Source organism: Pseudomonas sp. HMSC067G02 (genome assembly GCF_001813485.1).
Classification (GTDB): domain Bacteria; phylum Pseudomonadota; class Gammaproteobacteria; order Pseudomonadales; family Pseudomonadaceae; genus Pseudomonas; species Pseudomonas aeruginosa.
On the sequence record NZ_KV812697.1, the window covers coordinates 1 to 109,936 of the forward strand.

Here is a 109,936-nt window from a genome sequence, read left to right on the forward strand (position 1 = left end):
CGAATCACCGCCTCGCGGTTATCCGCCGGGCCATACTCCGCAAAAGCGGCGGATAGAGCCGCTGGCGCTATCCACCCTACGTCAAGACTCTCACCGGTAGGGCGAATAACCGCCTCGCGGTTATCCGCCGGGCCATGCTCCGCAGAAACGGCGGATAGCGCCGCTGGCGCTATTCGCCCTACGTCAAGACTCCCACCGGTAGGGCGAATCACCGCCTCGCGGTTATCCGCCGGGCCATGCTCCGCAGAAGCGGCGAATAGCGCCGCTGGCGCTATTCGCCCTACGTCAGGCGAAATGGGTGCTCCGGCGTCGTCGGCCCGCGCCGGGGCGGGCAAAAAATCCGTCGTTAAGCACCTCTTAAGTCAGCCGCGCCTATCGTGCCTTCCACCGCGAGGACATCCCTCGCCGAAACGGAAGCAGGAGGCCTTCATGGCAATTCAACCGTTGCGACTCGATCCGATCACCGTGCTCGGCAAGCAACTGGTCATCGAGCTGTTCGACTGCGTCGACCAGCGCTTCGACGATATCCAGTGGATCGAGGAAAGCATGCTCGAGGCCGCCCGCCAGGCCAACGCCACCATCATCACCTCGGCGTTCCACAAGTTCAGCCCGATCGGCATCTCCGGCGTGGTGGTGATCGCCGAATCGCACCTGGCGATCCATACCTGGCCGGAGTACGGCTATGCCGCGGTCGACGTGTTCACCTGCGGCGACGTGCTCGATGGCGCCCAGGCCGTGCGCGTGCTCAGCGAACGCCTGGGCAGCCGTCGGCACCTGATCTCGAGCATGGACCGCGGCCTCGGCGGCCATCGCCTGGGGCTGCTCAGCCGCAGCCTGGCCGGCAATGGCCCGGTCGACGAAGACAGCCCGACCCTGCGCTGGGCGCTGGGCCAGGGCACGGGGGTGGCCTGATGGATACGCCGATCGAACGCGCCCCGCTGGCTCCCGACCTGAGCCAGGCCCATTACGCCGTCGACCTCACCGGCCTGGTGCCGGCGGAGGTCGCCGCCGGGCTGCCGCCGCTGCCGCCGAACCACTTCTATTTCTATCCGCCGGACCCGCTGCAGGAAGGCGACGGCGCGATCACCGCGATCGAGGACAGCGACCCCTTCGACCAGTACGTCTACCGCCTGCGCCGGGTGCTCTACCAGGGCCGCACGCGCTGGCAGAACGTGCTGATCGCCGACACCTACAACTACGACCGCGTGCTGATGCTCGACGGCGCGATCCAGAGCGCCGAGAGCGATGAGTCGCTGTACCACGAGCTGCTGGTGCAGCCGGCCATGCTCGCCCACGACGAGCCGCGCGACGTACTGATCATCGGCGGCGGCGAAGGCGCCACCCTGCGCGAGGTGCTGTCCCATGCCAGCGTGCGGCGGGCGGTGATGGTCGATCTCGACCGGGAGCTGGTGGAGCTGTGTCGCGAACACCTGTTCCAGTGGCACCAGGGCGCCTTCGACGACCCACGCTGCGAACTGCTCGCCGAGGACGGCCGGGCCTATCTCGAGCGCGACCCGTCGCTCTATGACGTGGTCATCATCGACGTCGTCGACATGCTCGACAACGGCCCGGCCCAGGCTCTCTATACCCGCCAGTTCTACGAGCTGCTGCATTCGCGCCTGCGACCGGGCGGGGTGGTCGCGGTGCAGGGGCTGGAGTTCTCCCACAGCGACGACAAGCCCCACGCGGCCCTCGCCCGCACCCTGCGCAGTGTCTTCTCCCAGGTCCACAGCTACCGCGCCACGGTGCCCTCGTTCCTCTCCTCCTGGGGCTTCCTGCTGGCTTCCGACTGGCTCGACACGAACCACTGGCAGGCCGAGGACATCGACCGACGCATCGAACGCAAGCTCGGCCCGCTGTGGCTCGACCACCTCGACGGCGACTACCTCAAGGCCTGCTTCGTGATGGACCGGGAAACCCGCTTCCTGCTCGCCCAGCCGGGACCGGTACTGGAAGACGGCGTACCCTTCGTCGCACCGCCGGATATCGAGGAGATCGAGTTCGGCCCGGCACAATTGCCGGCCCTGGCGAGGACCTGAAGATGTCCGCCGCTCCCCTGGCCAGCGTACCGCTGGCCGTCAACGGCGCGCCCTGCCTGCTGCACCGGGTACGCTTCCGCTCCGCCGCGGACGGCGGCGGCCTGCCGCTGCTGGCCACCCTGCGCGATCCGCAGCCGGCGCTGGCCGTCCTGGCGCAACGCATCGAGCTGAGCGAAGACGCGGAACTGCCGGAGACCGCCGTCGACGACGAGCTGCTGGTGATCTTCGCCAACGCCGGGCTACAGACCGGGCACGCCTGGCGCCAGCGCCTGGAAGCCTGGATGGCCGCCGGCGAGGACGAGCGCCAGCCGCCCCTGGAAGCGCCCTCGTTCGGCGAGCGGGTGCTGTGGCGCCCCGGCCGCGCGCTGGTCATCGGCAACCCCGAGCGCTGCCGGGAGCTGCTCGAAGGCCTGGCCGTCTTCGCCTGGCACGAAGGTCACCTGCGCCGCCTGGAAGGCGAGACCGCGGCGGCCTGGGAACCGGCCCAGTCCGATGTCGAACTGACCCAGCTACCGCGCCGTGCCGCCCTGCGGCGCCAGGAACATGTGAACCGGCAGGTGCGACGCACTACACTCTGGCGCATGGCCTATGCCCGCCTGGAGTCGCACCTGGAGAAGCCGCCGCTGCAACTGAACGGCGCTGTGCGCCGGCTCTACAACGAACTGGCCATGCAGGCCGAAGTGCACGATCGCCTGGCGACCCTGGACGACCGCATCGAAGTGCTGCAGGACCTCTACGAACTGGCCGCCGACCGCCTCGGCGAATACCGCTACTTCCGGGGCGAACTGCGGGTCGAATGGCTGATCGTCGCCATCCTCCTGCTGGAGGCCGGCCTGAGCCTGTGGGAATTGTGGAATCACTGAAACGAGGCTGCCATGAGAATACTGCTGGCCGAGGACGACCTGCTGCTCGGCGACGGCATCCGCGCCGGGCTACGCCTGGAAGGCGATACCGTGGAATGGGTGACCGACGGCGTGGCCGCGGAGAACGCGCTGGTCACCGACGAGTTCGACCTGCTGGTGCTCGACATCGGACTGCCGCGCCGCAGCGGCCTGGACATCCTGCGTAACCTGCGCCACCAGGGCCGGCTCACCCCGGTGCTGCTGCTCACCGCGCGGGACAAGGTGGCCGACCGGGTCGCCGGGCTCGACAGCGGTGCCGACGACTACCTGACCAAGCCCTTCGATCTCGACGAACTGCAGGCACGGGTGCGCGCCCTGACCCGCCGCACCACCGGTCGCGCCCTGCCGCAACTGGTGCACGGCGAGCTGCGCCTGGACCCGGCGACCCACCAGGTGACCCTGTCCGGGCAGGCGGTGGAACTGGCGCCGCGCGAATACGCACTGCTGCGCCTGCTGCTGGAGAACAGCGGCAAGGTGCTCTCGCGCAACCAACTGGAGCAGAGCCTCTACGGCTGGAGCGGCGACGTCGAGAGCAACGCCATCGAAGTCCACGTCCACCACCTGCGGCGCAAGCTCGGCAACCAGTTGATCCGCACCGTCCGCGGCATCGGCTACGGCATCGACCAGCCGGCGCCCTGAAAACCGCCTACCGGAGTCCCCCGATGTCCCGTGCCGCCGTCCCCTCCGTCCGCCGGCGCCTGCTGGTCAACCTGCTGGTCGGCTTCGTGCTGTGCTGGCTGAGCGTGGCGGCGCTGACCTACCACCTCTCGCTGAAGCAGGTGAACCGCCTGTTCGACGACGACATGGTGGACTTCGGCGAAGCCGCCCTGCGCCTGCTCGACCTTGCCACCGAAGACCAGGCCGGCGAGGACGGCTCCATCACCGAGATCATCGAACGCAGCCGCGAAGCGATCCAGGGTCTGCCCCTGCTGCGCCGCGAAAGCGCCCTCGGCTACGCCCTGTGGCGCGACGGCCAGCCGCTGCTGTCGAGCCTCAACCTGCCGCCGGAGATCACGGCCCAGGGCCCCGGCTTCAGCACCGTGGAAGCCCAGGGCACCCACTGGCGGGTGCTCCAGCTGAACATCGACGGCTTCCAGATCTGGATCAGCGAAAACCTGATCTACCGCCAGCACACCATGAACCTGCTGCTGTTCTACTCGCTGTTCCCGCTGCTGCTGGCGCTGCCGTTGCTCGGCGGCCTGGTCTGGTTCGGCGTTGCCCGCGGCCTGGCACCGCTACGCGAAGTGCAGGCCGAGGTCCAGCAGCGCTCCGCGCGACACCTGCAGCCGATCGCGGTGGAGGCGGTGCCGCTGGAGATCCGCGGCCTCATCGACGAACTCAACCTCCTGCTGGAGCGCCTGCGCACCGCCCTCGAGGCCGAACGCCGACTGACCAGCGACGCCGCCCATGAGATCCGCACGCCGCTGGCCAGCCTGCGCACCCATGCCCAGGTCGCGCTGCGTTCGGAAGACCCCAAGGCCCACGCCCGCGGCCTGCTGCAAGTCAGTCGCAGCGTCGAGCGGATCAGCACCTTGATGGAGCAGATCCTGCTTCTCGCCCGCCTCGACGGCGACGCCCTGCTGGAGCAATTCCACCCGGTCAACCTCGCCACCCTGGCCGAAGACGTACTCTCCGAACTGGCGCGCCAGGCCATCGACAAGGACATCGAGCTGTCGTTGCACCAGGAGACCGTGCACGTGATGGGCATCGACCTGTGGCTGAAGGCGATGGTCGGCAACCTGGTGGGCAACGCCCTGCGCTACACACCGGCTGGGGGCCAGGTCGAGATCCGCGTCGAGAATCGCGCCCAGCACGCTGTGCTGCGGGTGCGCGACAACGGCCCCGGGGTCGCCCTGGAAGAGCAGCAGGCGATCTTCACCCGCTTCTACCGCAGCCCCGCCACCAGCAGCGGCGAGGGCAGCGGCCTGGGCCTGCCGATCGTCAAGCGCATCGTCGAACTGCACTTCGGCAGTATCGGCCTGGGCAAGGGACTGGAGGGCAAAGGGCTGGAAGTACAGGTGTTCCTGCCGAAGACCCAGCCGGACGCGACGCGGCCGCCGGCCAGAGGTCCGGACAGCGGGCGGTCACATATCTGATAGCCTGCGCATTGGCCGGGAAAGGGATAGGCTAGCGGCTTCGCAACCTCCCAGGAGACCCGGATGAATATCGGTGAAGCGGCGAAGAAAAGCGGACTGACGCCGAAGATGATCCGTTACTACGAGTCCATCGAGTTGCTCCGCCCGGCCGGACGCAGCGCCAGCGGCTACCGCCACTACAACGAGAACGACCTGCATACCCTGGCGTTCATCCGCCGTTCGCGGGACCTCGGTTTCTCCCTCGACGAAGTCGGCAAGCTGCTCACCCTCTGGCAGGATCGCCAGCGCGCCAGTGCCGACGTCAAGGCCCTGGCGGCGCAGCACGTGCGCGAGCTGAACCGCAAGATCGAGGAACTCAGCACCCTGCGCGACACCCTGCAGGACCTGGTCGAGCACTGCCAGGGCGACCACCGCCCCGACTGCCCGATCCTCAAGGATCTGGCGTCTGGCTGCTGCCACTGATATCCAGCAGCGGCCAGCGCGCCGTCCAGTTCTTCTCCCGCAGGCGCCGCCGGTAGACCTCCGGCTTGCCGGCGAAATGCGCGGTGGGCCGCACCTTCAGCGCCAGCAGGTCGTCGACGCCCAGCGGCGCCAGTAGCTCCAGGCGTTCGCCGACGAGTCGCAGCGCCACCGCCGTGCACGTTTCCGCCCAGTGGCACAGCGCATCGGCGCAATCCCGGTAGGGCCGGTCGCCGTTGCGCAGGTGCATGCGCGCCTGGTTCTTCACCGACCAGGGCGCCTCGCAGCGACGGCGCAACGCGGCCTCGAAGTCGGCGTCGGCCTGCGGGTCGAGGGCCCGCGGGGCGAAATGAAGTACGTCGATGTCCGCCAGCGGCGTGGCTTCGCCGTAGCCATGCAGATGGTCCCATACCGCGTTGCGCACGAAGCCGGCGCCGATCCAGCCGCCCTCCGGGCCGACCTCGCGCAGCACGCGGAGCAGATGCAGGCGCGAGGAATCGGCGGCGATCAGCGCGAGGATGTCTTCCGCCGTTTTCATCCCAACCGCCGCACCGGCCAGGCGAAGCGTCGCAGCAGGCTGGCCGGCAACAGGGTGATGGCCAGCCCGACGAACACCAGCGCGCAGGCCAGCAGGCTGTCCAGGTCGAGGCGTTCGCCGAGCAGCAGCCAGCCGGCGAGCATGCCCGACACCGGCACCGCCAGGGCGAACGGCGTCACCAGGCTGGCCGGGTAGTGGCGCAGGAGGAAACTCCAGATGGCGAAGCCCACCGTGGTCGCGCCGAAGGCGATGTAGAGCAGCGCGCCGAAGCCGCCCCAGCTCATGTTCAGCACGGCGCGCTCGATGGCGTGCGGACCTTCGAATACATAGGAAAGCGCCAGCAGCGGCAAAGGCGGGACCAGGCTGACCCAGCAGATCAGGCGCAGCATGTCGGTGGCCCCGGAACGCTTGGTGGCGATGTTGGCGAAGGACCAGGCCAGCGCCGCGGCGACCACCAGCAGGAATGCCAGCAGGCTGTCTCCCAGCGGCCGCTCCAGGCCGATCAGGACCAGCCCCGCCGCCGCCAGCAGGAGGCCGAACAACCCGCGCGGCGACGGCCGCTCGCCCAGCCACAGGGCGGCGATGAGGATGGTGAAGAATACCTGGCTCTGCAGCACCAGCGACGACAGCCCGGCCGGCATGCCCTGGGCCATGCCGACGAACAGCAGGCCGAACTTGACCACCCCGAGGAGCACGCCGATCAGCAGGATGCGTCCGAACGGCGCCGGCATCGGCCCGCGCAGGACCAGCAGCGGCAGCGCCGCCAGGGCGAAGCGCAGGGCGCAGAACAACAGCGGCGGGAAGTCGCCGAGGCCGACCTTGATCACGACGAAGTTCAGACCCCAGATCAGGGTCACCAGCAGGGCGAGCAGGATATGTGCAACAGGCATGGCGGCCTCCGGAAAACTTCAGGCCACGCTAGCAGTTGCGTGCGCAAGGGTCGCGATACAGTTGGCGGGAAAAAACATCCGCCAGCCGCTCACTGCAACCAGGGCGGCGGCGGTTCCTCGCGCTCGCCACGCGGCGCGTCGTCGGCCTGGCGCAGCGCCTGGCGACGCGCCTCCTCGCGCTGCGCGGCCTTGATCTCGCGGAGCACCGCGCGCACGTCGGCGGCCTCTTCGGCTTCGACGAAGGTGCCGCTGAGCGGGGTTTCCGCTGTCAGCTCGCCGGCTTCGTAGAGCGCCCACATTTCCTTGGCATAGCGGGTCTGCCTGAGTTCCGGGGCGAAGCGGCCGAAGTAGGCGGCCATGTTGCCGACGTCGCGTTCGAGCATGCTGAACGCATGGTTGTTGCCGGCCGCGTCGACCGCCTGCGGCAAGTCGATGATCACCGGGCCATCCGGACCGAGCAGGACGTTGAACTCGGAGAGGTCGCCGTGCACCAGGCCGGCGCAGAGCATGGCGACGATCTGGCGGATCAGGAAAGCGTGGTGGCGCCGTGCCTCGTCGGGCTCCAGCGTCACGTCGTTGAGACGCGGCGCAGCATCGCCGTCGGCGTCCGCCACCAGTTCCATCAGCAACACGCCATCGAGGAAATCATAGGGCTTCGGCACCCGCACACCGGCCCCGGCGAGACGGAACAGGGCCGCCACTTCGGCATTCTGCCAGGCTTCCTCCTGTTCGCGGCGGCCATACTTCGAGCCCTTGGCCATGGCCCGCGCCTGGCGGCTGTTGCGGACCTTGCGGCCCTCCTGGTACTCGGCGGCCTGGCGGAAGCTGCGCTTGTTGGCCTCCTTGTAGACCTTGGCGCAACGCAGGCTGTCGCCGCAACGCACCACATAGACCGAGGCTTCCTTGCCGCTCATCAGCGGGCGCACGACCTCGTCGATCAGACCGTCTTCGATCAACGGTTCCAGGCGTCTGGGTGTCTTCATCGGTGCTACGCGGTTCCTCGGGGCCAATGTGGAAGGCAAAGGGTCTGACGTTATACGGCAAACGCCGTGCCGAGCACAGCCGGACGCGCCGGCTTTCCGCCGGACTGCGCACCGATCGGCGTACTAGGCCGGTGGCGCGGTGAGTTCGATGCTTTCCGCCACCGCCTGTTCCAGCCGCTGCATCTCCACGTCCAGCGCCTCGGCGCTGTCGGCGTAGCGCTGGGCAACCTCGGCGAAAGCGTCGGCCACGGCGACGAAGGCCTCCACCAGCCGTGGGTCGAATTCACTGTCGGCGCCGGCCTGGATCAACAGCACCGCCTCGGCGTGTGCCAGCGGCGGCCGGTAGGCGTGCCGGCTGGTCAGTTCATCGTAGCGGTCGGCCAGGGCGACGATCCGCGCCGCCAGGGGAATCCGCTCGCCCGCCAGGCCTTCCGGAAAGCCCCGGCCATCCCAGCGTTCGTGATGGCTGTAGGCGATCTGCCGGGCGAAGCGGAGGAACCCGGAAGGCTGGCCGAGCCGCCGCTCGGCGCTGGCCAGGGCGTCGCGTCCGGCGCGGGTATGGCCCTGTAGCAGGGCGGTGTCGGCGGCGTCCAGTTGCCCGGGGTTGAGCAGGACCCGGTCGGGCACCGCGACCTTGCCGATGTCATGCAACAGCGCCGACTTGCTCAGCAGGTCGACAGCTTCCGGAGTCAGCTCGTCAGCGAACGCCCGCTGCGCCGCCAGATGCTCGGCGAGCAGCCTGACATAGCGCTCGATACGCGGAAGATGGCGGCTGCGCGGGTTGTCGCGAAGATCGCCAAGGGTCGCCAGGGCTTCGATGACGGCGTCCTGCAACTGTTGCAGCTGGCGCGTGCGACGGCGCACTTCGAGTTCCAGGTATTCGCTCTTGTCGCGCAGGAAATCGGCATTGGCCTTCAGTTGCAGGTGGGTGCGCACCCGCGCCAGGACGATCGGCGGGCTCACCGGCTTGCCCAGGTAATCCACCGCGCCCAGGGCCAGGCCCTGTTGCTCGTCGTCGCGATCGGCGCGGGCAGTGAGAAACATCAACGGGATGTCGCGGGTCAGCGGATCGGCCTTGAGCCGTCGGCAGACCTCGTAGCCGTCCATGCCCGGCATGTTCACGTCGAGCAGGATCAGGTCCGGGCGCGGCTCTTCGACGGCCGCCCGCAGCCCGGCCGGGCCGCTGCCGGCGGTGCGCACGCGGTACTGCTCCTCGAGCAGCTCGCGCATCAGCAGCAGGTTGTCCGGGGTGTCGTCCACCACCAGCACGAGTTCCTGCTCGGGCCTGTCCAGCATGCTCTCCATCGCCCCTCCGGCCTTCGCTACGGGGCCGCCTGGCGGCGACCGTCACTCCGTATTGAAGACGCTGGAGACGACTTCTGCACGCCCGGTCAGGCGCCCGGGGCGACCGTTCAGGGCGTCAGGCGGAAACGCAGTGGCGAATCCTCGGCCTCAGCGCCGTTCTCGCTCTCGCCGAAGGCCCGGCGCTCGATGGGGTCCTGGCCGAAATACTCCTTGATCGGCGACTCGATGGCCTTGCCGCCGGGGCTCACGTGACTGGCGCAACCGCCAAGGAACACCAGGACCACACCGATGACCAGCGCTTTCATCTTCGTACCCCCGTCAGCCCGGCCCATCCGGGCGCTGCGCCGCAGCATGGCGCAGCCCGCCTTAGGGATCGCTTAAGGCATTCAGGCGGCGGCGCGGCTGGCGCGCCACTGGGGCAGGCCGATGAGCACCACGGCGCTGATGATCACCAGCATCGCCAGCCCCTCGATACCGCCGATCCGCTCGCCGGCGAACAGGGTACCGAGCAACACCGCCACCGCCGGATTGACGTAGGCATAGCTGGTGGCCGCCGCCGGCCGCACGTTGCGCAGCAGGTACTGGTAGGCGCTGAAGGCGATGATCGAGCCGAACAGGATCAGGTACACCAGCGCCAGCCAGCCGCTGGTGCTCGGCCAATGCTCCAGGCGCTCGCCGCTGGCCAGACTGCCGACCAGCAGCACCGCGCCGCCGACCAGCATTTCTGCGGCGCTGGCCATCGGTCCGGCCGGCAGCGACAGGCGCCGGCTCCACACCGAGCCGAAGGCCCAGGACGCGGCGGCGAACAGGATCAAGCCGGCGCCGGCAGGGCTGGCCTGGAGGTTCGAACCGAGGTTGAGCAGGACGATGCCGAACAGCCCGAGCACGATGCCGCCCCATTCCAGGGTGGTGTTGCGCTGGCCGAACAACTGGCTGAACAGCAGGGTGAACAGCGGCACCGTAGCCACCGCGAGGGCCGCCACCCCGGAAGACACGCCCCAGTGCTCGGCCACCGTCACCCCGCCGTTGCCGCAACTGAGCAGGAGGATTCCGACGATCCCCGCGCCGCGCCACTCGCGCCAGGTCGGCAACGGCGCGCCGCGCCAGCGCAACCAGGCGAACATCAGGCCGCCGGCGATGACGAAGCGCACCCCGGCCATCAGCATCGGAGGCCAGGACTCGACGCCGAAGCGGATCGCCAGGTAAGTGGAGCCCCAGATGAAGTACAGGGCGAAGAACGCACCGAAAAGCAACAGCGGAATGCGACGGGCAGGCATGGAAAGCACTCGACAGGGCAGGCGGGAGAAAGACTTCATTTTATGAGGTCGCCACCCGCCGGTTAAGGCACAGCCGCTGGTTATCGGGACGTAACACTTTTCTTTCCATGGAAATCGGCCATGCTTTCCGTCGATTCGACAACCGGGACCCATCATGGACAAATACGACCGTGCGCTCCTCGCCGCCCTGATCGACAACGGCCGCCTGACCTTCGCCGAACTGGCCCGGCGCATCAACCTGTCGCCCCCGGCGGTGGCCGACCGGGTGGCCAAGCTGGAGGCCGAAGGGGTGATTACCGGCTACCACGCCTCGGTGAACCTGGCCAAGCTCGGCCTGCCCATCGAGTGCGTGATCGAACTGCGGATCACCGAGAAGGATTGCCAGTCGGTGCTCGACGAACTGGCCCGGATCCCCCAACTGACCCTCTGCCACCGGATCACCGGCGACGCCTGCGTGCTGATGAAGGCCGCTGTGGCTTCGATGCCGGAGTTGCAGGACCTGATCGACCGGCTGATGAAGTTCGGCATCAGCAAGACCTCGATGATCCTCTCCACCCCCTTCGCCGACCGCCAGCCGGCAAGCCTGCGGGGGCAGGACGGCAATGGCGGATGTGCGGCGTGAGCCCTTCGCCGCCACGAACCCGAACCGAACCGTAGGGCGCATAACGCCAACGGCGTTATCCGCCGCAGCGGCACTCCCGGCCGATAGCGGAGCCGCCCTCACCCCAACTCTCTCCCTGAAGAGAGAGGGGATTCTCCGTACAAGCGTCGAATTCGCTGTCTCCAGCGCCGCCACGAACCCGAACCGTAGGGCACCGGCAAAAAAAAGGCGGTCCCGTTCGCACGGCACCGCCCAAGTCACGGAGTTGCTTACATCGTCGAGCGACAAGGCCGCTCGCCCTATTGGATTACCGCTCGATGATCGCGGTCACACCCTGCCCACCGGCGGCGCAGATGGAAATCAGCCCGCGTCCCTGCTCCGCCACCGAGAGCAGCTTGGCCAGGTTGGCGACGATCCGTCCTCCCGTGGCGGCGAACGGGTGGCCGGCGGCCAGCGAGCTGCCCTTGACGTTGAGCTTGCTGCGGTCGATGGAGCCCAGCGGCTGGTCGAGGCCGAGACGGGTCTTGCAGTAGTCGGGGTCTTCCCAGGCCTTCAGGGTGCAGAGCACCTGGGCGGCGAAGGCCTCGTGGATCTCGTAGTAGTCGAAGTCCTGCAGGCTCAGGCCGTTGCGTGCCAGCAGCCGCGGCACCGCGTAGACCGGCGCCATCAGCAGGCCCTCCTGGCGATCGACGAAGTTCACCGCCGCCGCCTCGCCGTCCTTGAAATAGGCCAGGATCGGCAGGCCGCGCGCCTTCGCCCACTCCTCGCTGGCCAGCAGTACCACCGAGGCGCCGTCGGTCAGCGGCGTCGAGTTGGCCGCCGTGAGGGTGCCGCGCGAGCCGCGCTCGAACACCGGCTTGAGGGTGCCGATCTTCTCCAGGTCGATATCCGGGCGCAGGTTCTGGTCGCGGGTCAGGCCGCGGAACGGCGTCATCAGGTCGTTCTGCCAGCCCTCCTCATAGGCCGCGGCCAGCTTGTGGTGGCTCTCGAAGGCCAGCCTGTCCTGCTCGTCGCGGGGAATCTGCCAGGTCTGCGCCATCAGTTCGCAGGACTCCCCCATCGATAGCCCGGTGCGCGGCTCGCCATTGCGCGGGATGGCCGGGACCACGTGGCGCGGGCGGATCTTCAGCAGGCTCTTGAGCTTGTCCAGGTTGCTCTTGCCACGGTTGGCCTCGAGGAGAATCTTGCGCAGACCCTCGTTGACCCCGATCGGCGCGTCGGAAGTGGTGTCGACGCCGCCGGCGATGCCGCTGTCGATCTGCCCGAGGGCGATCTTGTTGGCCACCAGGATCGCCGCCTCCAGGCCGGTACCGCAGGCCTGCTGGATATCGTAGGCCGGGGTTTCCGGGGCCAGGCGCGAACCGAGCACGCATTCGCGGGTCAGGTTGAAGTCGCGCGAATGCTTCAGCACGGCGCCGGCCACCACCTCGCCAAGGCGCTCGCCATGCAGGTTGTAGCGCTCCACCAGGCCTTCCAGGGCGGAAGTGAGCATCTCCTGGTTGCTCGCCGTGGCGTACACGGTGTTCGAGCGGGCGAAGGGAATACGGTTGCCGCCGACAATGGCGACCCGGCGCAGCTGGGTCATGGAAGAACTCCTTGCTGGAATCGTTTACGCCGAGCCGAGGCTCGACCCGTTAACTGAGCGGTCAGTGGCGCACAGGCTAACCTTAGCCGGTCGCGTCGCATTGGCCGCCCTGCCGTTATCCCGGTCAGCGCGGTCAATTGCGGCGAACAGGTGGCTGCGTAGAGTTGTCCACACTGTTACCCGCGTTCCCTCGGCATCGTTGGCCGGCGGAATCCACCTTCAGCCTTGGAGCCTTTCCACCGGGAGCCCGTTCCATGACCGATCGTTACATCGCCTTCGCCAACTCCCCCGTCGGCCGCCGCCTGGTTGGCGCCGTCGGCCTTCCCTCCCCGCTGCGCCTGGAGCGCTGGCAGGCCGGCCGGGTGCGGCCGGTGGACGGCCCGCTGGTGATCGGCGGGAGCGGCGCGCTGGCCGAGGCCGTGCTGCCCTTCGCCGGCAAGCTGACCGACGCGGTGTTCGCCGCCGTCGAGGGACAGTTCGAGCTGCCGCGCTGGACCGCCGAACACAGCCCGCGGGCCAAGGCGGTGCTGTTCGACGCCAGCGGCCTGACCCGCTTCGAGCAGTTGGTGGCGCTGCGCGACTTCTTCCAGCCGGTGCTCAAGGGCCTCGACACATGCCCGAAGGTGGTGGTCCTCGGACGCCCCCCCGAGTCTCTCAAGGACCCGGTCGCCGCCAGCGTGCAACGCAGCCTGGAAGGTTTCACCCGCTCCCTGGGCAAGGAAATCCGTCGCGGCGGCAACGTGCAGTTGCTGTACGTCGGCAAGGGCGCCGAGGACCAACTGGAAGGCGCACTGCGCTTCTTCCTCTCGCCGAAGAGCGCCTACGTCTCCGGCCAGGTGATCCGTCTTGCCGCCAACAGCGCCCAGGTCCACGACTGGAGCAAGCCGCTGGCCGGCCAGCGCGCGCTGGTCACCGGCGCCGCCCGCGGCATTGGCGCGGCCATCGCGGAAACCCTGGCGCGCGACGGCGCGGAAGTGGTGCTGCTCGACGTGCCGCCGGCCAGGGAGGCCCTCGAAGGCCTCGCCGCGCGCCTCGGCGGCCGTGCCGTGGCTCTCGACATCTGCGCCGCGGACGCCGGGCAGCAACTGGTGGACGCGCTGCCTGAGGGCGTCGATATCGTCGTGCACAACGCCGGGATCACTCGCGACAAGACCCTGGCGAAGATGAGCAGCGACTTCTGGAACTCGGTGATCAACGTCAACCTCAATGCCCCGCAGGTACTGACCCAGGCCCTGCTCGACGGCGGCAAGCTGCATGACAACGGCCGGGTGGTGTTGCTGGCGTCGATCAGCGGCATCGCCGGCAACCTCGGGCAGAGCAACTACGCGGTGAGCAAGGCCGGCCTGATCGGCCTGGCCCAGGCCTGGGCGCCGGCGCTGGGCAAGCGCGGCATCACCATCAACGCGGTGGCGCCGGGCTTCATCGAGACGCAGATGACCGCCGCCATTCCGCTGACCATCCGCGAGGCCGGCCGGCGGATGAACTCCATGAGCCAGGGCGGCCTGCCGCAGGACGTCGCCGAAACGGTGGCCTGGTTCGCCCAGCCGTCGTCCGGCGCGGTCAGCGGCCAGGTGCTGAGGGTGTGCGGGCAGAGCCTGCTGGGGGCCTGAGGCGGCCCCTGCCCCCCGGCGACAGGACGCCGACCCGGTAGGGCGGATAACGCCAACGGCGTTATCTGGCCCTGCACCGGGAAACCACCGGTAGCCCCTTCGGACAGGCCCTACCCGCGCCCCTGCTGCCCGCGCCGGCGGAACTCCACCGGCGTCTCGCCGACCCAGCGCTTGAACGCGCGATAGAAGGTGCTCGGCTCGGAAAACCCGGTGCGTTCGACGATCACTTCGATGCGCTCGTCGGTCTTCAGCAGCAGTTCCTTGGCCAGTCGGCAGCGGTAGTCGGTGACCAGGTCGTTGAAGCGCACCCCGGCCATCGCCAGGCGTTCGCGCAGACGTCGGGCCGGCATGCCGAGGCGCGCGGCGACCTGCTCCAGGGTGGCGCCTCCGTCCACCAGCAACTCGCCGATCAGTTCGCGGACCTGGCGCACCAGGTCCAGGCGCTCCACTTCGGCCAGTTGCCGGCGCGCCAGCGACTCGTGCATGCGCAGCAGTTCCGGGGCGGCGTGGCGCGAGGGTTTGTCCAGCACCGCGGCATCGAATACCAGCGCGTAGCGCGGCATGCCGAGGATCGTCGGGCAGCCGTAGACCGCACGGTAGCGCTCCATCGGCGCGCCGGTTTCGTTCATCAGCTGCACTTCCAGCGGCTTGAACTCGCCCTCGGTGAGCGCGCCGAACAGGCGGATCACCGCGCCGGCGAGCATTTCCGGGAAGTGACGGTTGATCGCCGGCGATTCGCCCAGCGACAGCACCGCGCGCTCGCCCTCCACCTCCAGTTGCGCCTGCAGGGTGTCGGACAGCAGGCGTACGTAGCGCAGGGAATGGCGCAGGCCGGCGCCGAAGGTATCGCTGGAGAGGAACAGGTATTCCAGAAGCAGGCCGTGGAACGCCGGCAGGTGCTCGGCCAGGTGCAGGCCGACATGCTCTTCGCCGCACTCGTCGGCGGCGGCCTTCCAGAACAGGTTCTGTGCGGAATGGGGGAAACGGCCGGCCGGCAGGCCACCCGGCGGCAGCCCGACACGGACCAGGACCCGGTCCGGATCGCAGCCGCTGGCGCGCAGGGCGTCGATCACCGGGCGCATCAGCGCTACATCGTCGGTCAGATCACGCATGGTGTTTTTTCTAGTTATCCATGGGGCGGGCCCATCTTAGGCAGCTTTGCCATCCCCTCTCAAGGAGAGGCCATAGAAATAACCCATCCCGCATGACGGAAAAACCCTCAGATCGACTAGCCGCCGGCGTGGTCGAAAATCTCGATGCAGACGCATTCCGGAGCCGATTGACCGCCCTGCCAGCGGCGTCGGCCAGGCGGCCAATGCCTGCTGCAGGTGCTCGACTAAGCTGACAGCCACCTATTTCGAGGAGATGTCCAATGCCCACCGCCTGGCTCGACCTGCCCGCCCCACCCGCCCTGCCCGGCCTGTTCCTGCGCGCCGCACTGCGCCGCGGCATCCGCGGCAAGGCCCTGCCCGAGCGCGGCCTGCGCAGCCAGGTCACGGTGGACCCGAAGCACCTCGAGCGCTACCGCCAGGTCTGCGGCTTCCGCGACGACGGCCTGCTGCCGCCGACCTACCCGCACATCCTCGCCTTCCCGCTGCAGATGGCGCTGCTCACCGACAAGCGCTTCCCCTTCCCGCTGCTCGGTCTGGTCCACCTGGAGAACCGCATCGACGTGCTGCGCGCGCTCGGCGGCCTCGGCCCGTTCACCGTGAGCGTCGCGGTGGAAAACCTGCAACCGCACGACAAGGGCGCCACCTTCAGCATCGTCACCCGCCTGGAAGACCAGCTTGGCCTGCTCTGGGTCGGCGACAGCAAGGTGCTCTGCCGCGGCGTCAAGGTGCCCGGCGAGATTCCGCCGAAAGCCGAGCAGGAGCCGCTGCCGCTGGAGCCGGTCGACAACTGGAAGGCGCCCGCCGACATCGGCCGGCGCTATGCCCGTGCCGCCGGCGACTACAACCCGATCCACCTGTCGGCGCCCAGCGCCAAGCTGTTCGGCTTTCCCCGCGCCATCGCCCACGGCCTGTGGAACAAGGCTCGCAGCCTGGCCGCCCTCGGCGAGCGGCTGCCGGCCTCGGGCTATCGGGTCGAGGTGCGCTTCCAGAAGCCGGTGCTGCTGCCGGCCAGCCTCACCCTGCTGGCCAGCGCGGCGGCGGCGGACGGCCAGTTCAGCCTGCGCGGCAAGGACGACCTGCCGCACATGGCCGGGCATTGGAGCCGGCTACAGGGCTGACGCCGGTCCGCCATGCCTTGAAGCTTCGGGCGCAAAGCCCGAAGCTATGCGGCTGCTTACCGCCACCGCGAAGAATCCCCCATGGACCTGCACGAACTCACCGCGCGCCTGCACGCCATCCGCGACCGCAACGACTGGCGCCAATTCCACAGCCCGAAGAACCTGGCCATGGCCGCCAGCGTCGAGATGGCCGAACTGGTGGAGATCTTCCAGTGGCTGACGGAAGACCAGTCGCGCACGCTGTCGGCCGAGCAGCTCGAACACGCTGGCCAGGAAGTTGGCGACATCGTCCTTTATCTGCTGCTGTTCTGCGGGGAAACCGGCCTCGACCTGGAACAGGTAGTGCGCGCCAAGCTGGCCGACTGCGAACGGCGCTTCCTGCCATGAGCGACCGCCACTTCGACGAACTGGCGACGCGCTTCGCCGAAAAGATCTACGGCGGCGCCAAGGGTGCGATCCGCCTCGCGGTACTCCAGGCCGACCTCGCCGAGGCCCTCCCGGAGCGACCTCTGCGGGTCCTCGACATCGGCGCCGGGCTCGGCCACATGTCGCTCTGGCTGGCCGCTCGCGGCCACCGCGTAACCCTCGCCGAGCCAGCGCAACCCATGCTCGACGGCGCCCGCCAGCGCTTCGCCGAAGCCGGGCAGGCCGCCGAATTCATCCAGGCGCCCTGGCAGGAACTGCTCGGCCAGCTCACCGAGCCCTACGACCTGGTGCTCTGCCACGCCGTGCTCGAGTGGCTGGCCGAACCCCATGCGATCCTGCCGGTGCTGCACCAACTCTGCGCACCCGGCGGCTGGCTGTCGCTGGCCTTCTACAACCGCGACGCGCTGATCTACCGCAACCTGCTCAAGGGCCACTTCCGCAAGCTGCGCAAGGAGCGCTTCGCCGGCGAGGGGCAGAGCCTGACCCCGCAGCGCCCGCTCGACCCGCGCGAGCTGGAACAGGCGCTGGCAGCGCGTTGGCGCATCGAGGCGCGCAGCGGCGTGCGGGTGTTCCACGACTACATGCCGAGCGAGTTCCAGGCCAAGGCCGAACGGCTCGACCTGGTGGAAATGGAACTGGCCTACCGCCGCCACCCGGCCTTTGCCGGGCTTGGCCGCTACCTGCACTGGCTGTGCCGCCCGCAATGAAAGGCGCAGAATGCAGTCTGAGCCTGCAAGGGCCGCCGACGTAGCGCGGCCACGGAGCGTCGAGCATGCAATCGCGACTGTTGATCCTGCCGTTACTCGCCAGCCTGGCCGCCCTCGGTGCCTGCCAGGGCGACAATCCCTACCGCGCCAGCTCTCTGCCCTACCCGCCGCAGCCGGCCACCGCGGCCAATCCCGGCCTCGATCCCGGCGCCTATCCGGCGGCGCCGCGCGACTACGCCCGCTACCGTAGCTGGAGCTGGGCCGCCGCCGGGGTCAGCGGCTTTCCCCAGGGCCTGGACGACAACCAGTTGCGCGACGCCGTCAGCCAGCAGCTCGACCAGCGCGGCCTGCGCCCGGCGCGGCCGGGCAGCGCGGCCGACCTGCAGGTCAGCGCGTTCCTGCGCAACGAACTGCGCACCCGCCAGGTCACCGACTACTACGGCGGCTACTACGGCAACTACGGCGGCTGGCGCGATCCCTGGTACGGCTATGGCGCCAGCTACCCGGTGACCCGCAGCTACACCGTGCAGGTCACCGTGGTCCGCGTCGAGCTGAACGACGCCCGCAGCGGCCAGCCGGTATGGGGCAACAGCGCCGAGTTCGACTCCGGCGACTCCGTCAGCGAACAGGCCAAGGCCCTGCGCGAAGCGGTGAAACGGGCGCTGTCGAGCTACCCGCCGGGCTGATCGGCGAGCACCCGGCGGCGGATCGCCTCCATCTTCCTGGGCGAGTTGCTCATCACCGCGTCGGCGCCCAGGGCGCGCGCGGTGCGGTAGTCCTCGGCGGTCTCGATGCCGAACATCACCACCTTCACCGGCTCGCGGCGCACGCAGTCCATCGCTTTGCGCGTCCACAACTGCGCCGCCGGCACCTTGTAGGAGGACTCGCCAAGGGTGAAGCGCTCGGTCACCGTCAGTTCGCGGCGCAGCTCGATGCCCATCCAGGTGCCGCCGGCCGGCGGTGCCTCGCAGCGCTCGCCGAAGGCCAGGCCGACCAGGCGGTTGCGCGTCGCATCGCGGCTTTCGAACTGTCGCGCGCGGTCCGCGTAGCGCTGCGTCAGGTAGTCGTTGGCGGCCTTCTCGGTGGAATAGAAACGCACCCGCGACCAGGCCTTCTGCCGTTCCAGCTCGCCGGCCACGGCATCGACCAGCGGCTCCACCGGCAGCGACTTCATGTCGAGGAACACCGGCACCTGCGGCGGGATCGCCCGTAGCGCCTGGCGCAGCGTCGGAATCCGCAGCGGCTTCTGGCGGTAGGGATAGCTGCCGTCCTCGGCCTTGAACATATAGCCGGCGTTCAAGCGCGCCAGCTCGGCCAGGCTCGACTGGCCGACCGCGCCGGCGCCCTGGGTCAGGACCGCCAGGTCAGCGGGGCGATAGAGTACCGGATGGCCATCGGCGCTCAACTGCACCGACAGCCATAGCGCGTCGGCGCCGTTGTCCAGCGCCTTGCGGATCGCCAGCAGGGTATTCTCCGGGTAGTCCGCGGTGCCGGCGCGGTGGGCCACCAGCAGCGGGCCCGGGCCATCCGCCGAGACCACCGAGCGTGCCTCGACGCAGCCGGTCAGCGACAGGCCCAACAGCAGGATCGCAATTCTTCGATTCATTTCATTCTCCCGTCGCGCCTATAGGGCGGGCGCTCGCCAACGTTACTTGTGAAGACGTTTCAAACCCGCGTTTCCTCTTGCCTTTCATCCGGCGCTGAGCTTGGATGTGAACTCTGACTGGAGAAAAACCATGATCCGCCGAATCCTGCTGCTCGGCCTGCTCCTCAGCCTCGCAGCCTGCGAAACCACCCAGCTCGACCGCGACTTCGACAGCTCCCGCGACTTCGTCGCCTACCGCAGCTGGAGCTGGTCGCAACCCGCCTTCGAATACCGCCCCGACGACCCACGCATCAAGAGCGACCTCACCGAGCAACGCATCCGCGAAGCCGTCGCCCAGCAGCTCGACCAGCGCGGCCTGCGTCCGGCCCAGGGCAACGCCAGGGGAGACGTCACGGTGCGCGCCTACCTGATCGTCGACGATCGCCAGGACCAGATCACCACCAACTACGGCGGCGGTTACTGGGGCGGCTACTGGGGAGGATACTGGGGCGGCCCGGCGATGGCTGAGACGCGCACCGTGAATTACAAGGTTGCCACCCTCCAGGTCGACCTGTTCGACGGCAAGGACGGCAAGCTGGTCTGGCGCGGCAGCGGCGAGCAGATCATGCGCACCAGCCCGCCGAGCCCGGCCGAGCGCGAGCAGGCGATCCGCGAGACGGTACAGAAAGTCATGTCGCAATACCCGCCGCGCTGACATGCAGCTCAGCCACCGCCCGGCGGAGACCGGCGACCTGGAGACGGTCGCCGGCTTCCCCCAGGACCGCGACGAACTCTTCTATTGCTACCCCAAGGCGATCTGGCCGTTCAGCGTCGCCCAACTGGCCGCCGCCATCGCCGAACGTCGCGGCAGCACCGTGGCCGTGCACGACGGACAGGTGGTCGGCTTCGCCAACTTCTACCAGTGGCAGCACGGCGACTTCTGCGCCCTCGGCAACATGATGGTGGCGCCCGCCGCGCGTGGCCTGGGCGTGGCCCGCTACCTGATCGGGGTCATGGAAAACCTCGCCCGCGAACAGTACAAAGCGCGCCTGATGAAAATTTCCTGCTTCAACGCCAACGCCGCCGGACTGCTGCTCTATACCCAGCTCGGCTACCAGCCGCGCGCCATCGCCGAACGCCACGATCCGGACGGCCGGCGCGTGGCGCTGATCCAGATGGACAAGCCCCTTGAACCCTGACACCCACGCCCAGCGCGTCCTCATCATCGTCTCCAGCGGCCCGAGCACCCCGGCCCGCTGCGCCGCGCCCTTCCACACCGCCACCCTGCTGGCCTGCATGGACGCCGAGGTGACCCTGTTCCTCAGCGGCGAAGGCGTGCAGTTGGCCCGCCGCGCCGTCGCCGACCAGTTGCGCGCGCTGGACGGCGGCGAGCCGCTGCGCCACTTCATCCGCCAGGCCCGCGAGGCCGGCGCGCGCCTGCTGATGTGCCGCCAACCCGGGGTGAACATCGACGAAAGCGAACTGATCGAGGAACTCGACGAAATCTCCAGCGGCGGCGAACTGGCACGGCTGATCCTCGAATCCGAGCGGGTGCTGACCCTATGAGCGCGAACCTGCACGGCCTGGAATTCCCCGACGGGCTGTTCTACGCCCCGGACTACAACCTGTGGCTGCGCGAGGAAGTCGACGGCAGCCTGACCCTGGGCCTGAGCGCCTACGGCTGCGCGTTGTATGGCGAAATCTTCGCCTTCACCCCCAAGCGCGACGGCTGGCACATCGAACGCGACCGCAGCTTCGGCGTGGTCGAGTTCGCCAAGGCTGCCTCCTCGGCCCGCAGCCCGTTGGCCGGGACCCTGCTGGCGAGCAACCCGGCGGTGGTCAAGCGCCCGGCGCTGATCAACCGGGATTGCTACGGCGAGGGCTGGATGGTGCGGCTGCAACCGGACGACTGGGCCTCGGCGCGGGGAGCGTTTCTCCAGGGAGACGCGGCGCGGGAGGCATTCGCCGAGCGCATGCGCCTGGATGGGTTCGATCCGCAGCATCCAGGGGTGCAGGCGCTGGACTTCTGAGACTCCCGGGTTTTACCCGCACCCCGCTCGCGGAAGGCGGATAACGCCGCTGGCGTTATTCGCCCTACCCCAGCTCCCCATCGCCGCCAATCTCCCGCATATCCCCGGAGTCCGCCATGTCCTCACCCCAACCGCCCCGCTTCGACGGCCAACGCTGGAGCAACGCCGACGACGACCGCATCGAGGTGCTGCCCGCCGACCCCGCCTGGCCACAACGCTTCGCCGCCGAAGCCGAGGCCATCCGCACGGCGCTGGCGCTGCCCGGGCTGGGCATCGAGCATGTCGGCAGCACCGCGGTGCCCGGGCTCGACGCCAAGCCGATCATCGACATCCTCCTGCTGCCGCCGCCCGGCCACGATCCGCAGCGGCTGGTAGCCCCGCTGGAGGGCCTCGGCTACCAGTTCTGGCGCGAGAACCCGAACACCCAGCGGATGTTCTTCGTCAAAGGCATGCCGCCCTTCGGCCATGGCCGCACCCACCATGTCCATGTCATGCCCCTGGCCCAGGCCGACCGCTACCTGCTGTTCCGCGACTGGCTGCGCAACCACCCCGACGACGCCCACCTCTACGCCGAAACCAAGCACGCCCTGGCCCGCCGCTACCCCACCGACCGCGAGGCCTATACCCGTGGCAAGGACGAGGTCGTCGCAAGGATTCTCGGCCGGGCGCTGGCGGCGACGCGGCACCCAATGATACAGAGTGGCCTGGTAAGGGGAGAACGCGAAATGCACGCCAGGGAACTGCGTGAAACGCTGGTCGCCGGCGCGGAATCGACGCCAGGCGGCCCCGCCGATACAGCCTATTTCGAGTTGCTGCGCAGCCGGGTAAGCAAGCCCCAGGACTGAGGCGGATAGCGTGCTTCGCTCACTACTGCGACTGTGCGAGCACGGCTTCCACCAACCTCTCGATCACCTCCCCCACCCTCCCCGGCTCGCCAACCTCCACCCAGCGCAAATGCGCGAACCGCGGATCCTCGCGCAGGCCGGTGTATTTGCGGCGGTTGCCTGCGAAGGTGGTCCATGACCAGAGCAGGATCGAATCCCTGGAGCAGAACGCCATCCGCAGCGATTCACGGTTGCCGTGGGACAGGCGGGTGCGCAGCAGGCCCCGGGCCAGGGTGCGGCGAAGGACCCGGGAGAACACCGTCCAGCGCCCGAAATTCAGCCATACCACATGGGTGGCGCGGCCCCAGAGCAACTCGCGGACGGCGCTGTAGTTGCCGTCGGCGACCCAGCGCGGCGCCGTCGTCGCCCGCTCCACTGCGTGCTCGAAGCGTTCGTGGGGCACGGCTTGCCAGCCGGGGCCCCAGTAGAGTCGGTCGAGTTCGACATGCGTACAACCCAGCCTGGCGGCCAGCGCGGCGGAGAAGGTCGACTTCCCGGCCCCGCTGGTGCCGACCACCACCACACGCAGCGGCGCGCCTCGCCCGGCCTCGACGCAGGTCATGCCTTGACCGCGACCAGCGTGTAGCACATCGGGATCGCCAGCGGTCCGTCCTCGTAGAGGTCGTAGAGTTCCTCGCGATTCGAGTGCGGGTACTCCTTGAAGTGACTCAGGCGCAGGCCGGCGCCGAGCAGCCCGCCGAGGATGTCGCCGAGCGGGTGGACGTACCAGTAGCTGGCGATGCCGGTATCGCTGCCGCTGCCTTCGTAGACGATGGCCTCCCGGGATACGTGGGGCGTGTCGGTGAAGTAGTCGTTGCGCAGTTCGAACGGTCGCTCCGACTCGGGTTCGAGCATCTCCAGGAACGGGTGGGTCTCATAGATCGCCAATTGCCCGCCCGGCTTCAGCAGGCCGCTCACCGAGGCGAAGAAGCGCGCGATGTCGGGCATCCAGTTGAGCACACCGATGGTGATCAGCAGCAGGTCGAACTGACCGTTCAGCTCGGCCGGCAGCTCGTAGGCATTGGCTTCGACGAAACGCGGCTGATGCGGCGAGCGCTCGGCCAGTTGCCGCGCCTGGGCGAGGAAGGCGGCGGACTGGTCGATCCCCACCGCCCGCGCGACGCCGAAGGCGTACAGCGAAAGCACTTCCCGGCCGTTGTTGCAGCCGACCTGGACCGCCGCCTTGCCGGCCAGGTCCAGATTGCGCAGCACGCCAGCCAGGGTCTCGTCCAGGCAACTGAAGCCGGTTTCCTGTACCGCCAGCGACAATTCCTGCCAGCCGCTGCCACGCAGGTGACTGTCGGCGGACGCGTCCCAGGCGCGTCGGTTGCTTTCCACCGCGTGTTCAAGATCCGTCATGCGAAAACCTCAGAAGTGTTCCCAGGAAGGCCAGCCGAGTCGCGAACCCGCAGCCCACTCAATCGCGGAATTGCAGCCCGATATGGGCTCGGCAGTCGCGTCGTTCCAGGCTGCCTTCCTGGAAAGCGCCGCAGGCGCGGTTTCTCAGAGGCAGCGTCTGTTCCACCACGGTCACCCGGCACCTCGTTCGCCGGTTGGCGCTGCTCGGCGGGTCGCGGCGCCTGACGCCGGCCGTTCAGGTTGTCGGCCCCGCCTGGCGGGATGCGCCGGCGCGTCGCGGCGATCCGCCTGCATGCTCAATAGAGACCGGTGGCGCTGCCTCGCTCGAACAGCGGCACCTGGTTGGCCAGGATCATGTTGTAGCTGAGCATGAACGGCACCCCGCCGCCGCTTTCGGCGATCTGGCTTACCCAGCCGATGGGGTTGTTGAACAGCGATTCGTCGGGGCTGAGCACGCCGACGGCGGCGCTGTCCGGGTCGCCGTCCCAGATCACGTCGCCCCAGTGCCAGCCGAGGCCACGCACGTACTGCGCGCCGATCAGCGCGCCGAGGGCGAAGACCGCCTCGTCGTCGAGGCTGCGCCCCTGCTCCCTCGCATCGCGCACGTAGTCGGTGATGGCGGCGACGATCTGCGCCGGCGTCTCGTCCGCGGCGACGCCAAGCAAGGCGAGCCCCTGTGCCTGCAGCTCCGCCAGTTGCTGTTGCAGGTCCGTTGAAAGCGGATTGATCTCGGCCATCCCTGTTCTCCCGAGGCAAGCGTGCGCACCCGTCCGTCGGGCGCGCCATGAAGCGCGTTATCTTACGGCTTCGCGGCGATGAAAGCGCCCTCCCCAGCCAAACGTAGCGCAGCCGCTAATCGCCTCTTCCCGGAAATGCTGCCTTCGGCTCTACTGGCGAATTTGTGCCATCCATACCCGAGACAGCCCCATGACGCTGATCGCCGCCGCCCAGAGCTGCGCCCACCCCGCCGACCTGCCACGCAACCTCGACGACCACCTGCGCCTGATGCGTATCGCCCAGGCACGGGGCGTGCGCCTGCTGGTGTTTCCCGAACTGTCGCTCACCGGCTACGAACCCACCGCTGCCGCCGCCCTCGCCCAGCCGGCGGACACGCCCCTGCTGCAACCGCTGCGCCAGCTCGCCGAGCAGGCACGGATGACCACGGTGGTCGGCCTGCCGCTGCGCTCGCCGAAGCATGCCAAGCCGCTGATCGCCGCCCTGATCCTCGGCGCCGACGGCAGCCTCGGCGTCTATGCCAAGCAGCACCTGCACGCGGGCGAGGAACGCCACTTCTCAGCCGGCGACGGCGGCCCCCTGCTGGAGATCGACGGCCTGCCGATGGCGTTGGCGGTCTGCGCCGACTTCAGCCAACCCAGCCACCCGGCCCACGCCGCCCGTGCCGGCGCTCGCCTCTACATCGCCAGCGCGCTGATCGGAGAAAACGGCTACCCGGCCGACTCGGCCCTGCTGGCCGGTTATGCCCGCGAGCACGGAATGGGCGTGCTGCTGGCCAACCATGGCGGGCCGACGGGTGGCTGGAAGGCGGCGGGCAGGAGTGCGTTTTGGAATGAGCGGGGAGCGCTGGTCAGGGAGACGACGGGGACGGGTGAGACGCTGCTTCTGCTGGAACGGACCGAGATAGACGCTTGATCCTGTGAGACACGATGGCCGCCGAAAGCGAGCGGAGAATTGGCGGAAGGCAGTGGGAGTCGAACCCACCCAGGAACGGCTGCCGTCCCCCACCGGATTTGAAGTCCGGCCACGCCACCGGGCGTGATTGCCTTCCTCTTTGATTTGCAAGAGGTTTTCCTCGAGACGGGAGCTTATCAGGCCGGGGTCCGAAGAAGAAATGCCGGATGTCATGGAAAGTCGTTCGCACGGCCGGGCGAGCAGAGCGTAGCCCAGCCTCGGAGCGCTTCACAGGCGTTTCAGGCAATGGCAGTAGACGAAGTGCTGGACCCGGCCGGCGGGAGTGACGTGGTGTTCGTCGCGGTGCTCGGTGAGCTGGAAGGCGGAGCCGAACTCGGCGTGCAGTTCGTCGGCGTCGTAGCGCATGACTGGCAGGCCGCTGCATTCGGTCGGGCCGTCGGCGGCGAAGGTGGCGACGATCACATGGCCGCCGTGGCGGACCGCCTTCATCACCTGGCGCACATAGGCGCGGCGGGCTTCGGCAGTGGTAAGGAAGTGGAACACGGCGCGGTCGTGCCAGACATCGTAGGTGGCTTCCGGCAGGTCGACGCCGGTGATGTCGCCGGCGATCCAGCGCACCTCTTCGCCGCGCGCGCCGAGGCGGTTGCGGGCGACGCGCAGGGCGGCGTCGGAAAGGTCGAGCACCGTCAGGTCGCCGAAGCCTTCGGCGAGCAGGCCGTCGACCAGGGTCGAGGCGCCGCCGCCGACATCGATGATCGCCGCCTCGCGGGGCGCGCCGATGCGTCGGATCAGGTCGAGGGACAGCGTCGCCTCGGCCTGGAACCAGCTCACCGCGTCGGACGGCTTGCTCTCGTATACCCGTTGCCAGTGCTCTCGTTCGGACATGACGACCTTCTCCGTGTTGCGCTGCGACCCATTACCCACCAAGGGCGTTAACGGCACATTAACGCCATAGGCGCTGTTGCGACAGGGCCGCTCCTCAACCGTAGGCACCGCGCAGCGACATCACGCCGCGCCTTCGCGCCGCCTGGCGGATCAGCAGTTCGCCCACGGCCAGGGCCAGCGCCACGCCGCCGACGATCTTGCCGGCGTAGGCCCAGTCCATCGGCGCGCCGGGGGTGACGACGAACAGGCCGATGCCGGCCAGCACATGCAGCGCGACGAACAGCGCCCAGAGACTGGCCAGGCGGTCGCCCAGCGGCATCCGGTAAGGCCGTGGGCGCGGGTCGGCGCGGCGCAGGCGGACGAAGGCCAGGCACATCAGCACGTAGGGCATCATGAAGACCATGGCGAAGATCGACAGCAGGGTCCAGAACAGTTCCTCGGCAGTGTGCGCCACCAGGCCGTAGAGCAGCAGCAGGACGATGCTCACCGCCGAGGCCAGCACCGCCGAGCCGATCGGCGTGCCGTGGCGCGAATGGACCACGCCGAACAGCGCCGGCAGCTCGCCGGCCTTGGCCGCTTCCACCGCGGCACGGTTGGTGCCCATGCTCCAGGTGACCATGTTGGTGAAGAGGGTGAACAGGACGAAGGCGCCGACCAGGTCGGCGAGCATCCCGCCGGCGCCGTCGTGGCCGTAGATGTTGTAGAGGGTGTGGGCGAATATCCGGGTGACGTCGGTTTCCTCGGCCGGTACCGCGGCCAGCACGCCGAGGGTGCCGAAGATGTTGAAGGCGCCGACCATCAGCCCGGAGATCAGCACCGCGCGCGGGATGTCGCGGCGCGCGTTGCGCATCTCCGCGGCGCTGCAACAGGCCAGCTCGGTCCCCATGATGCCGTAGACCATCACTCCCAGCGCGGCCATCTGGCCCGGCGAGGACGGGACGATGGAGTCCAGGCTGAAGTCGTTGGCGAAGCCATGGTTCCAGCCGAAGTGCAGGCCGCCGACGCCCAGGGCGAGCACCGCGAGCAGCTTGAGCAGCGCGCCGAGGTTCGGCAGCCACTTGCCCAGGCGCAGCGCGACCACGTTGAACGCCGCGGTGAGCAGCGCCAGGGCGATGCCGATGGCGATCTTGCCCCAGAGGCTCAGCTCGGGGAAATAGAAGGCGCCGAGCATGCTGCCGAACAAGGTGTAGACCGAAGGCATCCACAGTGCGTTGTTGACCCAGTACATCCATGACACCCGGGCCCCCCAGCGAAAGCCGAAGGCGCTACGCACCCAGTGGTAGACGCCGCCGTTGGCGGGGAAGGCGGTGCCCAGCTCGGAGGTCATCATGGCCATCGGCAGGAACAGCAGGAGCAGAACGTAGAGCCACCAGAACAGGCTCGACGGACCGAGGGAGGAAGCCAGGGCGATCTGGTCCATGAAGAGCATCGCCGAGACCGTGTAGAGCACCACATCGCGCAACCGCAGGACCTTGTTCTTGTTGTCGTCCATTGGGGTTCTCCTGAATGTTCGGGTGGGGCGCCGACGGCGCCCCGGCGCTTACCGGTGACCGGCGCGGACAAGGTCCTCCACGGTTTCCTCGATGCTCTCGCGCAGCACCCGGACCACGGTATCGACCTGTTCGCGGGTGAGGATCAGCGGCGGCGACATCACGTTCAGGTGGACGATCGGACGAACCAGCAGGCCGCGCTTCTGCGCCCGCAGGTGGACCCACTCGCCGATGTTCAGGCTTTCCGGAAACAGCGCCTTGCTCGCCTTGTCGGCGACGAACTCGACACAGGCCATGAAGCGCATCCCGCGCACGTCGCCGACGATGGGCAGGTCGCGGAGGCTTTGCAGGCGCTCCTCGAAGTAGCGGCCGACCTCGTCGGCGTGGGCGAGCAGGCCCTCGCGCTCGATGATCTCGATGTTCTTCAGCGCCGCCGCGCAGGCCACCGGGTGGCCGGAGTAGGTGAAACCATGGCTGAAGCAGCGGCCCTTGTCCGGCTCGGCGATCACCTCCCAGATGCGCCGGGAGAAGATGCACGCGCCCAGCGGCTGGTAGCCGGAGGTGAGGCCCTTGGCGGTGAGGATGATGTCCGGCTGTACGCCGAACACCGCCTGGCTGGCGAAGAAGTGGCCGAGGCGGCCGAAGGAGGTCACCACTTCGTCGGAGATGTACAGCACGTCGTAGCGCTGGCACAGCTCCCACATCCGCCGGTGGTAGCCTGCAGGCGGGACGATCACGCCGCCGGAGCCGAACACCGGCTCGGAGATGAACGCCCCCACCCGGTCGGCGCCCAGTTCGAGGATCTTGCGTTCGAACTCCTCCACCAGGCCGTCGAGGAACTCGGCTTCGCCCAGCCCTTCCGGAGCGCGGTAGTAGTAGGGACAGGCGAGGTGGTGGATGCGCTCGTCAAGGAAGTCGAACTCGGCCGGCCGGTCGGCGCTCTTGCCGCCCAGCGACATGCCGAGGAAGGTCGAGCCGTGGTAGGCGTTGATCCGCGTGATGACGTGCTTCTTGGCGCGCTTGCCGCGGCAGTTCTGATAGTAGTGCATGAGGCGGATCGCGGTGTCCACGGCGGTGGAACCGCCGGTGGTGAGGAACACGTGGTCGAGGTCGCCGGGGGCCAGCTCGGCGAGCTTGCGGCAGAGTTCGATGGCGCGCGGGTTGGCCATGTCGCAGAAGGGATTGGAATAGGCCAGCAGGCGGGTCTGCTCGGCCACGGTGCGAGCCATTTCCTCGCGCCCCAGGCCGATGTTGGTGCACCACATGCCGCCCACCGCGTCGAGGTAGCGGTTGCCGGCGGTGTCGTAGATATAGGCGCCGTCGCCGGCGGCGATGTTCAGCGAGCCGTTGACGCGGTGGTCATCGAACACGTGGTAGCCGTGCATGTAGTGGGCCTGGTCGGCACGGACCAGGTCGGCGTCGCCGAGGGGGGACGTGGCGTGCAGTCTTGCGTTCATCGGGCTGTCGCTCTTCTCGGATGGATGCTCCGAGGGTGCAAGAGCACCGCGCGGCGGGCCATACCCCATTTTGGGGTAAGCGCTGGGTGCGGCCGACGCGGCTTGCTATCCTGCGGCGACAACGACAAGAACGAGCCGTACCGTCCATGCAGGCCATCGCCCCGAACGCCCTCGACCGCTGGCACGAACACCTGGCGCTGGCGATCCGGCGCCTGCGCCAACCCGACTTCCTCGCCGCTCTGGTCGACGCCATCCACCAACTGGTGCCGATCGAGTCGAGCATGATCAGCCTGGAACGCAAGGGCCACGCGCCCACCCTGCTCTACGAGCGCGGCATCGCCGAGCGCTTCCGCGAGGCGATCATCCGCCGCTACTTCTCCCGCGGCTACCTGCTCGACCCTTTCTGCCTGGCGGTGGAGGAAGGCCTTCCGGAAGGCTTCTACACCCTCGGCGAGATCGCCCCCGACGACTTCTTCCAGAGCGCCTACTACCAGACCTACTACCTCGGCGCCGGAGCGGTGGAGGACGTCTACTACATCCTCGACCTCGGCCCCACCGAGAAGCTCTCGATCTGTCTCTACAACGGCCTTTCGGCGAGCCGCTACAGCGACGCCCAGGTCGCCGCCCTCGCCGGCCTGGCGCCGCCGGTGCTGGAGCTGGCCCGGCAGTTCTGCGCCGGGCGCGCCGACCTCTCGCCGAACCCGCAGGCCGACCTCGCCCCGCGCCTTCAGGAAGTGCTGCGCGGCTTCGGTCGCGGCGTGCTCACCGACCGCGAACGCGAGGCCTGCCACCTGCTGCTCAGCGGCCACTCGGCGAAATCCAGCGCGCGGCTGATGGACATCTCCCCGGAGACCGTGCGCATGCACCGGAAGAATCTCTACACCAAGCTGGAAGTCGGCTCGCAGTCGGAACTGTTCGCGCTGTTCATCGAGTGCCTGAGCCAGGGGCAGCGCGTCGGCCCCTGAGACTCAGGGCGAGACGCCGCCGAGCAACTGTTCGGCCAGCGCCGAGCCCTCGCGCAGGCGACGGTCGTTGCCGATGCGGCGGGTCAGGCCGATGCGGTCGAAGTGCTCGAGGATCTGGATGCTGCGCTTGCGGCCGATGCCCAGGCGGTCGCGGAATTCCGCCGGGCGGATCAGCCCGGCGGGGTCGCGGACCTGCACGGCGATCTCGGCCAATTGACGCAGGGTGGCTTCCGGGTAGAACAGGTCGCGCACCACCTGCTGCAACTGGCCCAGGCGCGCCAGCTTGCGCAGCAGGTTGCGCATGGCGGCTTCGTCCTGGCGCAGCTCGCGGGCCAGGTCGCGAACCCAGGGCGGGTCGTAGCGGCCGGCCTCGAGCAGCGGCCAGAGGCGCGCGCGCAGTTGCTCCTCGCTATCGCTCAGGCGCACTTCGTGGCCGGGCAGGTGCAGCCAGGGCCCGCTGCTGTGCACGTCGCCGCCGGCCAGGGCGGCCTCGAGCAAGGCGATGAACACCGGCCGCTCCAGCTGCGGCAGGGCGTAGCGACGCAGGCGGTCGCGGTCGGGACCGAGTTCGTCCGGTAGCTCTTCGTGGAAGCGCCGCAGGCCGGCGAGCAGTTGCTCGACCAGGGCGAACCAGCGCTCCCCGGCGAACAACCGGGGGCCGAGGCGGGTCTGCACCTCGACCACCTCTTCCGGCAGCCGCCAGTGCTCGCGCGGGCGGTTGAAGGATTGCACCAGGCGTTGCGGGTCTAGGCCGTTCTCGGCAGCGCCGAGCAAGGTCGGCAGCGCCTCCTCCAGGCTTTCCTGGCGCAGCGCCTGGAGCTGTGCCAGACGTGCCGGCGTTCGTCGGTTGCGCGCCGGCGCGGCGCCGTCGAGCACCCGCCCACCGCCAAGGGTGCGCTGCGCCGACTGGTCGCGCAGCACCAGGCGGTCGCCGTGCAGGGCCTGGATCGGCGCGTTCAGCACCAGTTGGGCGAAGGCGCGGTGGCCAGGCTCCAGTTGTTCGCCTTCGAGCAGGGCCAGGCGTCCGGTGACGTCCTGGGTGCCCAGGTGCAGGTGCACCGGGGTCCAGTGGGTGAAGTCGCGGAGTTCGTCGGGCAACAGGCGGAAGTCGATGTCGACCCGCGTGGTCGGCGCGTGCAGCGCTGCCTGCAGCAGCCAGTCGCCGCGCTGGATCTGTTCCAGCGCAAGGCGCTCGCCGGCGATGTTCAAGGCCACGCGCTGGCCGGCCCAGGCCTGTTGCGCGGGCCGGTTCTGCGCGTGCAGGCCGCGCACCCGCACCGGCCGTCCGGCGTTGCCGAGGAGCAGTTCGTCGCCCAGCGCGACCTGTCCGGAGAAGGCCGTGCCGGTGACCACGATGCCGCTGCCGGCGACGCTGAAGGCCCGGTCCACCGCCAGGCGGAAGTATCCCTCGCGGCTACGCTCGCGGACTTCGCCGGCGAGCCCGCCGAGTGCTTCGCGCAACGCCGCGACGCCCTCCCCGGTGCTGCTGGAGAGCGGGAAGATCGGCGAGCGCGCCAGCGGGCCGGAGGCCAGCAGGTGTTCGACCTGGGTCCGCACCTGCTGCACCCGCTGCGGCTCGACCCGGTCGATCTTGGTCAGCGCCACCAGCGCCCGGCGGATACCGAGCAGTTCGACGATCGCCAGGTGCTCGCGGGTCTGCGGCATCAGGCCGTCGTCGGCGGCCACCACCAGCAGCACGCAATCGATGCCGCTGGCGCCGGCCAGCATGTTGTGGACGAAGCGCTCGTGACCGGGCACGTCGATGAAGCCGGTGGGGCTGCCGTCGCCAAGGTCGGCGTAGAGGTAGCCCAGGTCGATGGTGATCCCGCGTTGGCGCTCGGCCGGGCGGCGGTCGCCCTCGATGCCGGTGAGGGCACGCAGCAGCGAGGTCTTGCCGTGGTCGATGTGCCCGGCGGTGCCGACGATCACGACAGCTCGCTCCGCAGTCGCGGCAACTGGGCGAGGAACGCCGGCTCGTCGTCGAGCTGGCGCAGGTCGAGCCAGAGGGCGTCGTCGTCGAGCCGACCGATCACCGGCAGCGGCAGCCCGCGCAGGGCTTCCTCGAGGTTGCGCAGGGCGCGTCCGCGCAGGCGCCTGGGCTGCCGCGGACGCAGGCACAGCGCAGCGCTGGCCAGCCGCGCCACCGGCTGCGCGCCGCTGCCGATCATGCCCAGGGCGTCGACCGCGGCGACCTCCCAGCCCTCGCCGAGCGCCTCGCCCAGCGCCGGCGCCAGACGCTCGGCCTGGGCGCGGATCTCCGCCGCCGGGCGGCTGAGCAGGCGCAGGGTGGTCAGGCGTTCGGCGAGGCGGTCCGGATCGCGGTACAGGCCGAGCACCGCCTCGAGGGCGGCGAGGGTCAGCTTGTCGACGCGCAGGGCGCGCTTGAGCGGGTTCTTCTTGATCCGCCCGATCAGTTCGCGGTTGCCGAGGATCAGCCCGGCCTGGGGCCCGCCGAGCAATTTGTCGCCGCTGAAGGTAACGATGTCGGCGCCGTCGGCCAGGGCTTCCTGCACCGTCGGTTCCTTGGGCAGGCCCCAGCGGGTCAGGTCCACCAGGGTGCCGCTGCCGAGGTCTTCCAGCAGCGGCAGGCCGTGGCCATGGGCGATGGCCGCCAGTTGCGCGGTGGGCACGCTGGCGGTGAAGCCCTGGACGCTGTAGTTGCTGGTATGCACGCGCATCAGCAGGCCGCTGCGCGGGCCGATGGCGGCTTCGTAGTCCCTGGCGTGGGTGCGGTTGGTGGTGCCCACCTCGTGCAAGCGCACGCCGGCGCGGGCCATGATGTCGGGAATGCGGAAGGCGCCGCCGATCTCGATCAGCTCGCCGCGCGAGATGATCCCTTCCTTGCGCGCCCCCAGGCTGTTCAGCGCCAGCAGCACCGCTGCCGCGTTGTTGTTGACCACGGTGACCGCCTCGGCGCCGGTGAGTTCGCGGATCAGCCCGGCGATCAGGTCGTCGCGGTCGCCGCGCTTGCCGCTGGCCAGGTCGAACTCCAGGTTCAGCGGGTAGCGCGCGGCCAGGGTGATCGCCTCGATGGCTTCGTCCGGCAGCAGGGCGCGGCCGAGGTTGGTATGCAACACCGTGCCGGTCAGGTTGAACACCCGCCGTACGCGGCTGGCATGCTGCGCGGCGAGGCGTTCGCCGGCGCGCCCGGCGAGCACCGCCTCGCTCAGTTCGATCTCGGCGAGGGCACCGCGTCGGGCCGGCTCGCGCAGTTCGTCGAGCAGGTCGCGGAGGGTCGCCAGCAACGCCTCGCGGCCGTAGCGCTGGTGCAGGGGAGCGGCCGCCGCGCTGCGCAGCAGGCGGTCGACCGAAGGCAAGCGAACGGAACTCATGGAGAAACCTTATCCACAGGGTAGGGTCACCGACACGCCCATCATAGACGCGTCGGCGCATGCCCGCAGCGTCTTCGGCTATTCGCCGCCGGGGGCCAGCAACAGGTTCGGCGAACGCCGCAGGTAGCCGTCCTCGGCCAGGCGCATGTCCAGCGCCAGGCTGGCCAGGTCATCGGCAAGGGCATCGGCGTGGCGGTCGAACTCCAGGTAGAACTGCTTCAGGTAGCCCTGGCAACTGGGGCAGGTCTCGGCGCGCAGCACGGCCTTTTCCGCCGGCTGCCCGTCATGCTCCAGGGACAGGTAGGTCAGGTGCTTGCTTTCCTCGCAGTGGCTGCACTTGATTCGCACGTAGTGCCATTCGCAGGCGCACAGCGAGCAGCTCAGGTAGCGCAGACCGGTTTCCTTGCCGCCCTGGCGGATCATCCCGGCCATCGGCGGCGAGCCGCAGGCGGGGCACAAGGTCCGGCTCTCGGTCTCGACCACCGCGCCCTCCTCCAGTCCCAGCAGCCAATGGCTCCAGGCTACTTGCAGGGCGGCGCCGAGGAACGGCACCAGGGCCGCCGGCAGGAGGTCGAACTGACCGCTGAGCAAGGCGATGGCCCAGGCCTTGCGCTGGCCTTCGTCGGCTTCGCGCAATTGTTCGAGTGCCGCGCCGACGGCGGCGTTGGCCGGTGCCGGGTAGCCCGCGAGCAGGGCATCCAGCCAGGGCAGCCAGGCGCCTTCGCGCACCAGCAGGTCGTAGGCCAGCGGCGGCATGCCGTGCTCGCGGCTCTTGCGCAGGCGCTCGGGGTCGAGCGGGGCCAGCGCCGGCGGGTTGTCCAGCAGCGCCTGCTGGAGCCGGCAGAGACCGGCGACCAGGCGCAGGTAGTCGCCCATCGGGTGCCCCTCGGCCAGTTGCAGCAGGCGCTCGCCGCGGAGGGCGAACAGGTCGCGCGACGGCTGGTGCAGGTGCGGGGGAATGTTGGCGGCGGCTTCGATCTGCCCCGGCTGAAGAATGGTGCGTGACACGGGAACTCCTCGGGTCTGCGCCGGCGGGCCGGTGGGCCGCGCCGCAACGATCGGGCGCCCGGAGGGGCGCGGAATGAATGCAAAGGCCCCATCGCTGGGGCCTCCGGTCGGGCGATGGCGACACTATACGAGTCAGTGCTCCTCGCCCTTGCCGACTTCCTTCAGCCAGCCATTATGGTGCTTGCGCGCCCAGGCGCGGCTGACCTTGCCGTAGAGCATCGCGCCCATCGAGCCCTTGACCCAGATGCCGGCGTAGATGTGCACGATGATGCTGGCGATCAGGACGAAGGCGGCGAAGGCGTGCAGGAGCGCCGACAGGCGGATCGCCTCGATGCCGAACCAGGCGCTGAAGTACTGGCGCCAGATCACGATGCCAGTGACCAGCAGGGTCAACATGCTCAGCAGCAGCACCCAGAACAGCAGCTTCTGCCCGGCGTTGTAGCGGCCGACTTCCGGGAGGTTCTCCTCGCGGTTGCTGACCACGTCGCGCCACTGCTTGAGCCACTGGATATCGCTCTTCTGCACCCGGTTGTGGTGAGCGAAGCGCACCACCAGACCGAGGAAGAAGACGAACATCGCCAGCCCCAGGAAGGGGTGCAGGATACGCGTCCAGGGACCGCCGCCGAACAGGTTGGTCAGCCAGAACAGCGCCGGGTGGAACAGCGCCAGCCCGGACAGCCCGGCCATGAAGAACAGGATCGCCACGGCCCAGTGGTTGCTGCGCTCGTTGGCGTTGTAGCGCTGGATTTCATTTTTCATTTCCGACTCCTCGAGAGCGCCGCCGCTGCCGCCGGGTCGCGGAGGACCGGCGGCAACGCCCGCGCGCAGGCTCAACGACGCTCGTGCGGGTCAAAGGTGTGTACCGACGGATCGACCTGGTGCACCGGTGCCTCGGCTTGCCCGTGGTCTTCCTCGTCGTCCGCGCGGTTGGGACCGACGCGCACATAGTGGAAGAACCCGGCGAGCACCGTGGCGCCCATGGCCAACAGCGCCAGCGGCTTGGTCACGCCCTTCCACAGGCTGACCAGCGGGCTGACGCTCGGCTGGTCGGCCAGGCCGGCATAGAGCGACGGCTTGTCGGCGTGGTGCAGCACGTACATCACGTGGGTGCCGCCCACCCCTTCGGGGTCGTACAGGCCGGCGTTCTCGTAACCGCGGCTCTTCAGGTCGACGATGCGTTCGGCGGCGTGTTCCTTCATGTCCTCCTTGCTGCCGAAGACGATGGCGCCGGTCGGGCAGGTCTTCACGCAGGCCGGCTCCATGCCCACCGAGACGCGGTCGGAACACAGGCTGCACTTGTAGGCCTTGTGGTCCTTCTGCGAGATCCGTGGGATGTCGAACGGGCAACCGGTGATGCAGTAGCCACAACCGATGCACTTGTCCTGGTTGAAGTCGACGATGCCGTTGGCGTACTTCACGATCGCTCCCGGGCTCGGGCAGGCCTTCAGGCAGCCCGGCTCGGCACAGTGCATGCAACCATCCTTGCGGATCAGCCACTCGAGGTTGCCGGCCTCGTTCTCGTGCTCGGTGAAACGCATCACCGTCCACGAGTCGGCCGTCAGGTCCATGGGGTTGTCGTAGGTGCCGTGGTTGTGGCCGACCTCGTCGCGCAGCTCGTTCCATTCCGAGCAGGCGACCTGGCAGGCCTTGCAACCGATGCACTTGGACACATCGATCAGTTTCGCCACTTCCTCCTGGTTCCGCACCGAGGGCATCGGCGTGGTGGTCGCGGAGCGGGCGTGGATGTCCTGACTACTCATGTTTCACCTCACGCCTTTTCCACGTTGACCAGGAACGACTTGAACTCCGGCGTCTGGGTATTCCCGTCGCCCACGAAGGGGGTCAGGGTGTTGGCCAGGAAGCCGTTGCGCGCCATGCCGGCGAAGCCCCAGTGGATCGGGATGCCGACATGGTGCACGGTCTTGCCGTCCACCTGCAGCGGGCGGATGCGCTTGGTCACCACCGCCACCGCCTTGATGTAGCCGCGGTTGGAGGAGACCTTGACCTTGTCGCCGGCATTGATGCCCAGCTCCTTGGCCAGCGCCTCGCCGATCTCGACGAACTGCTCGGGCTGGGTGATCGCATTCAGCCGGCAGTGCTTGGTCCAGTAGTGGAAGTGCTCGGTGAGCCGGTAGGTGGTCGCCGCGTAGGGGAACTCGTCGGCCGTGCCGAACAGTTCCATGTCGTTCTTGAACACCCGTGCCGCCGGGTTGCTGATCGCCTTGCGGTTGTCGCGGTGCAAGGGGTTCACCCCGATCGGCGTCTCGAACGGCTCGTAGTGCTCGGGGAACGGGCCTTCGGCCATCTTGTCGACGGCGAACAGGCGGGCCACCCCTTCGGGGTTCATGATGAACGGGTTCATCCCGGCTTCCGGCGGTACGTCGGCCTTGTAGTCGGGCACGTCGGTGCCGCCCCAGGACTTGCCGTTCCACCACACCAGGCGCTTCTTCTCCGGGTCCCACGGCTTGCCGCTGACGTCGGCCGAGGCGCGGTTGTAGAGAATCCGCCGGTTCGCCGGCCAGGCCCAGGCCCAGCCGAGGGTCTGGCCCATGCCGTAGGGGTCGCTGTTGTCGCGGCGGCCCATCTGGTTGCCCTGCTGGGTCCAGGAGCCGGCGAAGATCCAGCAGCCGCTCGCCGTGCTGCCGTCGTCGCGCAGCAGGGCGAAGCCCGGCAACTGCTCGCCGGCCTTGGCCAGGATCATGCCGTTGGCCGGGTCGACCAGGTCGCTCAGGGCCTTGCCGTTGAACTCCCGGGCCAGTTCGTCCGGGCCCGGTTCGTCGGGCTTGAGGTAGGACCAGTCGAGGCCAAGGATCGGGTCGGGGAAGGCCCCGCCGTCCTTGCGGTACATCTCGCGCAGGCGGTGGAACAGCCCGGCCATGATGGCGATGTCCGGACGCGCCTGGCCCGGCGGCTCGGCGCCCTTCCAGTGCCACTGCAACCAGCGGCCGCTGTTGACGATCGAGCCGTCTTCCTCGGCGAAGCAGGAGGTGGGCAGGCGGAACACCGTGGTCTTGATGCTGGCGGTGTCGACGTCGTTGTACTCGCCGACGTTGCGCCAGAACTCCGAGGTCTCGGTCACCAGCGGGTCCATCACCACCATCCACTTCAGGCGCGCCAGCGCGGCGCCGACCTTGGCCTTGTTGGGGAACGAGGCGATGGGGTTGAAGCCCTGGCAGAAGTAACCGTTGACCTTGCCCTGGTACATCATGTCGAAGTAGCGCAGCACGTCGTAGCCGGCGCCCGGCATGTCGAGCTTGGGCAGCCAGTCGTAGCACCAGTTGTTTTCCTTGGTCGCCGACTTGCCGAACCAGGCCTTCATCAGGCTGACGTGGAACTTGCCGTAGTTCTGCCAGTAGGACAGTTGTCCCGGGCGCAGCGGCTTGGCCGTGCGCTTGGCGATGTAGGCGTCGTAGTCCTGCTCGGCGTCCATCGCCAGGGTCAGGTAGCCCGGCAGCGAGTTGGACAGCAGGCCGAGGTCGGTCAGGCCCTGGATGTTGGAGTGGCCGCGCAGGGCGTTCATGCCGCCGCCGGGCATGCCGATGTTGCCCAGCAGCAGCTGGACCATCGCGCCGGTGCGGATCATCTGCGCGCCTACCGAGTGCTGGGTCCAGCCCAGGGCGTACATGATGGTCATGACCTTGCCCGGCTTGGAGGTCTCGGCGATTTCCGCCCAGACCTTGAGCATCATGTCCTTCGGCGTACCGCAGATGTTGCTCACCACGTCCGGGGTGTAGCGGCTGTAGTGCTGCTTGAGCAGGTTGAACACGCAGCGCGGGTGGGTCAGGGTCGGGTCGACCTTGGCATAGCCGTCCTCACCGATCTCGTAGCCCCAGGAGGACTTGTCCGGGTAGGTCCGCTTCTCGGCGTCGTAGCCGTTGAACAGGCCGTCCTCGAAGCTGAAGCCTTCCTTCACGATGAACGAGACATCGGTGTAGTTGCGCACGTATTCGTGCTGGATCTTGTCGTTTTCCAGCAGATAGTTGATCAGGCCGCCGAGGAAGGCGATGTCGGTGCCGGTCCGGATCGGCGCGTAGTAGTCGGCGACCGAGGCGGAACGGGTGAAACGCGGATCGACCACCAGCAGCCGCGCCTTGTTGTGCGCCTTGGCTTCGGTGACCCATTTGAATCCGCATGGGTGGGCTTCGGCGGCGTTGCCGCCCATGATCAGCACCAGATCGGCATTCTTGATGTCGGTCCAGTGGTTGGTCATGGCTCCACGGCCAAACGTCGGGGCAAGACTTGCCACCGTCGGGCCGTGTCAGACACGCGCTTGGTTGTCGAATCCCAAAATGCCGAGGGAACGCACCACCTTGTGGGTGATGTAGCCGGCTTCGTTGGACGAGGCGGACGCGGCGAGGAAGCCGGTGGTCAACCAGCGGTTGACGGTCTGGCCCTGCTCGTTCTTCTCGACGAAGTTGGCGTCGCGGTCTTCCTTCATCAGCTTGGCGATGCGCTCGAGGGCTTCGTCCCACTCGATGCGCTTCCACTCGCTGGAGCCGGCCTCGCGCACTTCCGGATACTTCAGGCGGTTCGGGCTGTGGATGTAGTCCAGCAGGCCGGCACCTTTCGGGCAGAGGGTGCCGCGGTTGACCGGATGGTCGGCGTCGCCCTCGATGTGGATGATGTTCTGCGCGACGTTCTTGGCGCCGTCGCCCTGGCTGTACATGATCAGGCCGCAACCGACCGAACAGTAGGTACAGGTGTTGCGGGTCTCGACCGTGTGCGCCAGCTTGAAGTGGCGGACCTGGTCGGCGAAGGCCTCCGTGGGGGCCATCCCGAGCGCCGCAAGGCTCGATCCTCCAAGGCCTATACCGCAGACCTTGAAGAATTGCCGACGGTTCATATCCATCGTGCATCTCCTGCATCAGGCAAAGGACACCCGGGACATGGCCGGATGTCTCTGGTTAAAAGATAGCCAGCCTGGCGAGGTACGCCAGCCGGGCATGGCTACGGGGCAGCGAACCCTACACGAACGCTGGGTTTTTCTGCCTTGACCGGAGTCATTACACGGCGGCGCAAACCTTGTCCAGCAAGGTGCGCGGAATCGGGACGGGTCCGAACGCCGCGAGGCGCGCGAACAGGAGGTGATATCCAGGTGCCATTAGACCAAAGGCTAATGCCGGGTCGCCTACGGCTGCGGCGACCCGGCGAGCGGATCAGAGTCCGACGTTCCTGAGGCGATTGGCATGCTGCCGATAGACCTGGGTCGGGTCGCTCTCGAACAGGCTGACCAGGCCGAGCAACTGGTTGACTTCGTCCAGATGGTCCATCCGGTAGTTGTCCTTCACCACGCTGCCCAGGTGGCTGGAGCATTGGCCGACCAGACCGTCGTTGGCCTCGCCGAACAGCAGCCCGGTCACCGCCAGGCCGGCGGAGCTCGGGTCGAGCGCATTGGTCAGGGAGCCGGTGCCGCTCATCGAGTAGTAGCGCACCCCGGCTACCGTCTCCGCGCCCTGGCCACAGGCGCTGGCCGGGATCGCCTGCGGGAAGCGCTGGTTGAACCGCGCGGTGCCGGGAGTGTTGAGACTGTTCAGGGCAGCCAGCGCGTCGCCCTTGACCCACTCGCCGCCGTCGACGATGTCGACCACCGAGAACAGCGCCTCCACCGCCGAGGCGATCACCTCGGTGCCGATCGGCCCGAGGAACTCGCTGAAGCCGGTCACCGCGTCGGCTACCGGCGTGCCCTTGTGCGGCGTGCCCATGGTGGTGACCGAGGCCACCAGTTGCGGCGCCACCCCGGCGACGTAGCGCACGGTCATGCCGCCCTGGCTGTGGCCGATCAGGTTGACTTTCTCCGCGCCGGTCAGGGCCAGGACTTCCTCCACCTGCGCCAGTAGCTGTTCGCCGCGCACCTCGTTGCTGTTCACCGGCGACTGCGAGGTAGCGAAGACCTTCGCGCCGTCCTTCTCCAGGGCCGGCACGATAGCGTGCCAGTAGTCCACCGGGCCGACGCTCTTGAAGCCGAACAGACCGTGGGACAGCACGATGGGATAGCGCGTGCGGGTGTAGTCGGTCGCAGCGTGCACGGGAAGGCTGGCGGCCAGCGCTACCAGCGCCGCCGCGAGGAACGTCTTGTTCTTGTTCATCGTCGAGACTCCGTTCGGATTGGACAGGCAGTTGGCAAGGCACGTGCTGAGCGGGCCGGAACCCCAGCCTGACAGCGCCGCCAAAGGCGTCGAGCCGTGCTTAAGTTGGGCTCCCGGCGCACGCCATTACCCCGGGTAACAGCGCCGCCGTTCCCATTCCGCCCGCCGCGCCGCAAGTGCTGTCGGAGAGCTTTCGACGCCTGTCACCCGGGGCCACAGCGGTGCAGCGCAGCGAGCACCTATCCGATCAGCCAGTCCGCCGGCTTGACCGAAATGCCTGGCGGTTCCGGCAAGCGGGCCGCATTCGGCGGCGGCGCAACTTCCTATGGTGAAGCGTCCCTGGCTACCGGAACCGCGCCATGCGCAACCCCTACCCGCCGCTCGCCGCCGCTCCCTATCCGCACCTGCTGGCCCCGCTGGACCTGGGCTTCACCCGTCTGCGCAACCGCGTGGTGATGGGTTCGATGCACACCGGGCTGGAGGATCGCCTGTGGGACTTCGGCAAGCTCGCCGCCTACTATCGCGAGCGCGCCCGGGGCGGCGTCGGGCTGATCGTCACCGGCGGCTTCGCGCCCTGCCGCGAAGGTTGGCTGCTGCCCTTCGGCAGCAGCCTCACCAGCGCCCTGGAGGTGCCCGCCCATCGTCGCCTGACCCAGGCGGTGCATGCCGAGGGCGGCAAGATCCTGCTGCAGATCCTCCACGCCGGGCGCTATGGCTACCACCCGATGGCGGTGTCCGCCTCGCCGTTGAAGTCGCCGATCAGTTGGTTCACCCCGCGCGAACTCTCCGAGCGCGGCATCCGCAAGACCATCCGCGCCTTCGTCCGTTGCGCGCGGCTGGCCAAGGCCGCCGCCTACGACGGCGTGGAAGTGATGGGCAGCGAAGGCTACCTGCTCAACCAGTTCCTCTGCCCGCGCACCAACCGCCGCGACGACCAGTGGGGCGGCCCGCTGGAAAACCGCATGCGCCTGGCGCTGGAGATCGTCCGCGGCATCCGGCGGATCGTCGGCCAACGCTTCATCCTCTGCTATCGCCTGTCGCTGCTCGACCTGGTCGAGGGCGGCAATACCTGGGACGAAGTACGGCGCATCGCCCTGGCCCTGGAGGAAGCCGGCATCACCCTGCTCAACACCGGTATCGGCTGGCACGAGTCGCGCGTGCCGACCATCGTCACCTCGGTGCCGCGCGCGGCCTTCGCCGAGGTCAGCGCACGGCTGCGCCACGAACTGAAGGTGCCGGTGATCGCCAGCAACCGGATCAACACCCCGGAGGTCGCCGAATCCCTGCTCGCCGCCGGCAAGGCCGACCTGGTATCGATGGCCCGGCCGTTGCTGGCCGACCCGCAGTTCGTGGCCAAGGCCGGTGCCGGCCGGGCCGAGGAGATCAACACCTGCATCGCCTGCAACCAGGCCTGCCTCGATCATGCCTTCGCCAACCGCCGCGCCACCTGCCTGGTCAACCCGCGGGCGGCCTTCGAGACCGAGTTGCGCTACCGCAAGGCGCGCACGCAGAAGCGCATCGCGGTGATCGGCGCCGGCCCCGCCGGGCTCTCCGCCGCCTGCGTGGCCGCCGAGCGCGGGCATCGGGTCAGCCTGTTCGAGGCGAGCGGGGAAATCGGCGGGCAGTTCAACCTGGCCAAGCGGATTCCCGGCAAGGAAGAGTTCCGCGAAACCCTGCGCTACTTCCGCGTGCGCCTGGAACGCCTCGGCGTCGACCTGCGCCTCGGCCACCGGGTGCGCCAGGGCGAGCTGGACGGTCAGTTCGACGACGTGGTGGTGGCCACCGGCATCCAGCCACGCCGGCCAAGGATCGACGGCATCGGCGGACCGACCGTACTCAGCTACGTGGACGTGCTGCGCGGCGCGCCGGTGGGCGCGCGGGTCGCCATCGTCGGCGCCGGCGGCATCGGCTTCGACGTCGCCGCCTTCCTCGTCGCCGCGCCCAGCGACGGCCAGCCGCGGGCGCTCGGCGAATGGCTCGCGGAATGGGGCGTGGACCTCGACAACAGCCAGCCCGGCGGCCTCCGCGAACCCGCTCCGACGCAGCCGGCGCGCCAGGTCTGGCTGCTCCAGCGCAAGCCCGGCGCCCCCGGCGCGCAGCTCGGCAAGACCAGCGGCTGGGTGCACCGCGCGCACCTCAGGCACAACGCCGTGCGCATGCTCGGCGGGGTGGAGTACCTGAAGATCGACGAACGCGGCTTGTTGATCCGCGTCGACGGCGAGGAACGCTGGCTGGAGGTGGACAACGTGGTGATCTGCGCCGGCCAGGAGCCGCTGCGCGAGTTGCAGATCAGCCAGGCGGCGGAAAGCCTGCGCTTCCACCTGATCGGCGGGGCGCGGGTGGCAGGGGAACTGGATGCCAAGCGGGCGATTCGCGAGGGGGCCATGCTGGCGGCGCGCTTGTAGGGGGATAACGCCGCTGGCGGCATGGCGGCCGTAGGGCGAACAACCGCTCGCGATTACCCGCCGGGCGGAATCCGAGGGCGAGCGATGGGGCCTCGCGTTTTCCTCCTCCGCCCCCGCCTGGTGCATACTGTGCGACTCCCCGTACCACTCCGGCCCGTCCCTCGCCATGCGCGGGGCGCGCTCGCCGTCATCGTTCCAGGAGTCTTCCATGCCCACTCCCCCCTGGTGGCTGTTCGTCCTGCCCCTGCTCGCCGGCGCCTGCCTGCCGCTGCAGGCGGGGATCAACGGCCAGTTGGCCAAGCAGGTGTCCAGCGTCCTCGCCGCGGCACTGATCTCGTTCTTCGTCGGCACCCTCGGGTTGCTCGCCCTGACCCTCTCGCAGCGCGAGTTTCCCGGCCTGGCGGCATTGCGCGGGCTGAGCTGGTGGCACTGGTGCGGCGGTTTCCTCGGCATGTTCTTCATCTTCATCGCCGCCTTCGCCGCACCGCGCATCGGCGCGCTGATGTTCATGGTGCTGGTGCTCGCCGGCCAGTTGGGCATGGCCATGAGCCTCGACCACTTCGGTTGGGCCGGCTTCCGCGAGGCACCGATCAGCGCGCTGAAGCTGGGCGGGTTGGCACTGATCGGCGCCGGCATCTGGATGATCCGCAAGGGCTGAGTGCGTCTTGCCGCGGACGCGTCGGCCGGCCTATAGTCGGCCTCGGCGTTCTCCACGCCTCCCGTCCGCGGAAAGGGCAGCGCCCAGGCGATCCACCCCACGCATCGCGCATGCGACTCCAGGCCTGATGGCGGACAAGGCTGCAGAGGAGATCGTATGTCCTTTTCCCGCACTCTCGGCGACGGCCGGATCAATCTCGAACAGCAACGCAAGCGCGCCAAGGAGCTGTTGCGCCAGTGGCGCCGCGACCCGGCCAGCCGTACAGGGCTTCCGGGGCAGGAGCCGCGCCTGGCCGACGCCCAGTGGCAGGTGGCGCGCGAGCTGGGCTTCGCCAGTTGGCCGCGACTCAAGGCGCATGTCGACGCCATCGCCTTCGCCAGCCGCCACCCCGACTTGGTCGGCGGCGACGAGGCCGCGACCCTGCACCTGCGCTGCGGCAACGATATCGCCCACGGCCTGAAGCTCGCCGGCTTTCGCGGCGACTTCCGGATGTTCGCCGACCCGCTGACCATGGGACCGGTGCCGAACCTGCCGTTGCCCGAGTTCCTCGCCCTGCGCAGCGACTACCTGAGCCGCGCCTTCGACCTCGACCCGGCCGACGCCCAGGCCCGCCAGCGCCAGGAATACGCCGGGCTCGAGCGGCTCGGCGAATACTCGCGGGTGGCGCTCTGGTGCGAGGCGGACGCCTACGACCAGTTGTTCCTGCTCCGGGTGCTGGCAGGAATGCAGACGCCGCCGGAGCATCTGGAACTGATCGAGATCGACCGCGTGCCAGGCGTCGAGCGCTTCGTCGGCATCGGCCAACTGGCGCCTGAGCTGCTCGCCTGGCTATGGACTCGGCGTCGCCCGCTGGACACCGAAGCCCTGGCGCTGGCCCGCGCGGCCTGGGACGCCTACCGCGATCCGGTGCCACTGCGCTGGGCGCAACTGGCCGCCGCGCCAACCCCGGCGCTACCGTTGCTGGGGCCGGCGCTGCGTCGGCAACTGCATGAACTGCCGGCCCTGCGCGACGGCCTGTCGCTGAGCGAACGGCTGACACTGGAGATCGTCCGCGACGGCGAGCGGCCGAGCGCCGGTCAGGTCTTCGCCGAGCTGACCGCACGGCGCGAGCCGCTGCCCTATCTCGGCGACCTGATGTTCCGCGTCCTGCTCCGCGCGCTGCTGGAAGAGCCCGGTGCGCTGCTGCGCACGCCGACGCCGGAACTGCCCTGGGAACGCCAGCCGCTGGCGCTGACCGCTGCGGGCCGCGAGGTCCTGGCCGGGCGGCGCTACCGCCTCGACCTCGGCGCCCCCGAACGCTGGGTCGGCGGCGTACGCCTGCGCGCCGGCACCGCGCACTGGGCTCTGGACGAGCAGGACCGGCCGGTATGGCGGGAGGACCCACGGCACTGACGCTCATCGCCCGGACGAGCGCAACGGGCGCGCAGCCACTATCATTGCGCGCCCGTTTCCCCCGCCCCCGCCCGCCGATGAAGAAGATCCCGCTCGCCGCCGCCGACCCCGACCGCCTGGATACCTGGGTGAAATACCGCGAAGGCCTATGCGGCGAGTGCAACGCGACCTGCTGCACGCTGCCGGTGGAAGTGCGCATCGACGACCTGATCCGCATGCGACTGGTCGACGAGTTCGAGCGCGAGGAACCGGCCAAGCGAATCGCCAAGCGACTGGAAAAGGATGGCGTGATCGAGCACTTCAACCACAAGCGCGAGATCTTCACCCTCACCCGCATGGCCAACGGCGACTGCCTGTACCTCGACCGCAAGACCCGCCTGTGCACCATCTATGCCCGCCGCCCGGACACCTGCCGCAACCACCCGCGCATCGGCCCGCGTCCCGGCCACTGCGCCTACCGGCCGAAGTAGCCTCAGCCAGGCGGCGCCACGCCCTGGCATAGCTGGTACTGTCCCACCGGCGGCCGGCAGCGCAAGCGCTGGCGCACCTCGTCGGGCAAGGCGCCGAACGAACGCGAGCGGATCGCCAGCAGGGCGTCGCGACGCAACCAGCCGGCCAGTTCGCTGTCCTCCGCCCGTTGTGCCCGCCCGCCGCTGTAGAACACTGCCGAGTACGGCCGCTTCGGCCAGAACACCAGCGGCCGCTCGCGCCAGCCGGCGTCGCTGGCCAGCAGCGCGGCGGTGGACTTCTGCTCGGCGCGCGAGCCCAGCAGCAGGGAGCCGAGGAACAGCGCGAACAGCAATGGGGTCAGCGCCAGGCAGGCCAGCCCGCCACGCCGCAGCCAGGCGCTGCGCGCCAGCGGCGCGCGCAGCAGGTCGGCGGCGAGCAACGCCAGGGCCGGCAGGCCGGGCAGCACGTAGGTCCAGAGGACGTTGCCGGCGAAGGTGAAGAACAGGCACGGCGCCAGTCCCCAGAACAGCCAGTAGCGCCTGCGCGAGGCGACGCCATCGACCACTTCCCCGCGCTGGCGCCAGCCCAGCCAGAGCAGCAGCGGCAGCCAGAGGCTCCAGGGAAACGCGGCGGCCAGCAGGAACAGCCAGACGCTGCCGTAGGGATAGGCGTGTGCATTGCCGTAGCGGTCGCCGTCCCAGCCGGCGGTGACGAAGCGCTGCCAATGCTCGCCGAGCAGGAAGTACTCGAGGAAGCCCGGCGTCTTCAACTCCGCCAGCAGGTACCAGGGCGCCGCCACCAGGAGCATCAGCAGGCTTCCGCGGATCCATGGCAGGCCCCGCCAGAGCGCGCGCCAGCGCCACTCCAGCAAGGCCCACAGGCCGATCGGCAGTCCGGCGAGGATCAGCGTCAGCGGCCCTTTCGCCAGCAGCCCGAGGCCGAGGCCGAGGAACATCAGCCAGCCCTCGCGGCGCCGGATTCCCTCCGCGCCATGCAGGCCCAGCCAGAAGCCGCGCATGGTCAGGACCAGGGCCAGGGCCAGGGCCATGTCGGTCATCACCGCCCCGGAGGCGACGAAGAACAGCGCCGAACTGCCCAGCAGGACGCAGGCGATCCGCGCCTGCCGACGATCTTCGCGAGCCTGCCAGTCCCATACCAGCCACAGCACCAGCACGCCCAGCAACCAGTGCGGCAGGCGGCTGGCGAACTCGTTGGCGCCGAGCAGAAGCTGGCCGCCGGCGCTGAGCCAGAAGGCCAGCGGCGGCTTGCCCCAGAACGGCACGCCGACGTCGTACCAGGGCGTGATCCAGTCGCCCAGTTCGGCCATCTTCCGCGCCACCTCGCCATAGCGGGCCTCAGTGGTGTCCATCAGCGGATAGCTGCCCAGGCTCAGCAGGCGGATGGCGAAGGCCAGGGCGAGCAGGAACCAGGCCAGCGGCCAGCCGCGCAGCGCCCTCACGGATTGGCCCCGCCGACCTGCGCCGGCAGGTAGCGGTCGATCAGGTAGAGCGGGCGGCGCCGCGCTTCCATGGTCATCCGCCCGAGGTATTCGCTGCATACGCCGATGGCCAGCAGTTGCAGGCCACCGATCAGGAACAGCGCGGCGATCACCGGCCAGTGCTCGTGGATCTCCTGTTGGCCGAAGATCCCGGCGAGCAGGGTCGCCAGGGCCGCCAGCAGGGTGAGCAGACCGAGGTAGCCGGCGACCTTCAGCGGCGCGGTGGAAAACCCGGTGATGCCCTCCAGGGCGAAGTTCCACAGCCGCCAGTAGCGCCACTTGCTGTGGCCGGCGACGCGAGCGGCGCGGCTATAGGCGATATCGACCTGGCGGAAACCGACCCAGGCGAACAGTCCCTTCATGAAGCGATTGCCTTCCGGCAGCTCGCAAAGGGCATCGACCACCCGCCGGTCGAGCAGGCGGAAGTCGCCGACGTCGCGCGGGATCGGCACCTCGCTGAGGCGGTTGATCAGCCGGTAGAAGGCGCTCGCCGAGGCGCGCTTCAGCCAGCTTTCACCGGCCCGGCTACGGCGGCGCATGTTGACCATTTCGGCGCCGCCGATCCAGGCGTCGAGCATCTGCGGGATCAGTTCCGGGGGATCCTGCAGGTCGGCATCGATGACGATCACCGCGGCGCCGCGCGACAGCTTGAGCCCGGCGCTCATCGCCTGTTCCTTGCCGAAGTTGCGGGTGAAGCGGGCCACGCCCACCCGGCGGTCGGCGGCCTGTAGCTGGGCGAGGATCGTCGCGCTGCGGTCGGTGCTGCCGTCGTCGACATAGAGCACCTCGCAATCGTCGCCAAGGTCGCCGAGCACGGCGCCGAGGCGCTGGTGGAAGGCCGGCAGCACCGCCTCCTCGTTGAACACCGGCACTACCACGCTGAGCAGGCAGGGGGCCTCGAGCTTCGACGCCAGGGAAGGTTCGATCATCATGAGAAGGTCCAGAGTCGATGAAGGTGATAGGTCGCCAACAGCAGTGCGCCGGTCGCGGCGAGCTGGGCCAGGCGGTAGTCGAGTCCGGCGAGGTCGCCGAGCAGCAACACCAGGACGGCGTTGCCGAGTACGCAAAGCAGGCTGACGGCGAAGAAGCGCGGCAGCGAACGGAACACCGGGCCACGGTGGCGGAAAGTCTTCCAGCGATGCCCCAGGTAGGCAGCCAGAGCCCCGCAGCCTGCTCCCGTCGCGGCGGCCACGGCGGCGCCGACGGCGAAGCCCTCGACCAGGAGGGTCAGCACCAGGTAATGAACGGCGGTGGCACCGGCGCCGACCGAGACGAAACGCCCCAGGAGCATGCATGGCTTCCTCTGGAAACAACCGACGCCGGCATTCTAGGAAGGTGCGCAAAGCCCCGCGGTTAGCGCTGCGCAAGCTTCCTGACAGGTTTTCGCAGGGTTCCCCGCGGCAGGCCTGGAAGCCGCGTCGGACAAGGAATACACGGCAGGCAGAGGTCTGTTACCGGATATGAAAAACGGGTTTTCCGCAGGCCTCGCCGCCGTCGCTATACTGCCCGGCCGATCCGGAGGACCCCATGAGCCTGTTGCGCGATGCCTGGCGCCACGCCCCGACCCACCACAGGGTCTGGGCGCTGGCCGGGCCGATGATTCTGTCGAACGTTTCCGTTCCCCTGGTGCACCTGGTGGACAGCACGGTGGTCGGCCACCTGCCGCACGCCTACCAGCTCGGCGCGGTAGCCGTGGGCGGCAGCCTGTACACCCTGATGGTCGGCGTGCTCGGCTTCCTGCGCATGGGCACCACCGGCTTCGCCGCCCAGGCCGCCGGCCGCGACGATGGCGGCGCGCTGCGCCTGATCCTCGCCCAGGGCCTGGGCATGGCGCTGCTCCTGGCCCTGCTGCTCGGCGCGCTGGCCCTGCCCCTGAGCGGCTGGGCCCTGCAACTGATGCAACCGTCGGCGGAACTGACCGGCGAGGCCCGCGCCTTCTTCCATACCCGCCTGCTCGGCCTGCCGGCGGCCCTGGCCAGCTACGCACTGGTCGGCTGGTTCCTCGGCACGCAGAACGCACGGGCGCCATTGGCGATCCTGTTGACCACCAACCTGAGCAACATCGCCCTGGTGCTCTGGTTCGTCCACGGCCTCGACTGGGGCGTGCAAGGCGCGGCCCGCGCCTCGGTGCTGGCGGAATGGAGCGGCGCCCTGCTCGGCCTGGCCCTGACCCGCCGCGACCTGGCCCGGCGCCCCGGGCGGGCGCAGTGGCAACGCCTGCGCCACTGGCTGTCCTGGCTACCGCTGCTGATGGTCAACCGGGATATCTTCATCCGCAGCCTGGCCCTGCAACTGGTGTTCTTCCTGCTCACCGTACAGGGCACCCGCCTCGGCGACGCCACGGTAGCCGCCAACGCCCTGCTGCTCAACGGCCTGCTCCTGACGTCCTACGCCCTCGACGGTCTCGCCCACGCGGTGGAGGCGCTCTGCGGCCACGCCATCGGCGCCCGCGACCGAACCGCCCTGCGCCGCGCGCTGGTGGTGGCCGGTGGTTGGTCGCTGCTGGCAAGCCTGGCGTTCGCCGCGCTGTTCGCTCTGTTCGGCCACCTGTTCATCGACCTGCAGAGCGACATCGCCGGCGTCCGCGAAGTCGCCTACGCCTATCTGCCGTACCTGGCCTGCCTGCCGCTGCTGGGGATGTGGAGCTATCTGCTCGACGGCCTGTTCATCGGCGCCACCCGCGCCCGCGAGATGCGTAACGCGATGCTCGTCGCGGTGGCCGCCAGCCTGCCCCTCGGCTGGCTGTTGCAGGGGCTGGGCAACCACGGGCTATGGCTGGCGTTCCTCGCCTTCATGCTGCTGCGCGGGCTGGTCCTGGCCGCCTACGGCTGGCGCCTGACCCGCCGCGATGGCTGGTTCGCCGCTCAGGGCGCCGACAGCGGACGATAGGCGAGCATCAGCGGGACGTAGGCAGCGTGCGCGACCTGTATCAGTTCGCTGGCCAGGCGCCCGCCGGGAAACACCAGCACCAGGTCCGGCGCGGCATCGCCGAGGACGGCCTCGCCATACTCGCGCAGGGCGTTGTCGCTGCCACTGCGCTCCGGATAATCGTAGGCGCGCGAATCCGCGCCACGCTCGCGGCACCAGCGCTCGGCCTCGTCCGGCAGGCCGCTGCCGGCATGCAGCAGGTGGCCGAGCAGCGCCACCGGTTGCAGGCCGTGGCACTGGTCGAGCGCCAGGCGCAGGCGTTCGGCGTCCTTGAAATGGCGTCCGGCGCAGATCAGGAGGCGCATGCCGATCCCTCCCCTTGCCCTGGCTCGTCCGGCCGCTTCGCCATCGGATCGATGCCGCTGCGTTCGAGCAGCGGATAGGCCAGGGCGGTGACATGATGGTGGATGCGTCGGTAGTCGCGGAGAATGCGCTGGAACACGTCACCGGACTCCACCCAGGCACCGCGATCGTCGCGCAGGCGACGGAAGCGCTCGCGACTGGCATCGGCCTCCAGTCGCTGCAACAACTTCTTGCGCGCCACCAGGCGGAGCGCGGCGTCCAGGTCTTCGCGAAGGAACGCGCTGATCGCCAGGTGCAGGCTCTCCTCGATCGCCGCCTGCAACGGCAGCATGCGGCCCAGCTCGAACTCGCTGCCGGCGCGACTGCGCCCGGCCCAACGCATCGCCAGGGGCAGCAGGCTGTTGGCGACGAGATCGCCGATGTGCTCGATGTTGATGGCGAACAGGAGAATTTCCTGGGCACGATCGGCGTCGCTGTCGCCGAGGCCGTCCTGGCCGAGGTCTGCCAGGTAGGCGCGGATCGCCGCACTCAACTGGTCGAGGGCCTGGTCCTGGCGACGGATTTCCGCCGCCACCTTCGCCTCCGGTCGCTGCAACAGGCCGCTGGTGGCGCGCAGCATCAGACTGGCCATGTCGGCCAGCCGCAGGACTTCGCGAGTAGCGTTGGCCAGGCCGATGTTGGCCACCTCCAGCCCGGCTTCGTCGAGGTAGCGCGGCATGCCCGGCTCGTCGGACTGTGCCTCTTCCGGCAACAGGCGCGCGAGCAGCGCCGCAAGCGGTCCGGTGAAGCCGATCGTCAGCAGTGCCAGGGCCAGGTTGAAAGCACTGTGGAACCAGACCGCCGCCGCACCGCCGAGTGCGTTGGCCGGTTGCGCCAGCGCCGTCAGCCAGGGCAGCACCAGCAGGCAACCGAGCAGGCGCACCAGCAGGTTGCCCAACGGCAAGCGCCGCGCCACCCGGCTACCGGCCACCCCTAGCGCCGGCAAGGCGCCGCCGAGGTTGGCACCGAGCACCAGGGCCAGGGCGATGGGCAACGAGACCAGTCCGGCCTGGGCCAGGGACGCCACCAGCAGTACCACCGCGACACTGGAATGACAGGCCCAGGTCAGCAGCGCGGCGAGCAGCAGGGCGATCAGCGGATCGCCTTCGAGGCCGTGGATCACCGCGACAAAGGCTGGCGAGGCCTCGATCTGCTGCAGGGAATGGCCGAGCAACGCCAGCGCCAGAAGCATCAGACCGAGTCCGATCAGGCACTGGCCAAGGCTCTCCAGGCGCGGACCGTCGCCCAGGCGGAACAGCAGCAGGCCGGACAGCAGGGCCAGCGGGGCCAGCAACGAGGTGTCGAAGCTGAGCAGTTGCACCACCAGAGTGGTGCCGACGTTGGCGCCGAGCATCACTGCCAGCGCCGGCGCCAGGCCCAGGGTGCCACTGGCGGTGAAGGACGCTGCCATCAGACTGGTGGCGGTGCTGCTCTGCAGCAGGCCGGTGATGCCGAACCCGGCGAGCAGGGCCAGCCAGCGGTTGCCCAGGTGGCGGCCGAGCCAGTTGCGCAGCGCAGTGCCGAAACCGCGCAGCACGCCGCTGGAGACCATGTGCGTGCCCCACAACAGAAGGGCCACGGCACCGGCCAGGTTGATCAGGAGGATGGTTCCCAGCATGGCGGAACTCCCGGTTCGGAATGGATCGTGAAGGGAACGGGCTCATTGACCCATGGCCAGCCTGAGCGAGGCACGGTTGAGCGCGCTCGAGCAGTCCAGCAGGTATTTCACTTCGACCTGGCTCAGGCGGCCGCTGGCGTATGCGCGCACGCTGATCACCATCAGCAGGTGCGCGGCCTTCGCCAGCAGCCGTGCTGCCAGGCCACAGAACGCGCGGCGAGACGCGCCCAGGCATTTGCGTACGACGTTCATGGCTGTTTCCTCGGTGGAGGAGCGTGCCGCAGCGCGGCACGCCCTTGGGCTCAGAAACGCAAGGTCGCTCCCGAGACCAGCCATCGCTCGCGCTCGCCGCGCAGGTGGCCGCCGACCAGCAGGTCGAGGTCCAGCCGTTCGCCCAGGTGCAGCCGCGGTCCGGCCTGCCAGCCGCTGTCGCCGGCCGACTCGCCGAAGCGTTCGGCGATCAGGGTCAACGGCTGGCCGACGCGGTATTCCATGCCCATGCCCCAGTTCCAGCGATGCCGGCGCTCGCCCTCGGCGTAGGCATGCCCCAGGCCGACCCCGGCGTTCAGGCGCAGGGCCTCGAACGGCTGGTAGCTCAGCGGCAGGTTGAAGCCGGCGCCTTCGAAGGCGTGCCGGCGGTCCAGGTAGAGATCCGCCGAGAGCGCCAGGGCCAACGCCAGGCCGAGGTCGTCGCGGGCCAGCAGCGGTGTCTTCAGCTCGGGGCTGAGGCGGCTGTGCCGATCGCCTGCGTCGCCCTCGCGCACCAGCGCCGCGCCGAGCTGCACCGATGGTAGGGCGGAGAAGGTGCAGGCGGGCGACAGCACCGACTGGTAGCGGTTGCCGTGGTGGCGTTCGCGCTGGTGCCAGGCGTCCAGGTTGCATTCGCCGACGGGATCGATCTCGCCGTCGTCGACCCGGTAGGCGCCGCCCGCGGCGCGAGCCTCGGACAGCAGCGCCAGCAGCAGGACGCAGGCGAGCGCGGCGGCGACGAAGCCCAGGCGCCAGGACAGGGCGCGTCGCAGCGCGGCCGGCAGCGGTTGGAAAAGGGGCGCCCGCGGGCGCCGGTCGTGCAGGGTCATGATGCGTCTCTCCATGCGTGGGTCCGGTGTGCGTTGGGCGGCGCGGCGAGGCTTGCCGACGCGCCGGGAAAGGCCGGGACGAAGCCCGGCCGATCGCTCAGAACCACTGGCCGAAGCGGCGGATGTAGAGGGTCTTCATGGTCTGCGCGGTGACGCAGTAGCAGAGCAGCGTGCCCACCAGCCAGGGGAAGTACTCCCACGGCAGCGGCTGCAGGCCGACCATCGCTCCCAGCGGCGAGAACGGCACGTAGATGCCCAGCGCCATCACCAGCCCGGTCATCAGCATCACCGGCAGCGCCGCGGTGCTCTGGATGAAGGGAATCTTCTGGGTACGCAGCATGTGCACCACCAGGGTCTGCGAGAGCAGGCCCTCGATGAACCAGCCGGACTGGAACAGCGACTGCATTTCCGGGCTGTTGGCGGCGAACACGAACCACATCAGCGCGTAGGTGGTGATGTCGAAGATCGACGAGGTCGGGCCGATCCAGACCATGAAGCGGCCGATGTTCTTCGAGTCCCACTTGCGCGGCTTGGCGAGGAACTCCTTGTCCATCTTGTCCCACGGCAGCGACAGCTGGGAGATGTCGTACATCAGGTTCTGCAGCAGCAGGTGGATCGCCAGCATCGGCAGGAAGGGGATGAAGGCGCTGGCCACCAGTACCGAGAACACGTTGCCGAAGTTGGAGCTGGCAGTCATGTTCAGGTACTTCATGATGTTGCCGAAGGTCTCGCGGCCCTTGATAACGCCCTCCTCCAGGACCATCAGGCTTTTTTCCAGGAGGATGATGTCGGCCGATTCCTTGGCGATGTCGGTGCCGCTGTCCACCGAGATGCCGACATCGGCATCTCGCAGCGCGGGGGCGTCGTTGATGCCGTCGCCGAGGAAGCCGACGGTGTGTCCGTTGCCCTGCAGGGCCTTGAGCACCCGCGACTTCTGCAGCGGCGTCAGCTTGGCGAACACCGTGCGCTCCTCGGCCAGGCGTTGCAGGGTGGCATCGTCCATCAGGTCGATGTCGCGACCGAGCAGCGGCTCGCCGACGTCCAGGCCGACCTCGCGGCAGATCTTCGCGCTGACCACCGGGTTGTCACCGGTGAGCACCTTCACCGCCACGCCGTTCTCGCGCAACGCGGCGATGGCCGGGCCGGCGGTTTCCTTCGGCGGATCGAGGAAGGTCAGCAGGCCGGCGATCACCAGATCGCGCTCGTCGCTGGCGCCGTACTGGGCCTGGGACTCCGTGCGCGAGAGGCTGCGGGTGCCGAGCAGGAGCACGCGGAAGCCGTCGCGGTTGTATTGCTCGGCCAGCGCCAGCAGGGCCCGGCGGCGTTCCTCGTCGAGCGGCAGGTCGACGCCGTCCTGGTGCACGCGGGTGGCGATCTCGAGCATTTCCTCGACCGCGCCCTTGCACACCAGCAGGTGTTCGCCGTCCTTGCCCTCGAGGATCACCGAGAGACGCCGACGGACGAAATCGAAGGGCAGTTCGTCGACCTTGCGCCAGGCATCCGACGGCGTGATGCGCGGGTTCTGTTCGACGAAGGCGACCACCGCGCGGTCCATCAGGTTCTTCATCCCGGACTGGTGGAAGCTGTTCAGCCAGGCCATTTGCAGGACCCGGTCGCAGCGCCGGCCGGCAACGTCGACGTGATGCTCGAGGATGATCCGGTCCTGGGTCAGGGTGCCGGTCTTGTCGGTGCAGAGCACGTCCATGGCGCCGAAGTTCTGGATCGCGTTGAGGCGCTTGACCACCACCTTGCGCCGCGACATCGCCACCGCGCCCTTGGCCAGGTTGGCGCTGACGATCATCGGCAGCATTTCCGGGGTCAGGCCGACCGCCACGGCGAGAGCGAACATGAACGCCTCGGTCCAGTCGCCCTTGGTGAAGCCGTTGATCAGCAACACGATCGGCACCATCACCAGCATGAAGCGGATCAGCAGCCAACTGACGCTGTTCACCCCACGGTCGAAGGCGGTCTGCGCCCGCGAACCGACGATGGAACGGGCCAGCGAACCGAAATAGGTGCGCGCACCGGTGGCGACCACCACCGCGGTGGCCGTGCCGCTGACCACGTTGGTGCCCATGAAGCAGATGTTCGGCAGTTCGAGCAGGTCCTGCTGGTCGGCGGCGATCCGCTTGGCGGACTTCTCGCGGACCGCGCCGAGGGTGTCGTATTTCTCCACCGGTAGCGCCTCGCCGGTGAGTACGGCCTGGCTGATGAACAGGTCGCGCGATTCGATCAGGCGGATGTCGGCGGGGATCATGTCGCCGGCGGACAGGCGCACGATGTCGCCGACCACCAGTTCGCCCATGGGGATTTCCCGCAGCTCGCCGCGCATCCCGCGCTCGTCGCGGCGCAGCACGGTGGCGGTGTTCCGCACCATGGCCTTGAGCGCCTCGGCGGCCTTGCCCGAGCGGTATTCCTGCCAGAAGCGCATCAGGCCGCTGACCAGGACCATGCAGAGGACGATGATGACGCCAGTGAGATCGGTTTCCTCACCGTCCTGCAGCGGCAGCCAGAAGTCGGTGAAGAAGCTGATCGCAGAGAGCGTCATCAGCACGTAGATGAAGGGGTTGTTGAACGCCTGCAGCAGTTGCACCAGGACGTGTGGCGGACGGTCGTGGGCCACTTCGTTGGGGCCGTCGGCGTGCAGCCGGGCGGCGGCCTCGGCCTGGTCGAGGCCGTCCTGGCGACCGCGGACATTGGTGAGGGTGGTTTCCAGGCTGTTCTGCGCTTCGCGGGCGGCGCGCATGGACAGTCGGTCGTTGCGGCGCTCGGTGTCGAGCTGGGTATTGCGTTGGGTCGCTACGCTCATGACTCGGTCTCCTGTCGCGAGCTGCGCGACGGCGACACGAGTCGGTTGCCGGTCAGGTGACAGGCAAAGGCGTGCCGGGTCGCGATGTTCGCGATCGGTGGGAAGAATGTTCGGCTTGTCCGGGTGAGGCCCACTGCGCGCGGCCGCTCAGGCGGCACGCAGCAGGCCGACTTGGTGGTTCGTCCATGGCAGGCTCCTTGTGCGAAGGGTTAGGCAGGAGAAAGCGTCAGCCGCGCATCGGGCGGCGACCGCTCTCAGGGTTCTCTTCGACCTGCGTCTCCAGGCGGCGATACTCCAGGCGACCGCCGGCCGGGTCGACACGCCAGGCGAGGCTCGCAGGATGGCCGTGGCCGGGAAGGATCGCGCCGGGGGACTGCGCGGCGCGCACGCGCATCTTCGCCACGAAGGCGGATACGCCGGGGGATACCGAATTCTCGAAGTTCATGACTCACCTGTACCCGGCGTGCCGGACACGGGTGAGAAGCAGTGGGTCAGCCCAGGATGCCGCTCAACCGACCGACCCGTTGCGGGTTCCGTCGTGCGTTGGTTTGGGTCATCGCACCAGCCGGCATCTGCTGGGCCGGGCGACGACTACTGGGAATACTGTCCATGGCTCTCTTCGTAGGGGGAAAGAAAGTGCCCGGCTCTGCGGGCGGGGGTTTTATAGACCTCTTGCCAGACGAGGTCAACCGAAAAAGCCGTTTCGTTCAGGCTTCTATGGAACATCGGAAAATTCCCGCAGGAGTCCGGCGAAAAGACACCGGCCAAAAGCGCTCAGGCGGAGATCAGTCCCGCCAGCCGTCGCGCCAGCGCCGGCACTTCGGAGGCCGGGTCGAGGCGCAGGCGAAAACGGGTCTGCAGGATGTCCAGCAGTTCCTCGACGTCGCGCAGTTGGCGCTGCAGCGTCTCGCCGTTGCCGGCGCGCTGGCCGAACAGCCCGTCGGCCAGGGTCAGGCGCAGGTCGCCCTCGGTTATGGCGGCCTTCAGGCCCTGGCGGAACACGCTGTGCGGGTGGGTCGAGGTGTACCAGTTGCGCGGGATGTAATCGATCCACAACTGCGGGCGCAGGTCGAAGCGGTACAGCGGCAGCCAGCCGCTGCGACCGCGCACGGCGCTTTCGTAGAGACCGGCGTGCGGGTCGACCAGGCGCACGCAATGCACCTGTCCGGCGTCCGCCTCGTCGCCCGGCAAAGGCAGTGCTCGCGGCGGATTGGCCGAGCCGAAGCCGACATCCACCAGGAACTCGCCCTCCGCCAGGTACAGACGCAGCATCAGATGCGATTGCTGGGTCAGCGGCGCGTCCTCCGGGAGCCCCCAGCGTACCCGTGCCACCAGCAGTTCCAGTTCGTAGCCGAGGGCCAGCAGCAGGCGGGCGAACAGCGAGTTGAGTTCGAAGCAATAACCGCCGCGGCTGCCCTCGACGACCTTGGCGAAAACCTTGTCGGCGTCGATCTCGATGGGACGGTCGAGCAGCACGTCGAGGTTCTCGAAGGCGACCCGGCGCAGATGCGCGTCGATCAGTCGGTCGAGACTCGCCAGGCTCGGCGGACCGGGATCGTCGATGCCGATATGGTGCAGGTAGGCATGGGTCTGCTCGGGCGTCAGCGGGGTCATGGCGGGCTCCGGAAAATGGCCAGCTCGATTCTAGACGCATTCTCGGGGAATACCGGAAGCGCCGTCAGGCACATTGGCCCGGGGTCTGCTTGACTGTGCCCATCCCACCCCGAGGAGCGCCGCCATGGCCCAGGCAATCGTCGCCTACCTGCACTACCTGTCGATCTTCCTGCTGTTCGCCCTGCTGGTGTTGCAGCACCGCCTGCTGCGCCTGCCGCTGGACCTGGAGCGCGCCCGCAGCCTGGCGGCGATCGACCGCGGCTACGGCCTCTGCGCCCTGGCGGTACTGGCCAGCGGGCTGGCGCGGGTGCTGTGGTACGGCAAGGGCCTCGACTATTACCTGCACAATGGCCTGTTCCACGCCAAGGTCGGGCTATTCGTCCTCGCTGCCCTGGTCTCGCTGTTGCCGACCGTTACCTTCCTTGGCTGGCGCGGCGCCCTCAAGGCCGGCGAAGTGCCGGCGGTGACGCCGGCCCGGGGCCGGCGGGTGGTCATGGCGGTGCGCCTGCAACTGCTCCTGCTGCTGGTCATTCCGTTGCTGGCTACGCTGATGGCGCGCGGCTTCGGCATGCGCGGCTGAGCCCTCAGTTCTGCATGGCCCGGCCATGCACGTCCATCGCCGCCTGGCGCAGCGCCTCGGAGCGGGTCGGATGCGGATGGCAGGTCAGCGCGAAGTCCTCCGCCGAAGCGCTGAACTCCATGGCCACGCAGGCTTCGCCGATCATCTCGCTGACGCCCGGCCCGATCATGTGCACGCCGAGCACCTGGTCGCTGCGGGCATCGGAGAGGATCTTGATGAAGCCTTCGCTCTCGTGGTTGATCTTCGCCCGGCTGTTGGCGCTGAACGGGAAGCGTCCGACCTTGTACTCGCGCCTCGCCGCCTGCAGCTGCTCCTCGCCGAGGCCGACGCTGGCCACTTCCGGCTGGGTGTAGATGACCGACGGAATCACCTCGGCGTTCATCTCCGCCGCATGCCCGGCGATCCGCTCGATGCAGACGATCGCCTCTTCCTCGGCCTTGTGCGCCAGCATCGGTCCCGAGGTCACGTCGCCGATCACCCAGACGCCCGGCGCCGCGCTGCGCTGTCCCTGGTTCTCCAGCATGCCACGACGATCGCTGGCCAGGCCGACCGTCTCCAGCCCCAGTCCTTCGGTATAGGGGCGCCGGCCGATGGCCACCAGCACGTAGTCCGCCTGCAGCGATTCCGTAGCGCCACCGGCGGCCGGTTGCAGGTCGAGTTCGACGCCCTGCTCGCCACTGCGCGCGGCGACCACGCGGGTGCCGAGGCGAAACCGCATGCCCTGGCGGGTCAGGGCGCGCTGGAGGGTCCTTGCGGTTTCCCCATCCAGCCCCGGGCAGATCCGCTCGAGGTACTCCAGCACCGTGACCTGTGCGCCCAGCCGGCGCCAGACCGAACCAAGCTCCAGGCCGATCACGCCGGCGCCGATCACCACCAGGTGGCGAGGCACTTCGGCCAACTCCAGGGCGCCGGTGGAGTCGAGGATGCGCTGGTTGTCCACCGGCACGCCGGGCAGCGGCGCCGGTTCCGAACCGGTGGCGATGACGATATCGCGCGCCTCCAGTTGCGCGTGGCCGCCGTCGGCGAGGTCCACACTGACCCGGCCCTCGCCTTGCAAGCGCGCCCAGCCCTTGATCCACTGCACCTTGTGCTTGCGGAAGAGGAATTCGACGCCACGGGTCAGGGCGGCGACGCTCTCGTCCTTCTGCTTCATCATCTGCGCCAGGTCCAGTTCCGGGCTGACCCGGATGCCGAGCCGGGCGAACTCGCCGCCGCTCGCCGCGGCGTATAGCTCCGAGGCGTGCAGCAGGGCCTTGGACGGCATGCAGCCGACGTTCAGGCAAGTCCCGCCGAGGGTTTCGCGACCCTCCACGCAGGCCACCTTCAGGCCTAGCTGGCCGGCGCGAATGGCAGCGTTGTAGCCCCCCGGACCGGCGCCGATCACGATCACGTCATAGCTTTCCATCATCCTGCTCCTCGGTTGTCCCGCCACGGCCCCCCTCAGCGTAGGCGACGCCGGCGCAAATAGAGGAAACGCCGCGTAGAGGGACCGAAAGCGATTGTATTTCACTCTTCATACAAAGCTTATATGATGACCGTAATTTTCCTGCAACCCTTTCCCACCACGACAGGAGCACCACCATGGAACAGCCCGGCCGCGAAGACCGCCTGAACGCCTGGATCGCCACCGAGCGGGCCGCCCGCGCCCGCCTCGGCGCCAGCGGAACCCTGGAGCTGGCGCAAGTCGCCGCGCTCTCCCCGCAGGAGTTCTTCGACCGCATCGGCAGCGGCGAGCTGCCCTGCCCGCCCTACGGCGAACTGGTCGACTTCGTTCCCATCGAGTGGTCCGAAGGGCGCTTCCTGTTCCAGGGCATCCCGGACCGCCGCCACTACAATCCGCTGGGTAGCGTGCACGGCGGCTACGCCGCGTCGCTGCTGGATTCCTGCATGGGCTGCGCGATCCATACCCGGCTCCAGGCCGGCCAGGGCTATACCACCACCGACCTGCGGATCAGCTACCTGCGCGCGCTGACCGACAAGGTCGGCCCGGTGCGCGCCGAAGGCCGGGTGGTGCACCTCGGCCGCTCGACGGCGGTCGCCGAGGGCCGGTTGTACGATGTCGACGACCGTCTCTACGCCGTCGGCTCGACCACCTGCCTGGTCCTGCACATGGCCGGATGAACGCGGCTTCGCCAGGGAAGGCCGCCAGGCGTTAAGATGACGACCTGCATTCCAAGGTATCGAAACCATGCGTTATCCCGAAGACCACAAGCAGAAGACCCGCCGGCGTATCGTCGAGGAGGCTGCCCGGCTGTTCCGCCAGGACGGCGTCGGCGCCACCGGGCTGCAACCGCTGATGAAGGCCCTGGGCCTGACCCATGGCGGCTTCTACGCGCACTTCAAGTCCAAGGACGACCTGGTGGAAACCGCGTTGCGGCATGCCGCGGCGCAACTCGACGAAGTCACCGCGCCCCTGGCGGAGGCGGAACGACCGCTGGCGCTGCTGATAGAGCAGTACCTGTCGCCGCGTCACCGCGATAACCCCGGCGCCGGCTGCCCGTTGCCGACCCTGTCGGCGGAACTCGGCCAGCGCGGCACGCCGAGCCCGACCACCGACAGCATCGTGCGCAAGCGCCTGGCGATGATCGAAGCGGCCCTGGAGGGCGAGGACGCAGGCGAGCGCGCCGTGCTGCTGCTCGCTTCGCTGGTCGGCGCGCTGCAACTGTCGCGCAGCGTGCAGGATGAGGCGCTGTCGCAACGGATACTGGAAGCGACGCGCAAGAAGCTGCTGGAGCAGATGGAGCGCTAGGGCCTCAGCCGAGGTAGCGCTCGGCCGGCCGCTGCCGCGACAGATTGGGCGCGAGCCTGGCCCGCGCCGTCATCAGCGCCTGCCAATCGGCCGCATCCGGCAACGACGGGATGGTCACCGCTTCACGCCGATCGAAACCGACCAGCGCCGCCTCCACCAGGTCCTCGACCTCCATCACCATCTCCGCGGGAATCCCGGCGATTCCGGTGCCGCTGCGCTCCCAGATCTCGGTACGGGTGACGCCGGGCAGCACCGCCTGGACGTAAACGCCGCTGCCGGCCAGCTCGTGCTGCAGCGACTGGCTCAGGCTCAGCACGTAGGCCTTGGTCGCGCTATAGACGGCATTGAACAACTCCGGCGCCAGCGCCACCACCGAACCGAGATTGACGATGGCGCCGCCGCCACGCCGGCGGAACCCCTCCGCCGCACCGGCAGCCAGGCGGGTCAGGGCCACTACGTTGAGGGCGATCATCCGCTCCGCCCGGTCCATGTCGGCATCGGCCAGCGGACCGTTCATCGCCACGCCGGCGTTGTTCACCAGCAACGCGATCGAGGCGTCATCGCGCAACCGTCGCTCGACCCGCAACCTATCGTCGCGCTCGGACAGGTCGGCGCGCAGGATCTCCACCCTGACCCCGTGGGCTTGGCGAAGTCGATCCGCCAGGGCTTCCAGGCGTTGCCGGTCGCGCGCCACCAGCAACAGGTCGTGGCCACGGCGGGCCAAGTGCTCGGCGTAGGTCGCGCCGATTCCGGAAGAGGCGCCGGTGATCAGGGCGACGCCATTGCCAATCTGTTCGTTCATGTGGGTTCTCGCTGGAAAAAAGCCTGACCGCTGACAGCGGCTATTTATATTACACACTTAATATTATGATCGTAATTAAAACCGTCAAGCCTTTATCCGTTCCAACGAGCAGGGAAGGATGAGGAGAACCTTCATGCAACCGTCACGGAAAACGCCAATAAAAGGTCAGGACCCACGCCACCCCGACATGCCCTACCATGGCGTTGTCCATCGCGGGAGGATCATGCGTCATGTATCACGGTGAAAGACTCAATGCCTGGACCCACCTGATCGGTGCGGTCGCCGCCTGCACCGGCGCCGTCTGGCTGACGGTCCAGGCGAGCCTCAACGGCAGTCCGTGGAAGATCGTCGGGGTCGGCGTCTACGGCGTCACCCTGACGCTGCTCTACAGCATCTCGACCGCCTACCACAGCGTGCGCGGGCGAGCGAAGGTGGTGATGCGCAAGCTCGACCACCTGTCCATCTACCTGCTGATCGCCGGCAGCTACACGCCTTTCTGCCTGGTCACGCTGCGCGGTCCCTGGGGCTGGACGCTGTTCGGCATCGTCTGGGGCCTGGCCGTGCTCGGCATGCTCCAGGAGATCAAGCCACGCTCCGAGGCGCGGGTGCTGTCGGTGGTGATCTACGCGGTGATGGGCTGGATCGTGCTGATCGCGGTGAAACCGCTGCTCGCCGCCCTCGGCAGCGCCGGCTTCACCTGGCTGGCGGCCGGCGGCGTGCTCTATACCGTAGGGATCGTCTTCTATGCCTATGACCACCGCTTCCGCCACTGGCATGGCATCTGGCACCTGTTCGTGATCGCCGGCAGCCTCCTCCACTTCGTGGCGATCTGGCGCTACGTACTCTAGGCGCGGTCCGGCGCGAAGCAGCGGGGAGCCGGTCGCGCCGGAGGCTCAGCCCTTCTTCGTCCGCGACAGCGCGATGCACGCCACCACGATCAGCACGCCGCCGGCGATGGTCAGCGCGTCCGGCACCTCGCTCCAGAACAGCCAGCCCCAGCCGGCGTTGAAGACGATGCCGATATAGCGGGTCACCGCAACGATGGTCGCGCTCTCGTGACTGAAGGCGCGGGTTAGGAACACCTGGCCGAGCAGCGACACCACCCCGATGGCCAGCAGCAGCCCCCACTCGCGCAGCGTCGCCGGCACCACGAAGTCGTTCCACATCAGCGGGATGGCCACCAGGGTGGCCACCGCCAGGAAGTAGAAGACGATCTCGTAGGTATGGTGCCGCGCGCTCAGTTGGCGGATCGCCACCGAGGCACCGGCGGCGAACACCGCGCTGAGCAGGCCGACCACGGCGTATACCGAGTAGCTGGAATAGCTGAACGGCTTGACGATCATCAGCGCGCCGAGCACCACCACCAGCAACAGCCAATAGACCGCCCGGGGAATCCGCTCGCCGAGGAACAGCGCGGAGAAGAGGATGACGAAGAACGGCGACATGTGCGCCAGGATGCTCGCGTCCGCCAGCGGGATGTGGGCGATGGCGTAGAAATAGCAGACCAGGTACAGCGCCCCCATCACCCCGCGCACCAGCAGCATCGGCACGCCCTGGCGCGACAGGGCGACACCGGCCTGGCGCATCAGCAGGTAGATCAGCAGGGTACCGATGGCGCTGCGGAAGAACACGATCTCGGCAGCCGGCAGGGTGGCGCTGGCTTCCTTGACCAGGGCGTTCATCACGCTGAAGGTGAAGGACGCCAGCACCGCCAGCAGCACCCCGCTCTTCAGCAGGTCGAGCACCACTGGCGATAGATGGCGTCCGCCGCCGGACGGCTGTCGATCGGATACAGGCTTGGATGGCACTGGCTCGCTCCTTGGCAATCGATGAATCGGGACACGGCGTTCTCGTAGCTCGCCAGCAGGCTGCGCGCCTGCGGCATGGCCAGGTCGAAGTGGGCGGCCAGCGCGACGATCAGCGCCAGCTTGCGATAGTCCTCCAGCGGCACCCGCGGGAGCCGCCAGAGTCCATCCTCGTCGCGACTGACGCGGCGGAACGGCACGGCGGAAAAGTCGAAGTGGCGACCCTGCTCGTCGGCCGGAGAGAACGGATCGACCAGCAACGCCGCGTAGCGCACGAACAGCAGGTATTCCTGGCGCTCGGCGCCGGCCTCGGCGAAGCCGTCGATGGCCGCGCGCGGCAGCATCGTCTCGTGCACCGGGTAGTTGTCGTCGTTGAGGAACCGCAGCAGGTTCAACGGCTCGGCGCCCATCCGCCGCAACAGTTCGCTCAGCTCGCACCACAGCCGCCGCATGGCGCCGATGGCCCCGGGGGTGATAGGTCCCTCCGGGTAGAGCTTGTACATGAAACCGGGCGGCCCCTGCTCGGAAAGTATCCGGGCGAGGGCGAACTCGCCGAGAAAGAACGGACTGTGCACGTAGGTGGTGACGTTGCGGCCCTCCGCCGCTTCCGGCGTCGCCAGGGGTACTACCTCAACCCCGCTGCCGGCCAGGACTCGCCGCCAGGTCTCCCGCGCCGGGCAGTCCGGCCGGCTGGAGCCCAGGTAGACCCTGCGCTTGACCGCCTTGGTCAGGGCCCGCAGCGGTTGTGTCTCGTCGATCACCTTGGTCGCCGCGTAGTAGCTGGACAGACTCAGCACGGTCGCCTGGCACCCCGCCGGCAGGGCGCTGCGCACCAGCAGGTTGGCGCCGATGAAGGCGGACACCAGCAGCAGCGTGCGCACCCCGCCGAGTCGCTCCCAGGGCAACCCGCGGACCACGTCCAGGTAACTGTCGGCCGGCACGCAGAGCACCAGGGTCTGCCAATCGTCGCGAAGCTCAGCGGGGTCCTGGTGGAAGACGTCCAACGCGGCGTTGCCGGACAGCCAGCGATGCTGCCCCTGCCCTTCCAATTGCAGGCAGGCGCCGCGCGCCAGGGCCTCGGCGATCCGCTGGCTGCGCCGGCCGGGATGGTTCAGCGCGCCGAGGCGACCGGCACCGTGGCGGCGCAGGTCCAGCGCGACCTGGATCGCCACCGCGCCCAGACCGACCAGCAGGACGTTGCCCAGGCTCTCATCAGCGGCGTTCATCGACCGGCCTTCTCCAGGATCAGGGTGTCGTACAGCGGCTGGCTGACCCGCTCCGCGCAAACCTGCCAGCCCTCCAGTTCGGCCGGCTCAACCGGGTAGTTGAACAGTCCCTTGATGCCGCTGCCGTGACGCAGCAGGACCTTGGCGTCGGCGCGCATGACCTGGCGGATCTGCGCCAGTACCGCGCTTTTCTGCTGCACCAGCGAAGCGATCAGGAAATGCGTGGCATCGCGGGAAAACGCCAGTTCCGCCGGCGGCAGCGAGGAAAACTGCATGCGCGCCTCCAGCCCCTGGCAGCGGGCGATCTCGCGGGCATAGCCCAGGGCCTCCTCGTCGATGTCCAGGCAGCACAAATGTGCGCCGACCTCCCGCGCCAGCACCAGGGCCGAGGTCGGCAGGGCACCGGAGCCGACGAACAGGACCCGTGCATCGGCATCTATCCCGGCGCTGTCGAGTTCGCCGCGGATGGATTCCAGCAGGCTACCCAGGTAGCGGCCCATCTCGCCGGGTTCATGCAGCACGCCCTGGCAAAGGTGCTTCTCCAGTTCGCAGAGGGCCTGCACCGCCGCGTCGCGCAGGCGCAGGCCGAGCGCCTGCAATGCAGGGTCGTCCGAATCGGCCTGCCACTGTGCCCGGCTGCAATCCTCCCCGATCAGTCCGCTCAGACGGTCGAGCTTGCGCCTGAGGATCTCGTAGCAGCCGCAACACTCGCGGGCATAGACGGTGAGCAGGCGAATCTCGCATTCCAGTTCGCGGAGGGTTTCCAGCAGCGGTGTGCGTCCTTGCATGGCATGGCTTCCTGGCGGCGGTAGAGGGCTCAGTAGTTCAGGGTCAGGCTCATGGTCAGGTTGCGCGGCTCGCCGGGGGCGACCCAGACGTTGTTATAGGAACGCTCGTAGTAGCGACGATCGAAGAGGTTGTTGACGTTCACCCCGAGGGTCGCATTGCTCGCCAGCGGATAGTGCGCGAGCAAGTCGACGGTGGTGTAGGCCGGCAGTTCGAAGCCGCTGTCGCTGCTGTCGCCGGCGCGCTCGCCGACATAGTTGACCGCCGCGCCGGCGTCGGCGCCGTGCAGCCAGCCTTCGCGGAACTCGTAGACGCCCATCAGGCTGCCGCTGTGCTTCGGCACGTTGAGCAGGCGGCTGCCACGGGCGATGTTCTCGTCCTTGGTCACTTCGGCGTCGATATAGGCGTAGGCGCCGATCAGCCGCAACTGCTCGGTGAGTTGGCCGCTGAACTGCAGGTCGAAGCCCTGGCTGCGCGCCTCGCCGGCGGTCTGCTGGTAACCGGGATTGCTCGGGTCGGCGGTGAGCACGTTCTTCTTTTTCAGGTGGAACGCGGCGAGGGTCATGCCCAGCCGGCCATCGAGCAGGTCGAGCTTCACCCCCGCCTCGTAGCCGCGCCCCTCCTCCGGGTCGAAGGCCTTGCCGGCCATGTCGGTACCGCCATTGGGCTTGAAGGATTTCGAGGCGTTGGCGAACAGGCCGACCTCCGGGGTCGCCTGGTACAGCACGCCGATGCGCGGGGTGGCGGCACGCTGGGTCTGCTGCGAGCTGGTGTCGCGGAAGCGGCCATTGTTCAGGCGCGTGGCGTTCATGTCCTGGCGGTAGCGGTCGAAGCGCACGCCGAGCAGGCCGCGCCATTTCTCGCTGAACTCGATCTGGTCCTGCAGGTTGAGCGCCATCGCGTCGACTTCCTCGTGGTTGCGGTCGTCGCGTCCGAAGGGTGGTTTCGGCTGGCCGTAGACCGGCCGGCGGATGTCGATGGCATAGGGGTTGCGCGACGGGATGCTACGCAGGATCAGTTCGTCGTTGTGGTAGCGCTCGTACTCCAGGCCCATCAGCAACTGGTGGCGGATCGAGCCGGTATGGAGGTCGCCGAGCAGGTCGAGCTGGGTGATGCTGTCGTGCCACTCGAAGTCGCGGTAGCGGTACTCCCGGCGCAAGGTGTAGCCGTCGGCGGCGAGGCTGGAGTTCTCCGAGGCGTAGCCGTCCAGGTGACCATGCTTGTAGTGGCTGGCCAGGCGCAGGCTCCACTGCTCGTTGAAGTGATGGCGCAGGGTGGCCTGGAGGGTTTCGTTGTTGTTGTCGATCTTGCCGTCGTCCGGCTCGCCGAAGAACCGCGAGCGCGGCAGGCTGCCCAGGTGGTTGTGCGGCGCCACGGTGCCGCGGTCGAAGACCTGGCGGTTGCGCACCACCTCGGCTTCCACCAGCAACGAGGTGTCCGGGTCCAGTTGCCAGCTGAACGATGGCGCCACCAGCAGGCGCTGGCCCTCGGCGTAGTCGCGGAAGCCCTTGCTGTCCTCCACCGCCAGGTTCATCCGGTAGAGCAGGTCGCCCTCTTCGTCCAGCGGCGTGTTCAGGTCCAGGGTCGAGCGGTAGCGGTCCCAACTGCCGGCGCTGGCATGCAAGCGGGCGAAGCGCTCGGCCTGGGGCTTCTTGGTCACCAGGTTCACCGTGCCGCCGGGATCGCCGCGCCCGTACAGGCTGGAGGCCGGTCCCTTGAGGATTTCCACGCGCTCGATGGTGGCGCTGTCCGGGGCGTTCATATAGCCGCGGTTGGCGCTGAAGCCGTCGCGGTAGAACTCCGAAGTGGTGAAGCCACGGACGTTGTACTCGAACATCGTCAGGCCGCCGAAGTTGTTCTGCCGCGAGACCCCGCCGGCGAAGTCCAGCGCCCGTTCGATACGAGCGCTGTCAAGGTCGTCGAGCACCTGGCGCGGCACCACGCTGATGGCTTGCGGGATGTCCTCGATACGGGTGTCGGTGCGCGTCGCGCTGGCCGACCGATTGGCCCGGTAGCCCTGCACCGGGCCCTCCGCGCGCTCCGCTTCGGCGGTGACAGTGAGGACCTCCAGCTCCGCGGGACTTTCCGTTTCCGCCCAGAGCGCCGGACTGCTGCAACCGAGGCCGACACCGAGGACAAGCGACACACTGACTCTCATGGGAAATCGCACCAGAAAAGAAATGATATACTATAACGCTACCAGTTCGATTCCGGCCTCGCAATACAATGCCCGGCTCTATCTCGCTTCTCGCCGCCAGGCTGTGATACTCATCCCTCTTTTCCGACGACCAGCCCAGCCATGCCCAACTCCATCTCCAATTCCTCCCGCCTGCACAGCATCGACGCCCTGCGCGGCCTGGTGATGCTGTTCATGCTGCTCGACCATGTCCGCGAGACCTTTTTCCTGCACCGCCAGGTCGGCGACCCGATGGACGTCGCCAGCACCGAGCCGGCGCTGTTCCTCAGCCGCACCCTGGCGCACCTGTGCGCGCCGGTGTTCGTCTTCCTCACCGGCCTGTCGGCATTCCTCTACGGCGAGAAGCACCAGGGACGCCGGGCGGTCTCGGCGTTCCTGTTCAAGCGCGGGTTGTTCCTGGTGGCGCTGGAACTGACCCTGGTGAACTTCGCCTGGACCTTCCAGTTGCCGCCGACGGTGATCTACCTCCAGGTGATCTGGGCGATCGGCCTGAGCATGCTCGCCCTGGCCGCCCTGCTCTGGTTGCCGCGCCCTCTGCTCGCGGCGCTCGGCGTGCTGCTGGTGGCCGGCCACAACCTGCTCGATCCGCTGCATTTCGCTCCCGGCTCGGCCTGGCACCTGCCGTGGGCGGTGCTCCACGACCGCGGCTGGATCGAAGCGGGCGACGCCCTGCGCCTGCGCACCTCCTACCCCCTGCTGCCGTGGATCGGTGTGATCGCCCTGGGCTATGCCGCAGGCAACTGGTTCAGCGGCGCCACGCCGGCGACCACGCGCCGACGCTACCTGCTGGCGGGCGGTGGCGGGCTGCTGCTCGGCTTCATCCTGCTGCGCCTGCTCAACGGCTATGGCGAGAAACCCTGGGCCTTCGGCGAGACGCCGGCGATCACCCTGATGGGCTTCTTCAACGTCACCAAGTATCCGCCGTCGCTGCTGTTCCTCGCCCTCACCCTGGGAATCGGCCTGCTGCTCCTGGCCTGGTTCGAACGCCTGGACTGGAGCGGTCGCGGCAAGGCCCTGGTGGCGTTCGGCGGAGCGCCGATGTTCTTCTACCTGCTGCATCTCTACCTACTGAAGCTGCTGTACCTGCTGGCGCTGGCGATCTGGGGCGCCAACCGGGGCGACTACTTCGGTTTCTCCTCGGTGCCGGCGCTATGGCTGTGCAGCATCCTGCTGGCCGTGGCGCTGTACCCGGCGGTGCACTGGTTCGCCGGTTTCAAGGCGCGGCGGCGGGATATCGCCTGGTTGAAGTACTTCTGAGGCGCGGAGCATCCAGGAGCCGCTGAAAAAGTCCGGCCCTTCCCCCCACGGGTAGGACGAATGACGCGAAGCGTTATCCGCCGGACACAGCAGGCAACCACGCCGACGTCCACCGCCGGCAGGGAAGCGGAAATGAAGGGGTTGCGCGGAATTCCCACATAACGAGCAGGATCTGAAACGAAATGGCCGGCGGGCGCCTCGCGCCAGCCGGCCATTGCCTGGTTCGCTTCCCGTCGCCGACGGGCTAGCCAGTCAGGACAGGTACGCCGAGCGGGTCAGCCCCAGGCGCAGCGCATCCAGGTACTGGTTGCGCTCGCGGGCGGTGAGCTTGGCCCCGGCGACCTTGTCGCGGTAGAGGGTCATCAGTTCCTCCGGCGACAGGTGCACGTAGCGCAGCATGTCCTCGATGGTGTCGTGGGTCTCGATGCCGGCGTGATAGATGCCGCCGTCTGCGCGCTGGTAGACGTTCACCGAGTCGGTGTCGCCGAACAGGTTGTGCATGTCGCCGAGGATCTCCTGGTAGGCGCCGACCAGGAACACCCCGATCAGGTAGTCTTCGCCCTCCTTCACCTCGTGCACCGGCAGGCTGGTCTCGATGCTCTGCTCGTCGACGTACTGGGTGATCTTGCCGTCGGAGTCGCAGGTCAGGTCCTGCAGTACCGCGCGCCGATCCGGCTCCTCGCCCAGGCGGTGCAGCGGCAGGATCGGCAGCACCTGGCCGATGGCCCAGGTATCCGGCAGGCTCTGGAACACCGAGAAGTTGCAGATGTACTTGTCGGCGAGCTTGTCGTTGAGTTCGTCGAGGACCTGCCGGTGGGAGCGCTGGCGGGCCTTGAGCTGGTTGTGCAGGCGCCGGCAGATAGCGAAGTAGCACTGCTCGGCGAGGGCTTTCTGCGCCAGGCTGATCTTGCCGTCGGCATACTGCGCGGCGGCGTCGCCGATGTAGTGGGTGGCGCGCCAGTAGGTCTCGGTGACCATCTCGGCATCGGTCGGGCCGAGCAGTTCGGCCAGCCAGCGGACGATCTCCGGCTGCTCGTCGAGATCGACGATCTTCGGCACGTCGTCGTTGTGCCGCTCGACGTCGGTGACCTGGGTGATCAGCACCGCATGGTGCGCGGTCAGCGCCCGGCCGCTCTCCGAGAAGATGTGCGGATGCGGCAGGCCCTGGGCGTCGCAGAACTCCTTGAGCATGCCGACCACCACGCCGGCATAGTCATCGATGTCGTAGTTGATCGAGCTGGCGTTGCGCGAATGGGTGCCGTCGTAGTCGACGCCGAGGCCACCGCCGACGTCGATGTGATCCACCGGCAGGCCGAGCGCGCGCAGCTCGCCGTAGTAGCGGATGGCTTCCTTGAAGCCGTGCTGGTAGTCGGCCAGGTTGGCGATCTGCGAGCCCATGTGGAAATGCAGCAGGCGCACGCCCTGGTCGAGACCGGCCTGGCGGAAGCGCTCGACCACCGACAGCAGCTGGGCGGCGGAAAGGCCGAACTTGGCCTTCTCGCCACCGGTATCTGCCCACTTCGACGAAGCCAGCGAGGACAGCCGCACGCGCAGGCCGACCTGGGGCTGCACGCCGACGTTGGCGGCCTCCTCGATCACCAGCTGCACCTCGGATTCCTTCTCGATCACGATGAACACGTTGTGCCCGAGCTTCTGCCCCATCAGCGCCAGCTTGATGAACTCGCGGTCCTTGTAGCCGTTGCAGACGATGGTGCCGCCCTTCGGGGCCAGCGCCAGCACCGCCATGAGTTCCGGCTTGGAGCCTGCCTCCAGGCCGATGGAGACGTTCTCGGTGGCGATGATGTTCTCCACCACCGCTTCCTGCTGGTTGACCTTGATCGGATACAGCGCGGTATAGCGGCTCTGGTATTCGAGGCGCTCGATGTTCGCGTCGAAGGCGCCGGTGAGCTTGCGCACGCGGTCCTGCAGGATATCCGGGAAGCGCACCAGCAGCGGCAGGCTCAGGCCCGCCTCGCGCAACTGGCCGACCAGCTCGTAGAGATCGATGGGCGTCGAGTCGGCGCCCTGCGGACGCACTTCGACATTGCCGCCATCGTTGATGGCGAAATAACCCGCACCCCAGTGGCGGATGCCGTATACGCCGCGGCTGTCGGCCACGGTCCAGTTGCTGCCATCGTCTTTGCGAGTCCGTCGAGCGGCCATGCGCGGTGATCTCCTCAATGTTCGGGGTCGGGCGGGCGCCGGGATCTCCGGATGGCCCTGGGCCGGCACGCCTGTGGTGGAGGCTAGCCGGAGGATGTGACGTTGCCGTGTTGACCGCCACACTGGGCGGTAGTTTAGGAAAGCCGAGGAAATCCGCTCATGCGGGTATCCGCAGTCTCCCATCTAGGGAAAGGGCTGGTGCGGCCTTCGCGGTGCCGGACCTGCCCGCTCTCTGCAGGGGAGAACGCGGTCAGCCGCCGGACTTCTTCGCCTTGAAACCGCGCTTGAGGAGTTCGTCGATCAGCAGTTCGACATGCTCGCCCTGGATCTCCACCACGCCGTCCTTGAGACTGCCGCCGGTGCCGCAGCGCCGCTTCAGCGCGCTGGCCAGCTCCTTGAGCGCATCGCCGGCGAGCGGCAGGCCACTGATGGTGGTCACCGTCTTGCCGCCGCGGCCCTTGGTCTCGCGGCGCACGCGCGCGATCCCGTCGCCGACAGGCGCTACGGCCTGCCCGCAGATGCAGGCGTCTTTGGGTTGCTGGCAGTCCGGGCAATGCCGGCCGCCATCCGTGGAATACACCAGCCCGCCGAGGGCGGACAGGGACGAAGCTTTTTTGACCACCGGGCGTTTCCCCCAGAATGGCCTCGACGGGCCAGGTCAATAACGATGGCCGGCGGGAGCCGACCGCGACGCCCCACTCAGGCAGGGGCTGCGCAGGGGCGGCATGGGGACCGCCCGAAAAGGTCGCGCAATTTAGCAGCATTGCGAGCAAATGCTAAGAGCGAAAATGCGCCATTGATCGGTGAAATGGCGACATCCGCGGCTCAGGCATCCAGGTACAGGCGCAACGCCTGCAGGGAATCGGGGCAGTACGGCAGGCTGCGAGCCTCTTCCAGCGCCAGTTCGGGACGGATGAAGCGTGCTTCGGAGATTTCCTCCGCCTGCAGACGCAAGGGCGCATCGGAGACGGCGGAAAACACCGCGCACCAAAGCCGGTTGCCCGGTTCGTCGAAGAAGAAGCGGCCATGTTCGCGTAGGACCGCGTCGCGAATTCCCAGCTCTTCCTCCAGTTCGCGGGCGGCGGAGTCGGCGTAGGGCTCGCCGGCCTGGACCATGCCGCCGGCGGCGAGGTCCCAGTACCCCGGATAGACCGCCTTGCTCAGGGTCCGGCGCTGCACGCACAGCTCGCCGGCGGAGTTGAACAGCAGGATGAAGGTGCCGCGACCGATCAGCCCGCGCTCGCGCAGCTCCGCGCGCGGCAGGCTACCGAGCGGGCGGTCCTGCTCGTCGACCCAGGCGATGAGTTCGGCGTCGGAGGCGGCCCGGTGGGCCACCTCTTCGGCGCTGATCGGCGCGGCCATGGGTCAGCCCTGGGAAAGCAGCTGGCGCAGGTCGATCACCGCGGCGTTGGCGCGGGAAATGTAGTTGGCCATCACCAGCGAGTGGTTGGCCAGGATGCCGTAGCCGCTGCCGTTCAGCACCATCGGGCTCCACAGCGGCTCCTGCGCGGCCTCCAGCTCGCGGATGATCTGCCGCACGCTGACCGTGGCGTTCTTCTTCGCCAGCACGTCGGCGAAGTCGACCTCGATGGCGCGCAGCAGGTGCGACAGCGCCCAGGCCTGGCCACGGGCCTCGTAGAAGACGTTGTCGATCTGCAGCCAGGGGGTTTCCTGGACCACTTCCTCGACCTTGGGCGCCTCGCCCGGCTGTACTTCTTCGGGGTTCTTGATGTTGGTGTTCAGCTTGACCCGGCCGACGCTCGCCGACAGGCGCTGGGACAGCGAGCCCAGGCGGGTGGCGACGTCGCCCAGCCAGTTGTTCAGGTTGTCGGCGCGGGCATAGAACTGCGCGTTGGGCTGGTTCGGGTCGGACAGGCGGGCCAGGTAGCGGTCCAGCGACTTGATGCCTTCCTGGTACTCCGACTCGGACGCCGGCAGCGCCCAGCTCTTGTTGTCGAAGTTGAAGCGCGGCTCGGCGCGAGCCAGGTCGGCGTCCTCGGTGGACTGCGACTGCGAACGGGCGAAGTCCTTGCGCAGCGCCCGGCTGATGTCGCGCACCTGGACCAGCACGCCATACTCCCAGCTGGGCATGTTGTCCATCCAGATGCCCGGCGGGAAGATGTCGTTGGAGATGTAGCCGCCCGGCTTGGTCAGCAGGGTGTCGACCACTTCCTTGAGGGTCTCCACCGTGGTGTAGCCGGTGACCATCTGCCGCCCGGCGCGCTCGGCGGCGGCCTGGGCGTCCTGCTGCACGGGGAACAGGTCGGGTTCCTGGCTCCAGTACCAGCCGACCAGCATCGCCACCAGCAGGTAGACGCCCAGCAGGCCTCCCACCACGCGCACCAGCCAGGGGCCGCCGAAGTAGGTACGCACATCATCCACGGAATTGTCCACGCGATCGCGCATGGTCCCACGACGCTTCTTCCAGTCCAGCATGGCAAGGGTCCTTAAAACAGCTCGATAGATGGGGGATTGGACCATGGCGAACGCGTTCCGTGCCAAGCGCCAACCCTTCCAGGACGCCGAAAACCTCGGCATCGTCGGCTTTCAGCGTAGTGGAAGCCGGTTTTGTGCCGGAATGCTCAGTGAGAATTTTCCGAAACAGGCATAAGCATGCCGTAGTCCGTCGCACAAAGGCACCCACCAACAGGTGGGGATGACATTTGGAAAAGAAAAGGCTCCTCTCGTCAGCCGCCCAACGGCCGCTGGCTTTCATGGCGATAGGTGATAGCATAGAGCCATCATTCGCAGCGACGCTCTGCCGCGAAGACCACGAAAGAAGCGCGTCATGATGACCGAGCACGATGACCCGACCCTGGACCGCCTGAAGCACCACTTCGCCCAGCGAGTGATCAACCAGGCGCGCCAGGTTCTGGAGGTCTGGCAACGCCTGACCCGCGCGGAGTGGAACAGCGACGGCATGGAAGAACTGGCCGACGCCACCCTGCGCCTGCAGCGCTACGCCGAACGCTTCGAGCAAGCCGAGCATGCCCAGCTGGCCGGTGCCATCGACCGTACCCTGGACGTCGTCGAGGCCAACCGCGGCCGGCTTTCCAGCGAGTCGATCAGCGAACTCAACCAGTTGATGCAGCGCCTGTCGCGCACCGGCCTGCGGCATGGCGACCAGCTCGAGCACACCGTCCTGCCGCCATTGCGCAAACCGGTCTACCTGGCACTGAAGGACCGCGAACGCGCCGAGCGCCTGGCCCAGCAACTGGAGTTCTTCGGTCTGCAGGCGCTGAGCTGCGAGACCGCCGACGCCTTCCGCGCCAGCATGCGCGAACGCTACCCGGCGGCGATCGTCATGGAAGTCGACTTCGCCGGCCCCGACATGGGCCTGCGACTGGCCAGCGAGGCCCAGGCCGGCCTCGAACACAAGCTGCCGGTGCTGTTCTTCAGCGACAGCGAGACCGACACCCCGACCCGCCTGGCCGCAGCCCGCGCCGGCGGCCAGGAATTCTTCACCGGCACCCTGGACGCCTCCAGCGTGCTGGAAAAGATCGAGACCCTCAGCCGCCTGAGCTTCTACGAACCCTACCGGGTACTGATCGTCGACGACTCCCGGGCCCAGGCGCTGCACACCGAGATGGTCCTCAACAGCGCCGGGATCATCACCCGCGCGCTCACCGAGCCGCTGTCGGTGATGGCTGAGCTGAGCGACTTCCAGCCCGACCTGATCATCCTCGACATGTACATGCCCGAGTGCCTGGGCACCGAGTTGGCCAAGGTGATCCGCCAGCACGAACGCCACGTCAGCGTGCCGATCATCTACCTGTCCGCCGAGGACGACCTGGACAAGCAGCTGGACGCCATGAGCGAAGGCGGCGACGACTTCCTCACCAAGCCGATCCGCCCGCGCCACCTGATCGCCACCGTGCGCACCCGCGCCAGCCGCGCGCGCAGCCTGAAGGCGCGGATGGTGCGCGACAGCCTGACCGGCCTGTACAACCACACCCATACCCTGCAACTGCTCGAGGACGCCCGCCTGCGCGCGCGTCGCGATGGCCGTCCGCTGAGCTTCGCGATGCTCGACATCGACCACTTCAAGCAGGTCAACGACCGTTTCGGCCACCCCATGGGCGACCGGGTGATCAAGGGCCTGGCGCTGTTTCTCAAGCAGCGCCTGCGCAAGACCGACCACATCGGCCGCTATGGCGGCGAGGAGTTCGCCGTGGTCCTTCCGGACACCGATCTGGACGCCGCGCGCCTGGTGCTCGACGAGATTCGCCAGCGCTTCGCCGAGATCCACTACCCGGCGCAACCGACCGACCTGCGCTGCACCTTCAGTTGCGGCATCGCCGAGCTGACCCCGGACCTCGATATCAAGAGCATGGCCAAGCAGGCCGACGAAGCGCTGTACCGGGCCAAGCACGGCGGACGCAACCGGATCGAGGTATATCGTCCCGACGCCCGGTAATGGCTCTTTGTCATCACCCGGTAACCAAACGGAAATAACCTGCGGTCTCGCCGCTCCGTAGTCGGACGAGACCCGCCATGCGCCTCAAGCAACTCACCAATCTCAACACCCTGCTCCTGCTCACCGTCTGCCTCGCCCTGGGAATCACCCTGTGGTGGTCGCAACGCGCCATGGAGCGCCCGTTCCAGTTGCTCGACCAGTACCTGGAGCTGTCGCAGCGCTTCGACGAACAGGTCGCGCGCAACGTCCGCCAGTACCTCGGCAGCGGCGACGCCGTGCGCCAGCAGGCCGCGCTGCAGGCCCTGGAAAGCCTCGCCGAGGCCTTGCCGGAGCTACCACCGGACCTCGCCCGGACCCTCGCGCCAAGCCTCGTGGAGTTGCACGAATTCAGCGCCGGCGACCTGCTCGCCGCCGGCAAGCTCGCCGGCGACCCGCAGGGCCTGCTGCTACAGGCCGAGCGCGACCTCGCCGGCAACCTGGAACAATGGTCCGCCTACCTGGACGCCGCGGCGGGGCAGCCCCAGTCCGGCGCCTACCGCACCCCGCTGCTGCTCGCCAGCCTGCACCTGACCCGCCTCAGCCTGGCCCGCGCCAAGCTGGTGGAAAGCGCCAACCCGGCCCTGGCCGGCGACGTCGAGCGCGAACTGGCCAACCTGCGCGAGCAGGCCGGGCGGATCGAGGCCTTGCCGCTGCTCGGCGTGCTCGACGAACAGCGCTCGGCCAGCGACGACTTCGCCGCCATGATGGGGCTGGCCGGCGACGCCGAGGCTGGCGCCGGCAATGCCGAAGACCGCGGCGTGGCGCTGCGGCGCGAACTCGCCAGCCTGCTGCAACGCTATCCGGACGAGTTGCGCCGCACCCGCGACCTGATCGAGCGTCGCCAGCAACTGTCCGCCGACACCGGCGCCAAACTGGACGCGGTGCGCCAGGCCCTGGCCACCCTGGAGCCGCAGGTGCGCGGCGAGCGCCAGCGTCTGCAAGGCCAGGTACGCCTGATCCAGGGTGGGATGATCGCCCTGATCCTGCTCATCGCCCTCGCCATCGACAGCCTGCAAAGGCGCCTGGCGCGGGTCCTCGGGCAACTGGTGCCGGCGCTCTCGGCCTGGGCCGACGGCGACTTCTCGCGCCCCATATCCCTGCGTACCCGCACCGAGGACCTGCGCAACCTGGAAGATTCGCTGAACCGCCTGCGCAGCTTCCTCGCCGAGCTGGTCGGCGCGATCCACCGCCGCGCCGAACAGGTCGCCGGCAGCAGCCAGACCCTGGCCGAGGTCAGCAGCGGCCTGCACGCCGGGGTCGAGCGCCAGGCCGGCGATACCGGGCAGATCCGCGACGCCCTCGGCGACATGGAAGCGGCGATCCAGCAGGTCGCCGGAGACGCCAGCCAGACCGCCGACGCCAGTCGCAGCGCAGGCCAGGCAGTGGAGCACGGCCAGCGGGTGATCGGCGAGAGCCTGGGCGGCCTGCGCGAGCTGGTCGACGAGGTGCAGGGCAACGCCCAGTCGATCGAGCGCCTGGCCGAGGAGTCGGCGACCATTGGCAGCGTGCTGACGGTGATCCGCTCGATCGCCGAACAGACCAACCTGCTCGCCCTCAATGCCGCCATCGAGGCCGCCCGCGCCGGCGACCAGGGCCGCGGCTTCGCCGTGGTCGCCGAGGAAGTCCGCTCGCTGGCCCAGCGCACCGCCGGCGCCACCGAGGAGATCCAGCAGCTCATCGGCCGCCTGCAACAGGCCGCGCGGCAATCGGTGGAGGCCATGCGCAGCCAGGTCGAGCATGCCGAACGCACCGCCGAACAGGCCGGCGCGGCGGAGGGCGCACTGGACGAAGTGGTCGCCGCGATCCATACCATCGGCGTGATGGCCGAACGCATCGCCGAAGGCTCGACCCAGCAGAGCCAGGCGGTCGGCGAGATTCGCTCGCACAGCGAACGTATCCACGCCCTGGGTGGGGAAAACCTGCGGCTGATCGGCCATAGCCGCGAACAGGGCGAGCAACTGCGGCAACTGGGCGGCGACCTGCGCACCACGGTGCAGGCCTTCCGCCTGTGACCCTGCGGCGACGTGCCGCAAGGCGCCAGAGGAACCGTCTGGCTTCGGACCGGTCGGATACCGCTCAGCGGAACCGGGGCAGGACCTGATCAGCCGCACGGGGCTCGATCGGGCCCGGCTTTCCGCTATCATTCCGGCTTTTGATCCGACGAGATATCCATGCGCCGCCTGCTGACCCTGATCCTCCTGCTGGTCGCCCTGCCCGCCGGCGCGGGCCTGTTCGACAGCCGTCCCGGCGCCTCCCTCGGCGGCGGCCTCGATGGCGGCGACTTCCTCAAGGTCGACCAGGCGTTCAAGCCCAGCGTCGAGCGCAGCGACGCGCAGCACGTGCTGCTGCGCTTCGTCAACGCCGAGGGCTACTACCTCTACCGCCACCGCTTCCAGTTCAAGGTCGAGCCAGCCCAGGTCAGCCTCGGCCAGGTGCAACTGCCGGCGGGCAAGCAGCACCACGACGAGTACTTCGGCGATACCGAGGTCTACTACAACATCGTCGACCTGGAGATTCCCCTGAACAACCCGGCCCGGCAGCCCTATACCCTGGTGGTGACCTACCAGGGCTGCGCCGACAAGGGCCTCTGCTACCCCCCGGAAACCAGGCGCTTCGACATCGACGGCGGTGCCGCGACGCCAGCCGCGAGCGACGCGGCCGGCAAGGGCCCGCTCGAGCACAAGGGCAAGCGCAGCCTGCTGTTCTTCTTCCTCGCCGGCCTGACCCTGACCTTCACCCCCTGCGTGCTGCCGATGCTGCCGATCCTCTCCGGAGTGGTCCTGCGCGGCCGGCCGGGCGGTGGTCGCGGCTTCGTCCTGTCGCTCGCCTACGTGCTGCCGATGGCGCTCTGCTTCGCCCTGCTCGGCGCGCTGATGGGCATGTTCGGCGCCAGCCTCAATCTCCAGGCGCAATTGCAGTCGCCCTGGGTACTGGTGCCATTCGCGGCGTTCTTCGCGCTGTTCGCCGTGGCCATGTTCGGCTTCTTCGAGCTGCGCCTGCCCGGCTTCATCCGCGAACCGCTCGACCGCCTGGCCGGCGATGCGCGCGGCGGCTCGATCCTCGGCGCGGCCACCCTCGGCGTGCTTTCCAGCCTGCTGGTCTCGCCCTGCGTCTCCGCCCCGCTGGCCGCCTCGCTGCTCTATATCAGCGCCAGCGGCGATGCCTGGGGGGGCGGCCTGCAACTGTTCGCCCTCGGCCTGGGCATGGGTACGCCGCTGGTGGTCTTCGGCGCCGGCGGCGGCGCCCTGCTGCCCAAGAGCGGAGCCTGGATGAACGGCGTGCGCAACGCCTTCGGCGTGCTGTTGCTGGCGGTCGCCGTGTGGCTGCTGGAGCGGGTGGTGTCCGGCCCGGTGGCGCTGATGCTCTGGGGCATGCTCGCCGGCGGCGCCGGCCTGGCCCTGGGCGCCCTCGAATTCACCCCGAAGAGCGCCGCACGCCGCCTGCTGCAACTGCTTGGCCTGATGTTCCTGACCTACGCGGTGGCCGCCTGGATCGGCGCCCTGCAGGGCGAGTCGGACCCGATCCATCCGCTGGGCCGCTCGGTGCCGTCGATCCACGCCGGGCCACCGAGCACGCCCGGCGAATGGCAGAACCTGACCACCCCGGCGCAGCTGGACGCCGCCCTGGCCGAGGCACGCCAGGCCGGCAAGCCGGTGCTGCTGGACTGGTATGCGGACTGGTGCATCAGTTGCAAGGTCATCGAGCGCCAGGTTCTCACCGATCCCACGGTGCAGGCACGACTGCCGGCCTACCGCCTGCTGCGCTTCGACATCACCGAAAGCAACCCGGCCCAGCGCGGCCTGCTGGACCGCTACAACCTGTTCGGTCCGCCGGCGATCCTGTTCTTCGCCCCGGGCGGTGACGAATGGAGCGACTTGCGCGTCATCGGAGAGATCGACGCCGCCGGGCTCGCCGAACGACTGCGCCGGGCCGCTACCCGGCAGTGACATGCGCTGACATACTTCTGCCGCAATTGCCGGTCAACATGCGGCGATCTACTGCAATCTAACAGTGACTGGACAGTCATACGGAAATTCCGGCATAGTGCCCGCTTGCCGTTTGCAGCCTGTACAGGACAATCAACAAGACAATGGCGACCCTCCTCGTATTGCACGGGCCGAATCTGAACCTGCTGGGCACCCGCGAGCCCGGCACCTACGGTTCGACCACCCTCGGGCAGATCAACCAGGACCTCGAGCGCCGCGCCCGCGAAGCCGGCCACCACCTGCTGCATCTGCAAAGCAACGCCGAATACGAACTGATCGACCGGATCCATGCCGCGCGCGACGAAGGCGTGGACTTCATCATCATCAATCCGGCGGCATTCACCCATACCAGCGTCGCGTTACGTGACGCGCTGCTTGCGGTGAGCATCCCATTCATCGAAGTGCACCTGTCGAACGTGCACAAACGTGAACCTTTCCGGCATCACTCCTACTTCTCCGACGTGGCGGTAGGGGTGATCTGCGGTCTCGGCGCCACAGGCTACCGCCTGGCCCTGGAATCCGCCCTTGAACAACTTCAACGCCCCTGACCTCACTGGGAGTGCTAGCGCTAATGGACATTCGTAAAGTCAAGAAACTGATCGAGCTGCTGGAAGAGTCCGGTATCGACGAGCTGGAAATCCGCGAAGGCGAAGAGTCGGTACGCATCAGCCGCCACAGCAAGACCGCCGCCCAGCCGGTGTACGCACAGGCTCCGGCCTTCGCCGCTCCGGTCGCCGCGCCGGCGCCGGCAGCCGCCGCTCCGGCCGCCGCTGCCGCGGAAAGCGCCCCGGCCGCTCCGAAGCTGAACGGCAACGTGGTTCGCTCGCCGATGGTCGGCACCTTCTACCGCGCCGCCTCGCCGACCTCGGCCAACTTCGTCGAAGTCGGCCAGAGCGTGAAGAAAGGCGACATCCTGTGCATCGTCGAAGCCATGAAGATGATGAACCACATCGAAGCCGAAATTAGCGGCACCATCGAGTCGATCCTGGTGGAGAACGGCCAGCCGGTTGAGTTCGACCAGCCGCTGTTCACCATCGTCTAAGCCGCGGGGAACCTGCGATGTTGGAAAAAGTGCTGATCGCCAACCGCGGCGAAATCGCCTTGCGCATCCTTCGCGCATGCAAGGAGCTGGGGATCAAGACGGTGGCGGTACACTCCACCGCCGACCGCGAGTTGATGCACCTGTCGCTCGCCGACGAATCGGTGTGCATCGGTCCGGCCCCGGCCACCCAGTCGTACCTGCAGATCCCGGCGATCATCGCCGCGGCCGAGGTCACCGGCGCCACCGCGATCCACCCCGGCTACGGCTTCCTCGCCGAGAACGCCGACTTCGCCGAGCAGATCGAACGCTCCGGCTTCACCTTCGTCGGCCCGACCGCCGAGGTGATCCGCCTGATGGGCGACAAGGTCTCGGCCAAGGACGCCATGAAGCGCGCCGGCGTCCCCACCGTGCCGGGCTCCGACGGCCCGCTGCCGGAAGATGAAGAGACCGCCCTGGCGATCGCCCGCGAGGTCGGCTACCCGGTGATCATCAAGGCCGCCGGCGGCGGCGGTGGGCGCGGCATGCGCGTGGTCTACGACGAATCCGAGCTGATCAAGTCGGCCAAGCTGACCCGCACCGAGGCCGGCGCGGCGTTCGGCAACCCGATGGTCTACCTGGAGAAGTTCCTGACCAACCCGCGCCACGTGGAAGTCCAGGTGCTTTCCGACGGCCAGGGCAACGCCATCCACCTCGGCGACCGCGACTGCTCCCTGCAGCGCCGCCACCAGAAGGTGATCGAAGAGGCGCCGGCCCCCGGCATCGACGAGAAGGCCCGCCAGGAAGTCTTCGCCCGCTGCGTCCAGGCCTGCATCGAGATCGGCTACCGCGGCGCCGGCACCTTCGAGTTCCTCTACGAGAACGGCCGCTTCTACTTCATCGAGATGAACACTCGCGTGCAGGTGGAGCACCCGGTATCGGAGATGGTCACCGGTGTCGACATCGTCAAGGAGATGCTGCGCATCGCCTCCGGCGAGAAGCTCTCGATCCGCCAGGAGGACGTGGTCATCCGCGGCCATGCGCTGGAATGCCGGATCAACGCCGAAGACCCGAAGACCTTCATGCCCAGCCCGGGCAAGGTCAAGCACTTCCACGCCCCCGGCGGCAACGGCGTGCGCGTCGACTCGCACCTCTACAGCGGCTACAGCGTACCGCCGAACTACGACTCGCTGGTCGGCAAGGTCATCACCTACGGTGCCGACCGCGACGAGGCGCTGGCGCGGATGCGCAATGCCCTGGACGAGTTGATCGTCGACGGTATCAAGACCAATACCGAACTGCACAAGGACCTGGTGCGCGACGCCGCCTTCTGCAAGGGCGGGGTGAACATCCACTACCTGGAGAAGAAACTGGGTATGGACAAGCACTGATCCGTCAGTCGCTGCGCACAAGGGCTGCCTCCGGGCGGCCCTTGTCGTTTCCGCCTGCCGGCCGCCCCAACGGTGCTATCCTCGTCGCCCCTCCACCACCGGACTCCTGCATGGAACGCATCCGCCGCTGGTACCGCCAATCGCTGGCCGCCGCGACCGAGGCCGCGACCTGCTTCGCCCTGGGTTTCAGGGAAAGCCTGCAACCCGCCGCACTCTTCCGCTCCGCGAGCCTGTGCATTCTCGTCAGCGTGCTGTGCACCTGGCTGTTCGTGCATTTCTTCGAACCGATCATCCGCCTCTGCGGCTGGGCCGCGCTGTACACGGCATTCAGCGTGGCCAACTTCGCCCTGATCCCCAGCGGCTCGCTGATCGAGGCCGGCAGCGGTGGCCCGTACTTCGATCCGCTGGCGGCCTTCAACGGCCTGGCGGGACTGGCGCAACTGGCGTTCTATTTCGTCGGCTATGCCGCGCTGTTCTTCGTCGCCCTGTACGCCGCCAGCATCGTCTTCGGCATCCGCCTGGGCCTACGCATCGGCCTGCTCGGACAACTGAAGGAACAGGTCCGCCAACGCTACCCGCGACTGGCACCTGCCTCCGGCGAAAGGATCTCGCTGTGGCGTGCCGCCGGCTTCCGCCTGGCACCCTGGCTGGGCGTTTCCGGATCGATCCTGGTCGGCCTGCTGGTTCCGCTCTACAACGGTGTACTCCTGCTGCTGGCGCTGGCCTACCTGAACATCCGCTTCCTGCTGCCCGCCACGCTGGCCGGGCTGGCCGATGCCGGCGAGCAGCTCGCCGTGCTTCGTGCTCGCCGCGGCAGCCTGTTGCTGTTCGGCCTGCTGATACTGCTTCTGGCGCTGGTGCCGCTGCTCAACCTGCTGCTGCCGGCGGTGCTCGGCGGCGGTACCTGCCACCTGGCCAATCGCGGCCTGGCGCAACTGCGCGGCGAGGCCACGGCAGAGAGTGGCAGCGCCGGCTAGCCTCAAGTAAGCTTGCGCGGTGGAAAACGGGTCGCCCCTGGGCGGCCCGTTTCGTTTACAGCCGCAACAGAGGTCGCCCCATGCCCTGGTTACAAGTTCGCCTGGCCATCACCCCGGAACAGGCCGAAACCTACGAAGACGCCCTGCTCGAAGTCGGCGCCGTCTCCGTGACCTTCATGGACGCCGAAGACCAGCCGATCTTCGAGCCGGACCTCGGCACCACCCCGCTGTGGTCGCGCACCCACCTGCTGGCGCTGTTCGAAGCGGACATCGACGAGACCGCCCTGCTCGCCCACCTCGCCTTGCTTACCGGCGGCGACCTGCCCGAGCACCATGTCGAGGAAATCGCCGACCAGGATTGGGAGCGCAGCTGGATGGACAACTTCCAGCCGATGCGTTTCGGCCGCCGCCTGTGGATCGTGCCGAGCTGGCACGCCGCCCCCGAGCCGGACGCGGTCAACCTGCTGCTCGATCCGGGCCTGGCCTTCGGCACCGGCACCCACCCGACCACCGCGCTGTGCCTGGAATGGCTCGACGGCCAGGAACTGGCCGGCCGGCAGGTGCTCGACTTCGGCTGCGGCTCGGGAATCCTCGCCATCGCCGCGCTGCTGCTCGGCGCCGAACGGGCGGTCGGCACCGACATCGATCCACAGGCCCTGGAAGCCTCGCGCGACAATGCCTCGCGCAACGGTATCGAGACCGCGCGGTTCCCGGTCTACCTGCCGGCGGAGCTGCCGCAGCGACAGGCCGACGTGCTGGTCGCCAATATCCTCGCCGGCCCGCTGGTTTCCCTCGCCCCGCAACTGACCGGCCTGGTACGTCCCGGCGGCCTGCTGGCGCTGTCCGGCATCCTCGCCGAGCAGGCCGAGGAGGTCCGCGCGGCCTACTCCGCACACTTCGATCTCGACCCGACCGCCGAGCGCGAAGGCTGGATCCGCATCAGCGGCCGCCGCCGCGCCGATTGATGGCGCACCGCCAGCCACCACTGATCCCGCCCCACTGCCTTCGTGCAAGAAGCTTGGGGTAGACTAGCCGCCGGATTTTTCCTACGGATCGCCGCATGAGCGAAAGCGTCATCACCCAATGTCCCCATTGCAGCACCAGTTTCCGCGTCAACGACGCGCAACTGGGCGCCGCCAATGGCGCGGTCCGCTGCGGCACCTGCCTGAAAGTCTTCAACGCCCTGCAACACCAGGTCGGTGGCGCGCCGCGCGCGAACGCTCCTTCGGCAGCCGAAGCGAAGCCGGCCGCCGCTCCGCCACCCGCGCCCAGCGTCGCGGCCGCCACCTCGGCCGCGCCCCCGGCAGCGCGCCCGCGCGACGAAACCCTGTGGATCCATGACGACCTCGACCTGGACAGCCTCAACCTCGACGAGGAACTGGCCAAGCTCGACGAATTCGAGCTGAACCAGGAGTTCTCCAGCATCGAGAAGGCCCCGCGACCGGCGGAGAGCCTGCTGGCGCGCCGCGACGACGAACGCGATCCACACGACGAACGCTGGGCCGAGGCGCTGATCGCCGATGCCGAACCGGCCCAGCCGGCGCGCGGCAACCCGCGCCAGGAACCGAGCCTCGGCGAACCGCTGGCGGAAGAGCGGGTATCCTTCGTGCCGCTGCGCCGCGCCGAGGATCCGCCGGAACTTCGCCTCAGCCTCGATGAGGACGATGACGACGAGCCCAGCCTCGGCAAGCGCCGCCACGGACTGAGCGCCCTGGATGAAGACGACGAGGAAAGCGCCGAGGAACAGTCCGTCGCGCCCCTGGGCAGCGCCCGCAAGCCGGACGAGGCGCCGGTCGAGAGTCTCGACCAGTTGCGCGACGAGCCGCTGCAACTGGCCTGGGAGAAGCCCCGGCGCCAATGGCCGCGGCGTCTCGGCTGGCTGCTGCTGATCCTGCTGGCGCTGGGCGGTCTCGCCGCTCAGTACGTCGCCTACCATTTCGACGAGCTGGCGCGCCAGGACGCCTATCGCCCCTGGTTCGCCCAGCTCTGCCCGGAAATCGGCTGCACCCTTCCCTCCAAGGTCGACGTGGAGCAGATCAGGAGCAGCAACCTGGTGGTCCGCAGCCATCCCGAATTCAGCGGCGCGCTGGTGGTCGACGCGATCATCTACAACCGCGCCAGCTTCTCGCAGCCGTTCCCGCTGCTGGAACTGCGCTTCGCCGACCTCAACGGCCACCTCATCGCCAATCGCCGCTTCAAGCCCGGCGAGTACCTCGGCGGCGAGCTGGCCGGACGAACGGAAATGCCACCGCAGGTACCGATCCACGTGTCGCTGGACATCCTCGACCCGGGTCCGAAGGCGGTGAACTACAGCCTGAGCTTCCATTCCCCGGAGTGACCGGAAAGACCTCGCCGGTCGCCGCCGGGCCGCTACGCCCACCCGCTCGCGCGGAGCGCCAGGCGCAAGTGCCGCTCGTCTTCCAACTGTAAGAACTAAGGAATCGGCTGTTCAGAATTTATCCAAAACAGCCTTTATCCGGTCATCCAGAGCGGGTATCATGCCCTCCCTTTTTTCGCAGCACCGCAAGACAGGGAAGCCCCATGTCGGTGGTACGCATCGGCCCATATACACTGCCCAACAGACTGATCCTCGCGCCGATGGCCGGGGTGACCGATCGTCCGTTCCGTCAGCTTTGCCGTCGCCTTGGCGCCGGGATGGTGGTATCGGAGATGGTGACCAGCGACGTCCGCCTGTGGAACAGCCGCAAGTCGCGCCTGCGCCTGATCCACGATGGCGAGGACGAGCCGCGCTCGGTGCAGATCGCCGGCGGCGATCCGGCCATGCTGGCCGAGGCCGCGCAGCGCAATGTGGAACTCGGTGCGCAGATCATCGACATCAACATGGGCTGCCCGGCGAAGAAGGTATGCAACAAGGCAGCGGGGTCCGCCCTGCTGCGGGACGAGGCGCTGGTCGCCGAGATCCTCGATGCCGTGGTCAGGGCGGTCGACGTACCGGTCACCCTGAAGATCCGGACCGGCTGGGACCGGGACAACCGTAACGGCGTCAGCGTCGCGAGGCTCGCCGAACAGGCGGGGATCCAGGCTCTTGCGGTACATGGCCGGACCCGCGCCGACCTGTACACCGGGGAGGCGGAGTACGAGACCATCGCGGCGATCAAGCAGGCCGTGTCGATACCGGTGTTCGCCAATGGCGACATCGATTCGCCGGAGAAGGCCAGGAAAGTCATCGAGCAGACCGGGGTGGATGCCCTGCTGATCGGTCGGGCCGCCCAGGGAAGACCGTGGATTTTCCGCGAGATCGACCATTACCTGCGGACCGGCGAGCACCTGCCGGCGGCGCCGCTTCCCGAAGTGCAGAGCATCCTGCTCGAACACCTCGCGGAGCTGCACCTTTTTTATGGGGAAGAAATGGGTGTGCGGATCGCCCGCAAGCATGTGGGGTGGTATCTCGCGACTCTGCCGGGCGCAAGGGAATTCCGCGCCCAGTTCAATCGTTTGCAGGACACGGATGCGCAGTGCGCCAGCGTCAGGCAGTTCTTCGCCGAGCGCCAGAACAACGGAACAGGGGTGGCCGCATGACAACGATGACGACCGAGACTTTAGTGAGTGGAACAACGCCCGTGAGCGACAACGCCAACCTGAAACAGCACCTCACCACGCCGACGCAAGAAGGGCAGACCCTGCGCGACAGCGTGGAGAAGGCATTGCACAACTACTTCGCCCACCTCGAAGGGCAGCCGGTCACGGACGTTTACAACATGGTGCTCTGCGAAGTCGAAGCGCCGCTGCTGGAAACCGTCATGAACCACGTCAAGGGGAACCAGACCAAGGCCTCCGAGCTGCTCGGCCTGAACCGCGGGACCCTGCGCAAGAAACTCAAGCAATACGACCTTCTTTAAGAGCGGCGGCGGGCTCCGGCCAAGGGCGCGCGTCCCGGCCGGCACCCGCGGCCGGAAGCCAGCCCTCAGGACCCTTGCAATGACCGACCAAACCACCCGCCTGCCCATCCGCCGCGCGCTGATCAGCGTTTCCGACAAGACCGGCGTCGTCGACTTCGCCCGTGAGCTGGTCGCCCTCGGCGTGGAAATCCTTTCCACCGGCGGCACCTACAAGCTGCTCCGGGACAACGGCATCGCCGCCGTGGAAGTGGCCGACTACACCGGCTTCCCGGAAATGATGGACGGTCGGGTGAAGACCCTGCACCCGAAGGTGCATGGCGGTATCCTCGGTCGCCGCGACCTGGACGGCGCGGTCATGGAGCAGCACGGCATCAAGCCGATCGACCTGGTGGCGGTCAACCTGTATCCCTTCGAGGCCACGGTGGCCAGGCCCGACTGCGACCTGCCTACCGCCATCGAGAACATCGACATCGGCGGGCCGACCATGGTCCGTTCGGCGGCGAAGAACCACAAGGATGTCGCCATCGTGGTCAATGCCGGCGACTACGCCGCCGTGATCGAATCCCTCAAGGCCGGCGGCCTGACCTACGCCCAGCGTTTCGACCTGGCCCTCAAGGCGTTCGAGCACACCTCCGCCTACGACGGCATGATCGCCAACTACCTGGGTACCATCGACCAGACCCGCGACACCCTCGGCACCGCCGACCGCGGCGCCTTCCCGCGCACCTTCAACAGCCAGTTCGTCAAGGCCCAGGAAATGCGCTACGGCGAGAACCCGCACCAGAGCGCGGCGTTCTACGTCGAGGCGAAGAAGGGCGAGGCCAGCGTCTCCACCGCCATCCAGTTGCAAGGCAAGGAGTTGTCGTTCAACAACGTCGCCGACACCGACGCCGCCCTGGAATGCGTGAAGAGCTTCCTCAAGCCGGCCTGCGTGATCGTCAAGCATGCCAACCCCTGCGGCGTCGCCGTGGTGCCGGAAGACGAAGGCGGCATCCGCAAGGCCTACGACCTGGCCTACGCCACCGATAGCGAATCGGCGTTCGGCGGCATCATCGCCTTCAACCGCGAGCTGGACGGCGAAACCGCCAAGGCCATCGTCGAGCGCCAGTTCGTCGAGGTGATCATCGCGCCGAAGATTTCCGCCGCCGCCCGCGAGGTGGTCGCCGCCAAGGCCAACGTACGCCTGCTCGAATGCGGCGAATGGCCAGCCGAGCGCGCCCCGGGCTGGGACTTCAAGCGGGTCAACGGCGGCCTGCTGGTACAGAGCCGCGACATCGGCATGATCAAGGCCGAGGACCTGAAGATCGTCACTCGCCGCGCGCCCACCGAGCAGGAGATCCACGACCTGATCTTCGCCTGGAAGGTGGCCAAGTTCGTCAAGTCCAACGCCATCGTCTACGCCAGGAACCGCCAGACCGTCGGCGTCGGCGCCGGCCAGATGAGCCGGGTCAACTCCGCACGGATCGCCGCGATCAAGGCCGAGCACGCTGGCCTGGAAGTGAAAGGCGCGGTGATGGCTTCCGACGCCTTCTTCCCGTTCCGCGACGGCATCGACAACGCGGCCAAGGCCGGCATCACCGCGGTGATCCAGCCGGGCGGCTCGATGCGCGACAGCGAAGTGATCGCGGCGGCCGACGAGGCGGATATCGCGATGGTGTTCACTGGCATGCGCCATTTCCGCCATTGAGTATCACGGCGGCTGAGCGCGATGCGGTCAGCCGCCCTACCCACGAATTTCACGCAGGGCGGATAACGCGGCGCGTTACCCGCCGTTGCGCCAGGAGAACCCCATGAACGTACTCATCATCGGCAGCGGCGGTCGTGAACATGCCCTGGCCTGGAAAGTCGCCCAGGACCCGCGCGTGGCGAAGGTCTTCGTCGCCCCGGGCAACGCCGGCACCGCCACCGAAGCCAAGTGCGAGAACGTCGCCATCGACGTGCTGGCCCTGGAGCAACTGGCCGACTTCGCCGCGAAGAACGTCCAGTTGACCATCGTCGGTCCCGAGGCGCCGCTGGTGGCAGGCGTGGTCGACCTGTTCCGTGAGCGCGGCCTGGATATCTTCGGCCCGACCGCCGGCGCCGCCCAGCTGGAAGGCTCGAAGGCCTTCACCAAGGACTTCCTCGCCCGCCACCGGATCCCCACCGCCGCCTATCGCAACTTCACCGAGGTCGAGTCGGCCCTGGCCTACCTGCGCGAGCAGGGCGCACCCATCGTCATCAAGGCCGATGGCCTGGCCGCGGGCAAGGGCGTGATCGTCGCCATGAACCTGGACGAAGCCGAAGCCGCCGTGCGCGACATGCTCGCCGGCAATGCCTTCGGCGACGCCGGCTCGCGCGTGGTGATCGAGGAGTTCCTCGATGGCGAGGAGGCCAGCTTCATCGTCATGGTCGACGGCCAGAACGTGCTGCCGATGGCCACCAGCCAGGACCACAAGCGCGTCGGCGATGGCGACAGCGGGCCGAACACCGGCGGCATGGGCGCCTACTCGCCGGCCCCGGTGGTCACCGCCGAGGTCCACCAGCGGGTGCTGGACGAAGTGATCTACCCGACGGTGCGCGGCATGGCCGAGGAAGGCAACGTCTATACCGGCTTCCTCTATGCCGGCCTGATGATCGACAAGAGCGGCGCGCCCAAGGTCATCGAATTCAACTGCCGCTTCGGCGATCCGGAAACCCAGCCGATCATGGTCCGCCTGGAGTCATCCCTGGTCCTGCTGGTCGAGGCCGCCCTGGCCAAGGCGCTGGACAAGGTCGAGGCGACCTGGGACCCGCGTCCGACCGTTGGCGTGGTGCTGGCCGCCGGCGGCTATCCGGGCGACTACGCCAAGGGCGAGGTCATCGAAGGCCTGGCCGAGGCCGCCGCGCTGGACGGCAAGGTGTTCCACGCCGGCACCGCGCTGAAGGATGGCCAGGTGGTCACCTCCGGAGGCCGCGTTCTCTGCGCCACCGCCATCGGCGAGAGCGTATCCGCCGCCCAGCAACAGGCCTATCGCCTGGCCGAGAAGATCCGCTGGAACGGCTGCTTCTACCGCAAGGACATCGGCTACCGTGCCATCGCCCGCGAGCGCGGCGAGTCCTGACCGGGCCCGCGGCCGCGGGCGCCGCACGGCGCTTCCGCGGCCTATGCCGTTGCCACGGCCACTTGGCTATAATCCGGCCATTCACCTTCGAAGGGACTTCGCCGTGGTACGGCTTCGGATCGCCATAGGACTACTCGTCAGCTTCCTGCTGCTTCTGCTCGGTCCGATGTCGCCGGCGGTCGCGGACGACGCCGGCGTTTCCAGCGTTCCCCTGCAAACCACCGCCACTACTCCCAGCGCCAACCAGAACTGGCGCCTGCTGCGCGACGAGAGCGCGCAACTGCGGATCGCCGACGTCCTCCAGCGCAAGGAGCAGTTCCGCCCGCTGGCCAAGCGCTCCTTCATCTTCCCCGCCAGCCCCCAGGCGGTCTGGCTGCAGGTCCAGCTTCCCGCGCAGAAGGTGCCGAGCTGGCTGTGGATCTTCGCCCCGCGGGTGCAGTATCTGGACTACTACCTGGTGCAGGACGGCCAACTGGTGCGGGATCAGCACACCGGCGAGTCGCGACCGTTCCAGGAGCGCCCGCTGCCCTCGCGCTCCTACCTGTTCTCGCTGCCGGTCGACGGCAAGCCGATGACCCTGTACGTGCGGATGACCTCCAACCATCCACTGATGGCCTGGTTCGACCAGATCGACGAAGCCGGCCTGGTCGGCCTGGAGAAGCCCGCCTACGCCTTCGGCATGCTGCTCGGCGGCATGCTCCTGCTGCTGATGTACAACCTGATCCGCTTCGCCTACTCGCGCAGCGCCAGCAGCCTGTGGCTGGCGGCGGTGCACGCGGCGCTGGCGGTCTGCGCCGCGGCGAACCTGGGGCTGGTGGCGTTCTGGCTGCCGGGACTCAAGTTCAACCAGTCGCTGACCGCCGACCTCGGCGCCCTCGGCGCCGCGGTGAGCCTGCTGTGGTTCGCCTGCAGCTTCTTCCGCGGCACTGCGGAAAGCCGCCTGAACCGCCTCCTGCAAGGCGAGGCGCTGTTGATCCTGGCGGTCGGCGCGATCATCGCCTTCACCCAGCAACTCTGGTTCAGCTGGCTGATCTACCTGCTGGTGATCCTCAGTTCGCTCAGCGTCCCGCTGGTCGCGGCCTGGCACTGGTATCGCGGCTACCAGCCGGCGCGCCTGATCGTTGCCGGGATGATCGTGTTCAACGCCGGCTTCATGGTGTTCCTGCCGGTGCTGTTCGGCACCAAGCAACTCGATCCGGGCTGGCTGGTGCTCGGCGTGTTCAGCTTCGCCACCCTCGCCGGGCTGGTCCTGAGCGTCTCGCTCACCGAACGCCAGCGACTGATCCAGCAGCTCAACCTGCAACAGCGCACCAGCGAGGCGGCGCACACCGCGGAATTGCAGACCAAGGCCGAGTTCCTGGCCAAGATCAGCCACGAGATCCGCACGCCCATGAACGGCGTGCTGGGCATGACCGAACTGCTCCTCGGCACCCCGTTGTCGGCGAAGCAGCGCGACTACGTGCAGACCATCCACAGCGCCGGCAACGAGTTGCTCACGCTGATCAACGAGATCCTCGACATCTCCAAGCTGGAGTCCGGGCAGATCGAGCTGGACGAAGTGCAGTTCGACCTCAACGCGCTGATCGAGGACTGCCTGGATATCTTCCGGGTCAAGGCCGAGCAGCAGCGCATCGAGCTGATCAGCTTCACCCAACCGCAGGTGCCGAGGGTCATCGGCGGCGATCCGACGCGCCTGCGCCAGGTGGTCCTGAGCCTGCTGGACAACGCGTTCAAGCAGACCGAGGAAGGCGAGATCCTGCTGGTGGTGGCCCTCGACGACCAGGGCGAGACACCGCGCCTGCGCATCGCCGTGCAGGACAGCGGCCACCCGTTCGACGCCAAGGAGCGCGAGGCGCTGCTCACCGCCGAGCTGCACAGCGGCGACTTCCTTTCCGCCAGCAAGCTCGGCAGCCACCTCGGCCTGATCATCGCCCGCCAACTGGTGCGGCTGATGGGCGGGGAGTTCGGCATCCAGTCCGGCAGCAGCCAGGGCACCACCCTGTCGCTGACCCTGCCGCTCGACCCGCAGCAGTTGGAGAACCCCACCGCCGACCTCGACGGCCCGCTGCAGGGCGCCCGGCTGCTGGTGGTGGACGACAACGAAACCTGCCGCAAGGTGCTGGTGCAGCAGTGCAGCGGCTGGGGCCTGAACGTCAGCGCGGTGTCGTCCGGCAAGGAGGCGCTGGCCCAGTTGCGCACCAAGGCGCACCTGCGCGAGTACTTCGACGTGGTCCTGCTCGACCAGGACATGCCCGGCATGACCGGCATGCAACTGGCGGCGAAGATCAAGGAAGACCCCAACCTCAACCACGACATCCTGCTGATCATGCTCACCGGGATCAGCAACGCGCCGAGCAAGATCATCGCCCGCAACGCCGGGATCAAGCGCATCCTGGCCAAGCCGGTGGCCGGCTACACGCTGAAGGCGACCCTCGCCGACGAACTCGCCCAGCGCGGCGTCAGCGGCGTCACCAACTACCTGCAACCGGCCAAGGAAGCGCAGGCGCCGAGCCTGCCGAGCGACTTCCGGATCCTCGTCGCCGAGGACAACAGCATCTCCACCAAGGTCATCCGCGGCATGTTGAACAAGCTCAACCTCCAGCCGGACACCGCCAGCAACGGCCAGGAGGCGCTCAGCGCGATGAAGGCGACCCAGTACGACCTGGTGCTGATGGACTGCGAGATGCCGGTTCTCGACGGCTTCTCCGCCACCGAGCAGCTCCGCGCCTGGGAAGCCCACGAACAGCGCCCGCATACCCCGGTGGTGGCGCTCACCGCGCACATCCTCAGCGAGCACAAGGAACGCGCGCGGCTGGTCGGCATGGACGGGCACATGGCCAAGCCGGTGGAGCTGTCGCAATTGCGCGAGCTGATCGCCTACTGGGTCGGCGAACGCGACCGCCGCCGCCAGGGCGACGCCCTGCCCTCCTGAGGACAGCGACGTACTCCGGCGCTGCACCCGGCCTCCGCCACGGCGGATAACCGCACGCGGTTATTCGCCCTACGCCCCGGTGGTCCCGCCCCTGTAGGGCGCATGACGCCAACGGCGTTATCCGCCGACATCCGGCCTCGTTGTCACATGCCACGCGAACCGGCATATTGCCAACCCGCCGGACATCGCACCGGCCCGTCGCACGCTATGCTCATGCCCACCCCCGGACCGGAAGCGCCTCCATGCATTTGCTGTTCAGCGTCTACCTGAAGATGCTGGTGCTCTATAGCCCCTTCTTCGTGCTGTCCTGCTTCATCAGCCTCAGCCGCGGCTTCGGCCCGCGCGACCGCAAGCGCATGGCCTGGCGGGTGGCCCTGGCGGCGCTGATCGCCAGCGTCGCGCTGTACCTGTTCGGCCGCTACATCTTCATCCTCTTCGGTATCACCGCCGACGCCTTCCGCATCGGCGCCGGCAGCGTGCTGTTCATCTCCGCGCTGGGCATGGCCCAGGGCCGCGCGGCGGTGCAGAGCGACAACGTGCAGCAGGACGTGACCATCGTCCCGCTGACCATTCCTCTCACCGTCGGCCCCGGGACCATCGGCGCGCTGCTGGTGATGGGCGTCGGCCAGGGCTGGGAGGCCAAGCTGATCTCCCTGGTGGCGATCTTCCTCGCCTGCCTGACCCTCGGCACCACGCTCTATCTTTCCGACCGCATCGAACGCCTGCTTGGCGACCAGGGCCTGCAGATCGTCAGTCGCCTGATGGGTCTGTTCGTCTGCGCGCTGGCGGCGCAGATCATCGTCACCGGCCTGAAGGGTTCGCTGTTCCCAGGCTGAGCGCACCAGCCTGAGGCGGACACCCTGGATGCCGCGCCCTGACGCACCGCGGTGGTGCCCGGGCGAAGCGGCGGCGCTCCCATGGACGCGCCGCCGGCGGTAGGGAGGGAGGTCAGCGCGACGCCTCCCCATCCGGAACCCACGGCCCCTTCTCCGTCGATATCCGGCGAAAACCCGTTGAAAACGCCGCCTTCACCGGCATAGCCAGGCCTGCTTGGCATGCTTCCCCGGCGACTCGCGGCGCCTTTTCGCCGACCGATACCGGCCAGCGCCAAGAAGAGGCACAGCCTTTGCTCTGGAGCCTCGACGAAGAGATCCAGGCCGCAGTGCGCACCCCGCCGTCCACCGGACGGATGCCCGACGACAAGCACGACGCCTCCTGAAAACTGCCGCCCCGACCGCTGGTGAATGGAGAACAACACCAATGAAACGTCGCAGTCTGCTCAAGGCCTTCACGCTGTCCGCGTCCATCGCTTCCATGGGCCTGTCCTGGTCCATCCAGGCCGCCGAAACCATCAAGGTCGGCATCCTTCACTCGCTGTCCGGGACCATGGCGATCTCCGAGACCTCGCTGAAGGACATGGCCCTGATGACCATCGACGAGATCAACGCCAAGGGCGGGGTCAACGGCAAGAAGCTGGAGGCGGTGGTGGTCGATCCGGCGTCGAACTGGCCGCTGTTCGCGGAAAAGGCCCGCCAGTTGCTGGCCCAGGACAAGGTCGCGGTGGTCTTCGGTTGCTGGACCTCGGTGTCGCGCAAATCGGTGTTGCCGGTATTCGAGGAACTCAACGGATTGCTGTTCTACCCGGTCCAGTACGAGGGCGAGGAACTCTCGCCGAACGTCTTCTATACCGGCGCGGCGCCGAACCAGCAGGCGATCCCGGCGGTGGAGTACCTGATGAGCGAGGACGGCGGCGGTGCCAGGCGCTTCTTCCTGCTCGGCACCGACTATGTCTACCCGCGCACCACCAACAAGATCCTGCGCGCCTTCCTGCACAGCAAGGGCGTGGACGACAAGGACATCCAGGAGGTCTACACGCCATTCGGCCACAGCGACTACCAGACCATCGTCGCCGACATCAAGAAGTTCGCCGCAGGCGGCAAGACCGCGGTGGTCTCCACCGTCAATGGCGACTCCAACGTGCCCTTCTACAAGGAACTGGCCAACCAGGGCCTGGAAGCCACCGAGGTGCCGGTGGTGGCCTTCTCCGTAGGCGAGGAAGAACTGCGCGGCATCGACACCAAGCCGCTGGTCGGCAACCTCGCGGCATGGAACTACTTCGAGTCGGTGAGCAATCCGGTCAACGAGAAGTTCGTCGCCGACTGGAAAGCCTACGCCAAGGCGAAGAACCTGCCGAACTACGCCACCGCGGTGACCAACGACCCCATGGAAGCCACCTACGTCGGCATCCATATGTGGGCGCAGGCCGTGGAAAAGGCCGGCAGCACCGAGGTCGACAAGGTTCGCGAGGCGATGGCCGGGCAAAGCTTCAAGGCGCCATCCGGCTACACGCTGGTCATGGACAAGAGCAACCACCACCTGCACAAGCCGGTGATGATCGGCGAGATCCAGGACGACGGCCAGTTCGAAGTGGTCTGGAAGACCCCCGAGCCGCTTCGCGCGCAACCCTGGAGCCCGTTCATCCCGGGCAACGAGAAAAAGCCGGAGCATGCGCTGAAGAGCAACTGAGTTCTGCCGTGAAGAACCCTGCCCCCCTGACCAGGCGTTCCCCTGAACGGAACGGGAACGCTCCGGTCGCGCGCCGAACGGCCCCCTCGCCCTTCAGGGAGAGGGCGGGGGACCGGCCATACCGCACGTCGCCCAGGAACCCCAGCATGCCCCTTGCCCTCCTCACCCGCCCGCTCCATGCCTGTGTCCTGGTCCTGGCCGCCCTTCTCGCGGTGACGGCCTACGCCGGACCGGCGCAGGACTTCGCCGCTGCCGACAACGGCGGTCGCGCCCACCTGCTCGAACACTGGGCGGCGACGCCCGACGCCGGTCGCCTGGCCTTTCTCGAAGCGCTGCGCCACAACCGCATTGCGCTGGACAGCCGCCAGCAGCCATTCCTCCTCGGCGCCGACCAGCGTTTCCAGGCCGCCGAAGGCGACGCCCTGCCGGACGGCGAGCCGAAGCCGCTGCGCCTGAACAATCGCCTGCGCGGCCTGCTCAACACCGCCCTGGCCAGCCACCAGTTGGTGGCCAACGAAGTGCCGCTGCGGCTGGCCGCCGCACAGCAGTTGCAGAAAACCGCCAAGGCCGCGCAACGGCCGCTGCTCGAAGCGCGCCTGCGGATCGAGAGCGACGCTGGCGTGAAGGAAGCCCTCGGCCTGGCCCTGGCCAACCTGCAACTCGGCGATCCCGACCCGGAGCTACGCCTTTCCGCCGTGCGCCTGCTCGGCGAGTCCGGCGATCCGCTGGCGCGAACCCGCCTGGAGAACCTGCTCGACCCGACGGTAGAACCGGAGGAAGGCGTGCGCATCGCCGCCGCCACCAGCCTGGCCCAGGTCAAGCGCCGGCTGCTGGTCGGCGACCTGCTCGGCCAGGCCTTCAGTGGCCTGTCGCTGGGCTCGATCCTGCTGCTCGCGGCGCTCGGCCTGGCGATCACCTACGGCCTGCTCGGGGTGATCAACATGGCCCACGGCGAAATGCTCATGCTCGGCGCCTATTCCACCTATGTGGTGCAACTGCTGTTCCAGCGCCTGGCGCCGGAATGGCTAGCGCTCTACCCGTTACTGGCGCTGCCGGTGGCGTTCTGCGTCAGCGCCGCCATCGGCATGGCCCTGGAGCGCACGGTGATCCGCCATCTCTACGGCCGGCCGCTGGAAACCCTGCTCGCCACCTGGGGCATCAGCCTGGTGCTGATCCAGCTGGTGCGGATGCTGTTCGGCGCGCAGAACGTCGAGGTAGCCAACCCGGCCTGGCTGTCCGGCGGCATCCAGGTGCTGCCGAACCTGGTGCTGCCGTGGAACCGCATCGTCATCATCGGCTTCGCCCTGTTCGTGCTGCTCCTCACCTGGCTGCTGCTGAACCGCACGCGGCTCGGCCTGAACGTCCGCGCGGTGACCCAGAACCGCAACATGGCGGCCTGCTGCGGGGTGCCCACAGGGCGCGTGGACATGCTCGCCTTCGGTCTCGGCTCGGGCATCGCCGGGCTCGGCGGGGTAGCCCTGTCGCAGGTCGGCAACGTCGGCCCGGACCTCGGCCAGGGCTACATCATCGACTCCTTCCTGGTGGTGGTGCTCGGCGGCGTCGGCCAGCTCGCCGGCAGCGTCCTCGCCGCCTTCGGCCTCGGCGTGGCGAACAAGATCCTCGAACCGCAGATCGGCGCGGTGCTGGGCAAGATCCTGATCCTCGCGCTGATCGTCCTGTTCATCCAGAAACGCCCGCAGGGACTGTTCGCCCTGAAAGGGAGGGTCATCGATTGAACCAGCCACTCACCGTCACCCTCGCCCGCCGGGCCGGCGGCCGCGTCACCGCTATCGCGCTCGGCGCAGCCTTCGCCACGCTGCTGGCCATGCCGCTGCTGCACCTGCTGCCGGCGGACAGCGCGCTGCACCTCTCGGCCTACAGCCTGACCCTGACCGGCAAGATCCTCTGCTACGCCATCGTCGCCCTCGCCCTCGACCTGGTCTGGGGCTACGCCGGCCTGCTGTCCCTCGGCCACGGGCTGTTCTTCGCCCTCGGCGGCTACGCCATGGGCATGTACCTGATGCGCCAGGCCTCCGGCGACAGCCTGCCGGCGTTCATGACCTTCCTTTCCTGGAACGAACTGCCCTGGTACTGGGCCGGCACCCAGCACTTCCTCTGGGCGCTGTGCCTGGTGGTGCTGGTGCCCGGCGCGCTGGCCTTCGCCTTCGGCTACTTCGCCTTCCGCTCGCGGATCCGCGGCGTGTACTTCTCGATCATGACCCAGGCCCTGACCTTCGCCGGCATGCTGCTGTTCTTCCGCAACGAGACCGGTTTCGGCGGCAACAACGGCTTCACCGACTTCCGCAGCATCCTCGGCTTCCCGATCACCGCGCCGGGCACCCGCGCCGCCCTGTTCCTCGCCACCGTCGCGCTGCTCGCGGCCAGCCTGCTGCTCGGCTGGCGCCTGGCGCGGAGCAAGTTCGGCCGGGTCCTCACCGCGCTGCGCGACGCCGAGAACCGCCTGATGTTCTGCGGCTACGACCCGCGCGGCTACAAACTCTTCGTCTGGACCCTGAGCGCGGTGCTCTGCGGCCTCGCCGGCGCGCTGTTCGTGCCGCAGGTGGGGATCATCAACCCCAGCGAGATGTCGCCGACCAACTCCATCGAAGCCGCCGTCTGGGTCGCCCTCGGCGGACGCGGCACCCTGCTCGGCCCGCTGCTCGGCGCCGGCGTGGTGAACGGCGCGAAGAGCTGGTTCACCGTGGCCTTCCCGGAATACTGGCTGTTCTTCCTCGGCGCGCTGTTCATCGTCGTCACCCTGTACCTGCCGCGCGGCCTGCTCGGCCTGCTGCGCAAGGAGAAGGAGCAATGAGGACCACCCCGCACCTGATGCTCGAACCGGCCTTCCACCCCGGCCTCGATACCGCCGGCAGCGGCCGCGACGCCATCGGCCTGGGCGCCGCCACCAGCGGCCGACTGGACGCGCGCCACGGCACCATCCTCAGCCTGGAAGACATCAACGTCAGCTTCGACGGCTTCAAGGCCCTGCGCGACCTGACCCTGTACATCGGCGTCGGCGAATTGCGCTGCATCATCGGCCCCAACGGCGCCGGCAAGACCACCCTGATGGACGTGATCACCGGCAAGACCCGCCCGCAGAGCGGTACCGCGTATTTCGGCGACACCCTCGACCTGACCCGCATGAGCGAGGTGCAGATCGCCCAGGCCGGGATCGGCCGCAAGTTCCAGAAGCCCACGGTGTTCGAGGCCCTGAGCGTGTTCGAGAACCTCGAACTGGCGCAGAGGGCCGACAAGTCGGTGTGGGCCAGCCTGCGCGCGCGGCTCGACGGCACGCAGAGGGAACGCATCGAGGAGGTGCTCGCCACCATCCGCCTGCTGGAGTCGCGGCAGCGTCCGGCGGGTTTGCTGTCCCACGGCCAGAAGCAGTTCCTCGAGATCGGCATGCTGCTGGTGCAGGAACCGCAGTTGCTGCTGCTCGACGAGCCGGTGGCGGGCATGACCGATGCCGAGACCGAATTCACCGCCGAGCTGTTCAAGTCCCTGGCGCGCAAGCACTCGCTGATGGTGGTGGAGCACGACATGGGTTTCGTCGGCAGCATCGCCGACCATGTCACCGTGCTGCACCAGGGCCACGTGCTGGCCGAAGGCTCGCTGGCGGAGGTACAGGCCGACGAACAGGTGATCGAGGTCTACCTCGGTCGCTGACGCCAGCCATCCGCTCGGCGGGTAGCGCCTGCCAAGTGGCGCCCGTCGCGTAGGGCGAATGACCGCTCGCGGTTATCCGCCGAGCGAGGCTGGGGAATCGCAGTGAAGAACCATCACGGGACAAATGGAAGAGAACCATGCTGCAAGTCGACAAGCTGCACCAGTACTACGGCGGTAGCCATATCCTCCGTGGCCTGAGCTTCGAGGCGAAGGTGGGCGAGGTGACCTGCCTGCTCGGTCGCAACGGGGTGGGCAAGACCACCCTGCTGCGCTGCCTGATGGGCCTGGTCCCTGCCCGCGAGGGCCAGGTCGCCTGGGAAGGCCGTTCGCTCACCGGACTCAGGCCGCACCAGCGGGTCCGCGCCGGGATCGCCTACGTGCCGCAGGGACGGGAAATCTTCCCCCGGCTGACGGTGGAAGAGAACCTGCTGATGGGACTGTCCCGTTTCAGCGCCAGGGACGCCCGGACGGTGCCGGACTTCATCTACGAGCTGTTCCCGGTCCTGCGCGAAATGAAACAGCGCCGCGGCGGCGACCTCTCCGGCGGCCAGCAGCAGCAACTGGCGATCGGCCGCGCCCTGGCCAGCCAGCCGCGACTGCTGATCCTCGACGAACCCACGGAAGGCATCCAGCCTTCGGTGATCAAGGAGATCGGCACGGTCGTCCGCAGCCTGGCGGCGCGCGGCGACATGGCGATCCTGCTGGTCGAGCAGTTCTACGACTTCGCCGCCGAACTGGCCGACCAATACCTGGTGATGGCGCGCGGCGAGATCGTCCAGCAGGGCCGCGGCCGCGACATGGAGAGCGAGGGCGTGCGCGGGCTGGTGGCGATTTGAACGGACTGGGACACACTGCCGCTGGCGCAACCGGGGCCTGCGCTGGCAATCTCTATGCCCTCGTCTTTCCGCAGGAGGTCGAAATGACCGTCACTCTGCGCCCGGCCGTCCAGGCCGACGCGGGCTTCGCCGCGCTCTGCGTCGCCGCCGCCTATGCCCCGTGGATCGCGGTGATCGGCCGCAAGCCCTGGCCGATGACCCAGGACTACCACGAGGTGATCGCCAGCGACCGGGTCCTCATCGCCGAGCACGACGGCCAGCCGGTCGGCCTGCTGGTGACCCGGGAAACCGCCGACGGCTTCCTCGTCGACAACCTCGCCGTGCTTCCCGAATGCAAGGGCCAGGGCATCGGCCGACAGCTGCTGGAACGCGCCGAGCGCGACGCGACGAGCCTCGGCTACCGCTCGCTGTACCTCTACACCAACGAGCGGATGACGGAAAACATCGCGCTCTACGCCAGGGTCGGCTACCTCGAATACGAACGCCGCCAGGAAGAGGGATTCCGCCGCGTGTTCATGCGCAAGGCCCTGGCCTGACCCGACCGATGACCGCCGCCCTCCCCGACCTGAGCTTCCACCCCGCCTGGCACGCCCAGCTGGAGCTGGCCTACGCCCGCGCCGGCGACGCCACACGCCCGGTGACGCGGCGCCACGCCGGACCGCTGCGGGTGCAGAAGCACCTCTACGCCGAAGGCCCGGAAGTCTGCCAGCACATCCTCGTGCATCCGCCCGGCGGCATCGCCGGCGGCGACAGCCTGGCCTTCGACGTGCGCCTCGGCGAACGCGCCTGGGCCCAGCTCACCAGCCCCGGCGCGGCCAAGTGGTACCGCGCCGCCTGCCCGTCGCGGCAGACCCTGGAGATCCACCTGGAGCCCGGCGCCACCCTGGAATGGCTGCCGCAGGAAAGCATCGTCTTCGCCGGCGCCCAGGCCGAACTGGAAACCCGTATCCAACTGCGCGGCGACGCCCGCCTGTTCTACTGGGACATGGTCGCCCTCGGCCGCCCGGCCAGCGGCGAGCGCTTCGCCAGCGGCCATTTCGTCGCGGCCCTGGACATCCGCCGCGACGACCGCCTGCTCTGGCACGAGCGCCAGCGCATCGACGGCGGCGACCGCCTGCTCGACTCGCCGATCGGCCTCGCCGGGCACCCGGTGCTGGCGACCCTGGTCGCCAGCGGCGAGATCGACACCGACCTGCTGCAACGCTGCCGCGCGCTCCCCTGCGCCGGCCGCGGCAACCTCAGCCAGTTGCCCGGCGGCCTGCTGGTGGCGCGCTGCCTGGCCGACGAGGCGCTGCACGCGCGAGCCTGGCTGATCGAACTCTGGCGCCTGCTGCGGCCGGCGCTGCTCGGCCGCGAGGCCGTTCCCCCACGCATCTGGAGTACCTGAGATGGACTTGTCCCCCCGCGAGAAAGACAAGCTGCTGATCTTCACCGCCGGCCTGCTCGCCGAGCGCCGGCTGGCACGCGGTCTCAAGCTGAACTACCCGGAGGCGGTGGCGCTGATCTCCGCCGCCCTGCTGGAGGGCGCGCGCGACGGCCGCAGCGTCGCCGAACTGATGCACTACGGCACCACCCTGCTGAGCCGCGAGCAGGTGATGGAGGGCGTGCCGGAGATGATCCCGGACATCCAGGTGGAGGCCACCTTCCCCGACGGCACCAAGCTGGTGACCGTCCACCAGCCCATCGCCTGAGGCCGCCCATGAGCGCTTCGATCCGCGACGCCGGCGTCGCCGACCTGCCCGGCATCCTCGCCATCTACAACGACGCCGTGGGCAATACCACGGCGATCTGGAACGAAACCCCGGTGGACCTGGCCAACCGCCAGGCCTGGTTCGACACCCGCGCCCGCCAGGGCTACCCGATCCTGGTGGCGAGCGACGCCGCCGGCGAAGTGCTCGGCTACGCCGCCTACGGCGACTGGCGACCCTTCGAGGGCTTCCGCGGCACCGTCGAGCACTCCGTCTACGTGCGCGACGACCAGCGCGGCAAAGGCCTCGGCGTGCAACTGCTACAGGCGCTGATCGAACGTGCGCGGGCCCAGGGACTGCACGTCATGGTGGCCGCCATCGAAAGCGGCAATGCCGCCTCGATCGGCCTGCACCGGCGTCTCGGCTTCGAGATCAGCGGGCAGATGCCGCAGGTGGGCCAGAAGTTCGGCCGCTGGCTCGACCTGACCTTCATGCAACTGAACCTCGACCCGACGCGCAGCGCGCCCTGAGCCCCAAGGAGCCCCCATGATCCCCGGTGAATACGACATCCAGCCCGGCGATATCGAACTCAACGCCGGCCGCCGCACCCTCGCCCTGAGCGTGGCGAACACCGGTGACCGGCCGATCCAGGTCGGCTCGCACTACCACTTCTTCGAGGTCAACGACGCCCTCGCCTTCGACCGTCCGGCCACCCGTGGCATGCGCCTGAACATCGCCGCCGGCACCGCGGTGCGCTTCGAACCGGGGCAGAGCCGCGAGGTGGAGCTGGTGGAAATCGGCGGCGGACGGCGGGTATACGGCTTCGCCGGGCGGGTGATGGGGGACCTCTAGGGCCCATTCCCAACTGGCCAGGTCCGAGGAAAGACAGCGAACACCGACGATCGCCAAAGGAGCGTTCGATGAAAATCAGCAGACAAGCCTACGCCGACATGTTCGGCCCCACCGTCGGCGACCGCGTGCGCCTGGCCGACACCGACCTGTGGCTCGAGGTGGAACGGGACTTCACCGTCTATGGCGAGGAAGTGAAGTTCGGCGGCGGCAAGGTCATCCGCGACGGCATGGGCCAGAGCCAGCTGGGCGCGGCGCAGGTGGTCGACACGGTGATCACCAACGCGCTGATCCTCGACCACTGGGGCGTAGTCAAGGCCGACGTCGGTCTCAAGGACGGGCGCATCCAGGCCATCGGCAAGGCCGGCAACCCGGACATCCAGCCCGGGGTGAACATCGCCATCGGCGCCGGCACCGAGGTGATCGCCGGCGAGGGCATGATCCTCACCGCCGGCGGCATCGACACGCACATCCACTTCATCTGCCCGCAGCAGATCGAAGAGGCGCTGATGAGCGGCGTCACCACCATGATCGGCGGCGGCACCGGCCCCGCCGCCGGGACCAACGCCACCACCTGCACCTCCGGTCCCTGGCACATGGCGCGGATGCTCCAGGCCGCCGACGCCTTCCCGATGAACATCGGCTTCACCGGCAAGGGCAACGCCAGCCTGCCGCTGCCGCTGGAGGAGCAGGTACTCGCCGGCGCCATCGGCCTGAAGCTGCACGAGGACTGGGGCAGCACCCCGGCGGCGATCGACAACTGCCTGGAGGTGGCCGAGCGCCACGACATCCAGGTGGCGATCCACACCGACACCCTCAACGAATCCGGCTTCGTCGAGACCACCCTCGGCGCCTTCAAGGGCCGCACCATCCACACCTACCACACCGAGGGCGCCGGCGGCGGCCACGCACCGGACATCATCAAGGCCTGCGGCTTCGCCAACGTGCTGCCCAGCTCGACCAACCCGACACGGCCGTTCACCCGCAATACCATCGACGAGCACCTGGACATGCTGATGGTCTGCCACCACCTCGACCCGGCCATCGCCGAGGACGTGGCCTTCGCCGAGTCGCGCATCCGCCGCGAGACCATCGCCGCCGAGGACATCCTCCACGACCTCGGCGCGTTCAGCATGATCAGCTCCGACAGCCAGGCCATGGGCCGGGTCGGCGAAGTGATCACGCGCACCTGGCAGACCGCCGACAAGATGAAGCGCCAGCGCGGCCGCCTCGACGGCGACGGTGCGCGCAACGACAACTTCCGCGCCAGGCGCTACATCGCCAAGTACACCATCAACCCGGCGATCACCCACGGCATCAGCCATGAAGTGGGCTCCGTCGAAGCCGGCAAGTGGGCCGACCTGGTGCTCTGGCGCCCGGCCTTCTTCGGCGTCAAGCCGAGCCTGATCCTCAAGGGCGGGGCCATCGCCGCCAGCCTGATGGGCGACATCAACGGCTCGATCCCCACGCCGCAGCCGGTGCACTACCGGCCGATGTTCGCCAGCTACGCCGGCAGCCGTCACGCGACCAGCCTGACCTTCGTCAGCCAGGCCGCCTTCGCCGCCGGCGTACCGCAGCAGCTCGGCCTGCGCAAGGCCATCGGCGTGGTCAGCGGCTGTCGTGGTGTGCAGAAGACCGACCTGATCCACAACGGCTACCTGCCGACCATCGAGGTCGACGCACAGAACTACCAGGTACGCGCCGACGGCCAGTTGCTCTGGTGCGAACCGGCGGACGTGCTGCCGATGGCACAGCGCTATTTCCTGTTCTGATTCCCACGCGACGGGGCCCGGCGCCACGCCGGGACGTCGACCGCTCCGTTCGGACAGCTTGGCTTGCCGGCGCTAGCGGCGACAATGGCGCCTCCCCGCAGCCGCCGGCAGTCCGTCCATGTCCTCCCGCCAATCGTCCCGCAACGCTTCCACCCCGTATCTGGCCAAGGCCTTCCAGGCGACGGCCATCGTCGTGGTCAGCTACTTCCTCTACTGGACCTACCAGCTCTACCAGTACGGCGAGATTCCCATCAGCAAGAAGGACGTGATGCTGCGCCAAGCCATCCTCGCGCGCTTTCCGGCGGACTACGAGGTGGAGATCAAGGGCGCCGACCTGCTCGGCTTCGGCGAGAAATTCCTGGTCGCCTACGGCAATCGGCGCTTCGTCGGCAAGGCCTTCGCCATGGACGACCAGGTCATCGAGCGCCTGGAGCGGAACCAGGGACGGACCAACCTGCCGCTGGTGAAGGTGTTCTACATCGCCGAACCCGGCCTCCTCTCCTCGCTGCTCAACCTCTCCCCGTTCCTGGATATCCAGAAGAACATGGTCGAGCTGAGCCTCCGGGAATACCGGAAGATCCAGTTGGTCCCCTTCGATCCGGACGCGAAGCGGAAACCGCGCGAGCAGTTCGAAACCGATTATGCCTTCCCCCAGCTGTTCAGCCTCAGCCAACTGGAAGTCGCCGACTACGACGGCGACGGCCGCGACGAACTGCGCCTGGGCTACCTGTCCTACGCCGGCGGTTCGGGAGGGACGCGCTGGTCGGTGATCTACGACCTGAAGGAGGGCGCGCTGAGCGCCCATTCCGGCTATCCGGAAATGCTCGACATCGACGTCGCCCGGTTCATCCAGGCGGTCAACCTGCACGCCGGCCTCGACGGCACCCTACCGCGCGACCAGCGTCAGCTGGAAGACGTGGTCGGCCGAGGCAGCGAGCGCTTCGCGCTGACCGCCGCGGAGCGCCAGGCACTGGTCGCCGACCCGCCGCAGCGGGACGACTACGCCAGGGTCCTGATGAGCCTTTCGCCGCGCTCGCCCTACGCCCCCGATCGCTTCATCGACCTCGGCGATGGCAGCCGACTGAGCCTGGCCCCGCGCCATACCGACGATTACTCGACCTTCCTCGACATCGGCGGGAAGAAAATCTTCGTCGAAGCCTTCTACGTCGACGACGACGCCTGCCACTGGTGCGAGCATCGCTGGCGAGTGATGGCTTTCCATTACGACGACGGTCGCTGGATCTCGGACCGCACCATCAACGGCGACGGCTTCAACGGGCAGTGGCTGCGCAACGCGGAGCCGCTGGGCCTCAACGACGTTTTCGGTACCTACCGCGACCAGGGCCCGGCGGGCCTGGCCTGGTCCTTCATCGACCCGCGCTGGACCGCCTCCAGCCAGCATGACCTGGACGATCCGCTGGGCGTGGGGATGCGCACCCTGTCGCCGGTGGAGCAATGGGTGAAGGAACGCTATCGGGAAAACTGAGGCAGGCCTTCAGCGCAACTGGCTGTCCTTGCTGCCGCGGCGGTTGTAGCCGCTGAACTTCGCCTGTTCCCTGTCGTGCTCGGCCTGGCAGTTGACGCACAGGCGCACGCCGGGAATCGCCCGGCGCCGCGCCTCGGGGATCGCCGCGTCGCACTCTTCGCAATGGGTCAGGCTCTCGCCACGGGGCAACTGGCTGCGCGCACGAGCGATGGCATCCTCGATCGTGCTGTCGATCTGTTCCTGCACCGCACCGTCGTTCGCCCACCCGCTGGCCATGACTGACTCCTCTGGCTGAAACCCTAGAACCTCCAGATATGGGCGTTCGCCCGCGGCTTTGCAAGGGCGGCGCGACCATCGGCCTGGCGTGGCACAATCGCCAGCCAAGCCTGGAGGTACACCGCATGATGGGACCGTTCCGCCGCCTCGCCCACCTGATCGACCAGGGCCGCCAGCTCGACGCCGCGCTCGCCGGCGATCCGTTCGCCCTGCCGGCGCCGGAGGACCGCTATAGCGTCCGGCAACTGCACGGCCTGTATCCGCGCCGTCATCCCGGTCTCTACGCACCGCTGCTCGGCAGCCTGGCGCTGCTGCTCGGTGCCGCGCCGCTGGGTCTTGCCGCGCTGCGCCTGGCATTGCCGGAGGCTCCTTTGCGGCCGCTGGGCTGGCTCTCCGCCCTGCCGCTGCTGGCGGCCTGGCTGTGGCTGATCGCCCTGCTCTCCCGTGGCGCCAGCCTCGGCCCGCGCCTGGCCCGCGACGCCAGCCTGCTGCTGGTCGGCACCGGGCTCCTGCTGCGCCTGGCCAGCGGCGAGACGTCGGGCCTGGTGGCGCTCGGCGGCGGCGCCTGTGCCTGGCTGCTGTTCAACAGCCGGGCGATGCAACGCTACATGGAACTGGTCTACGCCCAGCGCCTGTACCGCGCCCAGTCGGCCAACCGCCCCGGTTCGGCGCAGCGGCGCCTGGCCAACCAGGCCGCCTACCGCGAACGCAAGCGACGCGAGCGCTCCGGGCGATCCTGAACCAGACTGTCGCCCTGCGACCTTCTGCGCATTGGCGGGCGCCGCCACCAGCGCGTAGGGTAACGCGCTCTCTCTCCTCGGCCTCAAGGACGACCCGGACATGAAGATCGACTCAGCCTCCAGCTCTCCGAGCCTGGCCCAGCGGCAGCTGATGACCCGCACTCCCGACCAGGATTTCCAGCGCGACTTCCAGGCCGCCTACGCGCGCCTCGCGGTCGCCGCCGAAGGCAGCGCGGAGCAGGCCGGGGCGCTGGCCGACACCCTCGGCGCCACCCAGCTGGAATACAGCCGGGTGCGCGGCGTCAGCCTGGAAGACCAGTTGCGCTTCGCCCATGTGCTCAACCGCGCCTGCGAAAACGACGCGCAACTGGACGCCCGCGGCTTCCTCGCCCGCCTGGGCGCCGACGACCTGCAGGCGCTGCAGCGCAACATGGGCCTGGCCGAGCCGATCCGGGTCGAGGCGCTGAGCGAGGAAGGCGCGCGCAACCTGCTGCTGCCGGAAGGATACAGCGTCGACCTGGACGGCGACGGCATCACCGAGGTGGGCGCCGCGAAGATCCGCCACTTCCCCCCGCGCGACGCACCGCAGGCCTTCCTCGACCAGTGGCTGGCGCTCACCGCCGGCATGGACGGCGCCGCCTATTCGAACGCCCGCGACGGGTTGCAATGGGCTTTCGATATCCGCGCCATGGCCGGCCAGCCCCTGGCCACCGACCAGTTGGCCAGCTACCGCACGGCGGTGGACGACTACCTGGGCATGCTCGCCGAGCACCGCCACGCCCTGGTTCCCGGCCAGTACGAACGCGACCTGCCGCTGTACCAGGCGTTGCGCCAGCGCCTGGCCTGAGGTCGCCTACTCTTTGACTTCCATGTAGTCGCGGGCCCAGGCCTGGTATTCCTCGGGGAAGGTGTACTTCTTCGACAGCTCCGAGGCGGTCAGGTCCGAGGCCACCGCCCCGCGCTCCTCGCGCAGGCAGTCGTAGGTCGCCTTGATCGCGGCGAAATAGGCGGCGTGGCCGTTGACCACGACACGCACACCGAGCCGCGCCAGGCGGGCGTCGTCGCGCAGTTGCGGATTACCGTAGGTGACCAGCATCAGCGGGATGTGCAGGTGCTCGGCGATCGCCTCGAGGTGGGCGAAGTCGCGCACGCCGACCAGGCAGATGCCATCGGCGCCGGCTTCCTGGTAGGCCAGGGTGCGCTGGATCACCGCATCGACGTCGATCAGTTCGGCGTTGGTCCGGGCAATGATGGTCAACGCCGGGTCGACCCTCGCCTCCAGGGCCGCGCGGATCTTGCCGACGCCCTCCTCGACGCAGATCAGGTCGGTGGACTTGCGCCCGAACTGCGCCGGCAGCAGGGTGTCCTCGATGGTCAGCGCGGCGATTCCGGCGCGCTCCAGTTCGACCACCGTACGCATTACGTTCAGCGCGTTGCCGTAGCCGTGGTCGGCGTCGGCGATCACCGGCAGGCGCGCCACCCGGCCGATGCGGGTGGCCTGCTCGACGAATTCGCTGAGGGTGATCAGGGCGAAGTCCGGCGCCGCCAGGACCTGCAGGGAAGCCACCGAACCGCCGAGGATGCCGCACTCGAAGCCGAGGTCGGCGGCGATGCGCGCCGACATGGGATCGAACACGGAAGCGGTGTGGTAGCAACGGGAGGAGTCCAACAGCGCGCGAAACATCGCACGCAACTCATGGTGTGAGGCTCTATGCATGACGAAATCCAGGACAACACGGCAAGACGGAGTGGGAAAGCAGCGCCAACATAGCACCATGCGCGGGCCCCTTGGCAAATCCGTATACAAAGGTCGGGGCGGCCCGCACGGACGTACCAGGACGCTTCCTGCCGATCGCCGGCGGTGAAATCCGCGACGCTCTCGCATACACTGCGCGGCCGTTTTTCCCGGACCTTTTCGCGCCATGAACCCGAGCACCGCCGCCCGCGCCCTGGGCATCGATTTTGGCACCTCCAACTCCACCGTCGGCTGGTGGCGGCCGGAGGTCGAACCGCTGATCGAGCTGGAGGACGGCAAGATCACCCTGCCCTCGGTGGTGTTCTTCAACGTCGAGGAGCGCCGCCCGGTCTACGGCCGCCAGGCGCTCGGCGAGTACCTGGAGGGCTACGAGGGCCGGCTGATGCGCTCGCTGAAGAGCCTGCTGGGCTCCAAGCTGCTGAAGAGCGAGACCACCGTGCTCGGCAGCGCCCTGCCGTTCAAGGACCTGCTCGGCCTGTTCATCGGCCAGCTCAAGGCGCGCGGCGAGGCCGCCGCCGGGCAAGCCTTCGACGCGGTGGTGCTGGGTCGCCCGGTGTTCTTCGTCGACGACGACCCGGAGGCCGACCGCGAGGCCCAGGACACCCTGGTGCAGGTGGCCAACAAGCTCGGCTTCAAGGAGGTTTCCTTCCAGTACGAACCGATCGCCGCGGCCTTCGACTACGAGCGCGGCATCCAGCGCGAGGAACTGGTCCTGATCGTCGACATCGGCGGCGGCACCTCGGACTTCTCCCTGGTGCGCCTGGCGCCGGAGCGGCGCAACCTGGCCGAGCGCCAGGACGACATCCTGGCCACCGGCGGCGTGCACATCGGCGGTACCGACTTCGACAAGCAGCTCAGCCTGGAAGGCGTGATGCCGCTGTTCGGCTACGGCAGCCGGATGAAGAGCGACGCCTTCATGCCCACCAGCTACCACCTGAACCTGGCCACTTGGCACACCATCAACGCGGTGTACGCGCAGAAGTCGCAATTGGCGCTGAAGAACATGCGCTACGACATCGTCGACAGCACCGGCATCGACCGCCTCTTCAGGCTCATCGAGGAACGCGCCGGGCACTGGCTGGCGATGCAGGTGGAAGACAGCAAGATCCGCCTGACCGAAACCGAGCGCCTGCACCTTTCGCTGGAGCGCATCGAGGCCGGGCTCGGCGTGGAGCTGACCCGTGGGCTGTTCGAGAACGCCGTCGACGGACTGCTGGAGCGCGTGCGCAACAGCGTCGCGCAACTGCTGGCCTCGGCCGGGGTCGACCCGGACCGGGTCGACACGGTGTTCTTCACCGGCGGTTCGAGCGGCATTCCGGCGCTGCGCCGGAGCGTCTCGGCGATGCTGCCCAACGCCCGTCATGTCGAGGGCAACCTGTTCGGCAGCATCGGCAGCGGCCTGGCCATCGAGGCGAAGAAGCGCTATGGCTGAGCCGCCCTGGTCGTGCCCCTGCCCTATAGGGGGATAAGGTCACACCGGGCCCGCCATGGCGGATAACCGCGAGCGGTTATCCGCCCTACGCCAGGACCACGCCACACCCGTCCGCAGGGCGGATAACGCCACAGGCGTTATCCGCCGCCACACCGAGCCCGACGAGGGTGGGGCTCACTTCTTCAGGCAGGTGCTCATGAACGCCTTGCGTTCGTCGCCCTTGAGCGCCTTGGCGGTGGCGTCGGCGTTGCAGGTCTTCATCTTCTCCTGCTGGGTCGCCGCCTTGGCGCTGCCGCCGGCCTTCAGGCAACTGCTCATGAATGCCTTGCGCTCGTCGCCCTTGAGCGACTTGGCGCTGGCGTCGGCGTTGCAGCTCTTCATCTTCTCCTGCTGCGCGGTGGCCTTGCCGCCGGCAGGCGCGCCGGCCTTCAGGCAGCCGCTCATGAACGCCTTGCGTTCGTCGCCCTTGAGC

Annotated in this window: 104 protein-coding genes and 1 tRNA gene; 59 read left to right on the forward strand and 46 right to left on the reverse strand. The window is 68.3% G+C overall.

The genetic code is table 11. From position 1 onward, the window contains the following. The first annotated feature begins 429 nt into the window (after nt 1–429). The 6 genes from speD (at nt 430) to cueR (ending at nt 5,499) form a co-directional block, all read left to right on the forward strand. The gene (speD, locus tag HMPREF2914_RS18975) at nt 430–912 is read left to right on the forward strand and encodes an adenosylmethionine decarboxylase (protein WP_003095236.1); all 483 of its coding nucleotides are present in this window, start codon (nt 430–432) and stop codon (nt 910–912) included. Then, nucleotides 912–2,039 (forward strand): fused MFS/spermidine synthase, encoded by a 1,128-nt coding sequence (locus tag HMPREF2914_RS18980; protein ID WP_023092640.1) that lies wholly within the window; start codon nt 912–914, stop codon nt 2,037–2,039. Before speD ends, HMPREF2914_RS18980 begins: the two co-directional genes overlap by 1 nt. A 2-nt stretch (nt 2,040–2,041) precedes the next feature. After that, nucleotides 2,042–2,902, forward strand: a complete 861-nt coding sequence (locus tag HMPREF2914_RS18985; protein ID WP_023092641.1) for an RMD1 family protein — start codon at nt 2,042–2,044, stop codon at nt 2,900–2,902. A gap of 12 nt (nt 2,903–2,914) precedes the next feature. Continuing rightward, nucleotides 2,915–3,580, forward strand: a complete 666-nt coding sequence (gene pmrA / locus HMPREF2914_RS18990; RefSeq protein WP_003095244.1) for a two-component system response regulator PrmA — start codon at nt 2,915–2,917, stop codon at nt 3,578–3,580. Nucleotides 3,581–3,603: 23 nt separating this feature from the next. Next, complete coding sequence (gene pmrB, locus HMPREF2914_RS18995) at nt 3,604–5,037, forward strand: two-component system sensor histidine kinase PmrB (protein ID WP_003102237.1); 1,434 nt, start codon at nt 3,604–3,606, stop codon at nt 5,035–5,037. A gap of 63 nt (nt 5,038–5,100) precedes the next feature. Further along, nucleotides 5,101–5,499, forward strand: a complete 399-nt coding sequence (gene cueR / locus HMPREF2914_RS19000; protein WP_003095248.1) for a Cu(I)-responsive transcriptional regulator — start codon at nt 5,101–5,103, stop codon at nt 5,497–5,499. Here cueR and HMPREF2914_RS19005 read toward each other — a convergent pair. The 6 genes from HMPREF2914_RS19005 to yedA form a co-directional block, all read right to left on the reverse strand. Further along, complete coding sequence (locus tag HMPREF2914_RS19005) at nt 5,468–6,034, reverse strand: nucleotidyltransferase family protein (protein ID WP_023092642.1); 567 nt, start codon at nt 6,032–6,034, stop codon at nt 5,468–5,470. The genes cueR and HMPREF2914_RS19005 overlap by 32 nt on opposite strands. After that, nucleotides 6,031–6,924: an EamA family transporter gene (locus HMPREF2914_RS19010; RefSeq protein WP_003095252.1), complete on the reverse strand. Its 894-nt coding sequence runs from the start codon at nt 6,922–6,924 to the stop codon at nt 6,031–6,033. The genes HMPREF2914_RS19005 and HMPREF2914_RS19010 overlap by 4 nt, the downstream gene beginning before the upstream one ends. 89 nt (nt 6,925–7,013) lie before the next feature. Next, nucleotides 7,014–7,907, reverse strand: coding sequence for a PA4780 family RIO1-like protein kinase (locus HMPREF2914_RS19015; protein ID WP_023092643.1), 894 nt, complete (start codon nt 7,905–7,907; stop codon nt 7,014–7,016). Between the two features lie 123 nt (nt 7,908–8,030). Then, the gene (locus HMPREF2914_RS19020; RefSeq protein WP_003095256.1) at nt 8,031–9,212 is read right to left on the reverse strand and encodes a cyclic di-GMP phosphodiesterase; all 1,182 of its coding nucleotides are present in this window, start codon (nt 9,210–9,212) and stop codon (nt 8,031–8,033) included. Between the two features lie 107 nt (nt 9,213–9,319). Further along, complete coding sequence (locus tag HMPREF2914_RS19025) at nt 9,320–9,565, reverse strand: hypothetical protein (RefSeq protein WP_003102243.1); 246 nt, start codon at nt 9,563–9,565, stop codon at nt 9,320–9,322. Between the two features lie 33 nt (nt 9,566–9,598). Continuing rightward, on the reverse strand, nt 9,599–10,489 hold the full coding sequence (gene yedA / locus HMPREF2914_RS19030) for a drug/metabolite exporter YedA (RefSeq protein WP_003102245.1): 891 nt from the start codon (nt 10,487–10,489) through the stop codon (nt 9,599–9,601). 154 nt (nt 10,490–10,643) lie between these two features. Between yedA and HMPREF2914_RS19035 the strand changes: the two genes are divergently transcribed. Then, nucleotides 10,644–11,111: an Lrp/AsnC family transcriptional regulator gene (locus tag HMPREF2914_RS19035; RefSeq protein ID WP_003095262.1), complete on the forward strand. Its 468-nt coding sequence runs from the start codon at nt 10,644–10,646 to the stop codon at nt 11,109–11,111. A 286-nt stretch (nt 11,112–11,397) separates the two neighbouring features. Here the strand turns inward: HMPREF2914_RS19035 and HMPREF2914_RS19040 are convergent, their stop codons facing one another. Continuing rightward, nucleotides 11,398–12,675 carry an acetyl-CoA C-acetyltransferase gene (locus tag HMPREF2914_RS19040; protein ID WP_023092644.1) on the reverse strand — a complete coding sequence of 426 codons (1,278 nt, stop codon included), beginning with the start codon at nt 12,673–12,675 and terminating at the stop codon, nt 11,398–11,400. Between the two features lie 254 nt (nt 12,676–12,929). Here HMPREF2914_RS19040 and HMPREF2914_RS19045 point away from each other — a divergent pair, with 254 nt between their 5' ends. Then, the gene (locus HMPREF2914_RS19045) at nt 12,930–14,285 is read left to right on the forward strand and encodes a 3-oxoacyl-ACP reductase (RefSeq protein ID WP_003161349.1); all 1,356 of its coding nucleotides are present in this window, start codon (nt 12,930–12,932) and stop codon (nt 14,283–14,285) included. 110 nt (nt 14,286–14,395) lie between these two features. On the opposite strand, the gene HMPREF2914_RS19050 is transcribed toward HMPREF2914_RS19045, so the two are convergent. Then, nucleotides 14,396–15,397 (reverse strand): AraC family transcriptional regulator, encoded by a 1,002-nt coding sequence (locus HMPREF2914_RS19050; protein ID WP_003095270.1) that lies wholly within the window; start codon nt 15,395–15,397, stop codon nt 14,396–14,398. 260 nt (nt 15,398–15,657) lie between these two features. On the opposite strand from HMPREF2914_RS19050, the gene HMPREF2914_RS19055 reads away from it, so the two are divergent. From HMPREF2914_RS19055 to HMPREF2914_RS19070, 4 genes are all read left to right on the forward strand, one after another. Continuing rightward, a complete protein-coding gene (locus tag HMPREF2914_RS19055; protein ID WP_003095272.1) occupies nt 15,658–16,515 on the forward strand; it encodes a MaoC family dehydratase in 858 nt (285 codons plus the stop codon). An 81-nt stretch (nt 16,516–16,596) separates the two neighbouring features. Then, complete coding sequence (locus tag HMPREF2914_RS19060) at nt 16,597–16,902, forward strand: nucleotide pyrophosphohydrolase (RefSeq protein WP_003102255.1); 306 nt, start codon at nt 16,597–16,599, stop codon at nt 16,900–16,902. Continuing rightward, nucleotides 16,899–17,648 carry a methyltransferase gene (locus HMPREF2914_RS19065; RefSeq protein ID WP_003111303.1) on the forward strand — a complete coding sequence of 250 codons (750 nt, stop codon included), beginning with the start codon at nt 16,899–16,901 and terminating at the stop codon, nt 17,646–17,648. Before HMPREF2914_RS19060 ends, HMPREF2914_RS19065 begins: the two co-directional genes overlap by 4 nt. A 65-nt stretch (nt 17,649–17,713) precedes the next feature. After that, entirely contained in the window at nt 17,714–18,334 is a 621-nt protein-coding gene (locus tag HMPREF2914_RS19070) for a DUF4136 domain-containing protein (protein ID WP_023092645.1), read from the forward strand. Here the strand turns inward: HMPREF2914_RS19070 and HMPREF2914_RS19075 are convergent. Further along, nucleotides 18,319–19,254 carry a glycerophosphodiester phosphodiesterase family protein gene (locus tag HMPREF2914_RS19075; protein ID WP_023092646.1) on the reverse strand — a complete coding sequence of 312 codons (936 nt, stop codon included), beginning with the start codon at nt 19,252–19,254 and terminating at the stop codon, nt 18,319–18,321. The two genes, HMPREF2914_RS19070 and HMPREF2914_RS19075, sit on opposite strands and share 16 nt — an antisense overlap. 130 nt (nt 19,255–19,384) lie before the next feature. Between HMPREF2914_RS19075 and HMPREF2914_RS19080 the strand changes: the two genes are divergently transcribed. The 5 genes from HMPREF2914_RS19080 (at nt 19,385) to HMPREF2914_RS19100 (ending at nt 22,108) form a co-directional block, all read left to right on the forward strand. Then, the gene (locus tag HMPREF2914_RS19080; RefSeq protein WP_023092647.1) at nt 19,385–19,948 is read left to right on the forward strand and encodes a DUF4136 domain-containing protein; all 564 of its coding nucleotides are present in this window, start codon (nt 19,385–19,387) and stop codon (nt 19,946–19,948) included. Between the two features lies 1 nt (nt 19,949). Next, nucleotides 19,950–20,432 carry a GNAT family N-acetyltransferase gene (locus tag HMPREF2914_RS19085; RefSeq protein ID WP_003135262.1) on the forward strand — a complete coding sequence of 161 codons (483 nt, stop codon included), beginning with the start codon at nt 19,950–19,952 and terminating at the stop codon, nt 20,430–20,432. After that, on the forward strand, nt 20,422–20,799 hold the full coding sequence (locus HMPREF2914_RS19090; protein WP_003095286.1) for a DsrE family protein: 378 nt from the start codon (nt 20,422–20,424) through the stop codon (nt 20,797–20,799). The genes HMPREF2914_RS19085 and HMPREF2914_RS19090 overlap by 11 nt, the downstream gene beginning before the upstream one ends. After that, the gene (locus HMPREF2914_RS19095) at nt 20,796–21,263 is read left to right on the forward strand and encodes a glycine cleavage system protein H (RefSeq protein WP_003095288.1); all 468 of its coding nucleotides are present in this window, start codon (nt 20,796–20,798) and stop codon (nt 21,261–21,263) included. Before HMPREF2914_RS19090 ends, HMPREF2914_RS19095 begins: the two co-directional genes overlap by 4 nt. 116 nt (nt 21,264–21,379) lie before the next feature. Further along, entirely contained in the window at nt 21,380–22,108 is a 729-nt protein-coding gene (locus tag HMPREF2914_RS19100) for a GrpB family protein (RefSeq protein WP_004365400.1), read from the forward strand. Nucleotides 22,109–22,130: 22 nt separating this feature from the next. Here the strand turns inward: HMPREF2914_RS19100 and HMPREF2914_RS19105 are convergent, their stop codons facing one another. The 3 genes from HMPREF2914_RS19105 to HMPREF2914_RS19115 form a co-directional block, all read right to left on the reverse strand. Next, nucleotides 22,131–22,709 carry a P-loop NTPase family protein gene (locus HMPREF2914_RS19105; RefSeq protein ID WP_003111407.1) on the reverse strand — a complete coding sequence of 193 codons (579 nt, stop codon included), beginning with the start codon at nt 22,707–22,709 and terminating at the stop codon, nt 22,131–22,133. Further along, the gene (locus HMPREF2914_RS19110; RefSeq protein WP_003095295.1) at nt 22,706–23,506 is read right to left on the reverse strand and encodes a class I SAM-dependent methyltransferase; all 801 of its coding nucleotides are present in this window, start codon (nt 23,504–23,506) and stop codon (nt 22,706–22,708) included. The genes HMPREF2914_RS19105 and HMPREF2914_RS19110 overlap by 4 nt, the downstream gene beginning before the upstream one ends. A 296-nt stretch (nt 23,507–23,802) precedes the next feature. Beyond that, nucleotides 23,803–24,171: a hypothetical protein gene (locus HMPREF2914_RS19115; RefSeq protein ID WP_004365401.1), complete on the reverse strand. Its 369-nt coding sequence runs from the start codon at nt 24,169–24,171 to the stop codon at nt 23,803–23,805. 262 nt (nt 24,172–24,433) lie between these two features. On the opposite strand from HMPREF2914_RS19115, the gene HMPREF2914_RS19120 reads away from it, so the two are divergent. Further along, the gene (locus HMPREF2914_RS19120; protein WP_003095301.1) at nt 24,434–25,156 is read left to right on the forward strand and encodes a carbon-nitrogen hydrolase family protein; all 723 of its coding nucleotides are present in this window, start codon (nt 24,434–24,436) and stop codon (nt 25,154–25,156) included. A gap of 40 nt (nt 25,157–25,196) precedes the next feature. Here HMPREF2914_RS19120 and HMPREF2914_RS19125 read toward each other — a convergent pair. The 4 genes from HMPREF2914_RS19125 to HMPREF2914_RS19140 form a co-directional block, all read right to left on the reverse strand. Then, nucleotides 25,197–25,292: transfer RNA gene (locus HMPREF2914_RS19125), tRNA-Sec, on the reverse strand. Nucleotides 25,293–25,423: 131 nt separating this feature from the next. After that, nucleotides 25,424–26,041 carry a class I SAM-dependent methyltransferase gene (locus HMPREF2914_RS19130; RefSeq protein WP_003095305.1) on the reverse strand — a complete coding sequence of 206 codons (618 nt, stop codon included), beginning with the start codon at nt 26,039–26,041 and terminating at the stop codon, nt 25,424–25,426. 94 nt (nt 26,042–26,135) lie between these two features. Then, entirely contained in the window at nt 26,136–27,533 is a 1,398-nt protein-coding gene (locus tag HMPREF2914_RS19135) for an APC family permease (protein WP_023092649.1), read from the reverse strand. Nucleotides 27,534–27,581: 48 nt separating this feature from the next. Beyond that, nucleotides 27,582–28,988 (reverse strand): aminotransferase, encoded by a 1,407-nt coding sequence (locus tag HMPREF2914_RS19140; RefSeq protein WP_023092650.1) that lies wholly within the window; start codon nt 28,986–28,988, stop codon nt 27,582–27,584. 281 nt (nt 28,989–29,269) lie between these two features. Between HMPREF2914_RS19140 and HMPREF2914_RS19145 the strand changes: the two genes are divergently transcribed. After that, nucleotides 29,270–29,953, forward strand: a complete 684-nt coding sequence (locus HMPREF2914_RS19145; protein WP_010895683.1) for a helix-turn-helix transcriptional regulator — start codon at nt 29,270–29,272, stop codon at nt 29,951–29,953. 3 nt (nt 29,954–29,956) lie between these two features. Here the strand turns inward: HMPREF2914_RS19145 and selB are convergent, their stop codons facing one another. From selB to lipC, 7 genes are all read right to left on the reverse strand, one after another. After that, nucleotides 29,957–31,882 carry a selenocysteine-specific translation elongation factor gene (selB, locus tag HMPREF2914_RS19150; RefSeq protein WP_023092651.1) on the reverse strand — a complete coding sequence of 642 codons (1,926 nt, stop codon included), beginning with the start codon at nt 31,880–31,882 and terminating at the stop codon, nt 29,957–29,959. Then, nucleotides 31,879–33,285, reverse strand: coding sequence for an L-seryl-tRNA(Sec) selenium transferase (selA, locus tag HMPREF2914_RS19155; RefSeq protein ID WP_023092652.1), 1,407 nt, complete (start codon nt 33,283–33,285; stop codon nt 31,879–31,881). Before selA ends, selB begins: the two co-directional genes overlap by 4 nt. A 78-nt stretch (nt 33,286–33,363) precedes the next feature. Next, a complete protein-coding gene (gene fdhE / locus HMPREF2914_RS19160; protein ID WP_023092653.1) occupies nt 33,364–34,293 on the reverse strand; it encodes a formate dehydrogenase accessory protein FdhE in 930 nt (309 codons plus the stop codon). A 132-nt stretch (nt 34,294–34,425) separates the two neighbouring features. Further along, a complete protein-coding gene (locus HMPREF2914_RS19165; protein ID WP_003095316.1) occupies nt 34,426–35,052 on the reverse strand; it encodes a formate dehydrogenase subunit gamma in 627 nt (208 codons plus the stop codon). Between the two features lie 71 nt (nt 35,053–35,123). Further along, nucleotides 35,124–36,053 carry a formate dehydrogenase subunit beta gene (gene fdxH / locus HMPREF2914_RS19170; RefSeq protein ID WP_003106793.1) on the reverse strand — a complete coding sequence of 310 codons (930 nt, stop codon included), beginning with the start codon at nt 36,051–36,053 and terminating at the stop codon, nt 35,124–35,126. Between the two features lie 8 nt (nt 36,054–36,061). Then, entirely contained in the window at nt 36,062–39,142 is a 3,081-nt protein-coding gene (gene fdnG, locus HMPREF2914_RS19175) for a formate dehydrogenase-N subunit alpha (protein ID WP_023518136.1), read from the reverse strand. Nucleotides 39,143–39,449: 307 nt separating this feature from the next. Next, entirely contained in the window at nt 39,450–40,379 is a 930-nt protein-coding gene (gene lipC, locus HMPREF2914_RS19185) for a lipase LipC (RefSeq protein ID WP_003095318.1), read from the reverse strand. 359 nt (nt 40,380–40,738) lie between these two features. On the opposite strand from lipC, the gene HMPREF2914_RS19190 reads away from it, so the two are divergent. From HMPREF2914_RS19190 to HMPREF2914_RS19205, 4 genes are all read left to right on the forward strand, one after another. Continuing rightward, nucleotides 40,739–42,784 (forward strand): NADPH-dependent 2,4-dienoyl-CoA reductase, encoded by a 2,046-nt coding sequence (locus HMPREF2914_RS19190; protein WP_023092654.1) that lies wholly within the window; start codon nt 40,739–40,741, stop codon nt 42,782–42,784. Between the two features lie 208 nt (nt 42,785–42,992). Next, nucleotides 42,993–43,442 (forward strand): DMT family transporter, encoded by a 450-nt coding sequence (locus HMPREF2914_RS19195; RefSeq protein ID WP_003095321.1) that lies wholly within the window; start codon nt 42,993–42,995, stop codon nt 43,440–43,442. A 156-nt stretch (nt 43,443–43,598) separates the two neighbouring features. Then, nucleotides 43,599–44,834: a DUF1835 domain-containing protein gene (locus HMPREF2914_RS19200; protein ID WP_019485921.1), complete on the forward strand. Its 1,236-nt coding sequence runs from the start codon at nt 43,599–43,601 to the stop codon at nt 44,832–44,834. Next, nucleotides 44,810–45,304 carry a YkgJ family cysteine cluster protein gene (locus HMPREF2914_RS19205; RefSeq protein WP_003135287.1) on the forward strand — a complete coding sequence of 165 codons (495 nt, stop codon included), beginning with the start codon at nt 44,810–44,812 and terminating at the stop codon, nt 45,302–45,304. The genes HMPREF2914_RS19200 and HMPREF2914_RS19205 overlap by 25 nt, the downstream gene beginning before the upstream one ends. A 2-nt stretch (nt 45,305–45,306) precedes the next feature. Here HMPREF2914_RS19205 and HMPREF2914_RS19210 read toward each other — a convergent pair whose 3' ends face one another. From HMPREF2914_RS19210 to HMPREF2914_RS19220, 3 genes are read right to left on the reverse strand one after another with little or no spacing between them, the layout of a single operon-like run. Further along, nucleotides 45,307–46,743: an ArnT family glycosyltransferase gene (locus HMPREF2914_RS19210; protein ID WP_004365413.1), complete on the reverse strand. Its 1,437-nt coding sequence runs from the start codon at nt 46,741–46,743 to the stop codon at nt 45,307–45,309. After that, nucleotides 46,740–47,714 (reverse strand): glycosyltransferase family 2 protein, encoded by a 975-nt coding sequence (locus HMPREF2914_RS19215; protein WP_023092655.1) that lies wholly within the window; start codon nt 47,712–47,714, stop codon nt 46,740–46,742. The genes HMPREF2914_RS19210 and HMPREF2914_RS19215 overlap by 4 nt, the downstream gene beginning before the upstream one ends. Beyond that, nucleotides 47,711–48,073, reverse strand: coding sequence for a GtrA family protein (locus HMPREF2914_RS19220; protein WP_003116095.1), 363 nt, complete (start codon nt 48,071–48,073; stop codon nt 47,711–47,713). Before HMPREF2914_RS19220 ends, HMPREF2914_RS19215 begins: the two co-directional genes overlap by 4 nt. Before the next feature lie 236 nt (nt 48,074–48,309). On the opposite strand from HMPREF2914_RS19220, the gene HMPREF2914_RS19225 reads away from it, so the two are divergent. Beyond that, nucleotides 48,310–49,671, forward strand: coding sequence for an MATE family efflux transporter (locus tag HMPREF2914_RS19225; protein WP_003111808.1), 1,362 nt, complete (start codon nt 48,310–48,312; stop codon nt 49,669–49,671). Here the strand turns inward: HMPREF2914_RS19225 and HMPREF2914_RS19230 are convergent. The 7 genes from HMPREF2914_RS19230 to HMPREF2914_RS19260 form a co-directional block, all read right to left on the reverse strand. Next, on the reverse strand, nt 49,647–50,015 hold the full coding sequence (locus tag HMPREF2914_RS19230) for an SLOG family protein (RefSeq protein ID WP_009314301.1): 369 nt from the start codon (nt 50,013–50,015) through the stop codon (nt 49,647–49,649). The genes HMPREF2914_RS19225 and HMPREF2914_RS19230 overlap by 25 nt on opposite strands. Further along, entirely contained in the window at nt 50,003–51,670 is a 1,668-nt protein-coding gene (locus HMPREF2914_RS19235; protein ID WP_023092656.1) for a Na/Pi cotransporter family protein, read from the reverse strand. The genes HMPREF2914_RS19230 and HMPREF2914_RS19235 overlap by 13 nt, the downstream gene beginning before the upstream one ends. Before the next feature lie 42 nt (nt 51,671–51,712). Continuing rightward, entirely contained in the window at nt 51,713–51,922 is a 210-nt protein-coding gene (locus HMPREF2914_RS19240; RefSeq protein ID WP_003111811.1) for a hypothetical protein, read from the reverse strand. Nucleotides 51,923–51,972: 50 nt separating this feature from the next. Then, nucleotides 51,973–52,749 carry a hypothetical protein gene (locus HMPREF2914_RS19245; protein WP_003135296.1) on the reverse strand — a complete coding sequence of 259 codons (777 nt, stop codon included), beginning with the start codon at nt 52,747–52,749 and terminating at the stop codon, nt 51,973–51,975. 97 nt (nt 52,750–52,846) lie between these two features. Continuing rightward, nucleotides 52,847–55,558 (reverse strand): magnesium-translocating P-type ATPase, encoded by a 2,712-nt coding sequence (gene mgtA, locus HMPREF2914_RS19250; RefSeq protein WP_003095335.1) that lies wholly within the window; start codon nt 55,556–55,558, stop codon nt 52,847–52,849. A 226-nt stretch (nt 55,559–55,784) separates the two neighbouring features. Then, nucleotides 55,785–56,003: a hypothetical protein gene (locus tag HMPREF2914_RS19255; RefSeq protein ID WP_003095337.1), complete on the reverse strand. Its 219-nt coding sequence runs from the start codon at nt 56,001–56,003 to the stop codon at nt 55,785–55,787. A 329-nt stretch (nt 56,004–56,332) separates the two neighbouring features. Beyond that, nucleotides 56,333–57,172, reverse strand: a complete 840-nt coding sequence (locus HMPREF2914_RS19260; RefSeq protein ID WP_003095340.1) for an arylamine N-acetyltransferase family protein — start codon at nt 57,170–57,172, stop codon at nt 56,333–56,335. Between the two features lie 124 nt (nt 57,173–57,296). Here HMPREF2914_RS19260 and HMPREF2914_RS19265 point away from each other — a divergent pair, with 124 nt between their 5' ends. Continuing rightward, the gene (locus HMPREF2914_RS19265) at nt 57,297–57,752 is read left to right on the forward strand and encodes a DUF2214 family protein (protein ID WP_014603340.1); all 456 of its coding nucleotides are present in this window, start codon (nt 57,297–57,299) and stop codon (nt 57,750–57,752) included. A gap of 4 nt (nt 57,753–57,756) precedes the next feature. Here the strand turns inward: HMPREF2914_RS19265 and lpdA are convergent, their stop codons facing one another. After that, nucleotides 57,757–59,160 (reverse strand): dihydrolipoyl dehydrogenase, encoded by a 1,404-nt coding sequence (gene lpdA, locus HMPREF2914_RS19270; protein ID WP_031277449.1) that lies wholly within the window; start codon nt 59,158–59,160, stop codon nt 57,757–57,759. A 173-nt stretch (nt 59,161–59,333) separates the two neighbouring features. On the opposite strand from lpdA, the gene HMPREF2914_RS19275 reads away from it, so the two are divergent. Both HMPREF2914_RS19275 and HMPREF2914_RS19280 read left to right on the forward strand, forming a co-directional pair. Further along, on the forward strand, nt 59,334–59,873 hold the full coding sequence (locus HMPREF2914_RS19275) for a PaaI family thioesterase (protein ID WP_023092658.1): 540 nt from the start codon (nt 59,334–59,336) through the stop codon (nt 59,871–59,873). 67 nt (nt 59,874–59,940) lie between these two features. Next, nucleotides 59,941–60,501 carry a TetR/AcrR family transcriptional regulator gene (locus HMPREF2914_RS19280; RefSeq protein WP_003110503.1) on the forward strand — a complete coding sequence of 187 codons (561 nt, stop codon included), beginning with the start codon at nt 59,941–59,943 and terminating at the stop codon, nt 60,499–60,501. 4 nt (nt 60,502–60,505) lie between these two features. Here HMPREF2914_RS19280 and HMPREF2914_RS19285 read toward each other — a convergent pair whose 3' ends face one another. After that, nucleotides 60,506–61,303, reverse strand: a complete 798-nt coding sequence (locus tag HMPREF2914_RS19285; protein WP_004365417.1) for an SDR family NAD(P)-dependent oxidoreductase — start codon at nt 61,301–61,303, stop codon at nt 60,506–60,508. A 230-nt stretch (nt 61,304–61,533) separates the two neighbouring features. Between HMPREF2914_RS19285 and HMPREF2914_RS19290 the strand changes: the two genes are divergently transcribed. Then, complete coding sequence (locus HMPREF2914_RS19290) at nt 61,534–62,151, forward strand: PAQR family membrane homeostasis protein TrhA (protein WP_003095352.1); 618 nt, start codon at nt 61,534–61,536, stop codon at nt 62,149–62,151. 45 nt (nt 62,152–62,196) lie between these two features. On the opposite strand, the gene cntI is transcribed toward HMPREF2914_RS19290, so the two are convergent. From cntI to cntO, 4 genes are read right to left on the reverse strand one after another with little or no spacing between them, the layout of a single operon-like run. Beyond that, nucleotides 62,197–63,051 (reverse strand): pseudopaline transport inner membrane protein CntI, encoded by an 855-nt coding sequence (gene cntI / locus HMPREF2914_RS19295; RefSeq protein ID WP_003104336.1) that lies wholly within the window; start codon nt 63,049–63,051, stop codon nt 62,197–62,199. Further along, nucleotides 63,033–64,334 carry a pseudopaline biosynthesis dehydrogenase CntM gene (cntM, locus tag HMPREF2914_RS19300; RefSeq protein WP_003095356.1) on the reverse strand — a complete coding sequence of 434 codons (1,302 nt, stop codon included), beginning with the start codon at nt 64,332–64,334 and terminating at the stop codon, nt 63,033–63,035. The genes cntI and cntM overlap by 19 nt, the downstream gene beginning before the upstream one ends. After that, nucleotides 64,331–65,122 carry a pseudopaline biosynthesis protein CntL gene (cntL, locus tag HMPREF2914_RS19305; protein ID WP_003095359.1) on the reverse strand — a complete coding sequence of 264 codons (792 nt, stop codon included), beginning with the start codon at nt 65,120–65,122 and terminating at the stop codon, nt 64,331–64,333. The genes cntM and cntL overlap by 4 nt, the downstream gene beginning before the upstream one ends. A gap of 29 nt (nt 65,123–65,151) precedes the next feature. After that, nucleotides 65,152–67,278, reverse strand: a complete 2,127-nt coding sequence (gene cntO, locus HMPREF2914_RS19310; protein ID WP_023092659.1) for a pseudopaline transport outer membrane protein CntO — start codon at nt 67,276–67,278, stop codon at nt 65,152–65,154. A gap of 141 nt (nt 67,279–67,419) precedes the next feature. Between cntO and HMPREF2914_RS19315 the strand changes: the two genes are divergently transcribed. Further along, on the forward strand, nt 67,420–68,574 hold the full coding sequence (locus HMPREF2914_RS19315) for an acetyltransferase domain-containing protein (RefSeq protein ID WP_003112330.1): 1,155 nt from the start codon (nt 67,420–67,422) through the stop codon (nt 68,572–68,574). Nucleotides 68,575–68,826: 252 nt separating this feature from the next. On the opposite strand, the gene speA is transcribed toward HMPREF2914_RS19315, so the two are convergent. From speA to HMPREF2914_RS19335, 4 genes are all read right to left on the reverse strand, one after another. Further along, nucleotides 68,827–70,737 carry an arginine decarboxylase gene (gene speA, locus HMPREF2914_RS19320; protein ID WP_003095365.1) on the reverse strand — a complete coding sequence of 637 codons (1,911 nt, stop codon included), beginning with the start codon at nt 70,735–70,737 and terminating at the stop codon, nt 68,827–68,829. Nucleotides 70,738–70,987: 250 nt separating this feature from the next. After that, entirely contained in the window at nt 70,988–71,359 is a 372-nt protein-coding gene (locus tag HMPREF2914_RS19325; RefSeq protein WP_003106225.1) for a translation initiation factor Sui1, read from the reverse strand. Between the two features lie 203 nt (nt 71,360–71,562). Continuing rightward, complete coding sequence (locus HMPREF2914_RS19330) at nt 71,563–72,099, reverse strand: NUDIX hydrolase (RefSeq protein WP_003095369.1); 537 nt, start codon at nt 72,097–72,099, stop codon at nt 71,563–71,565. 3 nt (nt 72,100–72,102) lie between these two features. Continuing rightward, nucleotides 72,103–73,173 (reverse strand): DUF2333 family protein, encoded by a 1,071-nt coding sequence (locus tag HMPREF2914_RS19335; RefSeq protein WP_003095371.1) that lies wholly within the window; start codon nt 73,171–73,173, stop codon nt 72,103–72,105. 352 nt (nt 73,174–73,525) lie between these two features. Between HMPREF2914_RS19335 and gcbA the strand changes: the two genes are divergently transcribed. The 27 genes from gcbA (at nt 73,526) to HMPREF2914_RS19470 (ending at nt 105,260) form a co-directional block, all read left to right on the forward strand. Next, nucleotides 73,526–75,154 carry a diguanylate cyclase GcbA gene (gcbA, locus tag HMPREF2914_RS19340; RefSeq protein WP_003106227.1) on the forward strand — a complete coding sequence of 543 codons (1,629 nt, stop codon included), beginning with the start codon at nt 73,526–73,528 and terminating at the stop codon, nt 75,152–75,154. Nucleotides 75,155–75,231: 77 nt separating this feature from the next. After that, on the forward strand, nt 75,232–77,205 hold the full coding sequence (gene ctpL / locus HMPREF2914_RS19345; protein ID WP_023092660.1) for a methyl-accepting chemotaxis protein CtpL: 1,974 nt from the start codon (nt 75,232–75,234) through the stop codon (nt 77,203–77,205). 159 nt (nt 77,206–77,364) lie between these two features. Next, on the forward strand, nt 77,365–79,140 hold the full coding sequence (locus HMPREF2914_RS19350) for a protein-disulfide reductase DsbD (RefSeq protein WP_023092661.1): 1,776 nt from the start codon (nt 77,365–77,367) through the stop codon (nt 79,138–79,140). A 143-nt stretch (nt 79,141–79,283) separates the two neighbouring features. Beyond that, the gene (gene aroQ / locus HMPREF2914_RS19355; protein WP_003095385.1) at nt 79,284–79,727 is read left to right on the forward strand and encodes a type II 3-dehydroquinate dehydratase; all 444 of its coding nucleotides are present in this window, start codon (nt 79,284–79,286) and stop codon (nt 79,725–79,727) included. Nucleotides 79,728–79,750: 23 nt separating this feature from the next. Further along, the gene (gene accB / locus HMPREF2914_RS19360) at nt 79,751–80,221 is read left to right on the forward strand and encodes an acetyl-CoA carboxylase biotin carboxyl carrier protein (RefSeq protein ID WP_023092662.1); all 471 of its coding nucleotides are present in this window, start codon (nt 79,751–79,753) and stop codon (nt 80,219–80,221) included. 17 nt (nt 80,222–80,238) lie between these two features. Then, nucleotides 80,239–81,588 carry an acetyl-CoA carboxylase biotin carboxylase subunit gene (accC, locus tag HMPREF2914_RS19365; protein WP_003095391.1) on the forward strand — a complete coding sequence of 450 codons (1,350 nt, stop codon included), beginning with the start codon at nt 80,239–80,241 and terminating at the stop codon, nt 81,586–81,588. A 110-nt stretch (nt 81,589–81,698) separates the two neighbouring features. After that, nucleotides 81,699–82,565, forward strand: a complete 867-nt coding sequence (locus HMPREF2914_RS19370) for an EI24 domain-containing protein (RefSeq protein ID WP_003112326.1) — start codon at nt 81,699–81,701, stop codon at nt 82,563–82,565. Between the two features lie 80 nt (nt 82,566–82,645). Next, the gene (prmA, locus tag HMPREF2914_RS19375; RefSeq protein WP_023092663.1) at nt 82,646–83,530 is read left to right on the forward strand and encodes a 50S ribosomal protein L11 methyltransferase; all 885 of its coding nucleotides are present in this window, start codon (nt 82,646–82,648) and stop codon (nt 83,528–83,530) included. Between the two features lie 95 nt (nt 83,531–83,625). Further along, entirely contained in the window at nt 83,626–84,903 is a 1,278-nt protein-coding gene (locus HMPREF2914_RS19380) for a DUF3426 domain-containing protein (protein ID WP_023092664.1), read from the forward strand. Nucleotides 84,904–85,106: 203 nt separating this feature from the next. Continuing rightward, on the forward strand, nt 85,107–86,105 hold the full coding sequence (gene dusB / locus HMPREF2914_RS19385) for a tRNA dihydrouridine synthase DusB (RefSeq protein WP_003111229.1): 999 nt from the start codon (nt 85,107–85,109) through the stop codon (nt 86,103–86,105). Continuing rightward, nucleotides 86,102–86,425 (forward strand): DNA-binding transcriptional regulator Fis, encoded by a 324-nt coding sequence (fis, locus tag HMPREF2914_RS19390; RefSeq protein ID WP_003121116.1) that lies wholly within the window; start codon nt 86,102–86,104, stop codon nt 86,423–86,425. Before dusB ends, fis begins: the two co-directional genes overlap by 4 nt. 79 nt (nt 86,426–86,504) lie before the next feature. After that, nucleotides 86,505–88,112, forward strand: a complete 1,608-nt coding sequence (gene purH, locus HMPREF2914_RS19395; RefSeq protein WP_023092665.1) for a bifunctional phosphoribosylaminoimidazolecarboxamide formyltransferase/IMP cyclohydrolase — start codon at nt 86,505–86,507, stop codon at nt 88,110–88,112. Between the two features lie 103 nt (nt 88,113–88,215). Continuing rightward, nucleotides 88,216–89,505 carry a phosphoribosylamine--glycine ligase gene (gene purD, locus HMPREF2914_RS19400; RefSeq protein ID WP_023092666.1) on the forward strand — a complete coding sequence of 430 codons (1,290 nt, stop codon included), beginning with the start codon at nt 88,216–88,218 and terminating at the stop codon, nt 89,503–89,505. Nucleotides 89,506–89,608: 103 nt separating this feature from the next. Next, nucleotides 89,609–92,437, forward strand: a complete 2,829-nt coding sequence (retS, locus tag HMPREF2914_RS19405) for a hybrid sensor histidine kinase/response regulator RetS (protein ID WP_003111227.1) — start codon at nt 89,609–89,611, stop codon at nt 92,435–92,437. Between the two features lie 242 nt (nt 92,438–92,679). Next, nucleotides 92,680–93,273 (forward strand): MarC family protein, encoded by a 594-nt coding sequence (locus tag HMPREF2914_RS19410; RefSeq protein WP_003095417.1) that lies wholly within the window; start codon nt 92,680–92,682, stop codon nt 93,271–93,273. 424 nt (nt 93,274–93,697) lie between these two features. Continuing rightward, entirely contained in the window at nt 93,698–94,963 is a 1,266-nt protein-coding gene (gene urtA / locus HMPREF2914_RS19415) for an urea ABC transporter substrate-binding protein (RefSeq protein ID WP_023092667.1), read from the forward strand. A 146-nt stretch (nt 94,964–95,109) separates the two neighbouring features. Then, a complete protein-coding gene (gene urtB, locus HMPREF2914_RS19420; RefSeq protein ID WP_023092668.1) occupies nt 95,110–96,699 on the forward strand; it encodes an urea ABC transporter permease subunit UrtB in 1,590 nt (529 codons plus the stop codon). Next, entirely contained in the window at nt 96,696–97,775 is a 1,080-nt protein-coding gene (gene urtC, locus HMPREF2914_RS19425) for an urea ABC transporter permease subunit UrtC (RefSeq protein ID WP_003105139.1), read from the forward strand. Before urtB ends, urtC begins: the two co-directional genes overlap by 4 nt. Next, entirely contained in the window at nt 97,772–98,629 is an 858-nt protein-coding gene (gene urtD / locus HMPREF2914_RS19430; protein ID WP_003105136.1) for an urea ABC transporter ATP-binding protein UrtD, read from the forward strand. Before urtC ends, urtD begins: the two co-directional genes overlap by 4 nt. Before the next feature lie 137 nt (nt 98,630–98,766). After that, nucleotides 98,767–99,465, forward strand: coding sequence for an urea ABC transporter ATP-binding subunit UrtE (gene urtE, locus HMPREF2914_RS19435; RefSeq protein WP_003095434.1), 699 nt, complete (start codon nt 98,767–98,769; stop codon nt 99,463–99,465). A gap of 83 nt (nt 99,466–99,548) precedes the next feature. Further along, nucleotides 99,549–100,001 carry a GNAT family N-acetyltransferase gene (locus HMPREF2914_RS19440; RefSeq protein ID WP_003095437.1) on the forward strand — a complete coding sequence of 151 codons (453 nt, stop codon included), beginning with the start codon at nt 99,549–99,551 and terminating at the stop codon, nt 99,999–100,001. Nucleotides 100,002–100,009: 8 nt separating this feature from the next. Continuing rightward, on the forward strand, nt 100,010–100,852 hold the full coding sequence (locus tag HMPREF2914_RS19445) for an urease accessory protein UreD (RefSeq protein ID WP_003116109.1): 843 nt from the start codon (nt 100,010–100,012) through the stop codon (nt 100,850–100,852). 1 nt (nt 100,853) lies between these two features. Further along, on the forward strand, nt 100,854–101,156 hold the full coding sequence (locus tag HMPREF2914_RS19450; RefSeq protein ID WP_003095443.1) for an urease subunit gamma: 303 nt from the start codon (nt 100,854–100,856) through the stop codon (nt 101,154–101,156). Nucleotides 101,157–101,164: 8 nt separating this feature from the next. After that, a complete protein-coding gene (locus HMPREF2914_RS19455) occupies nt 101,165–101,683 on the forward strand; it encodes an L-methionine sulfoximine N-acetyltransferase (RefSeq protein ID WP_003095446.1) in 519 nt (172 codons plus the stop codon). Nucleotides 101,684–101,699: 16 nt separating this feature from the next. After that, entirely contained in the window at nt 101,700–102,005 is a 306-nt protein-coding gene (locus HMPREF2914_RS19460; RefSeq protein WP_003095450.1) for an urease subunit beta, read from the forward strand. 68 nt (nt 102,006–102,073) lie between these two features. Continuing rightward, nucleotides 102,074–103,774: an urease subunit alpha gene (ureC, locus tag HMPREF2914_RS19465; RefSeq protein ID WP_003095453.1), complete on the forward strand. Its 1,701-nt coding sequence runs from the start codon at nt 102,074–102,076 to the stop codon at nt 103,772–103,774. Nucleotides 103,775–103,892: 118 nt separating this feature from the next. After that, entirely contained in the window at nt 103,893–105,260 is a 1,368-nt protein-coding gene (locus HMPREF2914_RS19470; RefSeq protein ID WP_019486470.1) for a hypothetical protein, read from the forward strand. 9 nt (nt 105,261–105,269) lie between these two features. Here the strand turns inward: HMPREF2914_RS19470 and HMPREF2914_RS19475 are convergent, their stop codons facing one another. Continuing rightward, nucleotides 105,270–105,536 carry a DksA/TraR family C4-type zinc finger protein gene (locus tag HMPREF2914_RS19475; protein WP_003095462.1) on the reverse strand — a complete coding sequence of 89 codons (267 nt, stop codon included), beginning with the start codon at nt 105,534–105,536 and terminating at the stop codon, nt 105,270–105,272. A gap of 125 nt (nt 105,537–105,661) precedes the next feature. Between HMPREF2914_RS19475 and HMPREF2914_RS19480 the strand changes: the two genes are divergently transcribed. Next, nucleotides 105,662–106,276 (forward strand): hypothetical protein, encoded by a 615-nt coding sequence (locus tag HMPREF2914_RS19480; RefSeq protein WP_010895687.1) that lies wholly within the window; start codon nt 105,662–105,664, stop codon nt 106,274–106,276. 100 nt (nt 106,277–106,376) lie between these two features. Next, a complete protein-coding gene (locus tag HMPREF2914_RS19485) occupies nt 106,377–107,123 on the forward strand; it encodes a hypothetical protein (RefSeq protein ID WP_003110939.1) in 747 nt (248 codons plus the stop codon). 6 nt (nt 107,124–107,129) lie between these two features. Here the strand turns inward: HMPREF2914_RS19485 and HMPREF2914_RS19490 are convergent, their stop codons facing one another. Continuing rightward, a complete protein-coding gene (locus tag HMPREF2914_RS19490; RefSeq protein ID WP_003121125.1) occupies nt 107,130–107,993 on the reverse strand; it encodes an isocitrate lyase/PEP mutase family protein in 864 nt (287 codons plus the stop codon). 205 nt (nt 107,994–108,198) lie between these two features. Between HMPREF2914_RS19490 and HMPREF2914_RS19495 the strand changes: the two genes are divergently transcribed. Continuing rightward, on the forward strand, nt 108,199–109,464 hold the full coding sequence (locus HMPREF2914_RS19495) for an Hsp70 family protein (RefSeq protein ID WP_003095476.1): 1,266 nt from the start codon (nt 108,199–108,201) through the stop codon (nt 109,462–109,464). A gap of 174 nt (nt 109,465–109,638) precedes the next feature. On the opposite strand, the gene HMPREF2914_RS19500 is transcribed toward HMPREF2914_RS19495, so the two are convergent. Continuing rightward, nucleotides 109,639–109,936 (reverse strand): PsiF family protein (locus HMPREF2914_RS19500; protein ID WP_049311577.1); only part of this gene is annotated, 298 nt, incomplete at its 5' end.

Coding starts and splice junctions, on each gene's coding strand:
- HMPREF2914_RS19265 (WP_014603340.1), top strand. CDS start 57,297: ATGGCCCAGGCAATCGTCGCCTACCTGCACTACCTGTCGATCTTCCTG.
- HMPREF2914_RS19460 (WP_003095450.1), top strand. CDS start 101,700: ATGATCCCCGGTGAATACGACATCCAGCCCGGCGATATCGAACTCAAC.
- HMPREF2914_RS19315 (WP_003112330.1), top strand. CDS start 67,420: ATGCCCAACTCCATCTCCAATTCCTCCCGCCTGCACAGCATCGACGCC.
- HMPREF2914_RS19440 (WP_003095437.1), top strand. CDS start 99,549: ATGACCGTCACTCTGCGCCCGGCCGTCCAGGCCGACGCGGGCTTCGCC.
- cueR (WP_003095248.1), top strand. CDS start 5,101: ATGAATATCGGTGAAGCGGCGAAGAAAAGCGGACTGACGCCGAAGATG.
- HMPREF2914_RS19225 (WP_003111808.1), top strand. CDS start 48,310: ATGAGCCTGTTGCGCGATGCCTGGCGCCACGCCCCGACCCACCACAGG.
- HMPREF2914_RS19140 (WP_023092650.1), bottom strand. CDS start 28,988: ATGAACGCAAGACTGCACGCCACGTCCCCCCTCGGCGACGCCGACCTG.
- HMPREF2914_RS19480 (WP_010895687.1), top strand. CDS start 105,662: ATGATGGGACCGTTCCGCCGCCTCGCCCACCTGATCGACCAGGGCCGC.
- urtA (WP_023092667.1), top strand. CDS start 93,698: ATGAAACGTCGCAGTCTGCTCAAGGCCTTCACGCTGTCCGCGTCCATC.
- HMPREF2914_RS19470 (WP_019486470.1), top strand. CDS start 103,893: ATGTCCTCCCGCCAATCGTCCCGCAACGCTTCCACCCCGTATCTGGCC.
- aroQ (WP_003095385.1), top strand. CDS start 79,284: ATGGCGACCCTCCTCGTATTGCACGGGCCGAATCTGAACCTGCTGGGC.
- HMPREF2914_RS19235 (WP_023092656.1), bottom strand. CDS start 51,670: ATGCTGGGAACCATCCTCCTGATCAACCTGGCCGGTGCCGTGGCCCTT.
- cntL (WP_003095359.1), bottom strand. CDS start 65,122: ATGCAAGGACGCACACCGCTGCTGGAAACCCTCCGCGAACTGGAATGC.
- gcbA (WP_003106227.1), top strand. CDS start 73,526: ATGATGACCGAGCACGATGACCCGACCCTGGACCGCCTGAAGCACCAC.
- fdxH (WP_003106793.1), bottom strand. CDS start 36,053: ATGAGTAGTCAGGACATCCACGCCCGCTCCGCGACCACCACGCCGATG.
- lpdA (WP_031277449.1), bottom strand. CDS start 59,160: ATGATGGAAAGCTATGACGTGATCGTGATCGGCGCCGGTCCGGGGGGC.
- urtE (WP_003095434.1), top strand. CDS start 98,767: ATGCTGCAAGTCGACAAGCTGCACCAGTACTACGGCGGTAGCCATATC.
- HMPREF2914_RS19485 (WP_003110939.1), top strand. CDS start 106,377: ATGAAGATCGACTCAGCCTCCAGCTCTCCGAGCCTGGCCCAGCGGCAG.
- fis (WP_003121116.1), top strand. CDS start 86,102: ATGACAACGATGACGACCGAGACTTTAGTGAGTGGAACAACGCCCGTG.
- HMPREF2914_RS18980 (WP_023092640.1), top strand. CDS start 912: ATGGATACGCCGATCGAACGCGCCCCGCTGGCTCCCGACCTGAGCCAG.
- HMPREF2914_RS19495 (WP_003095476.1), top strand. CDS start 108,199: ATGAACCCGAGCACCGCCGCCCGCGCCCTGGGCATCGATTTTGGCACC.
- HMPREF2914_RS19105 (WP_003111407.1), bottom strand. CDS start 22,709: ATGACCTGCGTCGAGGCCGGGCGAGGCGCGCCGCTGCGTGTGGTGGTG.
- HMPREF2914_RS19275 (WP_023092658.1), top strand. CDS start 59,334: ATGGAACAGCCCGGCCGCGAAGACCGCCTGAACGCCTGGATCGCCACC.
- HMPREF2914_RS19220 (WP_003116095.1), bottom strand. CDS start 48,073: ATGCTCCTGGGGCGTTTCGTCTCGGTCGGCGCCGGTGCCACCGCCGTT.
- HMPREF2914_RS19330 (WP_003095369.1), bottom strand. CDS start 72,099: ATGGCCGCGCCGATCAGCGCCGAAGAGGTGGCCCACCGGGCCGCCTCC.
- HMPREF2914_RS19100 (WP_004365400.1), top strand. CDS start 21,380: ATGTCCTCACCCCAACCGCCCCGCTTCGACGGCCAACGCTGGAGCAAC.
- HMPREF2914_RS19410 (WP_003095417.1), top strand. CDS start 92,680: ATGCATTTGCTGTTCAGCGTCTACCTGAAGATGCTGGTGCTCTATAGC.
- HMPREF2914_RS19255 (WP_003095337.1), bottom strand. CDS start 56,003: ATGAACTTCGAGAATTCGGTATCCCCCGGCGTATCCGCCTTCGTGGCG.
- HMPREF2914_RS19490 (WP_003121125.1), bottom strand. CDS start 107,993: ATGCATAGAGCCTCACACCATGAGTTGCGTGCGATGTTTCGCGCGCTG.
- HMPREF2914_RS19455 (WP_003095446.1), top strand. CDS start 101,165: ATGAGCGCTTCGATCCGCGACGCCGGCGTCGCCGACCTGCCCGGCATC.
- dusB (WP_003111229.1), top strand. CDS start 85,107: ATGTCGGTGGTACGCATCGGCCCATATACACTGCCCAACAGACTGATC.
- HMPREF2914_RS19130 (WP_003095305.1), bottom strand. CDS start 26,041: ATGTCCGAACGAGAGCACTGGCAACGGGTATACGAGAGCAAGCCGTCC.
- HMPREF2914_RS19120 (WP_003095301.1), top strand. CDS start 24,434: ATGACGCTGATCGCCGCCGCCCAGAGCTGCGCCCACCCCGCCGACCTG.
- HMPREF2914_RS19060 (WP_003102255.1), top strand. CDS start 16,597: ATGGACCTGCACGAACTCACCGCGCGCCTGCACGCCATCCGCGACCGC.
- HMPREF2914_RS19085 (WP_003135262.1), top strand. CDS start 19,950: ATGCAGCTCAGCCACCGCCCGGCGGAGACCGGCGACCTGGAGACGGTC.
- HMPREF2914_RS19205 (WP_003135287.1), top strand. CDS start 44,810: ATGGCGGGAGGACCCACGGCACTGACGCTCATCGCCCGGACGAGCGCA.
- HMPREF2914_RS19335 (WP_003095371.1), bottom strand. CDS start 73,173: ATGCTGGACTGGAAGAAGCGTCGTGGGACCATGCGCGATCGCGTGGAC.
- HMPREF2914_RS19040 (WP_023092644.1), bottom strand. CDS start 12,675: ATGACCCAGCTGCGCCGGGTCGCCATTGTCGGCGGCAACCGTATTCCC.
- HMPREF2914_RS19230 (WP_009314301.1), bottom strand. CDS start 50,015: ATGCGCCTCCTGATCTGCGCCGGACGCCATTTCAAGGACGCCGAACGC.
- purD (WP_023092666.1), top strand. CDS start 88,216: ATGAACGTACTCATCATCGGCAGCGGCGGTCGTGAACATGCCCTGGCC.
- HMPREF2914_RS19290 (WP_003095352.1), top strand. CDS start 61,534: ATGTATCACGGTGAAAGACTCAATGCCTGGACCCACCTGATCGGTGCG.
- cntM (WP_003095356.1), bottom strand. CDS start 64,334: ATGAACGCCGCTGATGAGAGCCTGGGCAACGTCCTGCTGGTCGGTCTG.
- HMPREF2914_RS19020 (WP_003095256.1), bottom strand. CDS start 9,212: ATGGAGAGCATGCTGGACAGGCCCGAGCAGGAACTCGTGCTGGTGGTG.
- HMPREF2914_RS19190 (WP_023092654.1), top strand. CDS start 40,739: ATGCGCAACCCCTACCCGCCGCTCGCCGCCGCTCCCTATCCGCACCTG.
- HMPREF2914_RS19240 (WP_003111811.1), bottom strand. CDS start 51,922: ATGAACGTCGTACGCAAATGCCTGGGCGCGTCTCGCCGCGCGTTCTGT.
- cntO (WP_023092659.1), bottom strand. CDS start 67,278: ATGAGAGTCAGTGTGTCGCTTGTCCTCGGTGTCGGCCTCGGTTGCAGC.
- HMPREF2914_RS19005 (WP_023092642.1), bottom strand. CDS start 6,034: ATGAAAACGGCGGAAGACATCCTCGCGCTGATCGCCGCCGATTCCTCG.
- accC (WP_003095391.1), top strand. CDS start 80,239: ATGTTGGAAAAAGTGCTGATCGCCAACCGCGGCGAAATCGCCTTGCGC.
- HMPREF2914_RS19285 (WP_004365417.1), bottom strand. CDS start 61,303: ATGAACGAACAGATTGGCAATGGCGTCGCCCTGATCACCGGCGCCTCT.
- HMPREF2914_RS18985 (WP_023092641.1), top strand. CDS start 2,042: ATGTCCGCCGCTCCCCTGGCCAGCGTACCGCTGGCCGTCAACGGCGCG.
- HMPREF2914_RS19350 (WP_023092661.1), top strand. CDS start 77,365: ATGCGCCGCCTGCTGACCCTGATCCTCCTGCTGGTCGCCCTGCCCGCC.
- accB (WP_023092662.1), top strand. CDS start 79,751: ATGGACATTCGTAAAGTCAAGAAACTGATCGAGCTGCTGGAAGAGTCC.
- prmA (WP_023092663.1), top strand. CDS start 82,646: ATGCCCTGGTTACAAGTTCGCCTGGCCATCACCCCGGAACAGGCCGAA.
- HMPREF2914_RS19135 (WP_023092649.1), bottom strand. CDS start 27,533: ATGGACGACAACAAGAACAAGGTCCTGCGGTTGCGCGATGTGGTGCTC.
- HMPREF2914_RS19065 (WP_003111303.1), top strand. CDS start 16,899: ATGAGCGACCGCCACTTCGACGAACTGGCGACGCGCTTCGCCGAAAAG.
- pmrB (WP_003102237.1), top strand. CDS start 3,604: ATGTCCCGTGCCGCCGTCCCCTCCGTCCGCCGGCGCCTGCTGGTCAAC.
- HMPREF2914_RS19165 (WP_003095316.1), bottom strand. CDS start 35,052: ATGAAAAATGAAATCCAGCGCTACAACGCCAACGAGCGCAGCAACCAC.
- HMPREF2914_RS19025 (WP_003102243.1), bottom strand. CDS start 9,565: ATGCTGCGGCGCAGCGCCCGGATGGGCCGGGCTGACGGGGGTACGAAG.
- HMPREF2914_RS19110 (WP_003095295.1), bottom strand. CDS start 23,506: ATGACGGATCTTGAACACGCGGTGGAAAGCAACCGACGCGCCTGGGAC.
- lipC (WP_003095318.1), bottom strand. CDS start 40,379: ATGAACAAGAACAAGACGTTCCTCGCGGCGGCGCTGGTAGCGCTGGCC.
- HMPREF2914_RS19070 (WP_023092645.1), top strand. CDS start 17,714: ATGCAATCGCGACTGTTGATCCTGCCGTTACTCGCCAGCCTGGCCGCC.
- HMPREF2914_RS19195 (WP_003095321.1), top strand. CDS start 42,993: ATGCCCACTCCCCCCTGGTGGCTGTTCGTCCTGCCCCTGCTCGCCGGC.
- ctpL (WP_023092660.1), top strand. CDS start 75,232: ATGCGCCTCAAGCAACTCACCAATCTCAACACCCTGCTCCTGCTCACC.
- mgtA (WP_003095335.1), bottom strand. CDS start 55,558: ATGAGCGTAGCGACCCAACGCAATACCCAGCTCGACACCGAGCGCCGC.
- HMPREF2914_RS19015 (WP_023092643.1), bottom strand. CDS start 7,907: ATGAAGACACCCAGACGCCTGGAACCGTTGATCGAAGACGGTCTGATC.
- ureC (WP_003095453.1), top strand. CDS start 102,074: ATGAAAATCAGCAGACAAGCCTACGCCGACATGTTCGGCCCCACCGTC.
- HMPREF2914_RS19075 (WP_023092646.1), bottom strand. CDS start 19,254: ATGAATCGAAGAATTGCGATCCTGCTGTTGGGCCTGTCGCTGACCGGC.
- pmrA (WP_003095244.1), top strand. CDS start 2,915: ATGAGAATACTGCTGGCCGAGGACGACCTGCTGCTCGGCGACGGCATC.
- HMPREF2914_RS19010 (WP_003095252.1), bottom strand. CDS start 6,924: ATGCCTGTTGCACATATCCTGCTCGCCCTGCTGGTGACCCTGATCTGG.
- HMPREF2914_RS19450 (WP_003095443.1), top strand. CDS start 100,854: ATGGACTTGTCCCCCCGCGAGAAAGACAAGCTGCTGATCTTCACCGCC.
- speA (WP_003095365.1), bottom strand. CDS start 70,737: ATGGCCGCTCGACGGACTCGCAAAGACGATGGCAGCAACTGGACCGTG.
- HMPREF2914_RS19080 (WP_023092647.1), top strand. CDS start 19,385: ATGATCCGCCGAATCCTGCTGCTCGGCCTGCTCCTCAGCCTCGCAGCC.
- HMPREF2914_RS19260 (WP_003095340.1), bottom strand. CDS start 57,172: ATGACCCCGCTGACGCCCGAGCAGACCCATGCCTACCTGCACCATATC.
- urtD (WP_003105136.1), top strand. CDS start 97,772: ATGAGGACCACCCCGCACCTGATGCTCGAACCGGCCTTCCACCCCGGC.
- HMPREF2914_RS19095 (WP_003095288.1), top strand. CDS start 20,796: ATGAGCGCGAACCTGCACGGCCTGGAATTCCCCGACGGGCTGTTCTAC.
- HMPREF2914_RS19145 (WP_010895683.1), top strand. CDS start 29,270: ATGATCAGCCTGGAACGCAAGGGCCACGCGCCCACCCTGCTCTACGAG.
- purH (WP_023092665.1), top strand. CDS start 86,505: ATGACCGACCAAACCACCCGCCTGCCCATCCGCCGCGCGCTGATCAGC.
- HMPREF2914_RS19055 (WP_003095272.1), top strand. CDS start 15,658: ATGCCCACCGCCTGGCTCGACCTGCCCGCCCCACCCGCCCTGCCCGGC.
- HMPREF2914_RS19045 (WP_003161349.1), top strand. CDS start 12,930: ATGACCGATCGTTACATCGCCTTCGCCAACTCCCCCGTCGGCCGCCGC.
- HMPREF2914_RS19035 (WP_003095262.1), top strand. CDS start 10,644: ATGGACAAATACGACCGTGCGCTCCTCGCCGCCCTGATCGACAACGGC.
- HMPREF2914_RS19215 (WP_023092655.1), bottom strand. CDS start 47,714: ATGATGATCGAACCTTCCCTGGCGTCGAAGCTCGAGGCCCCCTGCCTG.
- HMPREF2914_RS19445 (WP_003116109.1), top strand. CDS start 100,010: ATGACCGCCGCCCTCCCCGACCTGAGCTTCCACCCCGCCTGGCACGCC.
- HMPREF2914_RS19050 (WP_003095270.1), bottom strand. CDS start 15,397: ATGCGTGATCTGACCGACGATGTAGCGCTGATGCGCCCGGTGATCGAC.
- HMPREF2914_RS19475 (WP_003095462.1), bottom strand. CDS start 105,536: ATGGCCAGCGGGTGGGCGAACGACGGTGCGGTGCAGGAACAGATCGAC.
- HMPREF2914_RS19380 (WP_023092664.1), top strand. CDS start 83,626: ATGAGCGAAAGCGTCATCACCCAATGTCCCCATTGCAGCACCAGTTTC.
- yedA (WP_003102245.1), bottom strand. CDS start 10,489: ATGCCTGCCCGTCGCATTCCGCTGTTGCTTTTCGGTGCGTTCTTCGCC.
- HMPREF2914_RS19245 (WP_003135296.1), bottom strand. CDS start 52,749: ATGACCCTGCACGACCGGCGCCCGCGGGCGCCCCTTTTCCAACCGCTG.
- selA (WP_023092652.1), bottom strand. CDS start 33,285: ATGAGTTCCGTTCGCTTGCCTTCGGTCGACCGCCTGCTGCGCAGCGCG.
- speD (WP_003095236.1), top strand. CDS start 430: ATGGCAATTCAACCGTTGCGACTCGATCCGATCACCGTGCTCGGCAAG.
- HMPREF2914_RS19280 (WP_003110503.1), top strand. CDS start 59,941: ATGCGTTATCCCGAAGACCACAAGCAGAAGACCCGCCGGCGTATCGTC.
- HMPREF2914_RS19200 (WP_019485921.1), top strand. CDS start 43,599: ATGTCCTTTTCCCGCACTCTCGGCGACGGCCGGATCAATCTCGAACAG.
- urtB (WP_023092668.1), top strand. CDS start 95,110: ATGCCCCTTGCCCTCCTCACCCGCCCGCTCCATGCCTGTGTCCTGGTC.
- HMPREF2914_RS19370 (WP_003112326.1), top strand. CDS start 81,699: ATGGAACGCATCCGCCGCTGGTACCGCCAATCGCTGGCCGCCGCGACC.